Origin of the sequence: Vibrio sp. CK2-1, assembly GCF_021726515.1 — a bacterium.
Taxonomy (GTDB): Bacteria; Pseudomonadota; Gammaproteobacteria; order Enterobacterales; family Vibrionaceae; genus Vibrio.
Map to the genome: position 1 here is coordinate 517050 of NZ_JAKKCJ010000002.1, position 115343 is coordinate 632392.

General features: G+C 42.9%; 101 protein-coding genes and 2 tRNA genes (2 of these 103 cut by a window edge). 73 read left to right on the forward strand and 30 right to left on the reverse strand.

All coding sequences use genetic code 11. From position 1 onward, the window contains the following. The 6 genes from rimM to carB form a co-directional block, all read left to right on the forward strand. On the forward strand, window positions 1–22 hold the 3' end of the coding sequence (rimM, locus tag L3V25_RS07285) for a ribosome maturation factor RimM (protein ID WP_237294747.1). 512 nt of this gene lie to the left of the window's left edge; the window shows 22 of its 534 coding nt (coding positions 513–534); the start codon falls outside the window, past its left edge; the stop codon is at window positions 20–22. Between the two features lie 28 nt (window positions 23–50). Continuing rightward, complete coding sequence (gene trmD, locus L3V25_RS07290) at window positions 51–812, forward strand: tRNA (guanosine(37)-N1)-methyltransferase TrmD (RefSeq protein ID WP_237294748.1); 762 nt, start codon at window positions 51–53, stop codon at window positions 810–812. A gap of 41 nt (window positions 813–853) precedes the next feature. Further along, complete coding sequence (rplS, locus tag L3V25_RS07295) at window positions 854–1207, forward strand: 50S ribosomal protein L19 (protein WP_027697614.1); 354 nt, start codon at window positions 854–856, stop codon at window positions 1205–1207. Window positions 1208–1567: 360 nt separating this feature from the next. Then, complete coding sequence (dapB, locus tag L3V25_RS07300; RefSeq protein WP_237294749.1) at window positions 1568–2377, forward strand: 4-hydroxy-tetrahydrodipicolinate reductase; 810 nt, start codon at window positions 1568–1570, stop codon at window positions 2375–2377. Between the two features lie 521 nt (window positions 2378–2898). Continuing rightward, window positions 2899–4053, forward strand: coding sequence for a glutamine-hydrolyzing carbamoyl-phosphate synthase small subunit (gene carA, locus L3V25_RS07305; protein ID WP_237294750.1), 1155 nt, complete (start codon window positions 2899–2901; stop codon window positions 4051–4053). A gap of 16 nt (window positions 4054–4069) precedes the next feature. Then, window positions 4070–7300, forward strand: coding sequence for a carbamoyl-phosphate synthase large subunit (carB, locus tag L3V25_RS07310; RefSeq protein ID WP_237294751.1), 3231 nt, complete (start codon window positions 4070–4072; stop codon window positions 7298–7300). Window positions 7301–7622: 322 nt separating this feature from the next. On the opposite strand, the gene dacB is transcribed toward carB, so the two are convergent. The 3 genes from dacB to L3V25_RS07325 form a co-directional block, all read right to left on the reverse strand. Then, entirely contained in the window at window positions 7623–9071 is a 1449-nt protein-coding gene (gene dacB, locus L3V25_RS07315; RefSeq protein ID WP_237294752.1) for a serine-type D-Ala-D-Ala carboxypeptidase, read from the reverse strand. Between the two features lie 102 nt (window positions 9072–9173). After that, window positions 9174–10220: a porin gene (locus L3V25_RS07320; protein WP_237294753.1), complete on the reverse strand. Its 1047-nt coding sequence runs from the start codon at window positions 10218–10220 to the stop codon at window positions 9174–9176. 212 nt (window positions 10221–10432) lie between these two features. Continuing rightward, the gene (locus tag L3V25_RS07325) at window positions 10433–11458 is read right to left on the reverse strand and encodes a porin (protein WP_237294754.1); all 1026 of its coding nucleotides are present in this window, start codon (window positions 11456–11458) and stop codon (window positions 10433–10435) included. A 568-nt stretch (window positions 11459–12026) separates the two neighbouring features. Between L3V25_RS07325 and greA the strand changes: the two genes are divergently transcribed. Continuing rightward, complete coding sequence (gene greA / locus L3V25_RS07330) at window positions 12027–12500, forward strand: transcription elongation factor GreA (protein ID WP_089122425.1); 474 nt, start codon at window positions 12027–12029, stop codon at window positions 12498–12500. Window positions 12501–12702: 202 nt separating this feature from the next. On the opposite strand, the gene yhbY is transcribed toward greA, so the two are convergent. After that, the gene (gene yhbY / locus L3V25_RS07335) at window positions 12703–12999 is read right to left on the reverse strand and encodes a ribosome assembly RNA-binding protein YhbY (RefSeq protein WP_089122426.1); all 297 of its coding nucleotides are present in this window, start codon (window positions 12997–12999) and stop codon (window positions 12703–12705) included. Between the two features lie 182 nt (window positions 13000–13181). On the opposite strand from yhbY, the gene rlmE reads away from it, so the two are divergent. From rlmE to nlpI, 15 genes are all read left to right on the forward strand, one after another. Next, complete coding sequence (gene rlmE, locus L3V25_RS07340) at window positions 13182–13811, forward strand: 23S rRNA (uridine(2552)-2'-O)-methyltransferase RlmE (RefSeq protein ID WP_089122427.1); 630 nt, start codon at window positions 13182–13184, stop codon at window positions 13809–13811. A gap of 40 nt (window positions 13812–13851) precedes the next feature. Next, window positions 13852–15840, forward strand: a complete 1989-nt coding sequence (gene ftsH / locus L3V25_RS07345; protein WP_276574035.1) for an ATP-dependent zinc metalloprotease FtsH — start codon at window positions 13852–13854, stop codon at window positions 15838–15840. Window positions 15841–15986: 146 nt separating this feature from the next. After that, on the forward strand, window positions 15987–16817 hold the full coding sequence (gene folP, locus L3V25_RS07350; protein ID WP_237294756.1) for a dihydropteroate synthase: 831 nt from the start codon (window positions 15987–15989) through the stop codon (window positions 16815–16817). A 65-nt stretch (window positions 16818–16882) separates the two neighbouring features. Then, a complete protein-coding gene (glmM, locus tag L3V25_RS07355; protein ID WP_237294986.1) occupies window positions 16883–18223 on the forward strand; it encodes a phosphoglucosamine mutase in 1341 nt (446 codons plus the stop codon). A 212-nt stretch (window positions 18224–18435) separates the two neighbouring features. Then, window positions 18436–18780, forward strand: a complete 345-nt coding sequence (gene secG, locus L3V25_RS07360; protein ID WP_237294757.1) for a preprotein translocase subunit SecG — start codon at window positions 18436–18438, stop codon at window positions 18778–18780. 38 nt (window positions 18781–18818) lie between these two features. Beyond that, window positions 18819–18903 (forward strand) — tRNA-Leu (locus L3V25_RS07365). A gap of 67 nt (window positions 18904–18970) precedes the next feature. Then, window positions 18971–19047 (forward strand) — tRNA-Met (locus L3V25_RS07370). Between the two features lie 327 nt (window positions 19048–19374). Next, window positions 19375–19830, forward strand: coding sequence for a ribosome maturation factor RimP (rimP, locus tag L3V25_RS07375; protein WP_089123545.1), 456 nt, complete (start codon window positions 19375–19377; stop codon window positions 19828–19830). A 19-nt stretch (window positions 19831–19849) separates the two neighbouring features. Further along, on the forward strand, window positions 19850–21337 hold the full coding sequence (nusA, locus tag L3V25_RS07380) for a transcription termination factor NusA (RefSeq protein WP_237294758.1): 1488 nt from the start codon (window positions 19850–19852) through the stop codon (window positions 21335–21337). A gap of 22 nt (window positions 21338–21359) precedes the next feature. Further along, window positions 21360–24041, forward strand: coding sequence for a translation initiation factor IF-2 (infB, locus tag L3V25_RS07385; RefSeq protein ID WP_237294759.1), 2682 nt, complete (start codon window positions 21360–21362; stop codon window positions 24039–24041). A 127-nt stretch (window positions 24042–24168) separates the two neighbouring features. After that, complete coding sequence (gene rbfA, locus L3V25_RS07390) at window positions 24169–24570, forward strand: 30S ribosome-binding factor RbfA (protein WP_237294760.1); 402 nt, start codon at window positions 24169–24171, stop codon at window positions 24568–24570. Continuing rightward, window positions 24570–25505, forward strand: coding sequence for a tRNA pseudouridine(55) synthase TruB (truB, locus tag L3V25_RS07395; protein ID WP_237294761.1), 936 nt, complete (start codon window positions 24570–24572; stop codon window positions 25503–25505). The genes rbfA and truB overlap by 1 nt, the downstream gene beginning before the upstream one ends. A gap of 241 nt (window positions 25506–25746) precedes the next feature. Continuing rightward, on the forward strand, window positions 25747–26016 hold the full coding sequence (gene rpsO, locus L3V25_RS07400; RefSeq protein ID WP_237294762.1) for a 30S ribosomal protein S15: 270 nt from the start codon (window positions 25747–25749) through the stop codon (window positions 26014–26016). A 424-nt stretch (window positions 26017–26440) separates the two neighbouring features. After that, window positions 26441–28570 carry a polyribonucleotide nucleotidyltransferase gene (gene pnp, locus L3V25_RS07405; RefSeq protein WP_237294987.1) on the forward strand — a complete coding sequence of 710 codons (2130 nt, stop codon included), beginning with the start codon at window positions 26441–26443 and terminating at the stop codon, window positions 28568–28570. A gap of 249 nt (window positions 28571–28819) precedes the next feature. Then, window positions 28820–29842 (forward strand): lipoprotein NlpI, encoded by a 1023-nt coding sequence (gene nlpI / locus L3V25_RS07410; protein WP_346656329.1) that lies wholly within the window; start codon window positions 28820–28822, stop codon window positions 29840–29842. A gap of 105 nt (window positions 29843–29947) precedes the next feature. Here nlpI and L3V25_RS07415 read toward each other — a convergent pair whose 3' ends face one another. Both L3V25_RS07415 and L3V25_RS07420 read right to left on the reverse strand, forming a co-directional pair. Then, on the reverse strand, window positions 29948–30838 hold the full coding sequence (locus L3V25_RS07415) for a U32 family peptidase (protein ID WP_237294763.1): 891 nt from the start codon (window positions 30836–30838) through the stop codon (window positions 29948–29950). A gap of 13 nt (window positions 30839–30851) precedes the next feature. Beyond that, the gene (locus tag L3V25_RS07420) at window positions 30852–31865 is read right to left on the reverse strand and encodes a peptidase U32 family protein (protein WP_237294764.1); all 1014 of its coding nucleotides are present in this window, start codon (window positions 31863–31865) and stop codon (window positions 30852–30854) included. Window positions 31866–32062: 197 nt separating this feature from the next. Here L3V25_RS07420 and L3V25_RS07425 point away from each other — a divergent pair, with 197 nt between their 5' ends. The 12 genes from L3V25_RS07425 (at window position 32063) to deoD (ending at window position 43481) form a co-directional block, all read left to right on the forward strand. Beyond that, the gene (locus tag L3V25_RS07425) at window positions 32063–32575 is read left to right on the forward strand and encodes an SCP2 domain-containing protein (protein ID WP_237294765.1); all 513 of its coding nucleotides are present in this window, start codon (window positions 32063–32065) and stop codon (window positions 32573–32575) included. Window positions 32576–32729: 154 nt separating this feature from the next. Then, complete coding sequence (locus tag L3V25_RS07430; RefSeq protein ID WP_237294766.1) at window positions 32730–33242, forward strand: N-acetyltransferase; 513 nt, start codon at window positions 32730–32732, stop codon at window positions 33240–33242. A gap of 7 nt (window positions 33243–33249) precedes the next feature. Then, the gene (locus L3V25_RS07435; protein ID WP_237294767.1) at window positions 33250–33705 is read left to right on the forward strand and encodes a DNA polymerase III subunit psi; all 456 of its coding nucleotides are present in this window, start codon (window positions 33250–33252) and stop codon (window positions 33703–33705) included. Beyond that, the gene (gene rimI, locus L3V25_RS07440; protein WP_237294768.1) at window positions 33698–34195 is read left to right on the forward strand and encodes a ribosomal protein S18-alanine N-acetyltransferase; all 498 of its coding nucleotides are present in this window, start codon (window positions 33698–33700) and stop codon (window positions 34193–34195) included. Before L3V25_RS07435 ends, rimI begins: the two co-directional genes overlap by 8 nt. A gap of 163 nt (window positions 34196–34358) precedes the next feature. Beyond that, on the forward strand, window positions 34359–35939 hold the full coding sequence (prfC, locus tag L3V25_RS07445; protein ID WP_237294769.1) for a peptide chain release factor 3: 1581 nt from the start codon (window positions 34359–34361) through the stop codon (window positions 35937–35939). 141 nt (window positions 35940–36080) lie between these two features. Further along, on the forward strand, window positions 36081–36236 hold the full coding sequence (locus L3V25_RS07450; RefSeq protein WP_169716303.1) for a hypothetical protein: 156 nt from the start codon (window positions 36081–36083) through the stop codon (window positions 36234–36236). Next, window positions 36229–37077 carry a TatD family hydrolase gene (locus L3V25_RS07455; protein ID WP_237294770.1) on the forward strand — a complete coding sequence of 283 codons (849 nt, stop codon included), beginning with the start codon at window positions 36229–36231 and terminating at the stop codon, window positions 37075–37077. Before L3V25_RS07450 ends, L3V25_RS07455 begins: the two co-directional genes overlap by 8 nt. Window positions 37078–37299: 222 nt before the next feature. Continuing rightward, entirely contained in the window at window positions 37300–38553 is a 1254-nt protein-coding gene (locus tag L3V25_RS07460; RefSeq protein WP_237294771.1) for a NupC/NupG family nucleoside CNT transporter, read from the forward strand. 569 nt (window positions 38554–39122) lie between these two features. Beyond that, on the forward strand, window positions 39123–39896 hold the full coding sequence (deoC, locus tag L3V25_RS07465; RefSeq protein WP_237294772.1) for a deoxyribose-phosphate aldolase: 774 nt from the start codon (window positions 39123–39125) through the stop codon (window positions 39894–39896). Window positions 39897–39980: 84 nt separating this feature from the next. Beyond that, window positions 39981–41330 (forward strand): thymidine phosphorylase, encoded by a 1350-nt coding sequence (gene deoA, locus L3V25_RS07470; RefSeq protein ID WP_237294773.1) that lies wholly within the window; start codon window positions 39981–39983, stop codon window positions 41328–41330. A 28-nt stretch (window positions 41331–41358) separates the two neighbouring features. After that, window positions 41359–42579, forward strand: a complete 1221-nt coding sequence (gene deoB, locus L3V25_RS07475) for a phosphopentomutase (protein WP_237294774.1) — start codon at window positions 41359–41361, stop codon at window positions 42577–42579. 185 nt (window positions 42580–42764) lie between these two features. After that, entirely contained in the window at window positions 42765–43481 is a 717-nt protein-coding gene (deoD, locus tag L3V25_RS07480) for a purine-nucleoside phosphorylase (RefSeq protein ID WP_027697581.1), read from the forward strand. 83 nt (window positions 43482–43564) lie between these two features. On the opposite strand, the gene L3V25_RS07485 is transcribed toward deoD, so the two are convergent. Then, window positions 43565–44167: an AhpA/YtjB family protein gene (locus L3V25_RS07485; RefSeq protein WP_237294775.1), complete on the reverse strand. Its 603-nt coding sequence runs from the start codon at window positions 44165–44167 to the stop codon at window positions 43565–43567. A 216-nt stretch (window positions 44168–44383) separates the two neighbouring features. Between L3V25_RS07485 and serB the strand changes: the two genes are divergently transcribed. Both serB and radA read left to right on the forward strand, forming a co-directional pair. Beyond that, complete coding sequence (serB, locus tag L3V25_RS07490) at window positions 44384–45385, forward strand: phosphoserine phosphatase (RefSeq protein ID WP_237294776.1); 1002 nt, start codon at window positions 44384–44386, stop codon at window positions 45383–45385. A gap of 190 nt (window positions 45386–45575) precedes the next feature. After that, window positions 45576–46958: a DNA repair protein RadA gene (gene radA, locus L3V25_RS07495; RefSeq protein WP_237294777.1), complete on the forward strand. Its 1383-nt coding sequence runs from the start codon at window positions 45576–45578 to the stop codon at window positions 46956–46958. Window positions 46959–47050: 92 nt separating this feature from the next. Here the strand turns inward: radA and mtgA are convergent, their stop codons facing one another. Beyond that, window positions 47051–47740 carry a monofunctional biosynthetic peptidoglycan transglycosylase gene (mtgA, locus tag L3V25_RS07500; protein ID WP_237294778.1) on the reverse strand — a complete coding sequence of 230 codons (690 nt, stop codon included), beginning with the start codon at window positions 47738–47740 and terminating at the stop codon, window positions 47051–47053. A 214-nt stretch (window positions 47741–47954) separates the two neighbouring features. Between mtgA and fusA the strand changes: the two genes are divergently transcribed. Next, window positions 47955–50045, forward strand: coding sequence for an elongation factor G (gene fusA, locus L3V25_RS07505; protein WP_237294779.1), 2091 nt, complete (start codon window positions 47955–47957; stop codon window positions 50043–50045). Between the two features lie 157 nt (window positions 50046–50202). On the opposite strand, the gene L3V25_RS07510 is transcribed toward fusA, so the two are convergent. The 3 genes from L3V25_RS07510 to L3V25_RS07520 form a co-directional block, all read right to left on the reverse strand. After that, on the reverse strand, window positions 50203–50415 hold the full coding sequence (locus L3V25_RS07510; protein ID WP_027697575.1) for a VF530 family protein: 213 nt from the start codon (window positions 50413–50415) through the stop codon (window positions 50203–50205). Between the two features lie 253 nt (window positions 50416–50668). Beyond that, window positions 50669–52348, reverse strand: coding sequence for an AMP-binding protein (locus L3V25_RS07515; protein ID WP_237294989.1), 1680 nt, complete (start codon window positions 52346–52348; stop codon window positions 50669–50671). Between the two features lie 102 nt (window positions 52349–52450). Next, window positions 52451–53245, reverse strand: coding sequence for an AraC family transcriptional regulator (locus L3V25_RS07520; RefSeq protein WP_237294780.1), 795 nt, complete (start codon window positions 53243–53245; stop codon window positions 52451–52453). A gap of 246 nt (window positions 53246–53491) precedes the next feature. Here L3V25_RS07520 and L3V25_RS07525 point away from each other — a divergent pair, with 246 nt between their 5' ends. From L3V25_RS07525 to L3V25_RS07590, 14 genes are all read left to right on the forward strand, one after another. Further along, a complete protein-coding gene (locus tag L3V25_RS07525) occupies window positions 53492–53662 on the forward strand; it encodes a Flp family type IVb pilin (protein ID WP_237294781.1) in 171 nt (56 codons plus the stop codon). A 3-nt stretch (window positions 53663–53665) separates the two neighbouring features. Next, complete coding sequence (locus L3V25_RS07530) at window positions 53666–54172, forward strand: prepilin peptidase (RefSeq protein WP_237294782.1); 507 nt, start codon at window positions 53666–53668, stop codon at window positions 54170–54172. Window positions 54173–54301: 129 nt separating this feature from the next. Then, window positions 54302–55657: an AAA family ATPase gene (locus L3V25_RS07535; protein WP_237294783.1), complete on the forward strand. Its 1356-nt coding sequence runs from the start codon at window positions 54302–54304 to the stop codon at window positions 55655–55657. Continuing rightward, window positions 55654–56406 (forward strand): Flp pilus assembly protein CpaB, encoded by a 753-nt coding sequence (cpaB, locus tag L3V25_RS07540; protein ID WP_237294784.1) that lies wholly within the window; start codon window positions 55654–55656, stop codon window positions 56404–56406. Before L3V25_RS07535 ends, cpaB begins: the two co-directional genes overlap by 4 nt. A 9-nt stretch (window positions 56407–56415) precedes the next feature. Next, window positions 56416–57867 carry a type II and III secretion system protein family protein gene (locus tag L3V25_RS07545; RefSeq protein WP_237294785.1) on the forward strand — a complete coding sequence of 484 codons (1452 nt, stop codon included), beginning with the start codon at window positions 56416–56418 and terminating at the stop codon, window positions 57865–57867. Then, window positions 57857–58144, forward strand: a complete 288-nt coding sequence (locus L3V25_RS07550; RefSeq protein WP_237294786.1) for a hypothetical protein — start codon at window positions 57857–57859, stop codon at window positions 58142–58144. Before L3V25_RS07545 ends, L3V25_RS07550 begins: the two co-directional genes overlap by 11 nt. 74 nt (window positions 58145–58218) lie before the next feature. Further along, window positions 58219–59415, forward strand: coding sequence for a pilus assembly protein TadG-related protein (locus L3V25_RS07555; protein ID WP_237294787.1), 1197 nt, complete (start codon window positions 58219–58221; stop codon window positions 59413–59415). Continuing rightward, entirely contained in the window at window positions 59415–59861 is a 447-nt protein-coding gene (locus L3V25_RS07560; RefSeq protein WP_237294788.1) for a TadE/TadG family type IV pilus assembly protein, read from the forward strand. Before L3V25_RS07555 ends, L3V25_RS07560 begins: the two co-directional genes overlap by 1 nt. 10 nt (window positions 59862–59871) lie before the next feature. Continuing rightward, the gene (locus tag L3V25_RS07565) at window positions 59872–60399 is read left to right on the forward strand and encodes a TadE/TadG family type IV pilus assembly protein (protein ID WP_237294789.1); all 528 of its coding nucleotides are present in this window, start codon (window positions 59872–59874) and stop codon (window positions 60397–60399) included. Continuing rightward, entirely contained in the window at window positions 60392–61603 is a 1212-nt protein-coding gene (locus tag L3V25_RS07570) for an AAA family ATPase (protein ID WP_237294790.1), read from the forward strand. The genes L3V25_RS07565 and L3V25_RS07570 overlap by 8 nt, the downstream gene beginning before the upstream one ends. Before the next feature lie 9 nt (window positions 61604–61612). Beyond that, entirely contained in the window at window positions 61613–63049 is a 1437-nt protein-coding gene (locus L3V25_RS07575; protein ID WP_237294791.1) for a CpaF family protein, read from the forward strand. Window positions 63050–63062: 13 nt separating this feature from the next. After that, window positions 63063–64028, forward strand: coding sequence for a type II secretion system F family protein (locus L3V25_RS07580; protein WP_237294792.1), 966 nt, complete (start codon window positions 63063–63065; stop codon window positions 64026–64028). A gap of 2 nt (window positions 64029–64030) precedes the next feature. Then, window positions 64031–64984 (forward strand): type II secretion system F family protein, encoded by a 954-nt coding sequence (locus L3V25_RS07585; RefSeq protein ID WP_237294793.1) that lies wholly within the window; start codon window positions 64031–64033, stop codon window positions 64982–64984. A 103-nt stretch (window positions 64985–65087) separates the two neighbouring features. After that, a complete protein-coding gene (locus L3V25_RS07590) occupies window positions 65088–66086 on the forward strand; it encodes a tetratricopeptide repeat protein (RefSeq protein ID WP_237294794.1) in 999 nt (332 codons plus the stop codon). Window positions 66087–66171: 85 nt separating this feature from the next. On the opposite strand, the gene L3V25_RS07595 is transcribed toward L3V25_RS07590, so the two are convergent. The 10 genes from L3V25_RS07595 to L3V25_RS07640 form a co-directional block, all read right to left on the reverse strand. Beyond that, the gene (locus L3V25_RS07595; protein WP_237294795.1) at window positions 66172–67650 is read right to left on the reverse strand and encodes an O-antigen ligase family protein; all 1479 of its coding nucleotides are present in this window, start codon (window positions 67648–67650) and stop codon (window positions 66172–66174) included. Between the two features lie 81 nt (window positions 67651–67731). Next, window positions 67732–68922 carry a chromate efflux transporter gene (gene chrA / locus L3V25_RS07600; RefSeq protein ID WP_237294796.1) on the reverse strand — a complete coding sequence of 397 codons (1191 nt, stop codon included), beginning with the start codon at window positions 68920–68922 and terminating at the stop codon, window positions 67732–67734. A 157-nt stretch (window positions 68923–69079) separates the two neighbouring features. Beyond that, window positions 69080–70225 (reverse strand): glycerate kinase, encoded by a 1146-nt coding sequence (locus L3V25_RS07605; RefSeq protein ID WP_237294797.1) that lies wholly within the window; start codon window positions 70223–70225, stop codon window positions 69080–69082. Between the two features lie 21 nt (window positions 70226–70246). After that, the gene (locus L3V25_RS07610) at window positions 70247–71608 is read right to left on the reverse strand and encodes a GntP family permease (RefSeq protein ID WP_237294798.1); all 1362 of its coding nucleotides are present in this window, start codon (window positions 71606–71608) and stop codon (window positions 70247–70249) included. A gap of 178 nt (window positions 71609–71786) precedes the next feature. After that, on the reverse strand, window positions 71787–72923 hold the full coding sequence (locus L3V25_RS07615) for a sugar diacid recognition domain-containing protein (RefSeq protein WP_237294799.1): 1137 nt from the start codon (window positions 72921–72923) through the stop codon (window positions 71787–71789). Between the two features lie 100 nt (window positions 72924–73023). Continuing rightward, entirely contained in the window at window positions 73024–74229 is a 1206-nt protein-coding gene (gene pncB, locus L3V25_RS07620) for a nicotinate phosphoribosyltransferase (RefSeq protein WP_237294800.1), read from the reverse strand. A 289-nt stretch (window positions 74230–74518) separates the two neighbouring features. Next, window positions 74519–75550: a 2,3,4,5-tetrahydropyridine-2,6-dicarboxylate N-succinyltransferase gene (dapD, locus tag L3V25_RS07625; protein WP_237294801.1), complete on the reverse strand. Its 1032-nt coding sequence runs from the start codon at window positions 75548–75550 to the stop codon at window positions 74519–74521. Window positions 75551–75741: 191 nt separating this feature from the next. Then, complete coding sequence (locus tag L3V25_RS07630) at window positions 75742–76509, reverse strand: phosphoribosylglycinamide formyltransferase (RefSeq protein WP_237294802.1); 768 nt, start codon at window positions 76507–76509, stop codon at window positions 75742–75744. A gap of 271 nt (window positions 76510–76780) precedes the next feature. Continuing rightward, a complete protein-coding gene (locus tag L3V25_RS07635; RefSeq protein ID WP_027697554.1) occupies window positions 76781–77074 on the reverse strand; it encodes a YebG family protein in 294 nt (97 codons plus the stop codon). Between the two features lie 82 nt (window positions 77075–77156). After that, on the reverse strand, window positions 77157–78074 hold the full coding sequence (locus L3V25_RS07640; protein WP_237294803.1) for a LysR substrate-binding domain-containing protein: 918 nt from the start codon (window positions 78072–78074) through the stop codon (window positions 77157–77159). Window positions 78075–78188: 114 nt separating this feature from the next. Between L3V25_RS07640 and L3V25_RS07645 the strand changes: the two genes are divergently transcribed. The 5 genes from L3V25_RS07645 (at window position 78189) to L3V25_RS07665 (ending at window position 89715) form a co-directional block, all read left to right on the forward strand. Beyond that, entirely contained in the window at window positions 78189–79181 is a 993-nt protein-coding gene (locus L3V25_RS07645; RefSeq protein ID WP_237294804.1) for a TDT family transporter, read from the forward strand. Between the two features lie 89 nt (window positions 79182–79270). Further along, on the forward strand, window positions 79271–82816 hold the full coding sequence (gene recC, locus L3V25_RS07650) for an exodeoxyribonuclease V subunit gamma (RefSeq protein ID WP_237294805.1): 3546 nt from the start codon (window positions 79271–79273) through the stop codon (window positions 82814–82816). Window positions 82817–83184: 368 nt separating this feature from the next. After that, entirely contained in the window at window positions 83185–86859 is a 3675-nt protein-coding gene (gene recB / locus L3V25_RS07655; RefSeq protein WP_237294806.1) for an exodeoxyribonuclease V subunit beta, read from the forward strand. After that, a complete protein-coding gene (recD, locus tag L3V25_RS07660; protein ID WP_237294807.1) occupies window positions 86859–89222 on the forward strand; it encodes an exodeoxyribonuclease V subunit alpha in 2364 nt (787 codons plus the stop codon). The genes recB and recD overlap by 1 nt, the downstream gene beginning before the upstream one ends. A 28-nt stretch (window positions 89223–89250) precedes the next feature. After that, the gene (locus L3V25_RS07665) at window positions 89251–89715 is read left to right on the forward strand and encodes a YhcH/YjgK/YiaL family protein (protein WP_237294808.1); all 465 of its coding nucleotides are present in this window, start codon (window positions 89251–89253) and stop codon (window positions 89713–89715) included. A gap of 139 nt (window positions 89716–89854) precedes the next feature. Here the strand turns inward: L3V25_RS07665 and argA are convergent, their stop codons facing one another. Further along, entirely contained in the window at window positions 89855–91192 is a 1338-nt protein-coding gene (argA, locus tag L3V25_RS07670; RefSeq protein ID WP_237294809.1) for an amino-acid N-acetyltransferase, read from the reverse strand. A 310-nt stretch (window positions 91193–91502) separates the two neighbouring features. On the opposite strand from argA, the gene mltA reads away from it, so the two are divergent. From mltA to csdE, 3 genes are all read left to right on the forward strand, one after another. Further along, window positions 91503–92567 (forward strand): murein transglycosylase A, encoded by a 1065-nt coding sequence (gene mltA / locus L3V25_RS07675; RefSeq protein WP_237294990.1) that lies wholly within the window; start codon window positions 91503–91505, stop codon window positions 92565–92567. A gap of 241 nt (window positions 92568–92808) precedes the next feature. Further along, complete coding sequence (gene tcdA, locus L3V25_RS07680) at window positions 92809–93612, forward strand: tRNA cyclic N6-threonylcarbamoyladenosine(37) synthase TcdA (RefSeq protein ID WP_237294810.1); 804 nt, start codon at window positions 92809–92811, stop codon at window positions 93610–93612. Between the two features lie 156 nt (window positions 93613–93768). Further along, window positions 93769–94185, forward strand: coding sequence for a cysteine desulfurase sulfur acceptor subunit CsdE (csdE, locus tag L3V25_RS07685; RefSeq protein WP_237294811.1), 417 nt, complete (start codon window positions 93769–93771; stop codon window positions 94183–94185). A gap of 14 nt (window positions 94186–94199) precedes the next feature. On the opposite strand, the gene L3V25_RS07690 is transcribed toward csdE, so the two are convergent. The 7 genes from L3V25_RS07690 to L3V25_RS07720 all read right to left on the reverse strand — a co-directional run bounded on the left by L3V25_RS07690 (window position 94200) and on the right by L3V25_RS07720 (window position 101407). Further along, window positions 94200–95429 (reverse strand): cysteine desulfurase, encoded by a 1230-nt coding sequence (locus L3V25_RS07690; RefSeq protein ID WP_237294812.1) that lies wholly within the window; start codon window positions 95427–95429, stop codon window positions 94200–94202. A gap of 93 nt (window positions 95430–95522) precedes the next feature. Continuing rightward, window positions 95523–96410, reverse strand: coding sequence for a 2-dehydropantoate 2-reductase (locus L3V25_RS07695; RefSeq protein ID WP_237294813.1), 888 nt, complete (start codon window positions 96408–96410; stop codon window positions 95523–95525). Between the two features lie 133 nt (window positions 96411–96543). Further along, on the reverse strand, window positions 96544–97377 hold the full coding sequence (locus L3V25_RS07700; RefSeq protein ID WP_237294814.1) for an outer membrane protein OmpK: 834 nt from the start codon (window positions 97375–97377) through the stop codon (window positions 96544–96546). A gap of 272 nt (window positions 97378–97649) precedes the next feature. After that, window positions 97650–98993 (reverse strand): MFS transporter, encoded by a 1344-nt coding sequence (locus L3V25_RS07705; protein ID WP_237294815.1) that lies wholly within the window; start codon window positions 98991–98993, stop codon window positions 97650–97652. A gap of 121 nt (window positions 98994–99114) precedes the next feature. Further along, window positions 99115–99657: a peptidylprolyl isomerase gene (locus L3V25_RS07710; RefSeq protein ID WP_276574036.1), complete on the reverse strand. Its 543-nt coding sequence runs from the start codon at window positions 99655–99657 to the stop codon at window positions 99115–99117. Then, the gene (locus tag L3V25_RS07715) at window positions 99657–100232 is read right to left on the reverse strand and encodes a YajG family lipoprotein (protein WP_237294816.1); all 576 of its coding nucleotides are present in this window, start codon (window positions 100230–100232) and stop codon (window positions 99657–99659) included. Before L3V25_RS07715 ends, L3V25_RS07710 begins: the two co-directional genes overlap by 1 nt. Window positions 100233–100243: 11 nt before the next feature. Next, window positions 100244–101407 (reverse strand): methyltransferase, encoded by a 1164-nt coding sequence (locus L3V25_RS07720; protein WP_237294817.1) that lies wholly within the window; start codon window positions 101405–101407, stop codon window positions 100244–100246. 169 nt (window positions 101408–101576) lie between these two features. Between L3V25_RS07720 and bolA the strand changes: the two genes are divergently transcribed. The 10 genes from bolA to dinB all read left to right on the forward strand — a co-directional run bounded on the left by bolA (window position 101577) and on the right by dinB (window position 110749). Continuing rightward, entirely contained in the window at window positions 101577–101885 is a 309-nt protein-coding gene (bolA, locus tag L3V25_RS07725) for a transcriptional regulator BolA (protein WP_237294818.1), read from the forward strand. 366 nt (window positions 101886–102251) lie between these two features. Further along, window positions 102252–103592: a Na(+)-translocating NADH-quinone reductase subunit A gene (locus tag L3V25_RS07730; RefSeq protein WP_237294819.1), complete on the forward strand. Its 1341-nt coding sequence runs from the start codon at window positions 102252–102254 to the stop codon at window positions 103590–103592. A 3-nt stretch (window positions 103593–103595) separates the two neighbouring features. Further along, on the forward strand, window positions 103596–104840 hold the full coding sequence (locus L3V25_RS07735) for an NADH:ubiquinone reductase (Na(+)-transporting) subunit B (protein ID WP_144229697.1): 1245 nt from the start codon (window positions 103596–103598) through the stop codon (window positions 104838–104840). Beyond that, a complete protein-coding gene (locus tag L3V25_RS07740) occupies window positions 104830–105600 on the forward strand; it encodes a Na(+)-translocating NADH-quinone reductase subunit C (protein ID WP_237294820.1) in 771 nt (256 codons plus the stop codon). The genes L3V25_RS07735 and L3V25_RS07740 overlap by 11 nt, the downstream gene beginning before the upstream one ends. After that, on the forward strand, window positions 105600–106229 hold the full coding sequence (locus L3V25_RS07745) for an NADH:ubiquinone reductase (Na(+)-transporting) subunit D (protein ID WP_237294821.1): 630 nt from the start codon (window positions 105600–105602) through the stop codon (window positions 106227–106229). The genes L3V25_RS07740 and L3V25_RS07745 overlap by 1 nt, the downstream gene beginning before the upstream one ends. A 5-nt stretch (window positions 106230–106234) precedes the next feature. After that, window positions 106235–106831: an NADH:ubiquinone reductase (Na(+)-transporting) subunit E gene (gene nqrE, locus L3V25_RS07750; protein ID WP_089122485.1), complete on the forward strand. Its 597-nt coding sequence runs from the start codon at window positions 106235–106237 to the stop codon at window positions 106829–106831. A gap of 31 nt (window positions 106832–106862) precedes the next feature. Further along, window positions 106863–108095, forward strand: a complete 1233-nt coding sequence (gene nqrF, locus L3V25_RS07755; protein WP_237294822.1) for an NADH:ubiquinone reductase (Na(+)-transporting) subunit F — start codon at window positions 106863–106865, stop codon at window positions 108093–108095. A 189-nt stretch (window positions 108096–108284) separates the two neighbouring features. Next, entirely contained in the window at window positions 108285–109295 is a 1011-nt protein-coding gene (locus L3V25_RS07760) for an FAD:protein FMN transferase (RefSeq protein ID WP_237294992.1), read from the forward strand. Window positions 109296–109307: 12 nt separating this feature from the next. Continuing rightward, on the forward strand, window positions 109308–109541 hold the full coding sequence (nqrM, locus tag L3V25_RS07765) for a (Na+)-NQR maturation NqrM (protein ID WP_089122487.1): 234 nt from the start codon (window positions 109308–109310) through the stop codon (window positions 109539–109541). Window positions 109542–109690: 149 nt separating this feature from the next. Next, window positions 109691–110749 (forward strand): DNA polymerase IV, encoded by a 1059-nt coding sequence (gene dinB / locus L3V25_RS07770; RefSeq protein WP_237294823.1) that lies wholly within the window; start codon window positions 109691–109693, stop codon window positions 110747–110749. 72 nt (window positions 110750–110821) lie between these two features. Here the strand turns inward: dinB and L3V25_RS07775 are convergent, their stop codons facing one another. Continuing rightward, on the reverse strand, window positions 110822–112294 hold the full coding sequence (locus tag L3V25_RS07775) for an aminoacyl-histidine dipeptidase (RefSeq protein ID WP_237294824.1): 1473 nt from the start codon (window positions 112292–112294) through the stop codon (window positions 110822–110824). A gap of 766 nt (window positions 112295–113060) precedes the next feature. On the opposite strand from L3V25_RS07775, the gene L3V25_RS07780 reads away from it, so the two are divergent. The 4 genes from L3V25_RS07780 to frsA form a co-directional block, all read left to right on the forward strand. Further along, window positions 113061–114356, forward strand: coding sequence for an NCS2 family permease (locus L3V25_RS07780; protein WP_237294825.1), 1296 nt, complete (start codon window positions 113061–113063; stop codon window positions 114354–114356). A 38-nt stretch (window positions 114357–114394) separates the two neighbouring features. After that, entirely contained in the window at window positions 114395–114859 is a 465-nt protein-coding gene (gene gpt, locus L3V25_RS07785) for a xanthine phosphoribosyltransferase (protein ID WP_237294826.1), read from the forward strand. 152 nt (window positions 114860–115011) lie between these two features. After that, a complete protein-coding gene (locus tag L3V25_RS07790; RefSeq protein WP_237294827.1) occupies window positions 115012–115290 on the forward strand; it encodes a GNAT family N-acetyltransferase in 279 nt (92 codons plus the stop codon). A 27-nt stretch (window positions 115291–115317) separates the two neighbouring features. Then, on the forward strand, window positions 115318–115343 hold the 5' portion of the coding sequence (gene frsA / locus L3V25_RS07795) for an esterase FrsA (RefSeq protein ID WP_237294828.1). The gene runs 1216 nt beyond the window's last position; only the first 26 of its 1242 coding nucleotides appear in the window; its start codon is at window positions 115318–115320; its stop codon lies beyond the right edge, outside the window.

Here is a 115343-nt window from a genome sequence, read left to right on the forward strand (position 1 = left end):
TGACTGGGATCCTGGATTCTAGACACCTAACTAGATAAGCGAGAAACACAATGTGGATTGGCATAATTAGCCTGTTTCCCGACATGTTCCGAGCCGTATCTGATTATGGTGTAACTGGTCAAGCGGTTAAAAAAGGTCTTTTATCATTAGAGTCATGGAATCCTCGTGATTTCACTCATGATAAACATCGCACTGTTGATGATAGACCTTACGGTGGTGGCCCTGGCATGTTGATGATGGTTCAGCCTTTGAGCGATGCCATTGATGCAGCCAAACAAGCTTCACCGGGTAAGGCGAAAGTAATCTACTTATCTCCCCAAGGTCGTAAACTCGACCAGCAAGGAGTTGAAGAGTTGGCAACTAATGAGAACTTGATTCTGATTTGTGGTCGCTACGAAGGAGTAGATGAGCGCATTATTGAATCTTATGTTGATGAAGAATGGTCGATAGGGGATTTTGTAATGACGGGTGGGGAAATCCCAGCCATGACGTTAATTGATTCAGTATCTCGGTTTGTTCCGGGTGTACTTGGGGATTTTGCGTCGGCAGAAGAAGATTCTTTTGCTAATGGCTTGTTGGATTGTCCACACTACACACGTCCTGAAGTGTTAAACCAGAAAAGGGTGCCAAGTGTACTGACTTCTGGAAATCACGAGGACATTCGTCGCTGGCGGTTAAAACAATCGCTAGGCCGTACTTGGCTTAGAAGACCAGAGCTTCTGGAAAACCTAGCTCTGACTGACGAACAGGAACAATTGCTGGCGCAGTTCATTAGTGAACAGCGGTCTTTGAAAAAAGATAGAAGCAACTAGCCTAATAAATTTAGTATCAGTTTAATCTAGGAAATAGACACATGAGTAATATCATCAAAGCTCTTGAAGAAGAGCAAATGAAACAAGACATCCCTGCATTTGCACCAGGTGACACTGTTGTAGTTCAGGTTAAAGTTAAAGAAGGCGACCGTGAGCGTCTACAGGCATTCGAAGGCGTAGTTATCGCTAAGCGTAACCGTGGTCTTCACTCAGCATTCACAGTTCGTAAAATCTCGAACGGTGAAGGCGTTGAGCGTGCTTTCCAAACTCACTCTCCAATGGTTGATAGCATTGAAGTTAAGCGTCGTGGTGCAGTACGTCGTGCCAAGTTGTACTACCTACGTGAGCGTTCTGGTAAGTCAGCTCGTATCAAAGAGAAGCTGGCTAAGAAGTAACGCACGCTGCGTTCTCAAAGTAAACGGGTCCCATTTGGGACCCGTTTTTTTTGGTTAGGGGCGCTGCGCTGCTTGGATCGCTACGCTTCTCGTTCCTAGTTGCTAGGAAAAGATTATCCCTGATCGCTGTTGTTTTCACACGCTACACTAAACACGTAACTCGCTACAACATCCCCGAACCTCGCTTCTGCTTTTCGATTTATACGCAACATTTAACACACCACTCGCAACCTTTTATTCATCTTTCGAGCCACGAGAAACGAAGTGCCCTAGACACGAGCAACGAAAAAACACTTCTTCCCATTCTTTTCTAAAAACGCTACATTCCCAATAACAAAATCATCAAAGGAGAGATATGCAATGGTTCGTATTGCAATTGCAGGCGCAGCAGGTCGAATGGGCCGCAACTTAGTAAAAGCTACCCACTTAAATCCAAACGCTCAAGTAGGAGCAGGTTCGGAAAGACCTGAGTCATCATTAGTCGGTGTTGATATTGGTGAGCTTTGTGGCGAAGGGCAATTTTCCGTTGCATTAGTCGATGATTTATCAAAGGTTATTTCACAGTTTGATGTGATTGTTGATTTTACGGCTCCTAGCAGCACGTTAGCTAATATCGAACTTTGTAAATCACATGGCAAAAAAATTGTGATTGGTACCACCGGCTTCTCTGAAGAAGAAAAGCAGCTTATCGATCAAGCTGCTCAGGAAATTTCTATCGTGATGGCACCCAATTACAGTGTTGGTGTGAACTTAATGTTCAAGCTTTTAGAGAAAGCTGCCAAAGTGATGGGAGATTACTGCGATATTGAAGTAATTGAAGCTCATCATCGTCATAAAGTAGACGCACCATCGGGTACCGCTTTAGGTATGGGCGAAGCCATTGCTGGCGCCATGGGAAATAAGTTAAGTGATGTGGCCGTATATGCACGAGAAGGCATTACCGGTGAAAGAACCAAAGATGAAATTGGTTTTGCAACCATCCGTGCTGGCGACATTATCGGTGAACATACTGCGATGTTTGCAGATATTGGTGAACGAGTTGAGATCACCCATAAAGCCACTGATCGTATGACTTTTGCCAATGGCGCAATTAAAGCAGCCGTTTGGTTAGAAACGCAACCGTCGGGCTTTTACACCATGCAAGATGTATTGGGGTTAAATGAGTTGTAACGACTCATAGCTAGTTACTTGGGTATCTATTCAGTTTCGAATCAGCGAAATATCCCGAAAGTGTTACTTTTAACGAAAAGCCGTTCAGATAATGAGCGGCTTTTTTGTATTTTAGCTTGAGTAAAGAAACGATTACGTGAAATTGTTTTGTTGTTTTTATTGTGGTTTATGATGTTACTCTTTGTTTGATGTCTGAAATTTGCAGTTATCTTGGCTGTTTTTGACAAAAAGTAGTCAGTTAATTTTTTATTGAACAAAAATAATACTAAGTAAAGGTTTTGACATCTTAGTGTGTGGTTAACGCCACTAAGAGATAGATAGATTGTTGTTTTTGAGGCTTTAGTGAAACAAATTGGGTAAGTTGTCTTTTATTATAGATTTCTTTTTCTAACACTATTGACACATTTGGCTGCCATCTCTAGAATAGCGCCAATTTACCTAAATTCCATAATTATGGTGATTTAGAAAGATAAGAGCGAGAGCTTATACATTTATTTTGCATATTTATTCTGGAGGTTATCTTGAGTAATTCCGCACTGTTAGTCCTAGAAGATGGGACAGTGTTCCGCGGTCAATCCATTGGAGCAGATGGGTCCGCCGTTGGAGAAGTTGTTTTTAATACCTCGATGACGGGGTATCAAGAAATTCTCACTGATCCTTCCTATTCACAGCAAATCGTTACTCTAACTTATCCTCATATTGGCAATACCGGTACTAACTCAGAAGATGAAGAGTCCTCTTCAATCCATGCTCAAGGCTTAGTTATCCGTGATCTTCCTCTTATAGCTTCAAACTTCCGCAGCGAACAAACCCTTTCAGAATACTTAAAATCACAAAATATCGTCGGCATTGCTGATATTGATACACGTAAATTAACTCGTGTATTACGTGAAAAGGGCGCGCAGAATGGTTGTATCGTAGCAGGCCCTTCTTTTGGTGAAAAATCGCTGGATGAAGCACTGGCACTTGCTAAAGCTAAAGAATTCCCTGGCCTGAAAGGCATGGATTTAGCCAAAGTGGTTTCTACCAAAGAGTCTTACTCTTGGAAACAAGGTTCATGGACTTTAACCGGTGGACTGCCAGAAGCAAAATCTGACGCAGAATTGCCTTACCATGTTGTGGCTTACGATTTCGGTGCGAAACGTAACATCTTACGTATGTTAGTTGACCGCGGTTGTCGTCTAACAGTGGTTCCAGCTGAAACCTCAGCAGAAGAAGTATTAGCCTTAAATCCAGATGGTGTATTCCTATCGAATGGCCCAGGCGACCCAGAACCTTGTACTTACGCCATTGAAGCGACTAAGACTTTCCTAGATGAAGGTTTACCTATTTTTGGTATCTGTCTTGGACATCAAATATTGGCATTAGCTTCTGGTGCTCAAACCATCAAAATGAAGTTTGGTCATCACGGTGCTAACCACCCAGTAAAAGATCTTGATCGTAACGTTGTAATGATCACTTCTCAGAACCACGGTTTTGCGGCGGACGAAGCAACCTTACCTGACAACTTACGTGCGACTCACAAATCATTATTTGACGGTTCTCTACAAGGTATTCATCGTACCGATAAGCCAGCATTTAGCTTCCAGGGTCACCCAGAAGCAAGCCCAGGTCCTCACGATGCTGCGCCATTGTTTGACCACTTTATTGAATTAATCAAAGAACATAAGAAATAATTGGGAGTTGTAGAAAATGCCAAAACGTACTGACATAAAAAGCGTACTGATTTTAGGTGCTGGCCCAATTGTTATCGGTCAGGCTTGTGAATTTGACTACTCTGGCGCTCAAGCATGTAAAGCTCTGCGCGAAGAAGGTTACCGAGTTATCTTAGTTAACTCTAACCCAGCCACTATCATGACTGACCCAGAGATGGCCGATGCAACTTATATCGAGCCAATTCACTGGGAAGTGGTTCGTAATATTATTGCTAAAGAGCGTCCAGATGCTGTATTGCCTACTATGGGTGGTCAAACGGCTTTGAACTGTGCACTTGATTTAGAAAAAAACGGCGTACTTGAAGAGTTTGGCGTGGAAATGATCGGTGCGACAGCAGATGCAATTGATAAAGCAGAAGACCGTTCTCGTTTTGATAAAGCGATGAAGTCAATTGGTCTTGAGTGTCCACGTGCGGATACTGCGAAATCAATGGAAGAAGCTTACAAAGTTCTCAATATGGTTGGCTTCCCTTGTATCATCCGTCCTTCATTTACTATGGGTGGTTCTGGTGGTGGTATCGCGTATAACAAAGAAGAATTTGAAGAAATTTGTCGTCGCGGCTTAGACCTTTCTCCAACCAATGAACTTCTTATTGATGAATCATTGATTGGCTGGAAAGAGTACGAGATGGAAGTGGTTCGCGATAAGGCGGATAACTGTATCATCGTATGTGCGATTGAAAACTTCGATGCAATGGGCATTCACACTGGTGACTCGATCACTGTGGCTCCAGCTCAAACTCTAACAGATAAAGAATACCAATTAATGCGTAACGCTTCTTTAGCGGTATTACGTGAGATTGGTGTTGAGACAGGTGGTTCAAACGTACAGTTTGGTATCAATCCGAAAGATGGCCGTATGGTTATCATCGAAATGAACCCACGTGTATCGCGTTCATCAGCGCTAGCTTCTAAAGCAACAGGTTTCCCAATTGCTAAAATTGCAGCAAAACTGGCGATTGGTTATACGCTTGATGAGTTAATGAATGACATCACAGGTGGCGCAACGCCTGCATCATTTGAACCAACCATCGATTACGTTGTGACTAAGATCCCTCGTTTTAACTTTGAGAAATTTGCCGGTGCCAATGACCGTCTAACCACTCAAATGAAGTCGGTTGGTGAAGTAATGGCGATTGGTCGTAACCAACAAGAATCACTACAAAAAGCATTACGTGGCCTAGAAGTTGGTCGTGATGGCTTTGATGAAATGGTCGATTTAGATGCACCTGATGCATTGACCAAGATCCGCCAAGAATTGAAAGAAGCGGGTTGTGATCGTATCTGGTACATCGCTGATGCATTCCGTGCTGGTATGTCTGTGGATGGCGTATTCAACCTAACCAATGTAGATCGCTGGTTCCTAGTTCAAATCGAAGAGCTAGTGAAACTGGAAGAAGAAGTTAAAGCGGGCGGTTACGCTGGTCTAAACGAAGAAGTATTACGTAAAATGAAGCGTAAAGGCTTCGGTGATGCACGTTTAGCGAAACTCCTTGGCGTAGCAGAAAGCGAAATTCGTCGTGCTCGTGAGCAATACAATATCCACCCTGTTTACAAACGTGTTGATACTTGTGCTGCTGAGTTCTCTTCAGATACTGCTTACATGTACTCATCATACGATGAAGAATGTGAAGCGAACCCAACTGACCGCGATAAAATCATGGTATTGGGCGGTGGGCCAAACCGTATCGGTCAAGGTATCGAATTTGACTACTGTTGTGTGCATGCATCACTGGCATTACGTGAAGACGGTTACGAAACCATCATGGTGAACTGTAACCCTGAAACTGTTTCTACCGATTACGATACGTCAGACCGTTTATACTTCGAACCAGTAACACTAGAAGATGTGCTTGAAATCGTACGTATCGAGAAGCCAAAAGGCGTGATCGTTCAGTACGGTGGTCAAACGCCTCTGAAACTAGCTCGTGCATTAGAAGCGGCTGGTGTGCCAATTATTGGTACTAGCCCAGATGCCATTGACCGCGCGGAAGACCGTGAGCGTTTCCAAACGGCAGTCGATCGTTTAGGTTTATTACAACCTGAAAATGCTACTGTAACCACAATGGAACAAGCGATTGAGAAATCACGTGAAATTGGTTACCCACTGGTCGTTCGTCCTTCATACGTTCTTGGTGGTCGTGCGATGGAAATCGTATATGACGAGCAAGATTTACGTCGCTACTTCAATGAAGCAGTAAGCGTTTCAAATGAATCACCAGTTCTTCTCGACCTATTCTTAGATGATGCGGTTGAAGTGGACGTTGATGCGATTTGTGACGGTGAGCAAGTGGTGATTGGCGGTATCATGGAGCACATTGAGCAAGCGGGTGTTCACTCAGGTGACTCAGCATGTTCATTACCTGCTTATACCTTAAGCCAGGAAATCCAAGACGTAATGCGTGAGCAAGTTGAAAAGCTAGCGTTTGAGCTTGGTGTACGCGGTCTAATGAATACCCAGTTTGCGGTTAAAGATGGCAAGGTATATCTAATCGAAGTGAACCCACGTGCAGCACGTACGGTTCCATTTGTATCAAAAGCAACAGGTGCGCCTTTAGCTAAAATTGCAGCACGCGTAATGGCAGGCCAATCTTTAGCATCGCAAGGTTTCACTAAAGAAATCATTCCACCATACTACTCAGTTAAAGAGGTTGTATTACCGTTTAACAAGTTCCTAGGTGTGGATCCACTGTTAGGCCCAGAAATGCGCTCAACCGGTGAAGTGATGGGCGTAGGCAAAACTTTTGCTCAAGCGTTTGCGAAAGCGGAACTGGGCATCGGTAATGTTTACCCTGAAGGTGGTCGTGCATTACTTTCTGTTCGTAAAGAAGACAAAGAGCGTGTGGTAGAGTTGGCGTCTCAGTTAATCAAACTAGGCTACCAATTAGATGCAACACACGGTACAGCAGTCGTGCTAGGCGAAGCGGGCATTAACCCTCGCTTGGTGAATAAAGTACATGAAGGCCGACCTCATATTCTTGACCGTATCAAGAACAATGAATACACCTACATTGTGAACACTGCAGCCGGTCGTCAAGCAATTGAAGACTCAAAAGTACTACGTCGCGGCGCACTTCAAGAGAAGGTGAACTACACCACGACCTTGAATGCGGCTTTCGCAAGTTGTATGGCTCATAAAGAAGACAACCGTTCGAATGTCACCTCTGTACAAGAGTTGCATGCGAAAGTGAAAGAGTCTTTGGCGTAATAAGCTAACGTTAATAAACAAGCGTTAATAAGCAATAAAAATAAACCCACTTTAGTTGTGAAGCTAAAGTGGGTTTTTGTTTATTTGCGTTTCTCGGGGCTCGAGCGCTTTGCTTCTTGTCACTCGAAGTCAATACGGAAAGTTCGAGAAATTAAATAAATGCCATTGATGTGAATGTGATGATTTTAAATTGTTCACTCATCACTCATCACTCATCACTCACTAGTCTTCTCGGCTCCCGATCGTAACGTCCCCGTAACTCGTATCTACTCTTCTTTTTCTAGTCACGAGCAGCAAAGCGTCCTAGCTACGAGTACCGTGACTATTCCTTCGTCGCCTTAATCAAATTCTGATAAAACGCTTGCTCAAATTGAGTTAGTGGTGGAATGGTGCTGGTGTTATTTTGTGGGTGATAATCCGTCACTAATTGAACAAACATAGTCGTTGACTCACCTTGCTCATTGAGCACAAAACCCGCCATATTGTGAGTGGCAAATAAAGAACCACTTTTCGCGACTATGCTGCCTTTTATTGGCTCTTTTCTCATGCTAGAGCGGTATTTTAATGTGCCGTCTATGCCTGCTGTCGGCATTAAGCGAATGAAATCCAGTTTATGATCATTGGCTTTAATGAATTTTAATACCGAGTACAGTTGATTTGGAGTAACTCGGTTGTTACGAGAAAGCCCTGAACCATCTTCTAAAACTGCATTAGATAAATCGACTTTGGCTTGCTTCTTTAAAATTTGTTTAATGGCTTCTGTGCCATTAGCAAAGGAGCCAGCTTGATTAAAGTAATGCTTACCTAAGGTTTTAGTTAGGTTGTTGGCGTAGAGGTTATCGGAGTCTTTTAGCATGTGCTCTAGTAGAACAGGCAATGGCACAGATAGATGCTTAGTCAGTACCTTTGTATTTCTGGCCTGTTCTTGGGGAGGTTGTTTTTTGGTAGATTGTTCTTTGGTAGTAACAGCCGTAGCTAATTTAATGCTGCCTTTAAGCTTTATACCTTGTTCATCTAAGATTTGATGCAAGGTTGCCGAGGCGTATAAAAAGGCATTTTGTACGGCAAAGTTAAGTGGTAATGGCTGATCTCGTTTCACTAAGCAACCTGATAAGCGGTAATGGTTGGCTGGAGTGGTAGTCAGCTCTAAATCACAGTACTGCTCTTTTTGTTGTTTGCGAGTAATCGCCGTCGCAGTCGTACTGACATTGACAGGCTGATGCTTTGGCGTGAATACACGAGTGGTACCATCTGCATTGGTATAGATGGATGCCATCACACAGTTACCATTTAAGGTGATTGCGCTTGAAGGCGTACTGTAACAAACACCCAGAATATCCCAAGGCCAACCGACCGCTTTTTCATAACCAGTAAAAGCGCTGTTATCTAAGATAAGATCACCGCTAATCGTTGAGATGTTTGCATTTTTTAGTAGTTGGCTAATATCGGCGGAAGTTAAGCTAGGATCGCCAGAAAAGCGTATTACCAGATCTTTACCATTTTGCTCTAATTGTGTTGCGTAGCGAAAATTATCACCTAGTTCGATTTTAGCTGCCAGTGCGGTCACTAGCTTTAATGTGCTAGCGGGTGGAAATAGCTGATCATTGTTTTGTCCCAATAATGTCGAGCTCGGTGACTTGGCGATTAAGCCCACTCGAGTCCCTGACGGTAGAATATCGCTACTTGGGAAGTGTGGTTTGATGGGCGCAGCGTAGCTTGAAACAGAGAATAAAAAAGAAGTCGCTAGGGCAATAACAGAGGTGAAACGCATAGTTCAATCCATGAAGTGGAGGAGCGCAAAGTATAAACAAAAACGCCTACTAAAATAAGTAGGCGTTTTAAGATTCTTATCTAACCTCTAAGAGGTGCTAGATTAGAATGCGTAACGTAGGCCAACTTGGATTTGGTTTTCTGTTTGTGCTTCTGTAGCAGCATCGCTATCAGAAAGAAGGTTCAACTGGTATGCACCGTATACAGTCGCGTGTTCACCAAAGTAACGAGCGTACTCAAAGTTTACATTGCTCATGTTTAATGCATCGAATTGATCTTCATCAGCATCAAAGTAGTTGTAGGTTAGGTTTACGTTGTTATCACCGAAAGTGTAACCTGCGTAAAGGTCAGCAGCGCTGAAATCAGTGTCTGTACCACGAACGTCAGCAGTTGAAATTGTACCGCCTTCGTAAGTCGCAGCAACTAAAATGCCGTTTTTCGAGTAACGAGCAGCCGCTGTGTAAGTGTTATTGTCGCCACTGTCTACAAGGTCTGTACCTGTACCATTTGCATCAGTTTGTGCATAACCTAAACCAAGCTCGATAGCGTCAGTTAGTTTGTATGCAGCAATAACACCGAAACCATCAGCATTTTGAGTTACAGGTGTGCCATCTGAATCAGAATCACCTTGTACACTTGCTTGAATAGTTAGCTTTTCAGTGTTGTATGCATAACGTAGAACGTTGTTAGCACGGTCAGACGTTGCAACGTTATATTCATTGATGTAACCAGAGAATACTTCAGCCATATCGGTGAAGTTAGTCAGGTAAGTGAATGCGTTGTCTTGGTGACCGTAAGTTAGCGCACCGTAAGTTTGCGAAGTTACACCAGCGTATAGGTAACGAGTGTTGAATGCAGCATCGTCGCCAACAGGAGCATCATCTTCAGTTACTTCAAACTCAGTAAAACCGATGAAAGAGATATCTTCATTTAGCTTTTGTTCACCACCGATGTTCAAACGAACACGTGAAGCATCTTTGTATTGGTTATCATCTGCATCAGTTTTGTTTGCATCAGAGAAGTTAGCACGAACTTCAACACGGCCACCCATGTTTAGAGTAGAAGTGTCATCTTTGTAGATTGTTGCTGCAGAAGCTGCAGTTGATACTGAAGCAGCGGCCACTGCTAAAGCTAGTAATGTTTTTTTCATTGTATTAATCCTAACTGATTTTTAATTATCCATATATAGAATGAAAACCATCCTATGGGGGCGCATTTTACTGCATTTTGCTTTTTAAGCGTAGTAAATTTCGTATTGATTTTAAACAATATTTATAAATTTATATAAATAAAACGTCTGATTATATCAATCAGACGTTTTTAATGTTGCTAAGAGGTTAAAATAGATAGTTATGGTCTATTTTAGAATTGGTATAGTAGGCCTAGACGTACTGAATCTTCTTCGTCAACACCTGCGAATGCTGAATCTTCATCTAGCAGATTGAAGCGGTAAGACATGTAAGCGTATAGGTTATTAGTGAAGTCATAACCACCGGTTAATTCAGCCCAGTTTTGGTAATCTTCGTCATCCACTTCTTGGTATGAGTAAGTGGCAATCACGCGGAATTGGTTGTCAAATTTGTATTGACCAGTCGCTTCTACACCTTGGAAATCAACGGCATCGTTACCAATCATTAGACGGTCAATTGATGCGGTTTCACCACCAGTATAAGTCGCACCTAGGTATAAATGTTCATTAGTGTAGTTTACACCACCAATAATTTGGTACTCATCATCACCTGCTGATGTGGCATTAGAAGAATCACCTTCGTTAGCTGCATAACCAAGAGCGAACCCCAGCCCCATTGGAAGAGTGTATTTTGCCGCTACACCATAACCATCAGTGTTATCTGAATCGCCAAGCACAACATCAGCTTTTACAACTAAAGCATCATTTAGGAAGTTACCTGTGTACAGGATAGCGTTATTGATTTGCTCATCACCTGCTGTGATAAAGCCTTTTTGGCCACCAGAGTAGGTTGAGATATCCGACATTTGAGAGATCATTACAGTTGCAGTATCTTGACGACCGAATGAAACATCACCGAATTTAGTGCCTAAACCTGCAAACATGTAACGTTGAGTGAAGTCACTGCTAGCATCATTGTCACCTGAAGATTTTACGCCTTGCTCTGCTTCATAGAAACCGAAACCAGTTAAACCATCAGTGATTTGAGTTTCGCCGCCAACGTTTAGACGAAAACGTGAAGCATTGTGCATAGTGCCATCAATTTCATCACCAGAATCAGTACCGATAAAATCACCACGGAACTCTGCGCGACCACCGACGTCTAGAGTAGTAGTACCATCTTTATATACGTTAGCTGCTGATGCAGAAGTTGCGGTTGCAGCAGCGGCAATTGCAAGAACTAGAAGTTTTTTATTCATTGTATTAATCCTAATCGTTTAATTGATTAAAGTTGGTAGTTTAGTGACTACTCTATAACTTTTGTTTGTATACACGCTTGTTGCATACATGGGTTTTATTTTATCCAACTAATATATAGTGCATATATTGATAGCTGGCAGAAATAATTGCTGCATGTGTTGTACCGTGTAAGTTCCCGCTCAAGATAGTCAAATGATCTCAAAATACCTAAAAATCATAGCTTTCACCTCGGTTTTAGTTTTTTAATGTTGTATTTTTTATTTTATTCAATGGCTTATGTTGGTGGTTTTGGTTTTGTGATGGGGGTCTCAAGTTTGATTTTTTTAGATTTTCGCCGCGAAATTAGCTAAAAATAGTTGTGTTTTAGAAAAAAGTTAAAGTTTTAAAAGTGCCTGTATTTTCAATGAAATGTGATTGAGATCTTATTTTTATAGTGACGAAATAACCAAGTTTAATTACACTAGTTGCCAATTAAATATTCTAACGGCACCTACTCAGCAATAAGTTGAGTGGGTATTTTTTGTCTGAGGTTCGCTCTTTGGAGTTGAAGTCGGAGTGAGGTTTAAAATGGATAAAGTCCCAATGACCGTGTGTGGTGAGCAATTACTACGTACAGAATTAGAAGCATTATTAAAGCGCCGCCCATTGATCTCGGCGGCAATTGCCGAAGCGCGAGAATTAGGTGATTTAAAGGAAAATGCTGAATACCATGCTGCCCGTGAAGAACAAGGCATTTGTGAAGCTCAGATCCGCGATATTGAGTATAAGTTGTCTGTTGCTCAAGTAATTGATGTATCCAAAATGGACAATACCGGAAAAGTTATTTTTGGAACGACGGTAACCTTGCTTGATATTGATACTGACAAAGAAGTGAAATATAAAATTGTCGGTGACGATGAAGCAGATATCAAAGCAGGTAAAATTTCAGTAAGCTCTCCGATTGCTCGTGGTTTAATTGGCAAAATGGAAGGTGATGAAGTAGTTATCTCAACTCCTGGTGGAGATAAAGACTTCGAAATTACTCAGGTAGATTATATTTAAGCATCTAGAGTAAAGTGTGTGATTGAAAAAGCCGCAGTTGATGCGGCTTTTTTGTTGCTCGAGCGATACGAGTCTCTCGTTACAAGGGAACGGCTCTTCTCGAGCCACGAGCAGCGGAGCGCACGAGAATCGATAAACGAAAAAAAAAGATCGCACTAGGCGATCTTCTATTTGAAATCAATTGAAAACAGCAAGTAAGTGATTACTTACGAGGGATCTCAATTTTACGCTGCTCGCTTTGACGGAATAAAACCAAAACTTTACCAATGGTTTGTACTTTTTCCGCTTTAGTTTCACGAACAATGGCGTCTATAATTAGTGACTTGGTTTCACGGTCTTCAGAAGCGACTTTGACTTTAATCAGCTCGTGATGGTCAAGTGCAAGCTCAATTTCCGCAAGAACAGCTTCAGTCAATCCATTTGCGCCCATTAGCACGACAGGTTTTAAACTGTGAGCTAGTCCTTTCAAGTGCTGCTTTTGTTTGGTGCTTAGGTTCATTGTGCGGCCATTTTTTTATAGTATAAGGGTTGAAAACATCTATTTTAGCGCCATCTATTGTGGAAGACTATATTTTCCGTAATAGTTTTTATTAATCGCAACGGCTCTTGTGATGTTTTCTGCAGTAGCTGAAGCTTCCCACCACACTGTGTAGGAAGTGTTGAATAATCAGTAGGAATAAAATGAGTAAGAAAAAACACTCGGCCAGTTCTGGTCGTTGGTTACAAGAGCATTTTGATGATAAATATGTAGCGGAAGCCCAAAAGCGCGGCTACCGTTCACGTGCTATTTTCAAAATTGAAGAGATTCAAGAGAAAGATAAACTCTTAAAACCTGGAATGACGGTAGTAGATTTAGGCGCTGCACCTGGCGGCTGGTCTCAATATGCTGCTGAAATTGTAGGCGATGATGGGCAAGTAATAGCTTGTGACATTTTATCTATGGATTCGATCGTAGGCGTTAGCTTTCTTCAAGGGGATTTTCGTGAAGAAGCCGTGTTAGAAGCCTTACTAGAACGCATTCAACCTGATATGGTGGATGTAGTAATGTCTGACATGGCTCCTAATATGAGTGGAAATCTTGCGGTAGACCAACCAAGAGCTATGTATTTAGTTGAATTAGCGTTGGATATGTGTCGACAAGTTCTAGCTCCTGATGGTAGTTTTGTGGTTAAGGTATTCCAAGGCGAAGGCTTTGATCAGTACGTCAAAGATGTACGAGAAATGTTTAAAGCTGTAAAAATTCGTAAACCAGACTCTTCACGTGCGCGTTCTCGTGAGGTATATATCGTAGCTACAGGATATAAACTGTAGTAATCTACTTTTAATTAATAGTGACCGAGAGGCTGACACCTTGAGTGACATGGCAAAAAATTTAATTTTATGGCTAGTAATCGCCGTAGTTTTGATGTCAGTTTTCCAGAGCTTTGGGCCTGGGGACAGTAACGGAAAAGCGATTGATTACACATCCTTTGTAAAAGACGTTGGTCAAGGCCAAGTTCGTGAGGCAAAGTTCAAGGATAGAGAAATTACCTTTGTTCGAACTGATAATTCTCGCAATGTAACTTATATGCCGGTTTATGATGATAAGCTTCTCGACGATCTTATTAACCAAAATGTGAAAGTATCGGGTACACCACCTGAGCAACAAAGCCTATTAGGTACTATCTTCATTTCTTGGTTCCCTATGATCTTATTGATCGGGGTGTGGATTTTCTTCATGCGACAAATGCAAGGCGGCGGTGGCAAAGGTGCTATGTCGTTTGGTAAGAGTAAAGCTCGCATGATGGGTGAAGAGCAAATCAAAACGACTTTTGCAGACGTTGCTGGTTGTGATGAAGCAAAAGAAGACGTAAAAGAGCTGGTTGATTACTTACGCGACCCAAGCCGTTTCCAAAAGCTTGGTGGTAAAATTCCAACAGGCGTATTGATGGTTGGTCCTCCAGGTACAGGTAAAACTTTATTGGCGAAAGCGATTGCCGGTGAAGCGAAAGTACCATTCTTTACTATTTCTGGTTCTGATTTCGTAGAAATGTTCGTTGGTGTTGGTGCATCTCGTGTACGTGACATGTTCGAGCAAGCGAAAAAAGCATCACCATGTATCATCTTCATTGATGAAATCGATGCCGTAGGTCGTCAACGTGGCGCTGGTGTGGGTGGTGGTCATGATGAACGTGAACAAACACTAAACCAAATGCTAGTTGAGATGGATGGTTTTGAAGGTAACGAGGGTATTATCGTTATTGCGGCAACTAACCGCCCTGACGTACTAGACCCAGCATTACTTCGTCCTGGTCGTTTTGACCGCCAAGTTGTGGTTGGTTTACCAGACGTTCGTGGTCGTGAACAAATTCTGAAAGTACACATGCGTAAAGTACCGCTAGCTGAAAATGTTGAGCCGTCACTGATTGCACGTGGTACACCTGGCTTCTCAGGTGCCGATCTTGCAAACCTAGTAAACGAGGCTGCATTGTTTGCTGCGCGTGGTAACAAGCGTAATGTTTCTATGGTTGAGTTTGAGCTTGCTAAAGACAAAATCATGATGGGCGCAGAGCGTCGTTCAATGGTATTGACTGAAGAAACCAAAGCATCGACTGCATACCACGAAGCGGGTCATGCGATTGTTGGTCGTTTAGTTCCTGAGCACGATCCAGTTTATAAAGTCTCAATTATTCCACGTGGCCGTGCATTAGGTGTGACCATGTACTTACCAGAGCAAGATCGTGTAAGTATGTCTCGCCAGCATTTAGAGTCTATGATTTCTAGCCTTTATGGTGGTCGTTTGGCGGAAGAGCTTATTTATGGCTCAGAAAAAGTATCGACAGGTGCTTCTAACGATATTGAACGTGCGACTGATATTGCTCGTAAGATGGTGACTCAGTGGGGCTTCTCTGAAAAACTTGGTCCTTTGCTTTATGCAGAAGATGAAGGTGAAGTATTCCTAGGTCGTTCGGTTACACAAACTAAGCATATGTCTGATGACACTGTTCGTTTGATTGACCAAGAAGTTCGAGCGTTGATTGACCGTAACTATGAGCGCGCGAAGAAAATCTTAGAAGACAATATGGATATCATGCATGCAATGAAAGATGCATTGATGAAATATGAAACGATTGATGCTGGTCAAATTGATGACTTAATGAATCGCTCTGAGACAGTTCGCCCACCTCAAGGTTGGACGGATAGCGAAGTGAAACCTGCAGAGCCGACTGCTAAGGCACCAGATGCCAAAGTAGAAGAAGATAAGGTAGAAGAAACCAAGTCTGAAGAAGCTAAAGGTGAAGCGAAGCCTGATTCTGAACAGTCACAAGATGACAATGAATCAAAAAATAAAGATTCATAAGCTTTAATAAGCATACTCAAGCCCTGATGAAAGTCGGGGCTTTTTGCTTTCTATCCTATACCAGATTAATCTACATCTTATTTAAGTGAAGCTGAGGTTATTTGCCTCCTACCTCTCCTAAGTAAATCGTGAGTAATATTCTTGCTATGAAATTAATTTCTAATCACAAACAACTTGATCTCAGCCGTCCTCAAATCATGGGGATTTTAAATGCCACGCCTGATTCTTTCTCTGATGGTGGCAAGTTTAATCAACTTGATAAAGCGCTCTTACAAGTTGACGCTATGATAGCTGCCGGTGCGACTATTATTGATATTGGCGGTGAGTCGACGCGCCCTGGGGCAAAAGAAGTATCATTAGAAGATGAATTAAATCGTGTCATTCCACTAGTGAAAGCGATTCGTCAAAAATCTGATGTTTGGATCTCTATTGATACCAGTAAAGCGGAAGTGATGAAGCAAAGCATCGAATGTGGTGCAGATATTATCAATGATGTGCGCTCTCTTAGCTTACCAGGCGCACTAGATGTCGTTGCCAAAGCAAATATCCCTGTATGTATTATGCACATGCAAGGCGAGCCTAAAACTATGCAAGATAACCCTGAGTATCAGGACGTATTACAAGATGTCGATGATTTTCTGATTCAGCGTATCGATGAGTGTGTTACGGCAGGAATTAAGCGCGAGAACATTATTATTGATCCAGGTTTTGGTTTTGGTAAAACTTTAGCGCATAATTACCATTTACTGGCAAACCTTGAACGTTTTCATCAATATAAATTACCGATTCTTGCTGGAATGTCGAGAAAGTCCATGGTATCGAAAGCCTTGAATAAGCCAACTAGTGAATGCGTTACAGGCAGTGTGGTTTGCGCGACACTCGCCGCTCAGCAAGGGGCTCAAATTATTCGAGTCCATGACGTACAAGAAACTCAAGATGCGATGCGTATTCTTGAAATGATCCAAACTAATCAATAATTCAATTTAATTAATGGTGATTTTTTATATTTGCCATTAATAAGCCGTTTGAAGAATAAGGACAAATCATGTCAACGAGAAAATATTTTGGTACCGATGGTGTACGTGGCAAAGTTGGTGACTATCCAATTACCCCTGACTTTGTATTAAAGCTAGGTTGGGCAGCAGGTCGCGTATTAGCCAAACAAGGCACCAAGCAAGTTATTATTGGTAAAGATACTCGTATTTCTGGCTATATGCTGGAATCGGCATTAGAAGCGGGTCTGGCTGCAGCAGGGTTAAAAGCGATCTTAACTGGCCCAATGCCAACACCAGCCGTTGCTTATTTAACACAAACATTCCGCGCAGAAGCGGGCATTGTGATCTCGGCATCTCATAATCCTTATTATGATAACGGCATTAAGTTCTTTTCATCGGAAGGCACTAAATTACCGGATGATATTGAACTGGCGATTGAAGCAGAACTTGAAAAAGATATCGAATGTGTTGAATCTGCGATGTTAGGTAAAGCTAAGCGTATGGTCGATGCTGCAGGTCGTTATATTGAATTTTGTAAGAGTACTTTCCCTAATGAATTAAGCTTGAAAGGCTTAAAAATTGTTGTCGATTGTGCGCATGGTGCGACCTATCACATTGCTCCGAGTGTCTTTACCGAATTAGGTGCTGATGTTATTGCAATGGGCTGTGAGCCAAATGGCTTGAATATTAATGACCAAGTTGGTGCAACAGATGTTCGTGCTCTACAACAACGTGTTATTGATGAAAAAGCTGATCTAGGCTTAGCATTTGATGGCGACGGTGACCGAATCATCATGGTTGATGAGCTTGGTAATAAAATTGATGGTGACCAGATCGCTTATATCATTGCTCGTGATGCACTGCGTCGTGGTGAGCTGAAAGGTGGGGTAGTCGGTACTTTGATGACTAACCTTGGCATGGAAAACGGCTTGAAACAGCTAGGTATCCCTTTTGTTCGTTCAAAAGTCGGCGACCGTTACGTGATGGAACAGTTATTAGAAAAAGGCTGGAAAATTGGCGCAGAGAACTCGGGCCATGTTATTTTGCTTGATAAAGTGACAACGGGTGATGCGATTGTTGCCGCGCTACAAGTGCTCGCTTCAGTTGTAGGCAGTAAACTATCACTTAGTGCCTTAGCATCAGGAATGACGCTATATCCGCAAGTTTTAGTGAATGTACGTTTCGCGGGTGATAGCGATCCACTGCAAAACCAAGCAGTACTAGATTCAGTTAAAGACGTTGAATCTAAATTAGGTGATAAAGGCCGAGTACTATTACGCAAATCAGGTACTGAACCACTGATCCGAGTCATGGTTGAAGGTGAAGATGCACAGCTGGTTGAATCTTCGGCGAATGCGATTGCTGAAAAAGTAAAAGAGAATTGCTAAAACAGCTTAAGGCTGGTGGTGAATCGCCGCTGGCCTGTTTATTGTTGTTTTGTCCCTTTTTTAATCGTTTGAACCGCAAGTTATACTTTTTTGGCAATTTTCACTTGTCAGTTAGTGTTGCTTTGGTTAGTATCACTGCGCCTCATTAGGGAGGTGCGTTATTGTTTTTAATCAAAAGCAATAGCTCAGAAATTTAGAACATAGGTGGAAAAATGTTAACAGTTCTACTTGTGATTTATCTACTGGTTGCGCTTGGTGTAATTGGCCTAGTGTTGATTCAGCAAGGTAAAGGCGCAGACATGGGAGCCTCTTTCGGGGCTGGAGCATCAAATACAGTATTTGGCTCTGGTGGCTCAGGTAATTTCCTTACCCGTTCAACAGCGATTTTCGCAACAATTTTCTTTATCATTAGTTTGGTTCTTGGCCATATGTCAACGGCGAAGCATGAATCTAAGTTTGCTGCACCACAGTTAAGTGTTGAGCAGAAGACTGATAATGAACAAGTTGCTACTGATGAAATTCCAGCGCCTAAGAGCGGTGACGAAATTCCTCAGTAATTGTTACTCTGGTAACAGTTATTCTTAATAAGAATATTGCCGAGATGGTGAAATTGGTAGACACGCTAGCATGAGGTGCTAGTGCCTTATGGTGTGGGGGTTCAAGTCCCCCTCTCGGCACCATTGTTTGTAAAACTTGTAATGTCTATTGCAGCGAGTATAATGCGCTCAGATAGAAAGCAAAATCGGACGCGGGGTGGAGCAGCTTGGTAGCTCGTCGGGCTCATAACCCGAAGGTCGTCGGTTCAAATCCGGCCCCCGCAACCAATCCTTTACAGGATATGCTGTTATAAGTTTTCGTGTTAAAAGTCTGACTTTTGACACAGCTAAGCTAAAATATATGCTTAGTAATATCAGGGTCCAGCAATAAAAAACCCCGACTTATCGGGGTTTTTTATTATCTGCATAACTTGATTGGTCAAAATTGGCCGATCAACTTATTAACTATGCAGATAATGCATGGTGTTTGAATTGGGCTTTAAGCCCTTTTTTTGTTTCTGGACGATCGGCTTTAAGCTTAGCTTCTTGGTTTTGTTAGCTTTTTTATTTGTTAAAGCGACAAAATGTGGATAAGGCTTCATTTCCGGAGAGAGTATGACTGGTTTAGAAAAACAATTAACCGAATTATTGGAAGCGCCAGTGGCGGCTTCTGGTTATGAATTAGTTGGCTTGGAATTTATCCGAGCTGGTGAACACTCCACATTGCGTATTTTTATTGATCATGAAAATGGCATCAATGTTGATGACTGTGCAGAAGTTAGCCGCCAAGTAAGCGCGGTGATGGATGTTGAAGATCCAATTACGGTTGCATACAACTTAGAAGTTTCCTCACCAGGTTTAGAACGTCCACTGTTCAAGCCTGCTCACTACCAACAATTCATTGGTCACGATGTAAACTTGGTATTGAAAATGGCGGTCAATAACCGTCGTAAGTGGAAAGGCGTGATTACCGCTATTGAGGGTGAAATTGTTACCATTACCCTAGATGGCAACGAAGAACAATTTGCTTTAAGTAATATTTCTAAAGCTAACTTGATACCAAAATTTTAAGTCTGAAGAGGCGATAACAATGAACAGAGAAATTTTAGCGGTTGTTGAAGCAGTTTCGAATGAAAAAGCTGTTCCCCGTGAGCGTATTTTTGAAGCATTAGAAATTGCTTTAGCTACGGCAACAAAAAAGAAAAGCCCACACGAAATCGAAGTGCGCGTTGAAATCGACCGTAAAACGGGTGATTTTGAAACATTCCGTCGTTGGTTAGTCGTTGAAGAAGTTGAATTCCCAACTAAAGAAATTTCAATTGAAGCGGCTCAATACGATAACGAAGAAATTGAACTTGGCGGCTACATTGAAGATGATATGGAGTCAGTAACGTTTGACCGTATTACGACTCAAACCGCTAAGCAAGTTATCGTACAAAAGGTACGTGAAGCTGAGCGCGCTCAAATCGTTGAACAATTCATCGACAATGAAGGCGAGCTAGTAACAGGTGTTGTGAAGAAAGCAACACGTGATGCGGTTATCGTTGATCTTGGTAATAACGCAGAATCTGTGATTTTACGTGAAGATCAGCTGCCACGTGAAAACTTGCGTTCAGGTGACCGTATTCGTGGTCTTCTATATGCAGTTAAACCTGAAGCGCGTGGTTTCCAACTATTCTTAACACGTTCTAAGCCAGAAATGCTGATTGAACTTTTCCGCATTGAAGTGCCAGAAATTGGTGAAGAACTGATTGAATTGAAAGCGGCAGCTCGCGATCCTGGTTCTCGCGCTAAGATTGCAGTTAAAACTAACGACCGTCGTATTGACCCAGTTGGTGCTTGTGTTGGTATGCGTGGCGCACGTGTGCAAGCTGTATCTGGCGAGCTTGGTGGTGAGCGTATCGATATCGTTCTTTGGGATGATAACCCAGCGCAATTCGTGATTAACGCAATGGCTCCGGCCGATGTGGCTTCAATCATTGTTGATGAAGATTCACACTCAATGGATATTGCAGTTGAAGCGGATAACCTAGCTCAAGCGATTGGCCGTAGCGGTCAAAACGTACGTCTTGCTTCTCAACTTACTGGTTGGGAATTAAATGTGATGACGGTAGCTGAGTTGAATAGTAAGCACCAAGAAGAATCGGTTGCGGCTATCGAAGGCTTCATGAAGCATTTAGATATCGAGCAAGATTTTGCCGAATTACTGGTTGAAGAAGGTTTCTCTACTCTTGAAGAAATCGCTTACGTTCCAGTGAACGAATTACTTGAAATTGATGGTCTTGAAGAAGAGTTAGTTGAAGAGTTACGTGGCCGTGCGAAAAATGCACTGACTACGTTAGCGCTTGCTCAAGAAGAATCATTTGAAGGTTTAGAGCCTGCTGAAGACCTACTTGCTTTAGACGGCTTAGAGCGCGAAATGGCGTTTAAACTCGCGGCTAAAGGGGTAGTGACTTTAGAAGATTTAGCTGACCAAGGTACTGATGAGTTAGAAGGCATCGAAGGCCTAAGTGAAGAACGTGCAGGCGAATTAATTATGGCCGCACGTAACATTTGCTGGTTTGGCGACGAAGAATAATTTTCAGCAAGGAGAAAGCAGTATGACAGAACTGACAGTGAAAGCGCTAAGTGAAGAAATTGGTACTCCAGTTGAGCACTTAGTAGAACAACTTGCTGATGCTGGTATGAAAAAAACCAGTACAGACAGTGTTACAGATGATGAGAAGCAAAAACTTCTTGCTCATCTGAAAAAAGGCAACGGTTCAACAAGTGACTCAGAACCGACTCGCCTAACTTTGCAACGCAAAACTAAAAGCACATTAAGCGTGTCTGCTGGTGGCGGTAAGAGCAAAGAAGTACAAGTTGAAGTGCGTAAAAAGCGTACTTACGTGAAGCGTTCTGCGGTTGATGAAGAAGCCCAACGTGAAGCGGAAGAACTAGCAGCACGTGAAGCAGCAGAAGTGGCCAAGCGTGAAGCAGAAGAAAAAGCAAAATTAGAGGCTGAAGCGAAAGCAAAAGCTGACGCCGAAGCAAAAGCCAAGCGTGAAGCAGCAGATGCCGCGAAACGTGAAGCTGCGGAAAAAGCAAAAGCTGAAGAAGCGAAAGCGGCCGCAAAACGTTCTCCTGAAGAAAAAGCGCAACATGACGCTGCTAAGAAAGAAGCAGAAGCATTGAAGCGTCGTCAGGAAGAAGAAGCTCAACGTAAAGCAGAACAAGAAGCACAAAAATTGGTTGAAGAAGCACGTAAGTTAGCAGAAGAAAACGAAGCTCGTTGGTCGGAAGAAGAGAAGAAGAAAAAAGAATCTGAAAACTCTGATTACCACGTAACGACAAATAAACATGCTCGCGCAGCGGAAGATGAAGCTGACCGTCGCAGTGAAGCAAGTCGTCGTAAGAAGAAAAAGCCAGCGAAAAAAGAAGATGACCGTTTTGGTGGTCGCAATGCTCGTGGCGGACGCAACCGTAAAGGTAAATTGGCTAAACCAACTTCTATGCAACAAGGCTTTGATAAAAATGCCACTGTTGCAAAAGCAGAAGTTGTGATTGGCGAAACAATCGTTGTTTCTGAACTGGCAAACAAAATGTCAGTGAAAGGTACTGAAGTCATCAAAACCATGATGAAGATGGGCGCGATGGCGACTATCAACCAAGTGATCGACCAAGAAACTGCAGCGCTAGTTGCGGAAGAAATGGGTCACAAGGTAGTACTTCGTAAAGAAAACGAATTAGAAGAAGCAATTCTATCTGATCGTGATAACACCACAGAAGCAACACCTCGTGCGCCAGTGGTTACTATCATGGGTCACGTTGACCACGGTAAAACATCGACGCTTGATTACATTCGTCGTAGCCGTGTTGCATCAGGTGAAGCGGGTGGTATTACTCAGCACATCGGTGCTTACCACGTTGAAACTGATAATGGCATGATCACCTTCTTGGATACTCCAGGACACGCCGCATTTACTTCAATGCGTGCTCGTGGTGCTCAAGCGACAGATATCGTTGTTCTTGTTGTTGCAGCAGACGATGGTGTTATGCCACAAACAATTGAAGCGATTCAGCACGCAAAAGCGGCAGAAGTACCTCTTATTGTTGCGGTTAACAAAATCGATAAAGAAGATGCGAATCCAGATAACGTTAAAAATGAGCTTGCTCAATACGATGTTATTCCTGAAGAGTGGGGCGGCGAGAACATGTTCGTTCATATCTCTGCTAAGCAAGGAACTAACATTGAAGGCCTGCTAGAAGCTATCTTGTTACAAGCTGAAGTTTTAGAACTTAAAGCGGTAACAGATGGTATGGCTTCAGGTGTGGTTGTTGAATCTCGTCTTGATAAAGGCCGTGGTCCAGTTGCAACTGTACTGGTTCAAGCTGGTACTCTACGTAAAGGCGATATCGTACTTTGTGGTCAAGAATACGGTCGTATCCGTGCGATGCGTGATGAGAATGGTCAAGAGATCACTGAAGCGGGTCCTTCTATTCCTGCTGAGATCCTTGGACTATCAGGCGTACCAGCTTCTGGTGATGAAGCTACCGTAGTACGTGATGAGCGTAAAGCGCGTGAAGTTGCGAACTACCGTCAAGGTAAATTCCGTGATGTGAAACTTGCTCGTCAGCAAAAATCGAAACTTGAAAACATGTTCTCTAACATGGAAGCGGGTGAAGTTGCTGAACTTAACGTGGTACTGAAAGCAGACGTTCAAGGTTCTGTTGAAGCTATCGCTGATTCATTACGTAAACTTTCAACTGAAGAAGTGAAAGTGAACATTGTAGGTTCTGGTGTTGGTGGTATTACTGAAACGGATGCAGTACTTGCAGCCGCATCTAACGCTATCATCCTTGGCTTTAACGTTCGTGCTGATGCTTCAGCTCGTCGTACTGTTGAAAATGAAAGCCTAGACCTACGTTACTACTCAATCATTTACCAATTGATTGACGAAGTGAAAATGGCTATGGGCGGTATGCTTGCTCCTGAATTTAAGCAAGAGATCATTGGTCTTGCAGAAGTTCGTGATGTCTTCAAGTCACCTAAACTAGGCGCTATCGCTGGTTGTATGGTTACTGAAGGTGTTATCAAGCGTAATAACCCAATCCGTGTACTTCGTGAAAACGTAGTTATTTACGAAGGTGAGCTTGAATCACTACGTCGCTTTAAAGATGACGTACAAGAAGTTCGTAATGGCTACGAGTGTGGTATCGGCGTTAAGAACTATAATGATGTTCGTGCTGGTGACCAAATCGAAGTATTCGAAATCGTTGAGATTAAACGTACTCTTGATTAATCAAGTTTCGTTACCTTTCAAAGGTATATGACGAACGGTTGTTTAATACACCATGGGGAGCATTATGTGCTCCCCATTCTTTCTGTAGAAACACTCAAAATTTGAGTGAACAGATGTGAGAAAAGATATGTCAAAAGAATTTAGCCGTGCACAACGTGTTGCACAACAGCTACAAAAAGAACTAGCTTCTATCCTACAACGTGACGTACGTGATTCACGTATCGGCATGGTGACCATTTCTGATGTAGAAGTATCGCGTGACCTAGCTTATGCCAAAGTATTTGTAACCTTCCTATGTGTTGGTGATCAAACGCCAGAATCGAGCCTAGAAGCGTTAAAAGAGCACGAAGTTGCTGTTCGTATGACGCTTGGTAAGCGTATTCGTCTGCGTTTAACGCCAGAAGTTCGTTTTACTTACGACAACACTCTCGTTGAAGGTATGCGTATGTCTAACCTGGTAAGCGAAGTAGTTAGCAAAGATAACAAACGCAAGAAAGATGCTGGTCGTGAGGACGAAGGAGAAGAGTAATGGCTCGTAGACGTCGTGGTCGTCCTATTGATGGCGTTTTATTACTAGATAAACCAACCAGTATTAGCTCAAATGATGCGTTGCAAAAAGTAAAGCGCATCTATTTTGCTGAAAAAGCTGGCCATACTGGTGCTCTCGATCCTTTAGCAACAGGCATGCTGCCAATTTGCCTAGGAGAGGCGACTAAGTTCTCTCAATTCTTATTGGATTCAGATAAGCGTTATCGTGTGATCGCCAAACTAGGTGAGCGTACCGATACTTCTGACTCTGATGGCGAAGTGGTACAAACTCGCGAAGTGAAAATAGATCGTGGTTTGCTTGAGCGTTGCATTGCCAAGTTCCGTGGTACGACTGACCAGATCCCATCGATGTTTTCAGCATTAAAATACCAAGGTAAGCCTTTGTATGAATATGCTCGTCAAGGCATCGAAGTGCCACGTGAATCTCGTAAAATTACCGTATTTGAGATCACCTTGATTCGCTTTGAAGGTCATGAAGTCGAGATGGAAGTACATTGTTCAAAAGGTACTTACATTCGTACTATCGTTGATGATCTAGGCGAAATTCTAGGTTGTGGCGCGCATGTGACTTATCTTCGTCGCACTGGTGTTGCACGTTATCCTTATGAGAAAATGGTGACACTTGAGCAGCTTGAAGCCTTGTTAGAACAGGCGCGTGAGCAAGAGGTTGAACCTCGTGAGTTGCTTGATCCGTTACTATTGCCAATGGATACTGCGGTAGAAGATCTCCCTGAAGTGAATATGATTCCTGAATTAGCCGAATTAGCCCAACATGGCCAACCGGTGCAAATTTCTGGCGCACCGACGGAAGGTGTGGTTCGTATGACTATGGGTGAAGAACGTACCTTTATTGGTGTGGCGAATATCGATGATGATGGACGTGTCGCACCGAAAAGATTGGTGGTGTTTAGGTAAAAGCGGGAACGAGTAGCTAGTTCCTAGGAGATCGAGTCTCGTTGCTCGGGCGCTTCGCTTCTCGAATTTCGGGTCGAGCCACGAGCAGCGCAGCGCCCGAAACTCGAGCCTAGCAATATTTTTTTAGAGATGAAACTCTTTGCTTTTACGATTTTATTCCCCTATAATCCGCGCTTCGCGTGTCGGCTGAATCAGAGATTGGCTGACACATTTATACACTCACTCTTATTAGGAGAGCATTATGTCTCTGAATGCAGAAACTAAAGCAGCAATCGTTGCAGAATACGCACAAGCTGAAGGCGATACAGGTTCACCAGAAGTACAAGTAGCACTACTTACTGCTTCTATCAACCACCTACAAGGTCACTTCGCTGATCACAAACACGATCACCACAGCCGTCGCGGTCTACTACGTATGGTTTCTCGTCGTCGTAAACTTCTAGATTACCTAAAAGGTAAAGATCTAGATCGTTACTTCGCTCTAATCAAGCGTCTTGGCCTACGTCGTTAATTCGTCGTTTGGTTTAATACCAAGATTAGAAAGCATTTGTTTTATCTATGGCTGCTTGCTCAACAAGCAAAGATAAATTAAACAGATACTGAAAAAAGGAGCTCCGGCTCCTTTTTTTGTGCGTGTAATCTAGCCAATCTCACAGCGATTAAGCATTTATCTAGTGCTGAAATAAGACATTTCTCCCTAAGTGGTTTATACTACGACTCGTTTGTTTTAGTTAACGTGTTCATCATGTCTAACTTAAAATAAACCTCTGTTGATTAACTTTACAGTCACCGATGTCGACCATGAAGGTCGCGACTAATAACAGCCTTTTCCTGTACCTCTTCTCATTATTGAGCGAGTGACCTTTTGAAAAATCTGCTATTAGTCGCGATTGGTAAAGTAGTCACAGGGTATTGATATACTTTGAAATTATTTAATTAAGGATCTTTACGTGAAAGCAATCGTAAAAAAATTCCAGTACGGTAACCATACCGTTACTCTAGAAACTGGCGTAATGGCTCGCCAAGCAACTGCTGCTGTAATGGCAAGCATGGATGACACTTCTGTATTCGTATCTGTTGTTGCGAAAAAAGAAGCGGTTGAAGGTCAAGACTTCTTCCCACTAACAGTAAACTACCAAGAGCGTACATACGCTGCAGGTAAAATTCCTGGTGGTTTCTTCAAGCGTGAAGGCCGTCCTTCTGAAGGCGAAACACTAACTGCACGTCTGATTGACCGTCCAATCCGTCCACTTTTCCCTGATGCATTCAAAAACGAAGTTCAGGTAATTGCGACAGTAGTATCTGCTAACCCTAATATCTCTCCAGACATCATCACTATGATTGGTACGTCTGCAGCGCTAGCGATTTCTGGTGTTCCATTTAATGGTCCAATCGGTTCTGCGCGTGTTGGTCACATCAATGGTGAGCTAGTACTTAACCCAAGCGAAACTGAGCTTAAAGAATCTAAGCTTGACCTTGTGGTTGCCGGTACTGAAGGCGCAGTATTAATGGTTGAGTCAGAAGCTGACAACCTAACTGAAGAAGAAATGCTAGCAGCAGTTGTTTACGGTCACGACCAACAACAAGTTGTTATCTCTGCAATCAACGAATTTGCAGCTGAAGTAGCAACCCCTTCTTGGAATTGGGAAGCGCCTGCTGAAAACACTGATCTTAAGAATAAGATTGCTGAATTAGCAGAAGCTCAACTGATCGAAGCTTACCAAATCACTGAAAAGATGGCGCGTTATGACCGTATCCATCAGCTTAGCGACGAAGTAAAAGAAAAACTATTAGCTGAAAACGAAGAGCTAAATCCAAAAGAAATCCACGCGATCTTCCACGATTTAGAGAAAAACGTAGTACGTAGCCGCATTATTGCTGGTAACCCACGTATCGACGGTCGTGAAAAAGACATGGTTCGTGCACTAGATGTACGTACTGGCGTTCTTCCACGTACTCACGGTTCTTCACTATTCACACGTGGTGAAACTCAGGCGCTTGTAACAGCAACGCTTGGTACACAACGTGATGCACAAATCATCGATAGCCTACTAGGTGAGAAGAAAGATAACTTCCTTCTACACTACAACTTCCCTCCATACTGTGTAGGTGAAACTGGTTTCGTTGGTTCTCCTAAGCGTCGTGAAATTGGTCACGGTAAACTAGCGAAACGTGGTATTGCTGCGGTTATGCCTTCTGTTGAAGAATTCCCATACACAGTTCGTGTTGTTTCGGAAATCACTGAATCAAACGGTTCATCTTCAATGGCTTCTGTATGTGGTACTTCTCTTGCGCTTATGGATGCTGGTGTACCAATTAAGTCTTCTGTTGCGGGTATCGCGATGGGTCTAGTGAAAGAAGGCGACGACTTTGTTGTTCTTTCTGACATCCTAGGCGACGAAGATCACCTTGGTGACATGGACTTTAAAGTTGCGGGTACTAACGACGGTATCACAGCACTTCAAATGGATATCAAAATCGAAGGTATCACTAAAGAAATCATGCAAATTGCGCTTAACCAAGCACAAGGCGCACGTAAGCACATCCTTAAAGTGATGGACGAAGCGATTTCTGGTGCTCGTGAAGAGATCTCTGAATTTGCTCCACGTATCCACACTATGAAAATCTCTGCTGAGAAGATCAAAGACGTTATCGGTAAAGGTGGTGCAGTTATCCGTGCTCTAACGGAAGAAACTGGCACAACAATTGAAATCGATGATGACGGTACAATCAAGATTGCTGCGACTGAAGGTGAAGCTGCGAAAGAAGCGATTCGTCGTATCGAAGAAATCACTGCAGAAGTGGAAGTAGGCCGTATTTACTCAGGTAAAGTTGCTCGTCTTGCTGACTTCGGGGCATTCGTAACGATTCTTCCTGGTAAAGATGGTCTAGTACACATTTCTCAAATCGCTGACAAGCGCATCGAGAAAGTATCTGACTACCTTTCTGAAGGCCAAGAAGTTCAAGTTAAAGTACTTGAGATTGACCGCCAAGGCCGTGTTCGTCTAAGTATGAAAGAAGCGGTAGAAACAACTGAAGCACCGGCTGAACCATCAGCTGAGTAAGTTGTCTTAATCTAGACGCTGATAAAGAGAGGGGCTTCGGCTCCTCTTTTTTTATGCTCGTTTAAAAGGTCATTTGAACTTAAAAGGTTCTTTAGTATGAGTATAAGTTTGGGCCTACTTCATTCCTGTTCTACTTTATAAGAAGTGGTTACTAGGAGAAACAACGTGTATATTGGTGGCTAACACCATGTCACTAAAGTGATATTCGAATATACGAGAACAGTTATACTGCAGAGGAGCACGTTATTCGTGAAATATGTTAAATGGTTTAGCCTTATTGCTGCCTTCTTTTTAATGGGCTGTGCAAACCAAGGTAACTCTTCAAATTCATGGGCATATCCGCCGATGGCGATTCCATTGCAGCCTTCTATTCAACAAGAAGTTCAGATCGCTCGCTTAAACCAACTACTAACCCGCAAAGATGTGACCCAAAATGTACGTGCTCAAATGTTTGCTGAACGTGGTCGCTTTTTAGATAGCGTCGGTTTAGCTGATTTAGCACGCCTAGACTACGAACGCTCTCTAAAACTCAATCCTGCACAATCGGAAGTCTTTAATGTGCTTGGGGTGTATTTTACCCAAATGAGTGATTATGACTCTGCCTTTGATGCCTTTGATTCAAGTTTAGAGCTAGATCCAAATAATCAATATGCTGAGCGTAACCGTGCGATTGCTTTGTATTACGCAGGACGTAATCCTTTAGCATTACAGGATATGACCAGTAACTACGAGAAAGATACTTCTGATCCGTACCGCGCACTATGGTTGTACTACATTCAGCGTGAAGACAATGCGGAGCAAGCAACGGCAGATCTAAAACAACGTTATCAACAAAAAGATGAGCAATGGGGTTGGGATCTTGTCGGTATGACCCTGGGTGAACTGAGTGAAAATGAAGTCTTAGAGTCGGTTGCCATGACCACACAAAATAATGTCGAGTTGGCGCAAAAACTGACGGAAGTGTATTTCTATTTAGCGAAGAATTACCAATATAAAGGTGATTATTCTAACGCGATTGCACTGTATAAACTGTCGATTTCATTGAACGTCTATGAGTTTTCTGAGCACCGCTATGCTTTCTTAGAACTAGGTCGTATCTTTAAGTCTATTCAAGCTGAACGCGCTGAAGAAGCCCAAAAAGATAACCAAGGGGAAGATAGCCAAGATCAAGATAACAAGGCGAATGAGATTCAAGAAGGCGAGCCAACACCACAGCAAGAATCGAATAATCAACCACTACAAACTTATCAAGCCCCAAAGCTTAGTGCTTAATACGCTTGTAGGTTAAAGAAATAGATAGAAGAAGGGCCTCATATTTTTTTGAGGCCCTTTTTATATTTAAAGATCTAGTTTATTTAAAGATCTAGGCAGTTAACGTTAGCTTTGAACTAATCCCGCCAATTGATGCCAGTAGCCATTACATTGTTTGTTATCGGTAATAATGCGTTTTTGATTATCTTGATTGGCTTTAAAATCAGATAGGGTAGTTAAGGTTTCAATGCCTAGTGGACTTAAACGTACCACATCAACCAATCCTTGCATGCTTTGCAGATCATTGCCTAGGTTATAACAATAGCCAGATTGAGTTTGGATGCCATTTAAGTTGAAGACCTCTTGCCCTTCTTGGCTGCTGACTTGAATTCCGGTTGGGTACTTAATGCAGCAAGTCTCACAATCATCTTTGGCCTTATCTTCAGCGCGAGCAGTAAAGCAACGAGCAGAGTAGGCTAAAGGTAAGTATCCGTAGCTGAACACTTCCACTTCAAATTGGTCACGAATACCGATTTCATCACATTGTTCTAAAGTATTGCGTAGCCAGTCGCGAGATAATTCCACCGGCATACACCAGCGAATCATGCCTTGCTTGGCAAAGACTTTAAGCGTATGAGCATTATAAGTATTGACCGCAGCACCGACCACGAAAGGCACTTTCGCTTCGTATGCCAGTTGAATGCCAGACACATCGTTAGCTTCAATCGCAAAATCACCGTTATCGATGTATTTCTTCATTACATTAACTTCACTCGGCGCTTCTAATAACGCCATGGTAGACAATACTACTTGTTTACCAGATTGAGCTAAGTCTTTGGCGATATCAAACCATTGCGCAGGTTTCATCTCTCGACGTTTTGAGCACACCGTTTCGCCTAGGTAGATAATATCGGCTTGGCTATTTTTCGCTTGTTGGTAAAAGCTTTCTACATCGGCTTTGGGCCAAAAATAAAGAATAGGGCCAAGTGAGTACTGTAAGTTTTTTGCTTGAGTCATTATCTTGTCCTATCTACTGCCATTTACGATGATAAGCACCGAGCGTGGTTTGTGTGCCTTCGGATACATTGGCCAAGGCGGCATTCCATTGAGGTTCAACTTGATACGCTTCAGGATTCGCAAGATAGCGGTCGATAGCGGCGCGCCAAGTGCGAGTGACTTGTTCCACATAAGCTGGACTACGTTGACGACCTTCAATTTTTACCGAAGCGACATTGGCAGCAAAAAGCTCAGGCAGCATGGATAATGTATTAAGACTGGTTGGCTCTTCTAACACGTGATAACGCTGATCTTCACCAGTAATATTGATATCAAATCGACCTTTGCAAAGGGTTGGGTAGCCTGCATTTTCACCTTCGCCATAACGGTCGATAAGAATGTCATTGAGTCGAGACTCTAAGCCTTCTTGGGTTTCTTGCCAGCGAACATATTTGGCAGGAGAACAAGCGCCGACGGTGTTTGGTGATTCTCCCGTTAGATATGAAGATAAGTAGCAACGGCCTTCCGCCATAATGCATAGGCTGCCAAATGCAAACACTTCAAGCTCAACGCCTTGTGGAATATTACGTGAGAGTTGTTTTACTTGATGCATTGAAAGCACGCGGGGCAGTACCACACGTTTAACATTAAAGTTGTTGGCGTAGAAGTTAACCGCTGCGCTGTTGGTAGCTGAAGCTTGAACCGATAAGTGCAGTTCCATGTCTGGATATTTATTTGAGGCGTAGTCCAGTAAAGCAATATCCGCGATGATCAGAGCATCGACACCAAGATCGACTGCTTGATCGACCGCATTGGTCCAGCGTTCAAAGCCATTTGGATGAGCAAATGTGTTTAACGCAACATGAATTTTTTTATTATGATCGTGTACGTACTGAACCGCTTTATCTAACTTCTTACCGTTAAAATTAAGTCCGGCAAAGTGACGTGCGTTGGTGTCATCTTTAAATCCAATGTAAACGGCATCCGCACCACAATCGATGGCCGTTTTGAGTGCCGGTAAATTACCCGCAGGGCAAAGTAGTTCCATCCTTTTTTCCCTTATAAATTGTAGAATGGGCGTCATTTTATGGGATCTATCACCGTGGGAATTGATGTAAGGCAGGTTTCAGTTCGATACCTCTACCTATAAAGTGGTTTTTTTATAAAAATGTGAGCTTTTTTGATTCAACACAGGTTCGTCGTAGTGTAGCCATGTAAAGTAAGACTCTTTATCATGGAGGTATTATGTTCTCACGTTTTCGTACTCAAGCTGTGGCTAATGCCGCGTCATTACTCGCTATTCCTAGTAAACTCATTCCGCAATCCATTCATAATAAAGTGCTATTAGAAGGGCTAAAGCGTGTTTTTCATGAAGCACTAGAAGATGGTGATTTTGAGTTCTTGCAAGACCGTTGGTTAAAGGTATCGATTAGCGATATCGGTTTAAGTTGGATGATCAGCTTTGATGATGGCAATTTGATTGTGTCAGATAAACCTCAACAGCAAGATGTCAGTTTTTCTGGTCGCTTGAACGATATGGTTTTGATTGCGGGCCGCAAAGAAGATCCCGATACCTTATTCTTCCAACGACGCCTAAAAATTGAAGGGGATACTGAGCTTGGGCTAGAAGTGAAGAATTTAATGGATAGCTTAGATTTAGATTCACTGCCTAAACCAGTCACTCAAACCATGCAGCAATTAGCAAGCTTTGTTCAACAAGGCCTAGTGGAACAACCCTCACAAACAGCGGTAGCGTAAACTCGAATCTTGACGTTCCTTGTATATAGAAACTACTTGGGTATAAATGTCTGCTTTTTGAGTTTGCCCACAATTGATGTGAGAAAAGTGAGAATGATGGCGTGATTCGGTATAGAATTCACTCCCTATTTTCACAATCATAATGAGAGTCACCATGCAAATTCGTACCGAAGCTCCGGCTGATATTTTAACGATAGATGCATTACTAAAAGCGGCCTTTCCAACGCCAGCAGAAGCTAAGCTCGTTCGCGCTTTACGTGAAAACAGCCGCTTTACGCTTTCGCTAGTCGCTTGTAGTGATGAAGGTGAAGTGATTGGCCATGCTCTATTTACGCCAGTGACGGTCGATGGTGAAGACTATGGTTGGCAAGGTTTAGCGCCGGTTGCGATAAAAGAATCTCATCGCGGCCAAGGTATTGCAGAGCAGTTAATCCGTTCGGGGTTTGATTCGTTACTTGAATTTGGTTATTCCGCTTGTGTGGTACTGGGTGAACCTAACTACTATTCACGCTTTGGTTTTAAGAATGCGGAATTGTTCGGTTTAGCTTCTATTTATAATCAAATGCCGGAATTTACCCCAGGTGCATTTCAGGTTATCGCATTAGATGATGGCGCTTTAGAAGGTAAGTCAGGCTTGGTAGAATATAGCCCTGAGTTCCAAGGTTAGTAATATCATGTTTGACGATTCCAATTCAGAGCTACACCAACCAGAGCTACGCCAACAAAGCTATTTAAAGGAAATGGGCATTTCAACCTTTGAAGTCGCCCATCCTGATAAGCTAGAAGGTTATCAATCTCCCAGTATTAGCTTGCCAAATGACTGCGCTTTATTGCTGGTGGCAGAGACGTGCCCGCAAGGTGAAGATGCTACGCTGTTTATTAAAGTATTAGCCAGTATGAAGTTGCAGCCAGAGCAAGCCTTGCATTTAACCCCCGGGCAATTAGCTCAATTGCAGCAGCATAGTCTCAATTGGGTGTGGTTTGCCGGCTGCGATGATGGAATCCCAAGCAATGATGATCTCCCTCAATGGGACTCGGTGAAGTCGCTGCATTCTCCTGCACTCAGTGCGATTCATGGTAATACTCAAAACCGCCGAGATCTTTGGCAGCAGATTTGTTCTTATGACTAATAACCTTCGTATTACACCGCTACAAACTGAGCAGCTAGATTCCGTGTGGCAAATTGAGCAAATTGCTCATAGCCATCCTTGGTCGGAATCGATGATCCGCGATCTATCTCATCAAAATTCAGCCAACTCTAGTAAGTATCAATTTGCGTTGTGGGCCGATGAGCAATTGGTCGGTTATCTGTATAGCCAAAATATTGTTGGTGAAGTGACATTACTGACCATTGCGGTGGATCCTAGCCAGCAAGGTAAAGGCTATGGACGAACACTGATTGAGCATTTAATCGAACATAGTGAAAACGCCAATGCCGAGGGTATTTGGTTGGAAGTTCGAGAAAGTAATCGTGGCGCGTATCATTTGTACGAGTCGCTTGGCTTTAATGAAATCGATCGTCGCGTCAACTACTACCCTTCAACAAAGAACAGCAGTGGTAAAGAAGATGCCATCATCATGAATTTGATCTTGGATGATGATTTTAATCCCTTCGCTTAACTAACCATTAAATAGGTTGAGCCTGAAACTGTGATGAGTTTGGGCTTTCAACTAGAGTTATCACAAATTTTGCGTATAATTCGCCCATCTCACATTTGTGATCCTATTATCTATCATATTGACGTTCTCAGTATGAGTATGAACAAAGTATAAGGTTTCCTTCATGTCTTTCCTTTCTGAAGTTGGCAAGCGTCGTACGTTTGCGATCATCTCTCACCCGGATGCGGGTAAAACCACCATCACTGAAAAAGTATTGTTATTCGGAAACGCTTTGCAAAAAGCAGGTACGGTTAAAGGTCGTGGTTCAAACCAACATGCCAAATCTGACTGGATGGAAATGGAAAAAGAACGTGGTATTTCGGTTACTACTTCTGTTATGCAGTTCCCATACAACGATTGCCTAGTAAACCTACTGGATACTCCGGGACACGAAGATTTCTCGGAAGATACTTACCGTACGTTAACCGCAGTGGATTCTTGCTTGATGGTTATCGATGCGGCAAAAGGTGTCGAAGACCGTACTCGTAAATTGATGGAAGTAACCCGTTTGCGTGATACGCCAATTGTTACCTTTATGAACAAATGTGACCGTGATACGCGTGATCCAATGGATTTGCTCGATGAAGTAGAAAGCGAATTAAAAATGGCTTGTGCACCGGTTTCATGGCCGATTGGTAGCGGTAAAGAATTTAAGGGCGTTTATCACATTCACCGTGATGAAACGATCCTTTATGCAACAGGTCAAGGTCACACGATTCAAGAAGTTCGTACCATTAAAGGGCTTGATAACCCTGAGCTTGATACTGCGATTGGTGAAGAAGTGGCTGAGCAATTACGCGAAGATCTAGAGCTAGTGATTGGCGCGGCTCACGAGTTTGACCAAGATCTTTTCCTGAAAGGCGAATTAACACCAGTATTCTTCGGTACCGCTCTGGGTAACTTTGGTGTCGATCACATGCTAACCGGTTTAACCGAGTGGGCTCCTGCGCCACTTGCTCGTGAAGCCAATGAACGTACCGTAGAAGCGAAAGAAGAAAAATTCTCAGGCTTTGTATTTAAGATTCAAGCAAACATGGATCCTAAGCACCGTGACCGTATCGCTTTCATGCGTATCGTATCGGGGACTTATACTCAGGGCATGAAAATGAATCATGTTCGTACCGGTAAAATGGTTAACATTTCTGATGCAGTAACCTTTATGGCCGGTGACCGTTCTCGCGCAGAACATGCTTATGCTGGTGATATTATTGGTTTGCACAACCACGGTACGATTCAGATTGGTGATACCTTTACTCAAGGTGAGGCGTTGAAGTTTGCTGGTATTCCTAACTTTGCGCCAGAATTGTTCCGTCGTATTCGTCTACGTGATCCGCTAAAACAAAAGCAATTGCTTAAAGGCTTAGTACAGCTTTCTGAAGAAGGCGCAGTACAGGTATTCCGTCCACTACAAAATAACGATCTGATTGTAGGTGCGGTCGGTGTGCTTCAGTTTGACGTGGTTGTGGCGCGTTTAAAATCGGAATACAACGTAGAAGCGATTTATGAAAGCGTGAATGTGGCAACCGCTCGTTGGGTTGAATGCGATGATGAGAAAAAACTGGATGAGTTTAAACGTAAGAACCAAACTAACTTAGCGTTGGATGGCGGTGATAACTTATCTTACGTTGCGCCGACTATGGTTAACTTAAACTTAGCCAAAGAACGTTTCCCTGATATTGAGTTCCGTGCGACACGTGAGCACTAAGTAGTATTCATACTTAGTGAGCAATATTGAAGTTATAACCAAAAGGGTTGGCGTAGTGCCAGCCCTTTTGCTTTAATTGTGTCGAGACACGAGACACGAGACACGAGACACGAGACACGAGACACGAGACACGAGGACGTTATGTTATTAGCAAAATTAAAACACTGGCTGGCACGCTATGATGCATGGTGTGAAGAGCTCGGTTTAACGCCAGAGCATAAACGTAGTTGCTGTGCTTATCGTCCTGATCCGGCGCATACTACCAAGCCGACCGATAAAAACGACTTTAATGCCTAATCACACCTTTATCGATACCCATTGCCATTTCGACTTTCCTGTTTTTTCAGATCTCAATAAAGAGTTAGCTAAAGCGCAAGAAGCCGGAGTGTGCAAGATAGTCATTCCAGCGACTCAGCAATCCGGTTGGGAACATTTACAATCGCTGTCAGAACAACACTCTTCACTTTATTATTCCCTAGGCCTACATCCTTATTTTCTAGAGCAGCACAATTGTCTAGATCAACACCGTTTTTTAGACCAACACCGTTTTTTAAACCAAAATAGCGAATCCTCGCTTGAGCAACTTGATAAGGCGTTAACTCAAAGGGATCTTAAGTGTGTTGCGGTAGGAGAGTGCGGTTTAGATTTTATGCTCGATGCGCCACTGTTAACTGAACAGAATATTCAAAAGCAATACCAGCTCTTTGATGGCCAACTACAACTTGCGATTAAACACGACTTGCCACTTATTATTCATGCGCGTAAATCTCACGATAAGATCTTGCAACGCTTGCGAAATAACCCTCCACAAAAAGGTGGTGTCATTCACGCTTTTTCAGGAAGTTATCAGCAGGCATTGGAATATGTGAAATTAGGCTTCTATATTGGAGTGGGCGGGGTAATTACTTACCAACGGGCGAATAAAACTCGTCAAGCAATTGCTCAATTACCACTAAACCGTTTAGTGCTTGAAACCGATGCGCCAGATATGCCGGTTTTTGGTTACCAAGGTCAACCGAATCATCCTGCACATTTGTTAGACATATTTGACTCATTATGTGTATTACGCAAAGAGCAAAAATCCGAGATTGCCAAGCAACTTTGGTATAACAGTTGCCAGTTATTTCAAATTGAGTGATAAATTTGATGAATATAAAGCAACCGTTTGCTTTGCTGTCAATATGAAAAAAGCAAACGTTTGGTGATATAGATCACGCGATATTATGTTTTTCATTTAATTTTCATAAATAAGTGTGATTTCGGTATTACTTTGTTACCTATTGTCAGAGTATAATCGCCCCCGCTTTCGAGCCCTGAAACACTTTTAATCAATTCACTACAAATAAGGAAGCCATATACCATGAGCCTGGTTATGAGCATTGTCGGTATGATTTTTCTGCTTGCTGTAGCAGTACTATTCTCTGACAACCGCAAAGCAATTAATTTACGAACTGTAGGTGGCGCATTTGCCATTCAATTCTGTTTAGGTGCATTCGTTCTTTACGTCCCTTGGGGTAAAGATCTACTTGCGTCAATGACAAACGGTGTTCAACACGTTTACGATTTCGGAAATGAAGGTATTGGGTTCCTTTTTGGTAACTTAGTGAACTTCTCTGTTGACGGTATCGGCTTCATTTTTGCATTCAAAGTTTTACCGACCGTTATCTTCTTCTCTGCACTTATCTCTGTTTTATACAACATCGGCGTAATGCAGATCGTTATTAAACTGTTAGGTGGTGGTTTGCAGAAAGCACTAGGTACTTCTCGTGCGGAATCAATGTCTGCAACGGCTAACATCTTCGTTGGTCAAACAGAAGCACCATTAGTAGTTCGTCCATTTGTTCCTAAGATGACTCAATCTGAACTTTTCGCAGTAATGTGTGGTGGTTTGGCTTCAGTTGCTGGTGGTGTAATGGCGGGTTACGCAGCTATGGGTGTACCACTTTCTTACCTAATCGCAGCATCTTTCATGGCGGCACCTGGTGGTCTACTATTTGCAAAAATCATCAAGCCTGAAACCGATGAGCCAATCGAGCAACTTGCTGACGCTCAATCTGATGAAGATGACAAGCCTGTAAACGTGATTGACGCTGCCGCTGTTGGTGCATCATCTGGTTTGCAACTTGCACTAAACATTGGTGCGATGCTACTTGCTTTCATCGGCTTAATCGCTTTACTTAACGGCATCTTAGGTGGCGTTGGTGGTTGGTTCGGTATGCCGGATCTAACACTAGAACTTATCCTAGGTTATGTTTTTGCACCTGTAGCTTGGTTGATTGGTGTTCCTTGGAACGAAGCAATTCTAGCGGGTTCATTCATCGGTCAGAAAACTATCCTGAATGAGTTTGTTGCTTACTCTAACTTTGCACCATACCTAGCAGATGGCGCGACTATGGTTCTTTCTGAGAAAACTAAAGCAATCATTTCTTTTGCTCTATGTGGTTTCGCGAACCTATCATCGATTGCGATTCTACTTGGTGGTCTTGGTAGCCTTGCTCCAGCTCGCCGTTCAGATATTGCGCAAATGGGTATGAAAGCAATCCTTGCTGGTACATTATCTAACTTAATGGCAGCAACCATTGCAGGCTTCTTCATCACTCTACAAGCACTATAAGTAAGAGTTACTATATATAGACGCCGTTATACGTAAATCAAAGCCGTAGCATGAACTTGCTACGGCTTTTTGCGTCTTAGTATTACAGATTAAAGTCATAGTCTTTATATGGGTATTAAGGCTTTTTGAGATACAAACCGTTTGCGTTCAGGATAGTGACTGACCTCACGGAATAAATCAGTATAATCATCAGTAAATTCACACTAGCAATGTATGTTCATTTAATTTGTTCATCGAGCTTATTAAGGATTCAATAAGTTTGTTAGTGAGATATGTTCACAACACATGATGTGTTTGCAGCCAAACTCCGGCTTTACTGGTGAATTGGTTGTGCGGTGACAGGGATTGCAATTAGCGCGCTACACTAATCAAATGAATTAGTTAACGAGCTAAGTCTTCAAGGAACCAAGTCCGTTCATTTCTGACAACTTGGCTCTGGCTGCTTTCTAAAACAGATTGTTTTTGAGGAGAGTACAGAGAATCGCACTACACTTTAAACGTGTTATTTGTATTTGAAGTAGTGTGAAAACAACAGTTGTCATAATAATTTTTTGATATCGGAGATAGAAATGAGCGATTTACAAGCAGCAGCTTTACGTGCACTAAAATTAATGGATCTCACCACATTAAATGATGACGATACCGATGAGAAAGTGATTGCCCTTTGTAAGGATGCAAAATCACCGGTTGGCAATACTGCTGCCATCTGTATTTACCCACGTTTTATTCCAATTGCGAAGAAAACGCTGCGTGAACAAGGTACTCCTGAGATCCGTATTGCAACCGTGACTAACTTCCCACACGGTAACGATGACATTGAGGTTGCAGTTGCTGAAACTAAAGCGGCTATTGCTTACGGTGCTGATGAAGTGGATGTGGTTTTCCCATACCGCACATTAATTGCTGGTGACGAAAAAACAGGTTTTGAGCTGGTTAAGCAATGTAAAGCAGCGTGTGGCGATGTACTACTGAAAGTGATCATCGAAACTGGCGAGCTTAAAGAAGAAGCCTTGATCAAACGTGCTTCAGAAATTTCAATCGAAGCAGGCGCAAACTTCATCAAAACCTCAACCGGTAAAGTGCCAGTTAACGCAACGCCAGAGTCAGCTGAAATTATGCTGAAAGTGATTCGCGATATGGGCGTAGCTAAAACCGTTGGCTTTAAGCCTGCTGGTGGCGTACGTACCGCTGAAGATGCTCAAGCTTATCTTGCAATGGCAGATGAGATTCTTGGCGCTGATTGGGCAGACAACATGCACTACCGTTTTGGTGCATCTAGCCTACTAGCAAACCTTTTAAATACGTTAGGCAAAGGTGAAAAAGCGGCGGAAGGCGGCTACTAATCCTACCTAATTGATAGTAATGCTTTGGTTACCAGAATAGCCAAAGTATTACCTTTTCCTCTCGTATCTGAATGGGTGATAGCTATGTATCTTCCTCAAGAAATTATTCGAAAAAAACGTGATGGTGAAGTACTGACGGCTGAAGAAATTAACTTCTTTATCCAAGGCGTCGCCAAGGACACGATTTCTGAAGGTCAAATTGCTGCATTCGCAATGACCATTTTCTTCAATGAAATGAATATGGATGAGCGTATTGCATTAACGTGTGCGATGCGAGATTCCGGCATGGTGATCGATTGGTCACACATGAACTTCCCAGGCCCAATCGTCGATAAGCATTCAACTGGCGGTGTTGGGGATGTGACCTCATTAATGTTAGGTGCGATGATCGCCGCTTGTGGTGGCTTTGTTCCTATGATCTCAGGCCGTGGCCTAGGGCATACTGGCGGTACACTGGATAAATTAGAATCAATCCCAGGTTATAACATCATGCCTTCTAATGAGGTTTTCGGTGATGTAACCAAAGAGGCGGGTGTGGCGATTATTGGCCAAACAGGCGATTTAGCACCGGCTGACAAACGTGTTTATGCCACGCGAGATATCACGGCAACGGTCGATAATATTTCTCTGATTACTGCTTCTATCTTATCTAAGAAGTTGGCAGCCGGTTTAGATTCACTGGTTATGGACGTTAAAGTAGGTTCTGGCGCATTTATGCCAACTTATGAAGCGTCAGAAGAGCTCGCTCAGTCTATTGTTGCGGTGGCAAATGGCGCAGGCACTAAGACCACTGCTATTCTTACTGATATGAATCAAGTATTGGCTTCATCAGCAGGTAACGCTTTAGAAGTGAAAGAAGCGGTGCAGTTTTTAACGGGAGAAAAGAACTCTCGCGGTGAAGTGCGTAACCCTCGCTTACTTGAAGTGACCATGACGCTATGCGCTGAAATGTTGGTGCTTGGCCATTTAGCTGATAGTACTGAAGATGCTCGAATTAAATTACAGGCGGTTTTAGATAACGGTCGTGCAGCGGAATGTTTTGGCAAAATGGTAGCCAGTCTTGGTGGTCCGAAAGATTTTGTACAAAACTACGATGCTTACTTACCTAAAGCTGAAATCGTTAAGCCAGTCTACGCCGAGCAAGCGGGCACAGTAACCGCTATGGATACGCGTGCGATAGGTATGGCGGTAGTATCAATGGGCGGTGGCCGTAAAGTGGCATCGGATAGCATTGATTACGCGGTTGGCTTTGACCAATTTATTCGCCTAGGTGAACAAGCCGATAGCAATACTCCATTAGCGATGATTCACGCAAGAAGTGAAGCGCAATGGCAGCAAGCGGCTAACGAATTACAACAAGCGATCACGGTGTCTGATGAAACTTATCAACCGACACCAGAGATTTATCGTCAAATCCGAGCAGAAGATCTGTAACGATCACTGTTTGGCAGGAGTATCAACCATGAAACGTGCGATTATTTTAGTATTGGATTCTTTCGGTGTTGGCGCAACGCAAGATGCTGATAAATTTGGTGATGTAGGTGCCGATACCTTAGGTCATATTGCCGAGCAATGTAATAAAGGTTTAGCGGATAATGAAAACCGCAGTGGTCCTTTGCGTCTACCTAACTTATCGAAACTAGGTCTAGGTAAAACCGCTCAAGAATCAACAGGGACTTTCCCAGTTGGGCTTGATGAAAATGCCGAAATCACTGGCGCTTATGCTCACGCTGCGGAACTATCTTCAGGTAAAGATACTCCGTCGGGTCACTGGGAAATTGCTGGTGTGCCAGTGCTGTTTGATTGGGGCTACTTTACCGATGAGAAAAACAGCTTCCCTCAAGAACTACTCGATAAGATTGTTGAGCGCGCTAACTTGAAAGGCTACCTAGGTAACTGTCATTCATCTGGTACGGTGATTTTAGATGAGCTTGGCGAAGAGCACATGAAGAGCGGAAAACCTATCTTCTACACTTCTGCTGACTCAGTATTCCAAATTGCTTGTCATGAAGAAACCTACGGCCTAGATAACCTACTAGAACTATGCCAAATCGTACGTGAAGAACTTGAGCCTTATAATATTGGCCGTGTTATTGCGCGCCCATTTATTGGCAATAAGCCAGGCGAATTTGCTCGTACTGGTAATCGTCGTGATTTATCCGTTGAGCCGCCATCAGCAACCGTGCTGCAAAAACTGGTTGATGAGAAAAATGGCGAAGTGATCTCAATTGGTAAAATTTCAGATATCTACGCCGGTTGCGGTATTACCCAAAAAGTAAAAGCAACAGGCTTAGAAGCATTGTTTGATGCAACGCTAGAGCAAGTGAAAACCGCGGGTGATAACACTATCGTGTTTACTAACTTTGTGGATTTCGACTCATCTTACGGCCACCGTCGTGATGTAGCAGGCTATGCGGCGGCACTAGAGTACTTCGACAAGCGCTTACCTGAAATCCAAGCGATGCTGCAAGAAGATGACGTTTTGATTCTGACCGCTGACCATGGTTGCGATCCAACGTGGCCGGGAAGCGACCATACTCGCGAACATATCCCAGTATTGGTTTCAGGCCCTAAAATCCCAGCCGGATCATTAGGTCGCCGTGATACTTTTGCCGATATTGGCCAAAGCCTAGCAGAATACTTCGGTACGTCTGATATGGAATACGGTAAGTCGTTTTTATAGACGAATCTCGTTGCTCGAATGCTCGTAACTCGATAGCGACGGCATTCGATTAAACAAACTTCTAAAAATTAATTGTCCGAGTGCTTTGTTCGAGAAGCAAAGCGCTCTAGTTACGAGAAGCGTAGCGCACGAGCTACGTACCTCATTAACGATTAAACAAAAATACATATAAAGGATATACAAACATGGCAACTCCACATATTAATGCTGAAATGGGTGATTTTGCAGACGTAGTACTTATGCCGGGTGACCCACTTCGCGCGCAGTACATTGCAGAAAACTTTTTAGATAACGCAGTTCAAGTGTGTAATGTACGTAATATGTTTGGTTACACAGGGACTTACCAAGGCCGTAAAGTGTCTGTAATGGGCCACGGTATGGGTATTGCGTCTTGTTCTATCTACGTAACTGAGCTAATCAAAGATTTCGGCGTGAAGAAAATCATCCGTGTTGGTAGCTGTGGTGCGGTAAGTGACGGCATTAAATTACGTGATGTTGTGATTGGTATGGGCGCATGTACTGATTCAAAAGTAAACCGTCTACGTTTTAAAGATCACGACTTTGCAGCGATTGCTGACTACCAAATGGTAAAAAATGCAGAAGAAGCAGCGAAAGCTCGCGGTATTGATGTGAAAGTAGGTAACTTATTCTCTGCAGATTTATTCTACACGCCAGATCCAGACATGTTCAAAGTAATGGATAAGTACGGCATTCTAGGTGTTGAAATGGAAGCTGCTGGTATCTACGGTGTTGCAGCAGAGTACGGCGCGAAATCAGTAGCGATTTGTACGGTATCTGATCATATTAAACACGGTGAGCAAACTACCTCTGATGAGCGTGCAACTACCTTCAACGATATGATTCACATTGCTCTAGATTCTGTACTACTTGGCGACAAGTAAGCAACGAAGTTAAATCTTAGTAATAAAAAAACCTCTTGATGATCGACCATCAAGAGGTTTTATTTTTTAAACTCGAAACCCGTCTATAAATCTTTAAGTAAAATATTCTCTACTTGATCTTTGGGCTTATAAAGCAGTAGTAAGCACAATAGCACGCCACCAATAAAGCTTAATATCAGCATCATATACATCAAGTGATCACTATTACGGTAGCGGTGATCGGATATCGCTGTAACCTTGCCTTTTTCAAAGGTGATACGCATAAAGCCGACGATCGTCTCTTCATGAAAAATTGGTTTAACTAATTGCTCTCGACCGATAGAAGCAGTTTTTAGTGGTGTATCTAAACCAAGAATCTCTCGAACATCTTTGGCATCATCGCTGGCAACCAGTTTGATCCCTTCTGTATTGTAAATCGTGGCATCAAACACTAATTCGTCTGAGGCTATTTGGTTGGCCAGTTTGAGCAAGTTGTCTTGGTCATCATTGGCAATTAAATCAGTTGCGGTTAATGCGGCTTGTGATATTAAAATGTTGGTTAGAGTTTCAAGCTGCTGACTTTGGATATGTTCGTTATCACGGCTTATCACAAAGCTATTGATGATGGTATAAGCAAACATTCCGCCTAGCAGGATGATCGCGACAAAGCGTAAAAAAACACGCCAAGAAAACAGCGAAGTTTGCATCAAGAGTTTCCTTTATATCGTAATAATTAACGAAAAGAAGTGAATTGTTAGTTTGGGACTTGCGTTAATAAATTGCAATAGGGTAAGTTGCTATGCATTATTGTGAGATAACGCATAAACCCAGTTACTTGAGGGTAAACCTGACCATTGCTGTTTGGGTAATATTAATACCGCAATGACATAAATTCTAATTATTTGGATAAAAAAGGCAAAAACATGGACGTGTCAGCATCTTTCAGCATTTCGCAACGTAGTTTAAAAATTCAACGAAGTATGTCGTTGGTGAAGCGTTTGCCGGAATCTCGTTTGTATTCGAGTTTAGATAAACAAAAAGCTCAGTGGATCATTTTTGGTGAGCATTTAGCGATTGGTCATTTTGATCGAATTGACGTGTTTACGGGACGCTTCAACCCTGTGCTTGATTCATGGAAAGTCGGGCATTATGAAGTCGCTTTAATGGGCGGTGAGCTTATTCCTGAAATGATTGAATTTATTCATGGGCTTGGTTTGGATTGTGCGTCTATCAGCGTACTACCTGAATTAACCAAGCCGGGCTTAATTGTGATGGATATGGACTCCACGGCAATTCAAATCGAATGTATTGACGAAATTGCCAAGCTAGCAGGTGTTGGTGAACAAGTATCCGAAGTCACTGAGCGAGCAATGCAAGGTGAGTTAGATTTTGAAGAAAGTTTAAGAGAACGCGTTGGTGCATTAAAAGGCGCAGATGAATCGATTCTAGCTCAGGTGCGTGAGAATTTGCCTTTAATGCCAGATTTAGCGGAACTCGTGACGACCCTAAAACAGCTAGGCTGGAAAACCGCGATTGCTTCAGGCGGTTTCACCTATTTCTCAGACTACTTAAAAGAAACACTAGGGTTAGACTACGCCCAATCAAATACCTTAGAAATTGTTGATGGTAAATTAACCGGCAAAGTTCTTGGCGATATTGTTTCAGCAGAAACCAAAGCCGATATTTTAGTAACCCTTGCCGATGAATATGACGTCGAACAACACAATACAATTGCAGTAGGTGATGGAGCGAATGATCTGGTCATGATGGCAACTGCCGGTTTAGGGGTGGCTTATCATGCGAAACCTAAAGTTGAACAACAAGCTAAAACCGCGATCCGTTACGCTGGCCTTGGCGGAGTGCTGTGTATCTTGTCTGCAGCATTAGTACAGCAAAAACGTGTGAGTTGGAAAGCGATTCCATAACAGCGTGTCGAGTTGCGAGGACGCTTCGCTCGAGATCCGAAAAGCGGGTTCGTTATTCGAATTTCGGGCGTTTCACTGCTCGTCGCTCGGAAAAGAGAGTTTCCATTACTCGAAATAAATTCTTTAATCTTTTTCGAGACACGAGACACGTTTAACCATTTATATTCACTCAATTAAGGTACTTTTCTTCATGGCGAGTAAAGCAAAACGAGCGTATGTCTGTAATGACTGTGGTGCGGATTTTCCACGTTGGCAGGGGCAATGTAATGCCTGTGGTGCATGGAACACTATTACAGAAGTTCGATTAGCGGCTTCGCCTCAAGTGGCACGTAATGAACGTTTATCTGGTTATGCCGGTTCGCAGTCGGATGCACAAGTTCAGAACTTATCCGAAATTGATTTGCAAGAAGTACCGCGTTTTTCGACAGGCTTTAAAGAGTTTGATCGTGTACTAGGTGGCGGGATAGTTCCCGGTGCCGCGGTGTTAATTGGTGGTAACCCCGGCGCAGGTAAAAGTACGCTATTGCTGCAAACCGTGTGTCGTTTAGCCGCGCAAATGCCAACCTTATATGTCACCGGTGAAGAATCTCTACAACAAGTGGCGATGCGTGCCTCTCGTCTTGGTTTGCCAAAAGAGCACTTAAAAATGCTGTCGGAAACCAATGTCGATAAGATTTGCCAGATAGCGGAAAAAGAACAACCGAAAATCATGGTGATCGATTCCATACAGGTAATGCATGTTGCCGATGTTCAATCATCACCGGGAAGTGTTTCTCAAGTTCGTGAATCGGCAACCACCTTAACTCGTTATGCCAAGCAAAATAATGTCGCAGTATTTTTAGTTGGCCACGTAACTAAAGATGGCACCCTAGCAGGTCCGAAAGTACTAGAGCATATTATTGACTGTTCTGTATTACTGGATGGTAGTGCGGATAGTCGCTTTAGAACGCTACGTAGTCATAAAAACCGTTTTGGCGCAGTCAATGAATTAGGCGTATTTGCCATGACCGGCCAAGGATTAAAAGAAGTCAGTAATCCTTCGGCGATCTTCTTATCGCGTGGTGATGAAGAAACTTCTGGCAGTTCGGTGATGGTGGTATGGGAAGGTACCAGACCTTTGTTGGTCGAGATCCAAGCGCTGGTGGATTATTCTCAGCTATCTAATCCACGGCGCGTGGCTGTCGGTCTCGACCAAAACCGTTTATCTATGCTACTTGCGGTGCTGCATAAACACGGCGGTTTGCAAATGGCGGATCAAGATGTATTTGTTAACGTCGTCGGCGGGGTCAAGGTCGCAGAAACCAGTGCCGATTTAGCATTGTTAATGGCGCTACTCTCTAGCTTTAAAGATCGCCCACTACCAAAAGATGTCGTGGTGTTTGGCGAAGTCGGTCTAGCCGGTGAAATTCGCCCAGTGCCAAGTGGCCAAGAGCGTTTAATGGAAGCGTATAAACACGGCTTTAAAAAAGCGATCGTACCAGCCGCCAATATGCCGAAAGGTGGAATCGCAGGCATGCAGATCCACGGAGTGAAGAAGTTATCGGAAGCGATAGATGCGTTTGATGAGTTGTAAAAGCGAAGCTCGGACGCTGCGCTTATCGTTGCTCGGTACTCGATGTGTTCTTTCGATAAACGAGCAGCGTAGCGTCCGAGACACGAGCTTCGTTAATCCATCCCCCTCAAATACCCTAATCCTAATTGATTCATCTGAGTTTCAATCCAATCAATCCGCTGCCAGACATAAGGCGTTGGGCTTTGGACGTGAAACTTATAGGGATTGGGAAGCACGGCGGCTAATCGAGCGGCTTGTGACATAGATAGTTGGCTGGCTGGGATGCCATAATAATGTAGGCTGGCAGCTTGTACGCCAAAAATGCCCGGACCAAATTCGACTATATTGAGATAAATCTCTAGAACTCTAGATTTACCCCATTCCAACTCAATCAATAAACTGAGGTAGGCTTCCAGTGCTTTGCGGAAGATATCTTTACCGGGCCAGAGATATAAGTTTTTGACGGTTTGTTGAGTTAAGGTACTGGCACCACGAAAGCGTTCGCCAGAAATCATATCTGCAATGGCTTTTTGAGTGGAAACAAAATCAATGCCGTAGTGTTTTGGAAAGCGTTGATCTTCTGAAGCGATCACTGCTAGTTGCATATATGGGGAAATATTGTCTAAATTTACCCAGTCAGTGGGGGAGTAATGACGGTATTGCTCTGGTGGAAACCAAGCGCGTTGCACTTTCCAACTCCATACGAATGGGTTGATGAATTTAAGTGGCAAAGTGATGACGATGGTAACAACGAAGAAAGAGATTAATATCCGTATTAACCATTTTTTAAACCACTGACTCATGCGCTTCCTTTGCTTGAATATGTTTAAAGTAGAATAATGTGAAGCAATTAGAATAGCGAGAGTTTGAGAAAAAGCTAACCGATTAATGACGAAATAATCACTAATTAATCGCATGAAAAAAGATTTTTTATCCAAATGCACGCAGGGGATATCAGTCTTGACAGATTGTGTTATACTCTGCGCGAACTTTATATCCTATTAATAGAGTAAGACAATGACTGACTTATCAAAATACAGAAACATTGGTATTTTTGCGCACGTTGATGCGGGTAAAACTACCACGACTGAGCGTATCCTTAAGCTGACTGGTACTATCCATAAAACTGGTGAAGTACATGATGGCGAATCAACTACTGACTTCATGGAGCAGGAAGCTGAGCGCGGTATTACAATCCAATCAGCAGCGGTAAGTTGTTTCTGGAAAGACCACCGTTTCAACGTTATCGACACCCCGGGACACGTTGACTTTACAGTAGAAGTATATCGTTCTCTTAAAGTTCTTGACGGCGGTATCGGTGTATTCTGTGGTTCTGGTGGTGTTGAACCACAATCAGAAACTAACTGGCGTTACGCGAACGAATCTGAAGTAGCACGTATCATTTTCGTAAACAAACTGGACCGTATGGGTGCAGATTTCTACCGTGTAACTGAGCAAGTACGTAAAGTACTTGGCGCAACTCCATTAATCATGACTCTACCAATCGGTATCGAAGATGATTTCAAAGGTGTTGTAGACGTTCTTTCTCGTAAAGCGTACATCTGGGACGAAACTGGTCTTCCAGAAAACTACACTGTTGAAGATGTTCCTGCGGACATGGTTGACGATGTTGAGCAATACCGTGAAGAAATGATCGAAACGGCTGTTGAGCAAGACGACGAACTAATGATGGCTTACATGGAAGGTGAAGAGCCTTCTGTTGAAGAAATCAAACGTTGTATCCGTAAAGGTACTCGTGACCTAGCGTTCTTCCCAACATACTGTGGTTCAGCGTTTAAAAACAAAGGTATGCAACTAGTACTTGATGCTGTTGTTGATTACCTACCATCTCCAACTGAAGTTGATCCTCAACCTCTTATGGATGAAGAAGGCAACGAAACTGGCGAACACGCTATCGTTTCTGCTGATGAGACTTTCAAAGCACTAGCATTCAAAATAATGGATGACCGTTTTGGCGCTCTAACTTTCGTTCGTATTTACTCTGGTAAATTGAACAAAGGTGACACCATCTTGAACTCGTTCACAGGTAAAACTGAGCGTGTTGGTCGTATGGTTGAGATGCAAGCCGATGAGCGTAAAGAACTTTCTTTCGCACAAGCGGGCGACATCATCGCTATCGTTGGTATGAAGAATGTTCAAACTGGTCACACGCTATGTGATCCTAAACATCAAGTTACTCTAGAGCCAATGGTATTCCCAACTCCAGTAATCTCGATTGCTGTACAGCCTAAAGATAAAGGCGGTTCTGAGAAAATGGGTATTGCTATCGGTAAAATGGTTGCAGAAGATCCATCTTTCCAAGTTGAAACTGATGAAGATTCAGGCGAAACCATCCTTAAAGGTATGGGTGAGCTTCACTTAGACATCAAAGTAGACATCTTGAAGCGTACATACGGCGTAGACCTAATCGTTGGTCAACCTCAGGTTGCTTACCGTGAAACTATCACTAAAGAAATTGAAGATAGCTACACACATAAGAAACAGTCTGGTGGTTCTGGTCAATTCGGTAAGATCGACTACCGTATCAAGCCTGGCGAACAAAATTCTGGCTTTACGTTCAAATCAACAGTTGTTGGTGGTAACGTACCTAAAGAGTTCTGGCCTGCAATTGAAAAAGGCTTCGCTGGCATGATGGATCACGGTGTTCTAGCTGGCTTCCCTACGTTAGACGTTGAAGTTGAACTATTTGACGGTGGTTTCCACGCAGTCGATTCATCTGCAGTAGCATTTGAAATCGCAGCGAAAGGTGCATTCCGTCAATCTATGCCTAAAGCTGGCGCTCAACTTCTTGAGCCTATCATGGCTGTAGACGTGTTCACTCCAGAAGATCACGTTGGTGATGTAATCGGTGACCTTAACCGTCGTCGTGGTATGATCAAAGACCAAGAAGCAGGCGTTACAGGCGTTCGCATCAAGGCTGACGTACCGCTTTCAGAAATGTTCGGTTACATCGGTTCTCTACGTACAATGACTTCTGGTCGTGGTCAGTTCTCTATGGAGTTCGCACACTACGCACCATGTCCTGCAAACGTAGCAGAGCAAGTAATTGCTGACGTTAAAGCACGTAAAGAAGCTGAGAAGAAGTAATTCTTTTTCGCTGATTAAAGCTTAATAAAAACCCGCTATTGATAGCGGGTTTTTTTATGTCGGAATAATGAAGGTAGCTAGTTTCTAGTTCCTAGGAAAAGCGGGTTCGGGGTGCGAGGACGCTTTGTTCGAGAGCCGAAAAGCAAGATGTTCGCAACTATCCTTTCAAATCAATATAGATCTGTTCAACTTTTTCTCTTGCCCAAGGTGTGCGGCGTAAAAACTTTAAGCTTGATTTAATGCTTGGATCTTTTTTGAAGCAGTTAATGTTTACCATTTGACTGAGTTGTTCCCAGCCGTAATGCTCAACTAGATCGGTGAGTAATTTTTGAAGTGTGATTCCATGTAGAGGATCGTTGTTTTGAGTCATGTTAGGGGGAACCTGCTATAAAATAAGATGCGCCGAGTATAGCAAGTAGGGGAGCGAATATAAGTATATTATTGAACAATAAGATATTGACAGTAAGTGGCATGTTGGAAAAACTTGACCCGAGACCCGAGACCCGAGACCCGAGACCCGAGACCCGAGACCCGAGACCCGAGACCCGAGACCCGAGACCCGAGACCCGAGACCCGAGACCCGAGACCCGAGACCCGAGACCCGAGACCCGAGACCCCGAAACTTACTCTTCCCAAACAATAAACTTATCACTTGGCCAATTGGCTCCAACGTCGTGATATTTTTTCTCTAGTATATGACGCTTGATTTTTAGGGTAGGCGTTAGAATTCCATTCTCGATACTCCACGGCTCTTTAATCATCAGAACCCCTTTGATCTTGGCGTGAGACTCTAAACCATCGTTGATCTGATTGATGATCTTAACTGTTTTACGCTCATAGCGCTCACGATCGAAATTCTTAAATGAATGCGGAATAACCAGCAAAATAGGTGCCGGTAAGCCCAAGCCAATTAAGCACATCATTTCGACTCGAGAGTGCTCAAAGATTTTTTTCTCAATTGGCACGGGTGAGACGAACTTGCCTTTGGCGGTTTTGAAGGTGTCTTTTTTACGCCCTTCAATCGATAAATAACCTTCATCATCTAGGCTACCGATATCACCAGTATGCAGCCAGCCTTCATCATCAAATGACTCCTTTGTCGCTTCATCATTTTTATAATAGCCAGCGAATAAACCTTTACCGCGCACCATGATTTCCTGATCCTCGGCAATGCGAACATCAACTCCTGGGCCTACTGCGCCAACGGTTCCAATTTTATCGGCGCGGTATGGGTAGTTGATGGTGCTATAAGCGAAGGTTTCTGTCATGCCCCATGCTTCAGTAATATTCATCCCAACACTGCGATACCACTGCAATAATGATGGCGAAATCGGTGCAGAGCCACAACCTAATACGCGAGCATTTTCTAGCCCTAAGCCTGCGATGATCTTTTTCTTCACAATGCTATTTAAGAAAGGGATCGCAAGTAGAATGTTGAGTTTCTTCTGCGGCATTTTATCCAAAATACGTTGTTGGAAAACCGTCCATAAACGAGGCACAGAGATAAATAAGGTAGGCTTGTGAGCTTTCACATCATCAATAAAGGTATCAAGACTTTCGGCAAAACTGGTTGGCACGCCACCTAATACAGAGGAGCCGAAAACATAGACGCGTTCGGTAATATGGGCGAGTGGCAAATAAGAGAATAATCGGTCATTTTCTTGTAAACCAATATGCTCAACAATTTTTGATGCACACCACGCAAAGCCGCCATAAGTCAGCATTGCACCTTTAGGTAGGCCAGAGGTGCCCGAGGTGTAGACCAAAGACATCAGCGTATCATCGTTGTGCTGAGGGCGTTCTGTACTAGGTTCATGGCTGTCGATTAAAGTATTGAACTCATATTGGCAGCTTGGTGCACTGTCGTAGGGTAAAGAAATAGAGATGAGTTGTTGGTGTTTGCCTAATACTTCTAGCGTGGCTACATCATCATCGAGTTTACCGACAATAATCGCTTTGGCTTCACTGTGGGTTAGGCAATGTTCGATAGTGTCACTGCCTGCCGTTGGGAAAATCGGTACGCTTACGTAGTCACCTAGCATTAAGGCTAAATCACAAATAAACCACTCCGCACAGTTTTTCGAAAGCAAGGCAACTTTATCTTTAGGCTCTAGACCTAAACCTCTTAAAGCCGACACTAGGCTTAATGCTTGATCGGCCACTTCAAAGAAAGTGAATTCTTTAATTTCACGGTTAATCGGCTGAGTGAGATAAACATCATTAGGTCGCTCTTCTGCCCATTTTAAAATCATCTCATGGGGAAATTGCGTGGTTGATGTTGGTTGTTGGTTGAGTTCAGTCATCATTTCCGCCTTATATAACAAGTTATTAACACTTTTAGGCTATTAACGATCAAACCACAATAAGACAAAGGTCCAACCAGTAAAATGTTGTGAACTGAAGCATCAATTTGATTGTAAATATTTTTGTCGGTAACTCGATGGGGTTATACCAACTTTCTTTTTGAAGTGACGAGTAAAGTAAGCTTCATCACGAAATCCACATTGAAAAGCGATGCTAGAAATTTTTTCGCTAGGTTGAGTGAGCAACATATGTTTGGCCATTTCGGTGCGTTTTAAAGACACATAGTTACGAAATGACATGCCTACCACACTGTGAAACTGGCGTGAAAAGTAATAAGTCGAGCAGTGGCACATTGCAGCAAGAGTCTCGATCTTTATCGGTTCATGCAGGTTGATCTGAATATGATCCAAGCAAACCATTAACTTGCGTGTAAAGTCATTGTTTAATGGGGCTTGTTCGAATGGTTGCTGACTACTAGGGGCGTCGGAAGTGTCTTGGCTATCTACTTGATTACTATATTCATGATAAAAATGGGTTTGTAGCTGCTCAACTAAAATATTGACCGGTTTAGATTCGATATCAAGGCAAAATAAAACACAGGGTGAATTAGCGATATAGTCCATAACTTGATGGTGATGAATAACGATTAATTTTTTATTTAAGTTTTTGCAAATAATTAATGCGCACTCAATTTGTAGGTGTTTATTTGAGTTTAAATAATAAATAGCGGTTTGTATTTGACCTTCCGTTAACATAGATACGTTGTTTGGAATGTCTAACAAATCAAAGTGATTTTGGAACCCTCGCTGAATGCTTTGTGGAAGCTCAGAGAAGTCTCCACCTAACCACGGGATATCAAGCTTTTTGGGTGGGAGTGATTCACAATCGCCAAACATAATTTACCTATAGAAAGTCCATTTTCTAATCAATATTAATGTCAGTATAGTGTGAAAAATAAGAAGTGTTGGAAAGATATTTTTATCAATTGACAACAAAGTGCAATAGCCTGGCAATAAAGTCCTATCACATTAAAAAAACAAATCCTAATCTAAAGTTGTGTCAAATATAGTTTGTTTGATGCGCATAAATGACGTTGTAGATAAAAGTTGCGTTATAAAAAACATATAGATAAGGAGTTCAATATGAACAAATTTATGCAATTAACCAAAGATTTTATTGATGATGAAGAAGGGCTAACCATTGTGGAGTATGTGTTAGGTGCTGCTGCATTGGCCGCTGCAATTACGGTTATATTCACTAATTGGGGCTCAACTCTGCAAACCAAATTAAATGGAATAATTACAAGTGCTTAATATATGACCATTTTAACTTGGAGCATCTTGCTAGTCATTGCCATATCGGATGCTCGTGAAAATAAAATCCCCAACCGTTGGGTCGGTTATTTGTTGTTGGCCTTTTTACTTGAAGGCAGCGTGCAACATTTCACTATCGATCAATGGTTGGAGCACACCCAAGCCGGTTTAATCATGTTTGTTGTGTGTTTAGGGTTATATTTTTGCGGCGCTATGGCTGCGGGGGATGTCAAGTTATTAGGGGTAGTGGGATTGCTCATAGGCTGGAATGGTTTGTGGCCTTTTACCCAAGCGTTATTAATGTTTGGTGCGGTGTTTAGCGTGTTTTACTGGCTAAGCGGTTTTGCCAGTAAAACACAGTCTAATCGCTCGCTAAAACTGCTGACTCAACAAGCTTATATGCGAATAACCTATGGACAAAAAATGCAAGCCGGGGTCATTACCAAAACCTATGTTCCGTTTGCCCCTGCAATAGTCTGTGCGCTGGCTTGGTATCACTACAATATTTAGTGCTTAGTTATTAGAGATTGGGGAATGTAAAAGTAGTAACCACTGAGTTTATAAAAAATAACGAAATGTGTTGTGAGTGATATATCACAGCCAAGAATCATGGATTGATAACAAAGATAAGGGGAAGTTATGCAGCTCTCAAAGACGCCTGAAACACATGGCCATGCCCCTGTTAATCCTCCGCAAATGGCGACTTCACTAGACGGACTCGGCGTGCCAACTTATGTTGCCGAAGCGCTACTTCTCAAATTATTAAACGTTGAGCCTAAGATTAATTTATTACAGCTAACTCAAAAACTGGCAATTAGCAGCAACTTGATTCAATTGTTAATTAATCAAATGAGAGAGCATGGTTATATTGAAGTTCTCCAACCGGATAGTTTAAAAACACCCGTCAATGGCGCGCAAGGGCTCAACAGTTCTATTTTACGCTATCAATTAACCTCATCCGGTGAAGAGCAAGCCAAAGCGGCCTTAAAAAAAGATGGGTATGTTGGGCCGGTTCCTGTGCCATTACGTGATTATCAATATATGGCGAAGCAACAAAGTTTGCGTCATTCGCCGATCACCCAAGATTTACTACGTGAAGCGCTTAAAGATGTCTATGGCGCGAACCAATATGTTGATTTAATTGGTCCTGCGATTAATTCTGGCCGTGCGATTTTATTTTATGGCGACCCAGGCACTGGAAAAAGTTATATCGCCAATCGGATTATTCGTTCTTTGAATACTCCTATTTATATTCCGTATGCGGTGTTTATTTCTGGCAATATCGTGCGTTTATTTACTCCGCAACATCACCATGAATTAGCTCCTTCATCAGAACAAGCCGAAATCTTTTTTAATCAACACCATGACCGACGCTGGGTACTTTGTTCTCGTCCTTTAGTGCAAGTTGGCGGCGAACTCACCATGAATATGTTGGAAGTGTCAAAGTGTGAAGCGACTGATGCATGGCTGGCACCGTTACAAATGATGGCCAATAACGGCATTTTTATTATCGATGATTTTGGTCGCCAAGCCATGCCGACCGACCGCCTACTCAATCGTTGGATTGTGCCAATGGAATATCAAATAGACTACTTATCGCTGCCGAATGGACAACAAGCCACTATTCCATTTGTGACCACACTTATTTTCTCAACCAATTTAACCCCTAGAGAAATAGGCGACCCTGCTTTTTTACGTCGCTTAGGCTACAAAGTGCATTTTCCACCTTTAGAGGCTCACGACTACCAAGCCTTGTGGCAAGCACAGTGTGATTTACAAAACTTCCTTTTTGATGAAGCGCCGCTGCAGCATTTATTGCTATTGCACAAGCGAGATCAGGTGGCGTATTACCCCTGCATACCGAAAGACATCACGAGAATTTGCCACGATTTGATGGTGTATAAAAAACTAGAGACACGCTTAACCCCAGTGTTAGTTGAGTCAGCGTGGCAAATTTACTTTAGTGATGAACAACTTAAGAGGATAGCGCTATGAGTCGGATACAAGTGGTGTTGCTATTTATACTCTCCATTTTACTTGGGCTTGGCGCAGTCTATTTCGCCCAACAATGGATGAGCGAACAAGTTCAGCCAGAAGTGAAAGTTGAACAAGTGGATCGTCAACCGATTGTGGTCGCGGCATTAGAGCTTGAGCCGGGAAGAATCATTAAAGACACCGATCTAAAACTGAAGTTGATTGAAGATTCATGGCGTAACGAATTTCAATTTGATAAGCCGGAATTAGTGATCGGGAAAGTGACGACCTCAATGATCTATCAAGATGAACCGATTACCCAACAGCGTGTTTCACTACCGGGCGAAGGGTCTACCTTGGCGGCGTTAATTTCGGAAGATAAACGCGCCGTCACTATTCGAGTGAATGATGTGATCGGGGTGGGTGGCTTTCTACTTCCGGGTAATAAAGTGGACGTAATGAACACAGTGTCTTACGGACGCAATAGTGCCAATACCGACACCATTTTAAGAGATATTAAAGTTCTCGCGGTGGATCAAACGGCTAAGACTAGTGATAACAAACCGATCATTGTTCGCGCCGTCACGTTGGAAGTGAGTCCGAAAGACGCAGAAAAATTACTCACCGCGAAAAGTAAAGGTGACATTCAGCTGGCACTGCGTAATCCACACCAAGAAGATAAGCCTGAAGTGGTTCGTCGCACCGTGTCACAACCGCGAGTGACGATTATTAAAGGTACTGAATCATCGAGCATTAAAGTTCGAAATTAGGGGGCAAGTATGAAGGGATTAATACTAAAAATAAGCTTTCTTGTTCTGCTGTTATCGAGCTGGAATGTTGCGGCACTGACTCAAACGGGTAAGACACTGACGGTGCCTCATCATAAATCGGAGCATGTGCTGTTATCGGGCAATGCTCAGCGGGTGTCCTTAGGGGACCCGGATGTGCTGGATATTGTGATGCTTAACTCCAATGAGTTGTTTCTGATTGGTAAGAAACTCGGCTCAACCAACTTAATGGTATGGGACAGAAGCGGCCAACTGATGGAGTCAATAAATGTTGAAGTGACACATGACTTGAACTCATTAAAGCAAAAAATCTATGAGTTTATGCCTAATGAAAAAATTGAAGTCCATAGCGCGCAAGACCGTCTGGTACTGAGTGGGCAAGTGAGTAGTCAGGAGCAAATGAACAAGGTTCTGAAAATTGCCGAGACTTACACCGCAGGCCAAGCGGCAGATCAAAGCAAAGGATCTTCCGATGAGCAAATTGCCAACACTGGGGTAGTGAACCTAATGTCGATTGGTGGGGCGCAGCAAGTGACTCTTGAAGTATCAGTCGCGGAAGTGCAGCGCAATCTCGTGCGTAAATTTGATGCCAACTTTAACTTTCTACAACTGAGTGGTTCGAAAATCAGTTGGGGCGCGACCTCTATTCCTAATGTCGGTGGGGTATTACCGGCACCAAGTACTAATGACTATGGGCTACTAGGCGCGTTTGCCGATAGCAATACTATTTTTGAAGTGGCTTTAGATATCGCTAAACAAAACGGCATGGCCAAAGTATTAGCCGAACCTAACTTAACCGCATTAAGTGGCTCAAAGGCTGAGTTCCTAGCGGGTGGTGAATTCCCAATTCCAGTGCCCGATGGCGATGATGGCGTGACGATTGAATATAAAGAATACGGGGTTGGGCTTAAATTCATTCCAACCATTTTAAGCGATCAAAAAATCAATCTAGAGCTAGTGGTCGATGTGAGTGAAATAGCCAATTCAAGCTCACTGGTACTCAACCCATCTGGCACCAACGGAACTTACATTATTCCGCCGATCACTCGTCGTAGTGCCGCTTCTACCCTTGAACTTGCAGATGGTCAGACTATTGGTATCGCTGGGTTACTTAGTGAAAACGTAAGAGATAACGCCAGCAAAATGCCCGGTTTTGGTGATATTCCAGTGTTAGGCCAATTGTTTAATAGTGAAGAATTTATCAAAGGTGAAACAGAGTTGGTTATTTTGGTGACCCCGCGTTTAGCTAAGCCGATTGACCGCAGTAAAGTTACCTTACCCACTGATGCCTTTATTGAGCCCAATGACTTGGAGTTCTACATCCTAGGTATGGGAGCCAGAATTCAAGATCGCGAGTTAGAAGATTCAAATACGAACAATGCTGATAACACTGAAGTTGCCGCCCTTGGGGGTAGTGAAGGTGAGTTCGGACATGATTTATAAGGAGAGCACGATGAAAACGACGCAATCAGTTTTTATGAGCCTGTGGGCGGCATCGTGTTTGATGCTGGTGGGCTGCGCCAATGATAAGCCACTTGGGGTGTCAGTTGCGCAAGTACAGCAACAGCAAGTGTATAACCCGAATGCTAGCGAGGAAAACAAAGATGTGATCCCAACGGGAACAGGAGCTCGTTCACAAGTGGCATACGATGTGTACAGCGGGCAAACCGAACAAGGAATAAGTGGCACATTACTTGAGTCACTTACAACAGATGAATAGCGATTGTCTGTTATACCAATTCTAGAAGTGTAGTAATTACTTATTGACTAGGTATAGCAGGGTAGGAGGTCAGGATGAACCATCATTATACGAATCGCAATAATTTAAAACTCAGGAATAAGCAACAAGGCTTAACGCTGATTTTAGTGACTTTCATGATGATTGTGATGCTGTTTTTTTCTGCCTTAGCGATTGATTACAACCATGCTATTTCCAATAAAACCCAACTGCAAAATGTAGTGGATGCAGCCGCACTTGCTGGCGCATCGGAAATCAATCAAGCATTAATTAATGAAGAAGCCTCGATTGATCAAAATGAAGTCGAACAAGCAATTAATACTAGATTGAGCAAGATGGTAGAACCGGATAATAGCACGGTGCTAATTGAATACCTGACTTCACCAACCGAAGAAGTAGGTAGATCTTCTTCTCCTTCTATAACTCAAACCTATGTCCGAGTTGCCGTATCGGATGTGAATTTAGAAAGCTATTTCACACAAATTTTTGGTGTTGGTAAGCAAGTCTCGGCTTCCGCATTGGCAGGGCCGGCGGTGAAGGTAGTTAATCAAGTATGTAATGACATTATGCCAATTGGGGTATGTGATTTGCGATCGGCAGGTGATACCAGCAGTGATTTTGGCTATACCGGCGGCAGTAATTATGAAGTGAAGTCCAAAAAATTCTCAGGTAACGATGATGCAATAGGCCCAGGTAACTTTGGCTTTTTGGCGTTTGATGGCCGAGGGGCGAGTAATTTGGGAGATAACTTAAGGGATGATTATGAAGGCTGCTTAACTATTGGACAGCCTGAAGATGTCACTGTGTGTGATGTTAATACTGAGGGAGAAGAAGTCGGTTGTACCGTAACGACAGAGCCGGGCAATAAAAACTCAGTGAATGATGACTACAATAGCCGATTTGGTGACGATTCGACGATTAATTCTTATGAAGACTACCTTGCGGCATTAAACAACTGCGATACCGATGCTTGTAAAGCTAGCTTAGTTGCAGAGTACAAACAGCGTATTGCGGCTTTACCGGTACTCGACTGTCAAGTCAGTGGGCGTAAATCGGTGGATGTGGTCGGCCTAGGTTGCTTCTTTTTAACAGAAAAGATTCAAGGGAATGGTACCGATGCGATTATCACAATGGAGTACATCGATGATTGCACCGCTGGACTAGGTGACTACGGCGAGCTCGGCGGTGAAACGACTATTGTGACCGAAGACAAAGTCCAACTTTATAAAGATCCACTGAGTGGAGAATCCTAATGAAGATCAGAGCGCAACAACAAGGCTTGGCCGCTATCGAGTTTATTATTGCTCTGCCTGTGTTGTTGTTACTGATGGCGGCAATGGCCGATATTGGGCACTTATTTATTCAATACAATGTACTAAACAAAACAGTACAAAATGGCGCAAATTACGCAGCGATTCGTATGCAGGAGGCAACCTTGTTAGAGCCTACACCGAATATTGATAGTGTCTCTAATGATACTAAAACAGTCGTGGTTTATGGCAGTCCAGATACGAGTCAACCCACCGTTATGACAGGGATGGGGACGGATGATGTCAATGTGGCTATTGATGATGCAGCCAAAACCATATCGGTTAGCGCTAGCTATCAGTACAACGCATTTTTTTCACCTCTACCCTTTACCGATATTGAGGTAGGAAAAAATTTAACCGCATCGGCTGATGTACTGTACCGCAACTAAGGAGGCGAAGATGAAAACAACAACAATCAAACGCCAACTTGGCCTCACTATTGTGGAATTTACCCTAATTGCTTCCGCTTTAATGTTGACCTTATTCGGTGCCTTTGAAGTGGGGCGTTATGTTTTTACTTATCAAATGATGAATGAAATGACCCGCAAAGCGGCGCGATTGGCGAGTGTGTGTGCTGTCGATAGCAATATTCCCAATCTACCCAGAGTACAACAAAACTACCCACCGAACTTTCAGCCGGAAAAACTGGTGATCGATTACCTACGCGATAACGGGCAAGTGGTGGTAGATCCGACCAATAATCAGGGCAGCATCTATTTTGTGCGCGCAAGGGTCGACAATTATCAATACCAATTTATTCCACTGTTAAATTTTATTGGCAATAGCGGCGCGCTGACTATGCCAAGTTTTGAAACCGTGTTACCGCGCGAGAGTTTAGGGATCAGTAAAAAAATAACAATTGATGAATTTAGTGGTTTGCCAACGGAAGAGGTCAGTGACAATGGTGAGGGGTGTACCAATGCATGAAGTTAAAAAACACTTACAAGAAGTGGGCGAGCTTTCAATTAAGACAACCTTAATCATTTGGGTAATTTACCAAAGTGAAGGTTTTAAGACTCATATTCAGAACCAACTAGAGACACACAGTAAGCTGAAAGGTGTGTTTGTGAATGCTGTCGATTTAACGCCACTAACCAAAAAAGATTCAATCGCGCCGGATCTTATTTTTGTTGAAGCACAAGACAACTGGATGCAAACCATTAATGAATTGCAGTCTTTATCGTATCCATTCAAAGAAATTGCAGCAGCATTAATTGTGTTTGGGGATGAGCATGATCCTATGGCGTTAAAGTCAGCACTCAAACTTGGTGCGTCTGATTTCTTATCTCATAACAGCAGCATTGAGCAACTATCTGAACTATTAGTACACACGGCGCAAGAAAAACTGACCAATGCGGCTCAAGGTGAAAGCTTTGCTTTTATTAATACCAAAGGCGGCACCGGAACCACGACTGTCTCAATGAATACCGCTCTGGTTTTAGCTGAGTATCATCCCGGAAAAGTACTGTTTCTTGATATGGATAATCAGTTTGGCGTGGCGGCTTCTTATATGGATGTCTACCCCAAATACAATATTCAAGATGTTTACGATGAACTAGATGGCTTAGATGAATCCTCTCTGAGTGCGTTAGTGACGCAACTAGAGTCAGGGCTGCACTTTCTTAGCTTATGCCAAAACAGTGTATTTAATGATATTGATAGAGACATGAATGTGGATCAGTTCTTCTCGGTACTACGTCGTTATTACGATTATATCGTGGTGGATTTTTCTCGTGGGGTAGAGCCTTTTATGTCTGAGGCGGTCTCTCACTTCACCAAAGTGGTTTTAGTGGTTCAGCAAAATATTACTTCTATTCGTAACGCCAGTTTAATGGCCAAAACCTTGACCTTTGACTATGGGGTATCGAGCGAGCAACAAGTCTTGCTGATTAACCGCTATGAAAAACGCCATCAAATTGCGCTTAAAGATATTCAGAATACCCTGCCCAATGTGGCGTGTTTTTGTATTCCTAATGATTTTAAAAATATAACGGAAAGCAACAATCTAGGTAGTCCTTTAGTGCTGAGTAAGCCCTCTAGCGCATTGTCTAAAGCATTTCATGAATTCTCAGCCAGCTTAGTGCCGATTGAACATAAATCGCAAAGTTGGTTTGAGAAACTATTGTCTTAGGAGGTGGGTATGTTCTTTAAACGTAGCCAGGTGAATCAAGATTTTAAACATAAAGCGACTCAGCAAATAAACGCGGTTGAAGATGAGCGCATCGAACCTTCTATAGCGTTAAATATTGAAGTCGATGAAGCGCCGAGTGTTGCGGTCGAGCCGGATGACTCTATGTTGCATACGCGCAAGCAGCTTGAGAAAGAGTTGGCAATTAAGCACTACTTCCATAAAAAACTACTCGAAACCCTCGATTTAGCGTTGCTTTCTAGCCTAGATGAAAAGCAAGGTAAACAGCAATTGCAAGAAGCGATAGCGCAGTTGATGGCAAGCGATAATTCACACCCGATGTCGAGTGAAATGCGCAAACGAGTGATTAAACAAATTGAAGATGAAGTGTTTGGACTTGGGCCACTAGAGCCTTTACTGCATGATCACACGGTGTCGGATATTTTAGTCAATGGCGCCAAGAGTGTTTATGTGGAGCGACATGGACGTCTAGAACAAACGCCTTACACCTTTTTAGATGATCAACATCTACGCAATATCATCGACCGCATTGTTAGTCAGGTTGGCCGACGGATTGATGAGTCGTCACCTATGGTAGATGCTCGCCTTGCCGATGGTTCAAGGGTTAATGCGATTATTCCACCACTGGCGATTGATGGGCCTTCTGTCTCTATCCGTCGCTTTGCGGTTGATCGTTTAGTGATGGATAACTTACTAAGCTTTGGTTCGATATCACCACCAATGGCAAAATTTATTCAAGCCGCGGTAAAAGGTGAATTGAATGTATTGATCTCGGGCGGAACCGGCTCAGGAAAAACCACCACCTTGAATATTCTGTCTGGCTTTATTCCCGAAACGCAACGAATCATTACCATTGAAGATTCCGCCGAATTACAACTGCAACAGCCACATGTTATTCGCCTTGAAACACGACCTTCTAACCTAGAGGGCAAGGGTGAAATTACCCAGCGTGAGTTAGTTAAAAATGCGCTGCGTATGCGACCTGACCGAATCGTCGTCGGGGAGGTGCGTGGCAGTGAAGCGGTCGATATGCTTTCGGCGATGAACACAGGTCATGATGGTTCGCTTGCTACCATTCACGCCAATACGCCTAGAGATGCATTAAGCCGAATTGAGAATATGTTCGCTATGGCTGGCTGGACGATTTCCACCAAAAACTTACGTTCGCAAATTGCTTCGGCCATTCACATTGTGGTGCAGATGGAGCGTCAAGAAGATGGTAAGCGTCGCATGACCAGTATTCAGGAAATTAATGGCATGGAAGGGGAAATTATCACCATGTCGGAAATTTTCCGCTTTGTACGAACCGGGGTGAATGACAAAGGTGATGTGCAGGGACGTTATATGGCAACGGGGATCATTCCTGAATGCCATGATGCACTGGTTAAACGGGGTATTGATCTACCGATTGATACTTTTAACGACTAGTTGAGGAGGCGGTATGCAAGATTTATGGATGTTTTTTATACTGCTATTTTTATCGGTGTTCTTTATTTCTCAAGCTCTGATCTTGCCTGCGGCTGGTCGCAAAGCAAAACACTCTGAGTTAGTGAAAAGGCTGGAAGAGAGTCGCAGTAAACTAGATAGTAAAAGCCGCTCGTTATTGAACGAACAATACTTGAAAGGCTTAACGCCATTTGAGCGCACTTTAGTTAAATTCCCTCTTATCGCTCGCTTACAAAAAAGCGTTGAGCTAGCGGGGATCAATTCAAGCTTTGGTAACCTTTTTATCGTTACCTTAATTATCAGTATTGCCTTCGGTTTATTTTTGCTACTGGTTGGTGCTCAGTGGTATTTGATTATTGCGGCAATGGCCAGTGTTTGGGTGGTTCTGCACTTTCATTTACAACAAAAAATCATCAAAAGACTGAATAAATTTGAAGAGCAACTACCAGAAGCCTTAGATATTATTCGTCGCATGCTGCAAGCCGGTAAGCCGCTTAATCAAACCTTTCATGAAGTCGGCATCGAAATGGATGCGCCGATCAGTGAAGAATTCGAAAATACCTTTAACCTACTTAACTACGGCTACGACTTACGCTTAGCGATCTTACAAATGGCCGATAGAGTACCCACCGTCTCTATGCTGGCGTTTTCTTCTGCGGTAATGCTGCAAAAAGAGACTGGCGGTAACCTTTCCGAAAACCTTGAAAAAGTCTCTATCGTATTACGTTCTCGTTTTAAATTGGCGCGAAAAATTCGTACTTTATCCGCCGAGAGTCGTTTATCTGCCTGGATCTTAGTGCTAGCTCCTTTTGGCTTGTTTCTCGGCTTAACCTTTCTAAATCCAGAATACCTTGACCCTCTTTATGATGATCCAGCGGGAATCAAAATGGTCAGCATTGGGGTAGTGAGCTTATTTCTTGGCTCAATATGGATTAAAAAAATCATTAACTTCGAGGTGTGATTATGGACAGCTTATTGAATGTTTTTGATTTTTCACAACTCAATAATACCTCAAGAGAATGGTTGGTTTTATTGGCTATTATGCTCGCGACCATAATGGCAGTGATGGCGTGTGGCATGCTGATTTTTGGTCATCATAATTCCGTCAAACGACGTTTAGCTTCGGTGAATGGTCAAGATTCGGCGAGTTCGAGTGCTCGTTATTCACCTAAGGTTTCCAACACATTAGAAAGTTTATCTTCTTACATTTTGCCTACCAATGAGAAAGAAAAAGAAGGCGTTCGCCATCAACTTATGCACGCTGGGTTTTATCAAAAGACGGCGGTTGCTAATTTTTATGCCATCAAGCTATTCGCTTCTCTTTTCTTCTTATTTATCGCGGCACTTGTTTATATCTTTATGGGGGGGGATGTTTCGATTCCTACCCTATTGATTGCGGCACTAGCAGCCGGTGTTTTTCTACCTAATATCGCCTTGAATCGCTTAATTAAACGTAGGCAGAGAGAAATTCGTAATGGTATTGCCGATATGTTGGATTTATTGGTGGTCTGTACTGAATCTGGACTAGGCTTCGTGGCATCGCTGCGCCGCGTGAGTGATGAGCTTTATATCTCTCACCCAGAATTGGCGGATGAGTTGGATACCGTGTGCGTCAAAATCAAAGCAGGGGTGGAAATGCCGGATGCTTTTCATGGCCTGATCACTCGTACTGGGCTGGAAGAGTTCCGTGGCTTAGTGGCGATGCTGGCTCATGCCAATAAAGTGGGCGGTAGTATTGCCAAAACATTACGAGATTATGCCGATGATTATCGTGATAAGCGCAATCAAGCTGCGGAAGAAATTGCCGCCAAGATCCCGACTCAAATGTTATTTCCTATGCTGATATTTATCTGGCCATGCTTCTTTATTGTCGCGGTTGGCCCTGCAATTTTATCTTTAATGGCTGCATTTAAATAACTACATCTATAAATAACTATACCTATAAATAACCACACCTAAGTGAATTCAAATAGAAGCTACTTTGGGGATAAATCTAAGTCGTCAATTTAAGGAGAGCAACATGAATAAATGGATAGTGATGATGATTGTTGTGGCACTACAAGGCTGCAGCTCGCAAGATCCTGTGAGTGCTTTTGATGACTCTTTGTATTCTGGTAAGCCAGTGGATAGCTTGTCTTCTAGTGAAGCGCCAAAAACCGAAACAGAAGCGATTACCCGAGGTGACAGAGCGCTAGCCAATCAAAAAATGGACTTAGCTTTGTATGAATATATTCGTTCGCTTGAGTTTGACGATTTAGAGTTCGCCGATAAGACCTTAATGACTATTGGTGACATTCATCAGGCGAGAGGAAATATACCGTTAGCTGAAAAAGCCTACACAAGAGCGGTGGAAGAGAATCCGAACAATGCCGCTGCGCTTGAAAGACTAGGTGTTTTATATAGCCGAAATGGCAACTTACCTGACGGCCAAGTGTATTTCTATCGCTCGATTAATGCCGATCAAATTCGCTTAAAACAAACCGAACCTTTTGCTCGCGGGAAAGATGCTGTTAGTGTCGAACAAGTCGAATCATTGAAGTTTGATACCGAATCACCACTACAAGCCTACATTGGTTTAGGGATCCTCGCTGATGTAAACCAAGAAGTTGAGGTTGCTCAGGCGTACTATCAAAAGGCATTAGCGATTGAACCCTCATCGAGTCTTGCCAAGCTTAATCTAGGTTATTCCTACTATATGGCGGGAGAGTACAAACAAGCGCTTTTCTATACCAAGCAAGTGGTTGCCATGCAGCCGGATAATCAAAGAGCGGTGAATAATTTAGCTTTGATTTATATTCGTCAGGGGCAAGTGACCAATGCATTGAATGTGTTTATGAGAGTGATGCCAGACTACCAAGCGTTAAATAACGTAGGCTATTTGCTTATGCTCAATCAACAACAAGAACAATCAGTTCCTTACTTTAAGCAAGCTATTAATAAAAAGCCGTCTTACTACCCACTCGCGAATGATAATTTATCGCGCGCATTAGCGGAAATTCGCGCTAAGGGTGCTGCATAGAAGTTTCCGCGTAAAAAGCACTACCTAATTCCTTATTGCTGTTTATTCATTGAGTAGCCTCTGCGATGTTTCCAGAGGCATTTTTTTATTTAGAGGAAAGGGATTTCAATTTGGGTTCGGCATCCATGCAGTTATGTTCTATCCAAAATTGCGGCATGTAGTATTCCACGCTTAAATGGCGATATTGATTATTGTCGATGCGTTGGTAGGTTTTGTAACCGATAAAAACGATAGCCCAAATTGATAAGAGAATTAATGCGCCATGGCTAATGATGGTCAATCTCTTGGAGAAAGGTTGTGCAGCTTGCTGGTTTGGGGCTGTAGATGATGTTGTTAACGGTGTAGCAGCGCTCATTGCCCAAAATGAAGCCACGGAAATGACCGCCAAGCCTTGGCTAAGCGGCGTGTTGAGTACTCCTGAAATTAAGCTGTAAGCAAAGCCAGATAGTACCGTAATCCCTAAAACTTGTAGCTTTTCATTAGCGCAGGTGCAAACACGATAAAAGGTCAGTAGTAGTAGGCTGATGTAACATAGTGTCGCGACAACTCCCCATTCGATTGCAATATTCAGCACTGAATTGTGAGTCGTATGGGCAATCACATCATTATTGCAAACGAAGGTATCACCACCATGTCCCCAGAAAGAAATCATTGCGCTGGCATTGCTCCATAATGCTAAGCGGTTTGAATCACTTAATCGAATGTCACCTTGTCCTTCTGGCCATACGCCTTGTACAAAAAATTGGGGTAAAGGGGTAAACAGTAGCCACTTAATTAATAGCCCTAGCGCGAGTAATGTGCCCAGCCATTTTAAATGCTCGATCTTATTGGGAGAGAGGATAATCCAAAGCACGATCCCGCCCATACTGGCAATAAACGCGCCGCGAGCATCTAAGGCAAACAATAAGCTGAAATGCATGACCGCGGGAATGGAATAGATCCAAGATCTTGGCAGCTTTCGGTGCTGCTTTTCTTTATGTAGGTAAGCCCAATACAGTAAAGGCAGAATCAACCAAACTTGAATGTGGTTGATGTTTCTTGGGTTTACAAAACTGAAAATGTATCGGTAGTTAGGAATGTCACCTTGCCAGGTCGCAATGCCATGAAATAGCAGCACTGACATGAAAATGCTGCAAGTCAGCCAAATATACAGACGCAAAATGACATCTCGGTTTTGAATCACGACATTGCGCAGTAACGCGGTCACGGTGATTAACATCAATCCATAACTAAAGACGGCCTGAGATTTGACCCAATACAAACTGGTGAGGTTGGCAAAGAGCGCGCATGTTACCGCCAATAACAGTAGCCATTTGCTTAACCTAGATTGGTTACTCAATGAATGGATGATGTCTTCTCGTAGGCTGGAAGAGCACAGGATCATCAGTGCACTGAGTAATAAATAAAATACAATGAAAAAGCGTTTTGCATCAAATAAGGTCGTGGGATCGAGCCAATAGGGGGTAAAGCTTAATAGGATGCTGCCTCCTAAAATCAAAGACAGCAGAAATTGCGGGTAATAGCCGATATTGATGTATGAAGGGGAGACCACACTCGTTTTCATAGAGCCTCATGATGATTATGCTTTATTTTGAGTATAGAAAGGCTAGCCTATTAAGGTGATGTTTTTGCTCTTATTCTGGATTTAATTTATTAAAAATGAGATGCCACAGCCGACAATCGCAAATGAAGTAACAAGAGCAATAATCGGAACTTTGAGACTACGTAGTACAAAAATACCAATCACTACTGCCACCATATCAAGTGAGTGGTGAACCGCTGAAACAAAGATAGGTTGGTACAACGCAGCCATTAATAAACCCACCACCGCAGCATTCACGCCGGCGATCATAGGTAGTACATGACTACGCTGGCTAAAGTTCTGCCATTGTTTTAATAATCCAATCACCAATAAAAATCCCGGCAGAAAGATCATTAGAGTGGCGCATAACGCACCCATAATCGGCATGCTAGGTAGCAACATATAACCAAGATAAGTGGCAAAGGTAAACATTGGGCCGGGCATCGCTTGAGCAGCGGCATAGCCTGTCATAAAGGTATCGTTGGCTAATTGACTACCTACGGTCGATTGCAATAGTGGCAACACTACATGACCACCACCAAATACTAGGCTGCCAGCTGAAAAGAAGTCTTGCAGCATGCTTGTGAACACATTGGTCGTTGGCCAAAAAATGGCGAATAAGAATAAGCTAGCGAACAGTGTTAACGCCAATTTTGCTGATAGCGTTAGGTTTATTGATCCGGCTGTTGAGGTGTTACTTACTGGGGGCTTAGTCGCTGCATTTTGGGAACAAGTGACATTGAAAAAATAACCAATGCCAGCGGCGATAATTAAACAAATAATTTGGCTAATGGCAGAGGGCCAAAGTAAGCACACACAGACAGTGATCACACATAAAGCTTGATGTTGCCTTTGCTGGCAAAATTGCTTGAACATGGTGTAAGTTGCATCAAATACTACTACCACGGCTAACAATTTAAGCCCATGAATAACGCCTTGCATCCAAGCGTTGTCTAGCCACTGTTGGCTAAATGCAGCAATGGCGATCATTAACAGGATAGAAGGTGTAGTGAAGCCAAGAAAAGCGACAATTCCGCCTAAAAGCCCACCACGCTGATAACCAATTGAGAATCCAATTTGGCTAGATCCCGGGCCCGGTAAAAACTGACTTAAGGCAATGAGTTGAGCGTATTCAGATTCGGTGAGCCATTGTCGCTTTTCAACAAACGCAGTACGAAAGTAACCAATATGAGCAGCTGGGCCGCCGAAGCTCACCCAGCCGAGTAGGAAGAAGGTTTTGAATAAATCGAACATGAAGACAAATGATAAAGAAAATATTTGGGTATATTGACTATAGTTTATGACAGTAGGATGAAGGGTTTTATCGTTACTCGAATCTCGGGCGCTTCGCTGCTAGTGGCTCGAATAAACCAAAAGCGCGGATCGAGAAACGAAAACCGCTTTGCCTGTTCTATCTTGTCATTCCTATCTTGATTGTTCTAGCTACATTTTCGGCAAGGTTAGCCATGTTCACTTCCGCTTCGGCAAAAGCGGTTTCTAAATCAAAGGGTCTTGGAATCGCAGCAAACACCGCATCAATACCATGATCGTAAACCGCTTGGTAGTTATCGCCGACACAACCCGCTAGTGCGATTACAGGAAGATCAAACTTCTTCGCCACTTGAGCAATGCCAACTGGGGTTTTGCCGTGGGCGCTTTGCCAATCAATTCTACCTTCACCGGTAATCACCAGATCGGCATCTTGTAGGTGATCTTCAATCGATAGTGTTTCTAATACAATCGCGATACCCGGCTTTAAAGTGGCAGAGGTAAATCCTAAGAAAGCCGCACCAAGCCCACCGGCTGCACCTGCTCCCGGTTTATCTTTCACTTGTCGATCAAGTTGAGAAGCAATTAAGTCTGCATAATCACTTAAAGCGTTATCGAGCAATTTGGTATCTTCTGCTGTTGCGCCTTTTTGCTTGCCAAAGGTCGCCGTCGCCCCATGCTCTCCACATAATGGATTATCCACATCACTGGCAATCACGATTTCACAATCGGCCAGTTTAGGGTGTAGACCATCAATATTGATCGATTTAATTTGCGTAAGACCAATACCATTACCTGAAATTAGATGGCTATTACTGTCGAGAAACTTAACGCCTAACGCTTCCAACATGCCCATACCGCCATCATTAGTGGCACTGCCGCCTAGACCAATGATCAACTTCTTAGCCCCATTTTCTAGCGCGTGTGCAATCAGCTCGCCAGTACCAAAGCTGGTGGTGATTTTCGGGTCACGCTGTGCACTCGGTACATGATGTAAACCACTTGCCGCTGCCATTTCAATCACAGCGGTGTGGCTTAACTCTCCACCTAGTCGACCATAAAAAGCGTCAACTTGATGGCCAAGAGGTCCTGTTACTGCACAATCAATTATCTCACCTTGTGTCGCATCGACTAAAGATTGCACAGTCCCTTCACCGCCATCCGCCAGTGGGATATGTACATATTCAGCGTCTTGCCAAACTCGTTTCAACCCGCTTTCAATCGCTTGGCAAACTTGCTTGGCCGTTAAGCTTTCTTTAAACGAATCAGGAGCAATAATGATTTTCATACTAGGACCTCAAAGTAAAAGTTAAAGTAACACTAAGCTTAATAGGTAAACCAACAACATAGCCGTTACACCTTGGACTAGGGTTGCCATGGTTTGAGCGCGATAAGCCAAGCCTACACTCATGCGGCTGAATTGAGATACGACCCAGAAGAAGCTGTCATTAGCATGAGATACTGTCATCGCACCAGCACCGATAGCCATTACCGTTAACACTCTACCCATTTCTGAATCCAAGCCTAATTGAGCAAGCAAAGGAGCAACAAGTGCAGAGGTCGTGACTAGGGCAACGGTTGAAGAACCTTGCGCCGATTTAAGCGCAGCCGCCACGATAAATGGCATGAAAATACCCACACCTAAAGTAGAGAGTGTAGTCCCTAAATATTCGCCAAGTGGTGTCGCTTTTAAAACTGCACCAAATGCACCGCCAGCACCTGTGATGAGTAGGATAGGTGCAGCAGCCACAATACCTTGGCTAATTCTTTCGCTAAATTCAGTGATTTTTTGTTCTGACTTTAGAAGGCGAGTCGCTAATAAAAGGCCAATAAACAATGCGGTTAAAGGCTGGCCTAGAAAGGCTAGAGTTGCTTGAAAACTTCCGCTACCAAATGGCTGACTCGGGAAGTTTGCAATAGAAGCAAAACAGATTAATACAATAGGAACAAAAATAGGTGCAAAAGCTTGAGTTGGTGATGGAAGCGTTCCGTATGACGCTTTTAGCGCTTGCCAGTCTTGATTTTCAGCCGGAGCTAGTTCGTCATTTTCAATACCATCGGGTTCTACATCTGAGAAACGGCTAGCCCAAAGCATACCGGCAATGGCAGCCACTGCCGCGACAAACACACCGACACCAATCACTAAGCCTAAATTTGATTCTAAGCCTAGATTACCAGCTGCTGCAATTGGGCCAGGAGTTGGTGGCACAAAGGTATGAGTTGCATACAAACCGGTAGCCAGCGCGACACTCATTGCAACACTAGAGGTTTGCATGCGTTTGGCTAATGATTCTTTTAAGGAGTTTAAAATAACAAACCCCGAATCACAAAAAACGGGAATCGATACTAAATAGCCAATAATAGACATAGTTAAAGTTGGAAATTTTTGTCCTAAACACTTTATGACACTATCTGCCATCGTAATTGCTGCGCCACTTTTCTCTAAAATAACGCCAATAATAGTACCAAGCACAATGACTAAACCAATGTAACCTAAGATGCCACCAAAGCCGGAAGCTATGGTTTTTGCAATGGATTCAGGGGGTAGACCGTAGGCAAATGCTGCGATAAATGCAGACATTAATAGTGCTAAGAAAGGGTGGATTTTAAATTTTGTAGTCGTAATGACGATAAACGCTATTACGGCTAAGAGGATTAATATCAGACTCATCGTAGGGCAACTCCATGTTTTAATTATTATGCTACGAGAGGATCGGTTTCTCCGATTTTGGGTTGGGATCTCGTAGTTTTATTATTATCAATGAAGTTTTCAAAAATTACTTTAGACAGTTAACCAAATTATATGTCGATAAATTGCACTGGTTTTGTTCGTTTGACTAGTTTTTCGATCATTGTGTGATCTGACAGGCAATATAGAGTTCGACTAATCCGGTGAAGTTATGTGGCGATATTTGAGTGATGCTTTCAATTTTATTTAAGCGATAGCGTAGGGTGTTTCTATGGATATACAGGCTATTAGCGCATTGGGATAGATTGCCTTGATGTTCAAATAAGCTGTATAAGGTTTTGATTAATTGACCAGAACGATCTTGGCTTTTCAGTTTAACAATCGCATTACATAATTGTGCACCTTGCCAGTTTTCTTTTAATGGTGAAAGCAGCACTGGCATGCGGAGATCTTCAAACAGGTACTTAGTTTGTTTCGGTTGGTAGTGTTTGCCTAGCGTGAGTACTTGCTGAGCACTTTGAAACGATAGCGGCATGTCCATGACAGATGGAAAGTATTCGCCTAGTGCAATATGCAGTTGGTGTATATCGTGTTGTTGCAGCTTATGAATGAGCTGATCAATACGCTTACTTTCAATGGTGTAGTCCCAACGTTCAGCGGCTTGTTGGCATGGTTTGAGAACGAGGATTTGATTCATCGCAACGACGGCGACTAGATTACTACGCTCAGGATATTCAAGCAGTTCCACGATTTTTCTGATGGTATCGAGCTGGTTGCGATTAGAGCTCTCGCTGATTTCAATTAATACCGCAACTCGCGGTTGTTCTATATCAATCGACAAGCGTTGTGCCCAGCTTTCTAGTGCTTCTTTGGTTAATTCATTATTTACCCAAGAAGAAATAAATTCCTCAATATGGCGTTTATCCCATTGCAATTGTTCAATCAAAAGTGACCGTTCGATAATCATCTCTGAAGTCATTTTGACCAAAGCCGCATAGTTGCGGATCTCATCAGGGTTTCCGGTGATGCCTACCACACCAATAATAGTGTCATCATGTTTTAAGACTAGGTTGATACCCGGTTTTACGCCTTTTAAATTCTGACTGGTTTGTTGAGTAATCTCAGTAGTGTCACCATGTTGGATTGCCAGTAGAGCGCCATCGTGCAACTGCCCAATTCGCTCAGGTTCTCCGCTGCTGATTATGATGCCACGATCATTCATAACGTTGATGTTGGTATCGATGATTGCCATGGTGCGATCAACGATTTGCTGGGCGAGTTGGGTATCTAGGTACATAAAAAAGCCGATAGGAAAGTGCGTATAATAAAACACTAACCTAGTCGGCTTATTTCGTCATGATGGAGTGATAAATTTGTGAATGTGCACAAATAATGGCTCAGCTTGCTAAATGAAAAGCCTGCTTCAATGCTTGTAAATATGCTTCATCCCGACACATGCTTTTACCTGGCTCATCGGAAATCTTCGCCACGGGTTTGCCTTGGCAAGCGGTGAGTTTAAGTACGATGTTGAGGCTATCCACATTCGGGATATCGCAGGTTAATTTAGTTCCGATACCAAAACTGGTTTGAATACGCTGGGCAAAATGTTGGTAGATCTCTATGGCTTTGGCAAGTGATAAGCCATCTGAAAACACCAACACTTTCGATTTAGGATCAATCCCCAGTTTCTTATAGTGAGCAATCGCTTTTTCTCCCCATTCAATTGGGTCACCGCTGTCATGGCGTAGTCCAAGAAAGGTATTGGCAAGGCTTGGCGTGAAATCGCGTAAAAAGGCATCCATGTTTATGCAATCGGTCAGCGCAATGCCTAGTGTGTCCGGGTATTCCTTTATCCAATTATGTAATGCTAATTGTTGCGAGTCGGCAAGTTCTCCTGCTAATTGCTGATGCGCTTGAAACCACTCATGGGCTTGAGTGCCAACGGGGTTTAATCCTTTGCTAAAGGCGAGGTAGTAATTGGACGTGCCATCAAACTGAGGGAAGTGTTCGATTAATTGGTCGACAATATTAGCCTGCAACGCTTTAGAGAAACGACGACGCGTACCAAAGTCGATTAAAGAGAAGCCAGACATATCTAAGGTTGGGTGATCTTGTTTGAGTAATTTCAGCTTGTGATGTAAATGCTGACAAGCTTGCTCAACACTGGCTTGTGGGTAACGATTACGTCCTCTAATTTCACTGATAATCGCCAGCAATGGTACTTCCCATAAAATCACATCTAACCATTTACCACGCAGTGTTATTTGTAGCTGTTCTCCATCTTTACGGACTTCAACGTTACTTTGCTGAAAACGAAATGTCGCTAAGTACTCAAGGTAGTCGGTTTCAAAGAAAGGGAGTTGCGCAAGGTAGTCTAGTTCTTCCGGTTGAAAGCGCAGTTGGCATAAGTGATCGATTTGCTGCAACACTTCATCGAAATATGGACGCAAATCTTCTTGGCTTCGGCAATGAAATTCAGCAACCACTTCAGCATCAGGATACTGGTGAAATACTGCTTGCTGCATATGCAATTTATAAGCATCGGTATCGAGTAGTGATGTAATGAACGGTTGCGAGCGAGGTGTACGAGAAGAAATGGTCATAGACAATATTTAATGAGGAGATTATCAGAGTAGTGTACTCGATCTCGCTTCAATTGAAAAAGTCGCGCATAAAAATAGAGTTTGTACAGCGACTGGAGTATTTGGCCTATGATGATCCAAAAGCTTTTAGATCATAGTAACCCTCCCTTGTCTTGGGTATAAAAAATCCCGCCAAAGTGACGGGATTTCAATTGGTTAAGATGTACAGCTTTTTATAGCGCCCAGGTTGATAGGCATTTAACCTAGTATAACCCTAAAGCTATTTTGCTATTATCAAACACCAATATAATTAGTTGTTTGAATGCAGCTCGCTGTTTAACTCAACCGCAGATTTATTGGTCAAGCATTCAATCTTGCCGGTTACTGAGTTACGACGGAATAGTAGGTCTGGTTTGCCAGCGAGATCGCGCGCTTTGGCTACTTCTACTTCATTACCTGAAACGTCAAGCATAGTCACTTTAGTACCAGCTGTGATGTAAAGACCTGACTCAATAGTACAACGATCCCCTAGTGGGAAACCAAGACCTGCGTTGGCACCTAGTAGGCTGTTCTCACCAATTGAGATCACTACTTTACCGCCGCCAGATAGCGTACCCATGATAGAAGCACCACCACCGATATCAGAACCTTCGCCAACCATAACGCCAGCAGAGATACGACCTTCAACCATGCTCACACCGGTTGTGCCCGCATTGAAGTTGATGAAACCTTCGTGCATCACAGTCGTGCCTTCACCCACGTGTGCGCCAAGACGTACGCGTGATGTATCAGCAATACGAACACCAGTAGGAACAATGTAATCCACCATTTTCGGGAATTTATCAACGCAATCGACAGTGAGTGTTTCGCCGTTTAAGCGAGCTTCAATTTGACGGCTTGCTAATTCAGGTAGATCGATTGGGCCTTGGTTAGTCCATGCGATGTTGTGCAGTAGACCAAAAATACCATCAAGTACGATGCCATGTGGCTTTGCTAAACGATGCGAGATCAGTTGTAGTTTTAGGAAACCTTCCGCCACAGAGCTTGGTTGCTCATCGCTTGCTAAAACTACTAATACTAATGGTTGAGAAGATTGAGCGGCTTTTTCTGCAAAATCAGCATTAGCAATGTCGCCGTTTGCTGCAAATGCATTCGATAGTTCACCAGCAAGCTCATTGCTGATTTCAATCGCTTGGTTGCCTTCTGAATATCCTGAAACTTGCGCAATTGCCGCAACAAGAGCGTCTGATGGGGTTAATACAGGGCTTGGGAAAAATGCTTCGATGATTTTACCATCACGGTTTTTGGTAGCCGTACCAAAGGCAAGTGCGAAATGTGCCATTACTGAATAATCTCCATTTATAGGGGGTTAATACAAATCACGCGAATCATGTGATTGGTATAAGATAAAAAATAAGTCCAATGGTAAGAAAGTATAATGATTACGAGTTGAAAACAAAGCTTAATTTATTCAGGTATGGCTTGGACAAACCGATACCTGAATGAATTGGATGGTTATTAGGCGATATTCGCTTAGGGTTGTGGTGTTAAGTAGTATTGCCAAACCTCTTGATACAGGGCGATAGATTGATTTCTTAAACGCTGAACTTGGGCAAGTTCGATATCATTCATTGGACGATTTTCTAAGTTAGCAGCACGTTCAATATGCTGGATTTGTTCGTAGAGAACATGCTCTTCACCATTCTTTATTTTGGCTATCTCTTCTAAGTGAAATTGCACTTCGGTGATGAGTTGTGATTTAGGCAGTTGGACGAGCACTTTTAAATCACGATACCCAGAAGGGTTAGGATTTTTAAATCGGTTTTTCACTTCAATAATAGTCGCTTGCTGTTGCAGTTGTTCAAAAGCGGTCACTAAGCTCGGCACATCTTTGGAAACAATCGTCGCTCTTGCTAAATCAGTGATTCTATTAGCTTCACCATTTAACTCTTTGTCTATTTTTATGCTGGCGCGTTCTTTTGATTTCACCCCTGAGAATAGAGGTGTAGTTTGGGTGTTCAGCGCGATACTTTTACATAGAACTTCCAATTCATTTTGAGCAATTGGTGCTCGTTGATACAGAGTCTCGAAATCGTTACTAAATTGCTGGAAGTGCTGAGGAGTTACATCAGGAATGCTGTATAAGCCACTTAAGGAATGTTTAAAGGCTTGTGGGCAAGCTTCATTAATTTGCGGACGCGATTGAGAAGACGACTGCGTCAATTGAGCCGCGATAGCTACCGCAGGTGTACGTGTCAGCAACAACAACATAAGGGTTGATGTGCGTAAAAGAAACTTCATAAGCAACCTCAGTCTGACTAAAAATAGGAGAACTAAAAGTTATTGTCTGATCGCTTAGTTTATTTATGTGGGCGAATTAGGGGATTACAATAGCAGTTTGAAAATGAGAGTAGTGTGACAGCCGCTAGGCTTTATCCATAAAGGAATTGTGGCTTTGTAAAGAATTGTAAGAGTTGTGAAAAGTGATAACAAAAATACCCAAATATGTAAAAGAACCTAGATACTCTTCACTCATATTTGGGTATTAAAATTTTGGGATGAGATAGTGAGATTAAGCGGCTTCGCTATCTTTATCTTCAGTTGCTTTTGGCGCTTTGGCTTTTTTCTCAGTAGGGCGACGTTTCGCACCTAGTGCAAAGAGTACTTCATCTTTGTTTTGAGCAAGGAACATAGATAACTCTTCTTTTTGGTTATCATCTTCAATAATCTTGCTGTTTTCTAACAAAGTGAAAAGCTCGTCCGCCATATCCAACATTTTGTCATAAGCGTCAGCTTCAGCCTTGGAAGTAAAAGTCATCTTTTCTTCTCCGTTGCGTTCCACCACGTACTTGACGATTACAGCCATGGTTATCCTCGTATGCAATTTTTGAATGAATTTAACTGGTTTTTTATACAGTTATTTGTGGCTAATGTCCAGCAGTTATCTGCTATTTGGCGCTGGTTTTCAATGATTCGAGCATTTTCCAATCAGTGCAAAATTGCATGAAGGTTTTAAGTAGTGGGCTTTGGTATTTTTCTTTATGCACTAACAGCCAAAAACGGCGCGTCATATCAAGGGGAACTTTAAGCTCTACCACACGATGATGTTCAAGAGCAGATTGAGCCGCTAAACGAGATAGACAAGCTAAACCAAGGTTGGCCGCGGTAGCATTAATAATGGCTTCGGTAGTATTTAATTGAAATGATTCAGTCCAGACTTCAATGCGCGGTGCGACAGTGCGTAAGAAGAATTCGCGAGATCCGGAGCCTGCTTCACGCAGTAGCCATTGAGTATTCTCAAAATCTCTTGCCAATACCGAATCTTGTTGCGCTAAAGGATGAGTAGGCGCGCAGATGATGCACATTTCATCTTGGTTCCAAGGCTGCATTAACAGCTGATCCGATTGCACCTTACCTTCCACTAAACCTAGATCGAGTTCGTAATCAGTTAACTTGTCACAAATTAAGCTGGTATTGGAAATCAATAAGCTTTGTTGCTGATGCTGTGAATGCTGACGAAAATCACGCAGTAGATAAGGTACAACTTGGTTACCAACGGTATCACTGGCGCCGATTTTTAATTGCCCGTGCAGCGCTTGATCAAAGGTAAACATATGTTGAATATCTTCACTTCGATGTAGCAGCTCATCCGCTAAAGGCAGTAGGCGTTTACCTTCTTGATTTAATACCAAACGGTTATTTACGCGATCAAACAATACATGGCCGAGTTGCTTTTCAAGTTCACCGAGTGACAAGCTTACTGCCGCTTTTGATAAGAACAATTTTTCAGCCGCTGCGGTCAAGGTTTCATGTTGAGTTAACGCCGTGAAAACTTTGAGCTGTTTGAGGGTGACATTACTGGCCATAAAAGTTTATCTCGTTTTGTTTTTATTAACGCGCGTTAAGTATAATTAGATATATTTAAACAATCTGCAAGTTTATTATTACTGCATCGGTAACATATACCCCGTGAGGTAATCATGAATCAGACATTTAAAAACTTAGTAAGTGGTGCTCCAACCCCAATGGCAGGCTTGGCGCTCGGCATCGCTAGTTTAGGTTGGTGTTGGGAAAATGCCCTAACACTTAACGGTCATGCTCAACATTGGAGCGCAGGGATTGCGGCCGTTTTATTACTTATTTTAACGGTTAAGTTTATCTTTCACCCGAAATTGATTGCCAATGATCTTGCTCATCCAGTTGTCGGTAGTGTTGTTCCGACATTCTCAATGGCAACCATGGTGGTATCAAGCTCAGTTGGTCATTTTAACTCAGTCTTAGGTGACAGTTTGTGGTTATTGGCGGTAGCGCTGCATATTATTTTCTTAGCTGCGTTTATCTACCATAGAGCAAAAGAGTTTGAAGTTCATCATATGGTGCCAAGCTGGTTTGTTCCACCCATTGGCATTATTGTGGCAGACGTTTCGTACTCAGGTAACCCTGCACTTTCTTGGATTGCTTATTCGGTATTGGTTTTTGGTATCGCATGCTACGCCGTAATGTTACCAGCGATGATTTATCGTTTTATTTTCTGCCAAGAAGTACCGGATGCCGCAAAACCAACATTAGCAATTATGGCGGCACCCGCAAGCCTATCACTGGCTGGCTATCTAACATTTACCTCTGATCCATCATTACTGTTGGTGATGGTACTAATGTCGATTGCTATCTTGATGACGATTCTAATTTATCTTTCATTTTTTACTTTGCTTAAACTACCATTTAGCCCAGGCTATGCAGCATTTACCTTCCCAATGGTGATTGGTGCTACTGCGCTCTTTAAAACATCACATTGGATGTCAACTATGGAAGTATTAACTCAATATGCCCATCAAATTCAGATCCTTGCGGTGATTGAGCTAGTGGTCGCTACCTTGATTGTGAGTTATGTAGCGCTGCGTTACTGGATGTTTTATACCCCACATAAAGTATTCGTTTCAGCGAATAATACTCACCCTCTAGAAAGCTTATAATTGAAAGAATAATTTCAGCTAAATATTTCAGATAAACAAAGCACTTATGCTAACCTGTGGGTATCTAAACCCCGTAGCGTGAGTGCCTTGTGTTTACTGTTTACCATTCCAATCAAGTCGATGTTTTAAAGTCTTTACTGGTTGAACTTATCCGTTTAAAACCGTTAGACAATCCATTCCAAGCTGAACAAATTTTGGTGCAAAGCCCCGGTATGTCGCAATGGCTGAAAATGGAGCTTGCCAAAGAATTTGGTGTGGCGGCTAATCTCGAATTTCCTCTTCCTGCGACTTTCATTTGGAATTTGTTTACCCAAGTTTTGCCTGATGTACCCAAGCGTAGTGCATTTAATAAAGATGCGATGACTTGGAAGTTAATGCAAATCCTGCCGACTCAACTCGAACGTGAAGAATTCTCACCCTTAAAGCGCTATTTAGAGTATGACGATGACCAATCTAAGCGCTATCAATTAGCTGAAAAAATTGCCGATATTTTTGATGGTTATTTAGTGTATCGCCCTGAATGGATCGCTGCGTGGGAAGCAGGAGAAACGGTAAAAGAGCTTAATGGCGAACACCCGTGGCAGCCTATTTTATGGCAAGCGTTATACGATCAAACGGTCTCGCTGGGTCAATCGCCTTATCATCGCGCCAATTTGTATGAACACTTTATTGATATGCTGGAGAACTATGTTGGTGATTTAAGCGTTGGTGATTTAAGTCAGCAAGCGAATTTGCCGAAGCGCTTATTTGTGTTTGGCATTACCGCATTGCCGCCTCGTTATATGGATGCGTTGCGTGCTCTGGGCGAACATATTGATGTGCATTTAATGTTTACCAACCCTTGTCGTTACTACTGGGGCGAAGTGCGCGATCGTAAATACCTCGCCAAACTGGCCGCTAAATCTCGTCAAATAGTACATACCCAACAATCATCGGCTTGGCTCAAAGGTTCAATTGAGCAAAATGAGTTAACTGAATCTGAAACCTTGCACACCAAAGATGCGGTGGGAAATAGCCTGCTTGCCTCAATGGGTAAGCTAGGGCGCGATAATCTGTATTTATTATCTCAGCTGGAAGCCAATGAAATTGATGCGTTTGTTGAAAGTGAGCCTGACAGTTTATTGCATGCAATTCAGCAAGATATTTTAGAGCTGCGCGAGCATCAAGATGACGATCTATCTGCGACGACAAGTCGTTATAAGCCGGTCGTTTCACCTGATGACACTTCAATACAATTGCATGCTTGCCATAGTCCAATGCGTGAAGTGGAAGTACTACACGACCGTTTATTGGCGATGTTTGATGCTGATCCGAATCTAAACCCACGCGATATTATTGTTATGGTGGCGGATATTAATGCCTACAGTCATGCGATTCAGGCCGTCTTTGGTAATGCTGCTGGCGAACGCTTTATTCCTTATTCGATTTCCGACCGTAGCGTTGACCAAGAAAACCCAATTCTACAAGCCTTTATGCGTTTGATGTCGCTGCCTATGCGCCGTTGTCAGGCGACCGAGTTGCTTGAGTTATTAGAAGTACCTGCGGTGATGCAGCGTTTTGCAATCAGTGATGATGAGTTTGAACGAGTTGCACAATGGATCCAGCAAGTGGGCATTCGTTGGGGGCTAGATGAGAAAACTGCGCCACAATTTGAACTGCCGAGTCATAAGCAAAACACTTGGCTATTTGGTATTGAGCGAATGTTACTCGGCTATGCAATGCCAGAGTCAGCCGGTTTGTATCAAATCGGTGGACAGCAGATTGCCGCCTTTGATGAAGTTCAAGGGCTAGAGGCAGAACTTGCCGGTAAGTTAGCGAGTTTTGTTAGCTTATTGCAGCAATATCGCGACCGTTTATCTCAAGCGCAGCAGTTTTCTAGCTGGCAGCTGTACTTGTTATCGATGTTGGATGACTTTTTTGCGGTGGAACTAGAAGGCGAAGTGGTACTTGGATCAATTCGAGAATGCATTCAACAGCTCAGCCAACAATTGCACGATGCTGGAATTACTCAAGATGAAGAGATTTCGCCGCAAGTTCTCGAACAATACCTGCAAAATCATCTTTCGAATGCCAGAGTCAGTCAGCGTTTCTTAGCCGGACAAGTCAACTTCTGTACCTTGATGCCAATGCGTTCGATTCCTTTTAAAGCGGTGTGCTTACTAGGAATGAACGATGGCTTGTATCCGCGTAGTGTCGCGCCAGAAGGTTTTGATTTGATCAACGGGCGCACTCGTCATGGTGACCGTTCTCGCCGTGATGATGACCGTTACTTATTCTTGGAAGCCTTGTTATCAGCGCAGCAGTATTTGTATATCAGTTACGTGGGACGCTCGATTCAAGATAACAGTGATAAAGAACCATCGGTGCTGGTGGCTGAGTTATTGGAATATTGCCAGCAAAACTACACGCTTGCTCAGCATCAAGAGTTGCCGAGCGATCAATCCGGCCAAGCATTAGTTGCGCATTTAACTCATGTTCATCCTTTAGTGCCTTTCAGTATTAAAGCGTTTGATGGCAGTGATGCCGCGCTCGCCAGTTATGCCAAAGAATGGTTGCCAGCAGCGCAACAAGTTAGCCAGCAGCCAACTCAGACCCAGCCGCTGCCATTTATTCAGCCATTAGAGCCGTATTATTTGCAGTTGGATAAAGAAGCCAACGGGCAATATTGGTTAGAACTGCAAGAGTTGCTGCGTTTTTGGCGCTTGCCAGTGAAGTACTTCTTCAATCAACGTTTAAAAAGTTATTTAGATATAAGCCCGTTATCGGTCAATCAAATTGATGATGAGCCTTTTGCGATTAATGGGCTAGATAACTACTGGTTTGGCGAAAACTTACTAGAGCAATGGCTGCAATCAGAAATGCCTACCTTAGAAAGCTTTGAAGATTGCGCCAAAGTGTATTTGCAGCAGCATCAAGCCAAAGGGCAATTGCCATTGTCGGGCTTTGGTGAATTGGCTGCACAAAGTTTACTGGAGAATATCCAACCTTTAGCGGCCAGCTTATTGCCTTATCTTGCAGAGCCTAAAGCGGATGTCGAGATCGCGCTTGAGTTTGAATTAACCCTAGGTGGTTACAAGCAAACACATCACCTAGCCGGTTGGCTTGGCGGTCAATATCAACAAGGCATGTTGCGTTATCGTAGCGGCGGAATTCACAGCGCGAACTTATTGGGCTACTGGATTGAGCACTTGTGTTTAAACGCGAGTGGGCACTCACTTGCTACTCATTTATTCGGTGTTCGTAAAGGCCAAGTTCAGCAACTTGAATTGCAAGCTTTAAGTTCACAGCAAGCCAAACAATATTTGCAATCTTTACTCGAAGCCTACTATCAAGGTATGGATGAGCCATTATGGTTTGCTCCAAAGTGCGCCTTTGCTGGTATCGAGCAAGGTTATGATAAGCAAGGGCAGTGGCTTGGTTTTGAGGATGACGAACTCAAACAAAAAGCGTATCAAGCAATGGAAAATACCTTTAACGATAGCTTTGTTTCGGTAGGTGAAGGTAGTGATCACTATATTCAACGAGTTTGGAAAGAGTGGAATAGCGAGCTTGCTGATACATTACTCGAAAAATCGCAGCAGTGGTTATATCCATTAATGGAACATTGCCAAGATCGTAGTGAAGATGAGTCGTAATGAATAAGCGGATGAATAAACAGATGAACGGCTTAGAAAAAGAAACGCCGCCAGCAAGTCATTATAGTGTAGGGCGCTTGCTGGGCGGCGGAGAGTCGAGGTAATCGTTTTGTTTCTGTCTACTTTTTTTATCATTAGCAACACTGAGTTAGGAACAATGTCGGTAACGTAAGTAGATCGTTATTAGATTAATGTTGGTTTACAAGCCATTGGCCGTGGCTCGATATGGCAGGAATAGTAAGCCGATCATGGAATAAAAAATGTGAGTAAATTCTCACAATCTGTTTTGTTTTGCGGTTCAAGACAATTCATGGCGCAAAGTGAGAAATTCCTCACGAAACATAAGAATTCTAATTAGGACAAAGTTAATGGCGCAATCTCTCAACAGTATGACTTTTCCACTGCACGGTGCTCGCTTAATTGAAGCGTCTGCTGGTACTGGCAAGACTTTCACCATTGCGGCGCTGTATCTACGCTTGTTGCTTGGGCACGGTAAAGAGGGCGCAGCGCATCAAACGCCATTAACGGTTGATCAAATTCTTGTGGTGACTTTTACCGAAGCTGCCACCGCGGAGCTACGTGGTCGAATTCGTCAACGTATTCATGAAGCGCGAATTGCGTTTGCTCGTGGCGAAACTACTGATCCAGTACTTGAGCCGTTGCTAGCTGAAACGACAAATAAACAATCGGCGATTGAAATATTACTGCAAGCCGAGCGTCAAATGGACGAAGCGGCGATCTTCACGATTCACGGCTTTTGCCAACGTATGCTGACTCAAAACGCTTTTGAATCGGGTAGTCGTTTTCAAAATGAATTTATTACCGATGAAAGTCAGCTAAAACTGCAAGTGGTGAGTGATTACTGGCGTCGTCATTTTTACCCATTGCCAACGGTATTAGCCGCGCAAATTCAATCCTTATGGAGTAGCCCTGAGCAGCTATTGCGTGAAATTGGCAACTACCTTTCTGGCCCAGCGTTAAGTTTTCCGAGCATTAAGTTGGATGTCGATTTGCCAGCGCTTTATCAGCAGCACCTAGATCGCATCGAAAAAGTGAAATCGCTTTGGCATGCCAGTCGCAATGATCTGTTTAGTTTGATTGATAGTTCAGGCATTAAGCGCAATCCATACAATAAAACGCGTCTGCCAGCCTGGCTAGATGAAGTGCATGAATGGACGGCAAGTGAGCGAAACGATGGTCAAATATGCGATAAGTTAATTCGTTTTTCTCAAAGTACATTAACCTCTGCCACCGATGCCAAAAAAGGCCCAGTTGCAGAGCATGCTGCGTTTGTGGCAATTGATGAGCTACTCGATAACCAGCCGGAATTTGAGCTGATTTTTAAATACCAAGCGATTGAAGGTTGTCGTCAGTTATTGGCACAAGCCAAACAGCGTCAGGCACAACTTTCTTTTGATGATCTACTCAGCCAGCTTGAGCAAGCGATAGTACAAGACGAAGAAGGTTTATTGACGAGTCGTATTCGTCAGCTTTATCCGGTGGCGATGATCGATGAATTCCAAGATACCGATCCACAGCAATATCAAATCTTTCGTCAAATCTACTTAGACTCGCCACAAAGCGGTTGGTTTATGATTGGCGATCCGAAGCAGGCGATTTATGGCTTCCGTGGCGCAGATATTTTTACTTATATTCAAGCGCGTAATGAAGTGACCGAACACTACACTCTGGATACCAACTGGCGCTCAAGTGAAGCGGTGATCCAAGGGGTAAATGGCATTTTCAGTTTTGATGACAGGCCGTTTCTCTACGATGACGACATTCCGTTCCTGCCAGTCAAAGCCAGCCCGAAAGCCGACAATATGCATTGGACGATAAATGGCAAAGCGCAACCGGCTATTGGCTTATGGTTACATCAACCCGAGGCTGGGCAACCTGTCGCGGCGCAAGATTATAATCATCAGATGGCAGACCATACAGCCCATCAAATCCATCATATTTTGAGCGCATCCCAGCAACAACAAGCGCAATTTATTGATAAAAAATCCCAAGCACACCCTATTCAAGCCGGTGATATTGCGGTGTTAGTGCGTACCGGTCGAGAAGGTAAATTAATTAAAGAAGCATTGGCGAATCAGGGCATTGCCAGTGTTTACCTTTCCAATCGTGACAGCGTGTTTGATAGTGAAGTGGCGCAAGATGTATTGCGTTTATTGATGGCGGTGGCAAGTCCGAGTGATGAATATTCACTGCGCGCCATTCTTGCCAGTGATTTGTTTGCCTTGAATATGGCGCAGCTCGATCAGTTTAACCATGATGAAACTGCTTGGGAGAATGTGGTTAATGAGTTTGAGCAGTATCATCAGCTGTGGTTAAAGCGTGGCGTTCTACCTATGATGCGCGCGGTGATCAGCCAGCGGAAAATAGCTGAGCGTTGGTTATTGGAAACGCATGGCGAACGCAAATTAACCGACTTGCTGCATTTATCCGAATTGGTTCAACAAGCCAGTTTATCGCTAGAAGGTGAAAGTGCGCTGATTCGTTGGTTGGCCGAAAATATTGAACAGCATGATGGCGAAATTAGCGAGCAAACGCAGCGTTTAGAATCTGAGCGTAACTTGGTGCAAATCATCACCATTCATAAATCAAAAGGGTTGGAATACGACTTAGTGTTCCTACCGTTTGCCAATAACTTTAAAGCCGCCAAAGTAGCCAAGTATTATCAAGCCGATAAGCAGCAAACTATTTTAGATTTATCCAAACCCGATGAAGGTTTAGCGTTGGCCGAAAAAGAACGCTTAGCCGAAGATCTGCGTTTGCTTTATGTCGCCCTTACTCGCGCGGTGTATGGTTGTATTATTGGCCTTGCACCACTGAAAAAAGGCAACAGTAAAAAGGATGAATCAACCGCTCATTTAAGTGCGCTTGGGGCGATCTTGCAACATCATCAAGCTAAAGAAAGCGCCGGATTAATGGCGGCGTGCCAGCAATTGGTTAACGATGTGACGAGTGTTGAAATGTTGGATTTCCCGCAACCGCCAAGCGAACGTTTTGCACCGATTCAAACCCAACAACCTAATTTACAAGCCAAACGCTTTAGTGCCTCGATTGATCGCCAATGGCGCATGACCAGCTATTCAAGTCTAGTTAAGCAAGGTCATCAAGCGGCGCTGAGTCAAGGTGATACGGCGGATTTTGATGTGGCAATCGATGCGCAAAAACCGATAGATTCGGACGCGGCGGAAAATAACAACACAGTAGAAGTTGGTGTCTCTATTGATCTTGAAGAGCAAAACAGCGTCGATCCTTGGTCGATGTTTGAATTTCCACGAGGCGCAAGACCGGGTACTTTTCTGCATACGATTTTCGAAGAGATTGAATTTACCGAGGCGGCAACTAGTCCGGAAAACACTCGGATCATTACCGATTTACTGCAACAAGAACAATACGATCTGCAATGGCTGCCAGCGATTCAAGCAATGATCACTCAAGTGATGCAAACGCCTTTAGATGGAAATGGGCTACTTTTGGGTGAGAAAGGCCCAACTCAAAGATTGGTGGAAATGGAGTTCTTACTACCGGTTGAATCTCTATTATCGAGCCAGCTTAACCGCTTGGTAAAAGATCATGATGAGCTATCAAACGTTGCCGGTGATCTAGGCTTTATGCCAACCAAAGGCATGCTGAAAGGCTTTATTGATTTGGTGTTTGAACATCAAGGTAAGTATTACATTTTAGATTGGAAATCTAACCATCTTGGTCATTCGATCGAAGACTATCATCCTGACAACCTTAATCATGCAATGATCGATCACCGTTATGATTTCCAGTATCAAATTTATGCTTTAGCGCTGCACCGCTTCTTGCAAAGTCGACTCGCTGATTATGATTATCAGCAACACTTTGGTGGCGTGTACTATCTGTTTTTACGTGGCTTTGCTGCTGAGGAACGTGATATTACAGACGCTCAAAAAGGTGATTCAAAAGGGGAGAATGCTCCTCTGTACGGAGTATTTTCAGCCAAACCAAGCGAAGCTTTCTTGCAGCAATTTGACCGCTTATTAGATGGAGAGTCGGCATAATGACCCAGACTATCAACTCGTCGACGATAGAAGGTAACTCAGCGCTAGACTTGCTGCTATCTCTTGAAAAACTTGGCACAATTCGAGCGATTGATGCTCAGTTTGCTCGCTTTATTCACCAGCAATGCCTATTGGCAAATCACGATGCTAGTCTGGATTGTCGCCAGCAAGCGGATCATATTGCGTTACTCGCTGGCCTTGTTAGCTATGAGTTTGGTTGTGGTCATATTTGTTTGCGTTTAAATGAGCTCGATATTCAGCAAACTTTATCTTTGTCTTTTTTGACTCGCCAACATCCAGAATTGGCAAGCCGCTTTGCCGATCTATTTTCTCAATTACAAAGTGTTGATTGGTTAGCGTTAGTTGAAAACTATGCTGTCCAATCCAATGCCGTGGTGGGATTAGCACAAATTAACCAAGCTGGTTTGCAGTCACTACCGCCACCACTACCATTAATGCTTGAACAAGACCGCTTGTACCTAACTCGTTATTGGCATTATGAGTCACAAGTTGCAGATGGTTTTATGGCGCGCGCGAAAACTTTAACCGCTGAGCCCGATGCGTTTGCGGCGATGAAACAAGCGCTTAATGAATTATTTGCTCGTGACTACCGCTATCTTTGGGATGGTTTACAAAGTGGTGAGCATGCGAGTTCAATTGAGCGCCAGCGTTTGGTATGCGAAATGCTCGATGTAGTGCAAACCGATGGATTAGATTGGAGCCGCATTGATGGCGTGTTAACCCAAGCAAAGCAAGTCGAGCAGCTTAATGAACTTGATACCTTAGTGCCTTTATCTGTGTGTTTGAACTGGCAAAAAGTGGCGGCGGCTGTGGCGTTAACTCGCCAGTTTTCGGTGATTTCTGGCGGTCCAGGAACCGGTAAAACCACCACGGTTGCCAAACTATTGGCTGCATTAATTACTCAATCTCAGCAGCAATTAGTTTCACAAGAATCAGCTTCACAAGCAGCGATTAGCAAACAAGTTCCAATCATTAAATTAGTGGCGCCAACTGGTAAAGCGGCTGCACGCTTAACGGAATCTATCGGATTGGCGATTGAACAATTACCAGTAAGCGATGAAATCAAAGTGATGATGCCAGCGCACTCTAGTACTATCCATCGCTTGTTAGGCGCTAGACCCAATACGGTTGAGTATAAATACAATCAATCGAACCGCTTACATTTGGATATCCTAGTGGTCGATGAAGCCTCTATGGTCGATTTGCCTATGATGTTCCGGTTGCTGCAAGCGTTACCGAGTCATGCGCGTTTGATCTTACTGGGGGATAAAGACCAGTTAGCCTCAGTTGAAGCTGGAGCGATTTTAGGTGATATCTGTCAGTTTACTTCATCAGGTTATCAAGCTGAGTTTGGTCATCTTCTTGCTGATCTAACGGGTTATCAAACTTTAGCTGAACCTCAGTCCGCAATTAAAGCTAATGCTATTTCGGATAGTTTATGCATGCTGCAAAAAAGCTACCGTTTCCATGCGAGATCTGGGGTAGGACAACTGGCAAAAGCGATTAATGCAGGTTCTACGAAACAAGTAGAAAAGGTATGGCAGCAAGGTTTTGATGATATTCATTTGCATGTCATCAAAGCAAATTCATCGACAGACAGCTCTCCAGAAAGTCTCGATCTTGCTCAAGCACAAAGCGCGCTATGTCAGATGATGACAGAAGCTTATTCACCTTATTGCCAGCAACTCAATCAAGCTGTCAATTCAGATGGTAGTTCTGTCATTCAAGGAGATTTGTTTGCCTCGGTTGAAGCGCCAAGCAAAGCAATGATGGAGCAAAAAGCTCAAGCGGTGTTAAAAGCCTTTTCTCAAGCGAGATTATTATGCGCGGTGCGAGAAGGGGAATTTGGCGTAGAGCGTATGAACCAATTAGTCGAAGGCGCTTTGGCTCGCAATAAGTTAATCAACCCAGTTGAAAATGAACATTGGTATGTCGGTAGGCCGGTGATGATTAGCCAAAATGATAGCGCACTAGGGTTGCATAATGGTGATATTGGTATTTGTCTATTGGATGAAAGCGAGACGACCCCACGCCTACGAGTGTTTTTTGAAATGCCCGATGGACGAATTAAAGGCGTATTGCCTAGTCGAGTCCCTAAACATGAACTGGCGTTTGCAATGACGATTCATAAATCACAGGGTAGTGAATTCACTCATACCGTGATGTTACTGCCGAATAAGATGAATCAAATATTAACTCGAGAGCTGATTTACACTGGTGTGACGCGAGCCAAATCGCGCTTAGATTTATTTGCCAATCCAGCGATCTTAGCGCAAGGTGTTAGCGTAAAAACCCTACGTTCTAGCGGGTTAAGTGATAAACTAATAAAAAACAAAATATAAACAATAAACAGAATAGTGAAGGTGAAGCATGTTTTTTGGCAACGTTGAACGCTTGGAGTGGAGTTCTATTCTCCCAGACACATTTTTAAATTATATCCACCAAGCTTTGAAAATCGCACAAGATAACCAAGAAAATGGCCGTTATGATATTGATGGCGATAAAGTTTTTTGTTTTCTAATGACACCTGAAACAGAAGCGCGTGAAGAGCGTAAAACTGAAATTCATCGTGATTATTTGGATATTCAAATTCTTTTAGAGGGGGAGGAAACTTTCGGTTATTCGATTGAAACCCCACAAGCTTTACTTGATAAGCCAGACTATACCAATGATGTACTGCTGTTTAATGAAGTGAGCAATGAAAGCTTTATTTCGTTAAGAAAGGGTGATTTTATTATCTTCTACCCAGGTGAATCTCATCGTCCACAATGTGCGACACGTGAGCCTATGGCGGTAAGAAAAGCAGTAGTGAAAGTGCATAGGGATTTGATATAGCAGGTTACTCGGAAAATACGTGTCTCGTTACTCGATGATTCCAGTTAACATTCGAGTAACGAGCTACGAGAAGCCTAGACTCGGCTCTTGTTTTTTCTAGCAGTGCAGCGAATCTAGGAACTAGCCCCTAGAAACCTTTTTATATCTTCAACACCAATATCTTCGACTTACGCTGGTAGTTATATAAACCACGCTTTTCCATTGGCAGTGAATCTACGCCGACTTCTTCAAAACCTTGCTCACGAAACCAGTGTAGGCTGTGGGTAGTTAAAACAAACAGCTTATTGATGCCCATGTTTTTGGCTTCTTGGCTCATATGTTTTAATAGCATCACGCCACGGTCGCCATCGCGATAATCAGGGTGAACCGCTACACAAGCCATCTCTGCCATTTTGTCTTCGATATAAGGATAAAGCGCCGCGCAGCCGATGACTAAGCGATCTTTCTCAATAATGGTGAACTTGTGGATCTCTTGCTCTAATTGCTCACGTGAGCGGCGCACCAAAATTCCTTGTTCTTCCAAAGGCTGAATCAAATCAAGAATGCCGCCAATATCATGGATCTGTGCATTGCGAGTTTGTTCGGCACTGGCCATCACGACTTGAGTACCTATACCATCAAAAGAAAATAGCTCTTGCAGTAATGCACCATCTTCTTTGTAACTAACCAAATGACAACGCGGTACGCCTGCGCGGCAAGCGGTTAATGCACCACGTAAAAATCGGAAAGTACCACTGGTGTAGCCACTTTCGGTATCCTGTTTTTGTTCTATTTCTTGCAATAGTTTTTCTGCGCAGCTAGGAAATAGTTCAGGTATCACTCGACCATCTTGCGCTAAAATCCCTTGCTCAGAACAAAAGCCAATCAGCTTATAAGCTTTCAATCGAATCGCGGTTTGAGTGGCGACATCTTCATACATCAAATTGAAGCTTTCGCCGGTTACTGAACTGGCAATTGGGCCGACTACTACAATGGAACCCATATCCAACATACGATTAATCGCATCAGTATCGATACGTCTTACTTTACCGCTGTGACAATAATCAACCCCATCATCAATGCCTAATGGTTGGGCGATCACGAAATTACCACTAACCACGTTGAGTTGAGTACCTTGCATCGGCGTATTGTTCAAGCTCATAGAAAGACGAGCGGTTAAAGCGAGCTGTAATCGACCTGCGGCTTGCATCGCAAGGTTAAGTGCAGACTCATTAGTGACTCGAATGCCTTTATGATATTGCGATTCACAATGGTTATTTTGTAAGTTGTCATTGATTTGCGGACGCGCGCCATAAACCAAAACAATACGCACACCTAGGCTGTGCAGTAGAGCGATGTCATTAATGATGTTATCGAAATTAGCATCGGTAAACACTTCGCCACCGAGCATAAAGACCATGGTTTTGCCGCGGTGGGCATTCAGGTAGGGGGCAGATTGACGGAATCCTTTAACTAAAGCTGTACTACGTAACTTCACAACACCTACTCCTTGATTTGTTATGCTGAAATAATGACTAATAATTCAATTGGTGGCAATGGTTATTTTTATTAAGAGAGATTAAATTGTGAATTTGTTATCGCTCTGACAACCGCTTCAAATCCCACGCTACTCTGGTGTTAAATGAATGTGTATCAATCTATCGTTTCTTGCTTGTATGGTGAGGGGATTTTTGTCATTCTTCAATCCGTTTATTTTATCTAATTGGTGATTTTTCGTGTTTAACTCGCTTGCTGTTTCTCGCCCATTTTTTTCTTTTCAGGCAAAGCCTATTTTGACTCGTACTTTGATGCTGACTTCAGCGTTAATCTTATTTGGTTGTGCCCAACCGACCGAGCGCGGCCAGCAATACTTGGATGGTAAATTAGATACCACCTTAGAGCATGTTGATAAGATTGAAACCGATGCACCACGAGATTTTAATACTTTTGCTGCACAAGCTAAAAAAGTAGAAGAAACCTCACCATCACTGAAGGCTAAATACCAAAACTTATATGCGCAATTAAAAGTATGGGCGCAAGAAAGTGGTGATACGACTGAGTTAGCTAAATATGGCGTTAATGTTGAACAGTTAGCGGGCGCAGATAAAAAGGGCAATATCCTGTTTACCGGCTATTTCTCTCCTGTGATTGAAATGCGCCATACCCCGGATCATTTATTCAAATACCCAGTTTATGCTAAACCTCAATGTGGTTCAGTGTGTCCTACTCGCGCGCAAATCTATGACGGTGCGCTCGAAGGAAAAGGTTTAGAGCTTGGCTATGCATCGAACATGATCGACCCATTTTTGATGGAAGTACAAGGTAGTGGTTTTGTGCATTATGCCGATAACGATGAACTGGACTACTTTGCTTATGCTGGAAAAAATAACCACCCTTATGTGAGCATCGGTCGCATTCTGATTGAGCGCGGCTTGATTCCGAAAGAAAAAATGTCAATGAAAGCCATCAAAGAATGGGTGGCGGAAAATGACAGTGAAACCGTACAGGAAGTATTAGAACAAAACCCATCTTATGTATTCTTTGAGCGTCAAGCGACGGCTGATGTAGTAGGGGCGGCGGGCATTCCTTTGTTACCAATGGCATCAGTTGCTGGTGACCGCAGTATTTTCCCAATGGGAACCCCAATTCTAGCCGAAGTCCCTCTACTGGATGCTAATGGAAAATGGACAGGCGTTCATGTGCTCAAACTGCTGATCGTGCTTGATACCGGCGGCGCAGTGAAAGGTGGTCACTTAGATTTATATCACGGCATGGGCGCACGTTCAGGTATTGCCGCTGGTCACTATCGTCACTTTGGCCGAGTGTGGAAGTTAGATTTAACTGCGCCACCGTTGCAGATTCCAGCAAATTAGGTTCCTAGTCCCTAGGAGCGAGTTTCTAGGATACTGCGTTAGGGAGCCGAAAAGCTTAATTTGTTGAGTGATGTGTGTTGCTTGGAAACAATCTTTTCGCAACACGAAGCGAAGCGCTCCCGGATCTCGCAACCTTTCTCTTTGGTTTTTCTAGCAGCGAAGCGAGCCTAGGAACTAGGAACTCGAGACCCGATCTACTATAATACGCGCTCTTTTTGATCGCGTTAATGTAAGGTTCACCATGAATACTCTTCCTCCTGCTTCTGATAGCTACAACCAACGCTTTGGCGGCACCCGTCGTTTGTATGGTAATAGTGAAGTGGATATCCTGCGCGCCGCTCATGTGTGTGTGGTGGGTATTGGTGGTGTGGGTTCATGGGCGGTCGAAGCATTGGCACGTACTGGTGTCGGTGAATTAACCTTGATCGATATGGATGATGTTTGCGTTACCAATATCAACCGTCAAATTCATGCTTTAAATGGCACGGTTGGACAGAGCAAAATTGAAGTGATGGCTGAGCGCGTTGCTTTGATTAATCCTGAATGCAAAGTTAACTTAGTAGATGATTTCATTACGCCAGAAAATGTTAGCCAGTACATCAGTAAAGACTTTGATTATGTGTTAGATGCGATTGATAGCATTAAACCCAAAGCGGCATTATTAGCCTATTGTCGTAGTAACAAGATCAAAGTGATCACTACTGGCGGCGCTGGTGGACAAGTCGATCCGACGCAAATTCAAATTGCGGATTTAACTAAAACGATTCAAGACCCATTGGCTAAAAAATTAAAAGATACGCTGCGCCGTCATCATAATTTCAGCAAAAATCCGCAACGCAAATTTGGGATAGATTGCGTGTTCTCAACCGAGCATCTGAAATACCCTCAAGCGGATGGTAGTGTATGTGCAACCAAATCTACCGCTGAAGGTCCAAAACGTATGGATTGTGCCAGCGGTTTTGGCGCTGCGACGGTCGTGACTGCAACTTTTGGATTTGTTGCGGTATCTAGGATTGTTGAGAAGTTGATTCAGAAATATAAATAGTTTCTAGGAGAGCGAGTCTCGTGGCTCGGGCGCTTCGCTTCTCGTATATCGAAAAAGCGAGCGTGGTAATTGACAGGTTCGCTAATCACATTAAAACTCACTTCGAGCAACGAGCAACGAGCAACGAGCAACGAGCAACGAGCAACGAGACCCATTATGACTCACCCATTTGGCAGCACCATTACTACAGAGACGATCATAGAAACCATGTCTGGCTTTTCAAGCTGGGAAGATCGCTATCGTCAGGTGATCATGTGGGGGAAATTACTGCCGAAAATGGATGACGAGTTAAAGCAAGAACAGCTTCTCGTTTCAGGTTGTGAGAGTAAAGTATGGTTAGTGTCGGAATTTGATGGCGAGCGTTGGCACTTTCAAATTGATTCAGACGCACGAATTGTACGTGGTCTTATTGCTTTGGTGTTGGCGGCTTTTCATTTGAAAACTACCGCTGAGATTAAAGCTTTTGATACACCAGCCTATTTTTCACAACTGGGGCTGATTGATCATTTAAGCCCATCACGTGGTAATGGGCTTAAAGCAATTGTTGAGCAAATTCAGCAATTGGTAGGGTAAATAAATCGACGAAATTAAAGCAGGTCGATAGCTTTATTTAGGCCAGCCAAAAACATTTCAATATCTTTGTCGTTGTTATAAATCCCTAAAGAAACTCTCACCGTTCCGTTGATTCCTAGTGCGTCCATTAGTGGGTGCGCACAATGATGACCGGAACGTACCGCAATACCTTGTTGATCGAGTAGTGTCGCAATATCGTTATGATGAATATCTTCACCATCAAGCTGTAAGGTGAAACTCACCACGCTGGCATTTGGTTGTAAGCCAACAATATTTAGGCCATCAATGTTGTTTAACCCTGAAACGAGTTGGTTAAGTAGTTGTTGATAGTGAGCTTCTATTTGTTGTTTATCAAATTGATTTAACCATTCAAGCGCGGTGGCTAAAGCGATAGCGCCTATAACATTTGGCGTACCGGCTTCAAATTTTCCTGGTAGTGCAGAGTAGGAGGTTTGCTCAAAACTCACCTTCTCCACCATTTTGCCACCACCGTGCCACACAGGCATTGATTCTAAAATAGACTGCTTGCCATATAGTGCGCCGATGCCAGTCGGGGCGTAGAGTTTGTGCCCAGAAAAAACATAGAAATCACAACCTAGTGCTTGAACATCAACGCTTTCATGCACAATGCCTTGCGCGCCATCAATTACGCATATCGCATTAAATTGGTGAGCAAGTTGAATGATTTTTTCAATGGGCTGACGAGTTGCGGTGACATTGGTAATGTGTGCCGCAGCAACGATTTTGGTGCTCTCACTTAAAAGCGCTTGGTAGGCTTGCATATCCCATTGGCAATCTGAAGTCATTGGCACTTTTACCACTTTAGCACCAGTTTGCTGTGCGACGATCTGCCACGGTACGATATTGGCGTGGTGTTCCATTTCTCCAACTAAAATCTCATCGCCTGCTTGTAAAGTGCTACGAGCATAGGTTTGTGCGATTAAGTTTATCGCTTCGGTTGCACCGCGAGTCCAAATGATTTCTTTACTCGAATTAGCATTGAGAAAGTGTTGCACACATTCACGCGCTTGCTCAAATTGAGTCGTTGCTTGCGCGGTTAAGCTATGGCTTCCACGATGAACATTGGCAGTTTGCTTGGCGTAATAGTGATTAATCGCATCAATCACACATTGGGGCTTTTGTGTGGTCGCCGCATTGTCAAGATAAGCGATTGGCGTGTCACTGATAAGAAAAGGGAACTGCTTGCGAATCGCCTGAATGTCAAAGTGAGTCGAAGAAGACATTAAATAAACCTGTTACGTCATTGAAGTGGGCGAAGTATAGAGGGCTTAAACTTTTCACGCAACACGCAACACGCAACACGCAACAGCTACGCCTTACGCTTCTAATTGTTTCATTTTCTGAAACAGACGTTGATGGTTTGGAACATCAATATTATAGCGTTGCGCTTGTTTGAGTAGAAAGCCAGTGATGAACTCAATTTCTGTGGTGCGCTGGTGGTGAATATCCTGATGCATGGATGAAAAATTATCGCCAGTGGCAAGCATCACATGTTTAATAGTGGTGGTTAATTCATTTAACGATTGGCTTTGCCCTGCTGCTTGCATTACCTGATGGCATTCATTAATTAAGTTATCGATTTCCGTTTTATATTGCGCTTGCAGTAATTCGCCATTCTTGCACTGGTAAATCGCGGTCATGGGGTTAATAACACAATTGATGGCTAATTTTTGCCATAGCGCGTCATTAATATGCTTGTGCCACATGACCTTAGGTAGGGCAGAGTCCAGTACTTGGATGATGGAATCTAGTTGAGCTGTTAACTTCACGGTCTCTCTATATGGCCCAATCAAGGTTTGGCCAATGCCGGTATGTTTTACTTGTTGTGAGCTTGGCTTAAAAGCGGCTTGAGTAGTGGTGGCTAAAAATAAAGGGTGCTGATTCCACTGCTCGCTAAGTTGATCTAGTGCGCCCATACCATTGTGAATAAAAATAAGCGGTATGTTGGAAGGTAAGTGGTCAACCAAAGGTTCTATGGCTTGTTTTACCTGAGTGGATTTCACTGTGATGATAATAGCTTGGCAAGTGCTGAGTTGATTTAGGTCATTGGCGGGAATCTTGAACTCCGCTTGCCCATCAAGTCCAATCGAAATGGAACGCTGTGAGTGATCGCGAGTTATTGCGAGTACATCATGCCCAGCTTGCTGCAGTTTAGTTGCCCATAATGAACCTAGTGCGCCAATGCCAACGATACCAATCTTCATTCGTTTTCCATTTCTATTTCGTATATCGGAGTTTTAGTTTATCGCAAATAGCAAAATGGCGCAGACTGAATATTCAATCTGCGCCATCAGTAGCTTAGCAATAGTTTAAATCAAGCAACTAAGTTGCCAGTGATTAGAACTTGTAAGTTACATCGAAGAAGTGCGTTACACCTTTTGATTCCCAGTTACCACCGTTACCAGCGTCAGAGCCATCTTTAAGGCCATATACATTGTAGTAAGCCTTTAAGCCATAACCAACCGCGTAGTGCTCACTGTGCCAATAGATACCATTGAACATTGCGCCGCCATTGCTTGCTGACGCATACTTATCTTTCATACCAAATTGGTAATCAAGGTAACCTTGGTAAGAAATGAATGAACCATTTTCAAAGTTGATGAAAGGTTTAAACCAGTTAGTCGAAACTTGGTAACCATTCCAATCATTTTTGTTTGAATCATAAGTTGCGTAAAGGTTTAAGCCCATTTTACCGAACCAAGGCACATTAATATCAGAACCTAGACCGACTTTTTGAGTATTAACGCCAAAATCTGTATTTTGACCACCATCCCATTCCATTAAGGTCGCTACGTATAGCTCTTGAACTGGGCCGAAAGATAAGTCGTAACCTGTCATTGCATCGATAGACATACGAGGCGCAAACTTCATGAATATTTTATCTGCTTCGCCATTTTTCTTATCATTATGGTCTTCATCGCCACTTAATAAGTTAAATACATCAACGTAGCCGTATAGATCAAAGATACCTGAGCGACCACCAAATTCCATTTCTAGATAATCATGACCTGTAGTTGTATCTAGCGATGTTTGAGGTTTTTCATTTAACGCATACATCAAGTTAAATTGAAGAAACTTATAGTCATTCTTATGAATGTCATCTGAGTAGTCTGCAGCTAAAACTGGCGCTGACGCAGCAACAAGACTAAGAGCTAAAAGTGTTTTACGCATGAGTGGGGGCTCTCTTTTAATCTAAGTTAAATTTATAGGTACACCGATTAATGGTGTGGGCTTTTCAAGTGGCGCAGATAATAGCGGTTTCAATCTCATTTGTAAGTGATAAAACCTGCAAACCTAAATATTTATTGTGATATAAATCACATTAATTGGATCTTTGATGGAACTAGTTACTAAAAACTGTACAGATTTTTGAGTTTAGAACAAAAAAACGCCAAGGCAAGCGGTTGCCTTGGCGTTTTTTCATGCTTTTCTAGTTGAGGGCGTTATTGCTGATTACGCGCCTTTTCCAGTAAATCGTGGAAATAATGACGAAGTGTGTACAGCATAATTAAGCTTGGGATCACCATTATTGCGGTGACAACAAAAAACAGCGGCCAGCTATTTAAGCTATCTGCCAGTTCACCACTGAATGAGGCTAGAGTTGTGCGGCCAAAGTTACCCAATGAAGCCAGTAATGCATATTGAGTCGCTGAGAATGCTTGTCCGGTTAATACCGTTAAGAAAGACACAAACGCCACTGTTGAAAATGCAGTCGTGAAATTGTCGACTAATACCGTCGCAAGTAGTAGGTGCTCATTCGGGCCAACCGAGGCAATCCATGCAAACATTAAGTTGCTGCTTGCCATGGCGATACCGCCCATCATTAATCCTTTCACGATACCAAAGCGAACGTTGAACATACTGCCAACAAAGGTAAACAGCATGGTTGCGCCCCAGCCGATCAATTTGGAGTATTCGCCAATTTGCTCGTTGCTAAAGCCGATTTCTTTATAAAAGACAATCGACATGCGGCCAAGAAATGCTTCGCCGATTTTGAATAGGAAAACGAACAGTAATAAAGTGACAGCAACACCCACGCCATTACGACGGAAGAAATCCAAGAAAGGTTCAACCACAGTTACCGTAAGCCAAGCCGCCACTTTTGAATTGACTACTTTTGCATGGCGTTTTTCTGCTTGATGTTGCAGTTGATCACGCTGTGTTTCCGGTTCGCCAGTCAGTAAAGTGAACAGCATTAGTAATATGATGACTAAGGTCATGCCATAGTAGACGGCGTTCCAGCCATAAGCATCGGCATTGGAAAAGGCGAGGTAACCGGGAAGAGAGTAGCCCGTCCACCAACCAATCACCGCCATTGCAGAGGCTTGTGGTAGTTTACTGTTGTTACTCTTAGGAAAGCTATCGATACGAAAAGCATCGATGGCAATATCTTGAGTGGCGGAAGCGGTTGAGATCGCCAGTGCAAATGCTGAAATTAAAATTAAATTATTACTAGGGTTTAAACCTGCTAAGAAGAAGGTGCAAACCAACATGATGACTTGGCATAAAAAGATCCAACTACGTCGCTGGCCTAGCCATTTGTGCAGTAGTGGGATTTTCACTCGGTCAATTAACGGAGCCCATAAGAAGTTAATCGCATAAACCGCAAATACTGCGCCAAAATAACCAATGGTTGCACGGTTGAGGCCCGCATCGGCTAGCCAACCAGACATGTTTGAGCCAATTAATACCCAAGGAAAGCCGCTAGAGCAACCTAACATGAACACCCACAATAAACGTTTATCTAAGTAGGTTTGTATGGTTGCCTTCCAGGTCATAGAGGCCATGAGTTTCTCCTTGGTTGTACTCGGCTATGCTAAAAAAAGTAAATAAATTACTGCAGCATAGAAAAATCAGCCATCAAGTTAAGATGGCTGAATAGGTTATTATATTTATTATGGATAAGGGTTACTTCACCGTGACTTTAGTGATGAAAATCGGTGTGACAGGAACGTCTTTCATCATGCCTAGTGAGCGAGTTGGTTTTTGACCCATTGCTCTTACAACATCAAAACCTTCCGTGACTTTACCAAATACGGCATAGCCTGCAGAGTTACGTGAGAAGTTTAAAAAGTCGTTATCGTTCAGGTTGATGAAAAACTGACGAGTGGCTGAATTCGGGTTATTAGTACGCGCCATCGCCACAGTTGTTGTTAAGTTTTCAAGTCCGTTGCTGGCTTCATTACGAATTGGTGCATAGCTTGAACGCTCATTCATGTCTTTATCAAAACCACCACCTTGCGCCATAAAGCCAGGAATTACACGGTGAAATTGAGTGCCCACATAGCTGCCATCGTTAACGTACTTTAGAAAGTTTTCTACTGTAATAGGCGCTTGTTTTTGGTTCAGTTCAATAGTGAAATTACCAATGGTGGTTTCAAACTCAACGCTTGGTGCGGCAAAGCTTGTTGCACTAAATAGCATCAGTAATCCAAATAAGATCTTTTTCATTAAAAGTTACCTTTCATATATTTTGTTAATTCTGAATCTTTGGCAATGGTGGTTAATACACGGCTTGATACGCGGTTAATCACTTCTTCAACATCGGTTTTATCAGCAGTAAATGAGCCTGATTTGGTGCCTGAACCGGTATAGGTACGAACAAACTTACCGTTTGGTGTTTCGGCAGTGATTTTCAGTGTTACTTTACCTTCGATATCGTATTTCATTGGAGATTGGTTAACAGTCGCGAGTGCATCAACAACTTGTACATTAACAATGTTGTTGCTGTTTTTAGTCATAGTGAAGCCTTGCGAGAAGAACTGTTGATAAACGGCTGCTTCATAGGCTTTACGCACATTTTGTTTTGCATGCATAGGTTGAGCTTGTTCTTCGCCATCATGCTTGATTACGGCAATAAATTGCGCACTGCGGATATCTTGGCTAGTGAGAGTAAAGGCTAAACCATCAGCCACTTTACTTGAGCTAAGTGTTGAAGATGGCGTGAGGTTAATCAAATCAGTCTGAGAAACACTGGCACAAGCCGTTAACACCAAAGCGGCGCACAACATAATCAGCTTTTTCATCTTATATATCCTTATTTAGTATTCGGTTTTTTATTTAAATCGTTGTTTTTGATTGCTTCAATGATGACGAATTTATTATTTTCCGCCACGATTGTCACTTGTTGATCGCCAAACAAGCGCGATAACTTGGTTGGATATTCTAAGTGTCGATTCCCTACGACCAGCAATTTACCATTATGGTTCAATGCATCTTTAGCATCACAAAACATTTGCCAAGCGATATGATCGGTAATGGTGTTGTTTTGATGGAAAGGAGGGTTACACAATACAAGGTAACTACTGTTGTCTTTCATTCCATCTAAACAGTTATTGGCGATAACTTGAATGTTTCTATCTGGGCCAAGGTTCTTTTCTAAATTCTTTTGTGCAGAGGCAACCGCCATAAAGCTTTCATCAATACTAGTGATTCTTGCTTGAGGGTTAAGTTGACCGGCTTTAATAGATAACACTCCGTTACCACAACCAAGATCAATGATGTGCCGTAATTCTTCATCGACCGGAATATGTTCCAGCATGAACCTTGCGCCGAGATCTAAGCTTTCACCTGAATAGACATTGGCATAGTTAGATAAGACGATATCTTCATTGTCTACTTGCCATTCACATTCTGCTGGTACTGGAATGATGGGTTGGCAATTGGCTTTCGAGAACACTAAACGATGCTTTTTCCAAGCTAGTGAGGTTTTGGTTTCGCCTAAGTGTTTCTCAAATAAATTGAGGGTAGAGGTATGGATTTCTTTGGCTTTATTTACCCCAATTACCGGGCAATCTTCTGATATGGAATTACGTAATTGAGATAGCTGCCAAGTGAGTAAGCGATTACTTTTAGGTAGTTGCATTAATACCAAGTCAACTTGCTGAGGGATCGCTTGCAAGCAATTTAAAAACTGGATTTTAGGGCATTTATTTCGCTGTAAATTTCTCAGAGTACCTTTGTGGGAAATAAATGAATCACTCATCATGGTGACGTTATGTTGCGCTGAGAACCAACATGAGAGCGCACCAAAGTGGTCGTTGAGAATGAGGATGTTTTGGCCCGCAGGGAGAGCCATTTCTTCTACATGATTAATCAAGTATTCATCGCCAGCATCCCAAGCTTGTAATGTTTCATTGGCACGTTTAGGAAAGCGGGACAAGGTTAAGGTGCGATCATGTAATATTAATTCAGTCTTCATACTTTATCTTTATTCTGTGTCTTAAGGCACTTGAGGTGTTGTATTGTCGCAGAAGGTGTTTGAACAAGATAGTAGAAACATAATTATGAATGTCATGGTTACATTAATTCCATTGAGCTTTGAACCGTTTTCATGGCATCTTGAAAGAAATAATTAGAAGGTGAGTAACATGATTCAAGATCTAATCGAAAGAAAACTACAAGCGACTTTTAATCCTATTCATTTAGACGTTCAAAATGAAAGCTACATGCATAACGTACCACCGGGCTCAGAAAGTCATTTTAAAGTGGTAGTGGTCAGTGAGCAATTTGAAGATAAAAAATTGATAGCTCGCCATCGTGCGATTAATGCAGCGCTAAGTGATGAGCTAGAGAATCATATCCATGCTTTATCGATTCATGCTTATACTCAATTGGAATGGCAGCAGGTGAGTGGGGCAGTACCAGAGTCACCAAAATGTGCAGGTGGCGGTAAGTAAATGCCGAAGATTGAGGCTAATCCTTGCTTTTGTTAAGGATTAACTTCATTCGATGAGAACATTATTCAGAATAAACGAATAACGATAATTGTGGTGTGCTTCAAATATATACAATTTTGTATTTAATCCCGTTAACTTAGCAGCAAAAAAATAGCTGAATACCCCTAATGAGAATGGCAAGGCATTCATAAAAGATGCTAGAATACGCCACCTAGAAGAGCTTATTGATAAAATTAGGCCTTTTTATATGGATGTTGCGACTCTGCTTTTTACTTAAAAATCAGAGGCGGACACAAAAAAGTCGTGTCTTTAAGTTACGCAATTAAAAGAATCTTATTTCCCTAAAATAAAGTAGTGCAAGTGCGTATGATTACAATAAAAAAGGGCTTGGATCTTCCTATTGCTGGAGTTCCTGCTCAGGTGATTAATGATGGCAAGTCCATCAAAACAGTCGCCTTGCTTGGCGAAGAGTACGTGGGCATGCGTCCAACAATGCATGTTCGCGTTGATGATGAAGTGAAAAAGGGTCAAGTTCTTTTTGTAGATAAAAAGAATCCTGGCGTTCAATACACTTCACCTGCAAGCGGTAAAGTTATCGAAGTGAATCGTGGTGCAAAACGTGTTCTTCAATCTGTTGTGATTGAAGTTTCAGGTAATGACCAAGTGACTTTCGAAAGCTACACTGCCGATCAACTAGCGAAGCTTGACCGTGAAGTGGTTAAGACTCAACTTGTTGAATCTGGTGTGTGGACTGCATTGCGAACTCGTCCGTTCAGCAAGGTACCAGCAATCGATTCGACCACTCAGGCAATCTTTGTTACTGCAATGGATACTAATCCACTAGCAGCAGATCCTGCCGTGATTATTAATGAGCAAGCAGAAGCCTTTACAGCCGGTCTTGATCTTCTATCTGTATTAACAGATGGAAAGGTATACGTGTGTAAAGCGTCAACAACATTGCCACAATCTTCTCAATCTAATGTAGAAGAGCATGTGTTTGCAGGTGTTCACCCAGCTGGTTTAGCGGGAACTCACATGCATCACTTGTACCCAGTGAGCCTAGAAAATGTTGCTTGGAGCTTAAACTACCAAGACGTTATCGCGTTCGGTAAGCTATTCCTTACTGGCGAGATTTACACTGATCGTGTGGTTTCATTAGCTGGTCCTGCAATCAAAGAGCCTCGCTTAGTTCGCACTAGCATTGGTGCAAACCTAGATGATTTAACTGAAGGTGAGATTTTACCGGGCGAAGCTCGTGTGATTTCTGGTTCAGTATTATCTGGTACTACAGCATCAGGTCCTCATGCTTACCTTGGTCGTTACCATACACAAGTATCTGTTCTTCATGAAGGTCGTGAAAAAGAGCTCTTCGGTTGGGCAATGCCTGGCGCGCACAAGTTCTCTGTGACTCGTTCTTTCTTAAGCCACTTATTCCCAAGCCGTGTGTTCAATATGACCACTACGACAAATGGTAGTGACCGTTCTATGGTGCCAATCGGTAACTATGAGCGTGTAATGCCATTAGATATCGAACCAACATTGTTGCTTCGTGATATCTGTGCTGGGGATTCTGATAGCGCACAACGTTTAGGCGTTTTAGAGCTGGATGAAGAAGATTTGGCGTTATGTACCTTTGTATGTCCTGGCAAATATGAATATGGCGATTTACTTCGCGATTGCCTAGACAAGATCGAGAAGGAAGGTTAATTCATGGGCCTTAAGAAATTTATAGAAGATATTGAACCGCATTTTGAACCTGGCGGGAAACATGAGCGTTGGTTTGCTTTGTATGAAGCAGCAGCAACGCTATTTTACACCCCAGGTACTGTAACAAAACGCAGTTCTCATGTTCGTGATAGCGTTGATTTAAAACGTATTATGATCATGGTTTGGCTAGCGGTATTTCCAGCAATGTTCTGGGGTATGTACAATACTGGCCATCAAGCAATTGTCGCGCTTAACCACATGTATTCTGGTGAGCAACTTGCCACAATCATTTCTGGTGATTGGCACTACTGGCTAACTGAAATGCTCGGCGGCACACTGACCGACCAAGCCGGTTGGGGCAGTATGATGCTGCTTGGTGCAACTTACTTCTTACCTATCTACGCAGTTGTTTTCGCTGTAGGTGGCTTCTGGGAAGTATTGTTCTGTATGATTCGTAAGCATGAAGTTAACGAAGGTTTCTTTGTTACTTCTATCTTGTTTGCGCTAATCGTTCCGCCAACACTACCACTATGGCAAGCTGCGTTAGGTATTACTTTCGGTGTTGTTGTCGCTAAAGAAATCTTTGGTGGTACAGGCCGTAACTTCCTAAACCCAGCATTGGCTGGCCGTGCGTTCCTATTCTTTGCCTACCCAGCACAAATTTCTGGTGATGCAGTTTGGACAGCGGCTGATGGCTTCTCTGGTGCTACGGCGCTTAGCCAGTGGGCACAAGGTGGTCACGGTTCATTAGTGAATACAGTAACAGGTCATTCAATTTCTTGGATGGACGCATTCATCGGTAATATCCCAGGTTCTATGGGTGAGGTTTCTACCTTAGCTCTAATCCTTGGCGGTTTGATGATCGTTTATATGAGAATTGCATCATGGCGCATCATTGCGGGTGTAATGATTGGTATGGCTGCTGTATCAACAATGTTTAACCTTATCGGTTCAGACACTAACCCAATGTTTGCTATGCCTTGGTACTGGCACCTAGTGCTAGGTGGTTTTGCATTCGGTATGATCTTCATGGCGACAGATCCTGTATCAGCATCATTTACTAATAAAGGTAAGTGGGCGTACGGTGCATTGATCGGTGTGATGTGTGTGCTTATCCGTGTAGTTAACCCTGCCTACCCTGAGGGTATGATGCTAGCGATCCTATTTGCTAACCTATTTGCACCTCTATTTGATTACTTTGTCGTTGAGAAGAACGTCAAGAGGAGACAAGCTCGCTATGGCAAATAAAGACTCCATTAAAGGTACCCTAGTTACCGTTATTGCTCTGAGCCTTGTGTGTTCAGTTGTAGTATCAACGGCAGCGGTACTATTAAAACCAAAACAAGTAGCAAATGCTAAACTTGATGTTCAAAGTAACATCGTAGCGGTTGCTGGTTTTGATGCGAAAAATGCAGACGAGATCCAATCTATCTACCATGAAAGCATTGAACCTCGTTTAATTGACTTCTCTACTGGAGAATTTGCAGAAGGTGACGCAACTCAATATGACATGCGTGCTGCAGCAAAAGATCCAAGTCAATCGACTAAGCTATCAGCTGATGAAGATATCGCAAAAATTTTGCGTCTTCCGAATAAAGGCCTGGTTTACTTAGTGAAAGACGGCGAGCAAGTTAAAGAAGTTATTTTACCAATTAATGGTAGTGGCCTTTGGTCTATGATGTATGCATTTGTTGCTGTTCAAACGGACGGTAACACAGTAAGTGACATCACATTCTATGAGCAAGGTGAAACTCCGGGACTTGGTGGTGAAGTTGAAAACCCTAAATGGCGTGCTCAATTTGAAGGTAAGAAATTGTTTGATGAAAACAATCAACCTGCAATTAAGATCGTAAAAGGTGGAGCACCTGAAGGATCTGAACACGGTATTGATGGTTTGTCTGGCGCAACGCTAACAAGTAATGGTGTTCAGCACATTTTCGACTTCTGGTTAGGTGATAAGGCCTACGGTCCTTTCCTAGCTAAAGTACGAGCAGGAGAACTGAACTAATGAGTGCAAAAGACTTAAGAAAATCTATTGTTGCTCCAGTGTTAGATAACAACCCGATTGCACTACAAGTGCTAGGTGTTTGTTCTGCATTGGCAGTAACCACTAAGTTGGAAACCGCATTTGTTATGACATTAGCTGTAATGTTTGTAACCGCATTTTCTAACTTGTTCGTATCTCTAATGCGTAATCACATTCCTAATAGTGTTCGTATTATTGTACAAATGGCGATCATCGCATCGTTAGTAATCGTGGTAGACCAAGTATTACGCGCATACTTCTTCGATATTTCGAAGCAGCTATCGGTATTCGTTGGTTTGATCATTACTAACTGTATCGTAATGGGCCGCGCTGAAGCATTTGCAATGAAAGAAGCACCATTCCCGTCATTTATTGATGGTATTGCGAATGGTCTAGGCTACGGCTTTGTATTGATCGTAGTAGGCTTCTTCCGTGAGCTTTTAGGTTCAGGTAGTATCTTCGGTATGCAAGTGTTGCCATTAATTTCAGACGGTGGTTGGTATCAGCCAAACGGTATGATGTTACTTGCGCCTTCTGCATTCTTCATCATTGGTTTCTTAATTTGGGTTATCCGTACAATGAAACCAGAACAAGTAGAAGCTAAGGAGTAATCGCAGTGGAACATTATATTAGCTTACTCGTTCGTTCGATCTTCATTGAGAACATGGCGCTGTCTTTCTTCTTAGGCATGTGTACGTTCCTAGCGGTATCGAAAAAAGTAAAAACCTCTATCGGTCTTGGTATTGCGGTTGTTGTTGTACTAACTGTAGCGGTACCAGTAAACAACCTAGTTTATACCTATATTCTGAAAGAAGATGCCTTGGTTCAGGGAGTGGATTTAAGCTTCCTTAACTTCATCACTTTCATCGGTGTTATTGCCGCACTAGTACAAATCTTGGAAATGGTGCTTGACCGCTTTTTCCCACCTTTGTACAACGCACTAGGTATTTTCCTACCGTTAATTACCGTTAACTGTGCCATCTTTGGTGGTGTGTCGTTCATGGTTCAACGTGACTATAACTTCACAGAGTCAATCGTATATGGCTTCGGTTCAGGTTTAGGTTGGATGTTAGCTATCGTTGCGTTAGCAGGTATCCGTGAGAAGATGAAATATTCAGATGTACCTCCTGGTCTACGTGGCCTAGGTATTACTTTCATCACTGCGGGTCTTATGGCGTTAGGCTTTATGTCTTTCTCTGGTATTCAACTTTAGGGTAAACGCCCCCAAACATAAGGAATAATCGATGGATACTAATGTTATTCTCCTTGGCGTCGCGATGTTTACTCTGATCGTTCTAGCTTTAGTTTTAGTGATTTTATTCGCTAAATCTAAACTGGTTCCAGATGGTGACATTACGATTTCTGTAAATGGCGATCCTGAGAAAGCCATTATTACGACAGCAGGTAGCAAGCTACTTGGCGCACTATCAAGCTCTGGCATCTTCGTGTCTTCAGCTTGTGGTGGCGGTGGTTCTTGTGGCCAGTGTCGCGTTAAAATTAAATCTGGCGGTGGTGATATTCTACCAACAGAATTGGATCACATCTCTAAAGGCGAAGCCCGTGAAGGTGAACGTTTAGCTTGTCAAGTTAACGTGAAAACTGACATGGATATTGAATTGCCGGAAGAAATCTTTGGTGTGAAAAAATGGGAATGTGAAGTTATTTCTAACAATAACGAAGCAACCTTCATCAAAGAATTTAAGATTGCGATCCCTGATGGTGAGTCTGTACCATTCCGTGCAGGTGGTTATATTCAAATTGAAGCGCCAGCGCACCATATTAAGTACTCTGACTTTGATATTCCTCAGGAATATCGTGAAGATTGGGAAAAGTTCAACTTGTTCCGCTACGAATCAAAAGTGGAAGAAGAAACCATTCGTGCATACTCGATGGCGAACTACCCAGAAGAAGAAGGTATTATTATGCTGAACGTGCGTATCGCTACGCCGCCGCCTAATAATCCTGATGTACCACCAGGTATCATGTCTTCTTACATTTGGTCTCTGAAACCAGGTGACAAGTGTACGATTTCAGGTCCATTTGGTGAGTTCTTCGCGAAAGATACTGATGCTGAAATGGTATTTGTTGGCGGTGGTGCGGGTATGGCACCAATGCGTTCACATATCTTCGATCAGCTTAAGCGTCTGAAGTCTAAGCGCAAGATGAGCTTCTGGTATGGTGCTCGTTCTAAGCGTGAAATGTTCTATGTAGAAGACTTTGATGGTCTAGCTGCTGAGAATGAAAACTTTGAATGGCACTGTGCATTGTCTGATCCACTTCCTGAAGATAACTGGGAAGGTAAGACGGGCTTTATCCACAATGTTCTATATGAAAGCTACTTGAGAGATCATGAAGCCCCAGAAGATTGTGAATACTACATGTGTGGTCCACCAATGATGAACGCAGCCGTTATCGGATTGTTGAAAGATCTTGGTGTAGAAGACGAAAACATTCTATTGGATGATTTCGGCGGCTAATCACTAAGCCTCTGATAATAATGGCTGACTTACTTAAGTCAGCCATTGTTTTTTAAAGCGAATAGTTTTTTAGAATCATTAGAAATGGGTAGATCCGCAACGTATTTATCGCTGATTTCTAATGTTTTTATCAATACCTCTTAAAGGAGTAAGCAAGTGAAATTACGAATGATTCAACTTGCTAAGTCAGTGAAAACTTGGCTTTTTATCATTGTTTCTGGTTTATTGTTAACTGGTTGTTCTAAGCCAGCAGAGCAAGTGCACTTATCAGGCCCTACTATGGGGACTGGTTATAATGTTAAGTACATTGTTCAAGATGAGCAGCCAAAGCCTGACGTTTTACAAAAAGAAATCGACAAAGTGTTGGAAAAGGTTAACGATGAAATGTCGACCTACAGAGAGGACTCTGAATTAAGCCGTTTTAACCAACATACGAGTAATGAACCTTTTCCTGTCTCTAGTGATACCGCAGCGGTAGTACGTGAAGCATTGCGTATTAATAAGCTAACTGAAGGTGCGATGGATGTCACGGTTGGGCCTATTGTGAACCTTTGGGGCTTTGGACCAGAAGATCGTCCTGACGTAGTGCCAACACCTGAAATGTTATCTGAGCGTCGCAAAGTAACGGGTATTGAGCATCTAAGCGAAACCGGTGATGCATTAATCAAAGATATTCCAGAGTTGTATGTTGATTTATCAAGTATTGCGAAAGGTCGTGGTACTGATGAAGTTGCCGACTACTTAGAGTCTGTAGGCATTCATAATTACATGGTTGAAGTGGGCGGTGAAATTCGCGTTAAAGGTAAGAACCGTGATGGTGTATCATGGCGTATCGCAGTCGAAAAGCCAGTTGCTAACCAGCGTTCAGTGGAAAATATTATTGAACCAGGTGATATGGCGATTGCCACGTCAGGTGACTACCGTAACTACTTTGAAGAAGACGGTGTTCGCTACTCGCATATTATTAATCCGAAGACAGGCAACCCGATTAGTAATAAAGTGGTGTCAGTGACGGTTCTGAATCCATCTTGTATGACTGCAGATGGTTTGTCGACTGGCCTGATGGTTTTGGGTGAAGTAGACGGATTGCGCATTGCCAATCAAAATAATATCCCTGTTTTATATATCGTAAAAACAGAAGATGGTTTTAAAGAATTCAGCTCAGATGCGTTTAAGCCGTATTTGAAAGACACACAATAAACGAGGTGCTTCATGGCAACTTATGGAATTACATTTTTAATATTTTTGGCTGTCATTGCAGCAATGTCTGTCGGCTACATCTTTCAAAAGAAAGTGGTAAAAGGCAGCTGTGGTGGTTTAGGTGCGGTAGGCGTCGATAAAGTCTGCAATTGCCCTGAACCGTGTGACGCACGTAAAAAGCGTGAAGCGAAAGCAGCCCTAAGAGCAGAAAAATTAGCGAAATGGGAAAACGAGCGAATCATGTAATGATTTAAAAGCCGTATTTCTATTTTAATGCCCCTTCTTGTAAGAGTTGGGGCATTTTTATTGCTTGGTACTTTTGAGAAATAGAGCTATTATTTAACTGTGTTTTTATACAGTGATTGTTCTGATTATAGTGGCGACGGATTGTAGTGATGGCTGATCGTAAAATTATTCATATTGATATGGACTGCTTTTTTGCTGCGGTGGAAATGAGAGATTTTCCTCAATATCGTGATGTCCCACTTGCGGTAGGGGGAAGCAGTAAGCAGCGCGGCGTGATCAGCACTTGTAACTACATAGCGCGTCAATACGGTGTGCGATCAGCACTACCCACGGCAAAAGCTTATCAACTATGTCCCCGTTTAACTTTGGTACATGGACGAATGGATGTTTATCGCCAAGTATCAAAGCAGATCCGAGAGATATTTTCCCGTTATACCTCAGTGATTGAACCGCTATCCCTAGATGAAGCTTATTTAGATGTCACCAATAGTAAAATGCTCCATGGTTCGGCAACTTTAATTGCGGAAGCCATTCGGGCCGATATTGAGCGTGAACTCAATCTCACCGCATCAGCAGGCGTTGCTCCACTCAAATTCTTAGCCAAGATCGCCTCTGATCTCAATAAACCCAATGGTATTGCTGTTATTCCACCTGAGAAAGTTCAGCAAACGATTGATGGTCTAACGCTAGAAAAAATTCCGGGAGTTGGCAAGGTAACCATTGAGAAGCTACATCAAGCTGGTTTGTATACTTGCTTGGATGTTAGGCAATCGAATTATCGTGATTTATTAGGACAGTTTGGCTTGCTGGGCGCTTCTTTATGGAAGAAAAGTAATGGCATTGATAATCGTGAAGTGGTGGTTGAACGCAATCGTAAATCGGTAGGAGTTGAAAGAACCTTTAGTGAGAACATTTCAAGCTTTGATGAGTGCTGGCAAGTTATTGAACAAAAGCTCTACCCAGAATTAGATAAGCGCTTACTTAAAGCCTCACCATCAAAAGCAATCACTAAGCAAGGTATCAAAGTGAAGTTTGCCGATTTTCAACAAACGACCATTGAGCACAATGCTCAGTTATTTACGCTAGAAGATTATAAACAATTGCTACAAGAAGTACTGACTCGACAAAAGGGGCGTGAAATACGTTTGCTTGGAGTGAGTGTGATGCTAAAGCCAGAGGAAATGGAAAGGCAACTTTGTTTGATTTAACGACTCTCGAGTGCCGAGTCTCGTTTCTCGAGGGCTAATCGAGAAACGAGACACGCTAACCGAGCAACGTATTTACTCTTTTTCTGGAATATTTTCCAAAATGGCAATCATCTGTTCCCAGTAAAGTGCCACGCTGGCGATCTCTACTTTTTCATCTGGAGAATGTGGGAACTTAATGGTTGGGCCAAACGAAATCATATCCATATTCGGGTATGGTTTTTTGAATAGACCACACTCAAGACCTGCGTGGATCACCATGATATTTGGTTTACGACCATAAATACCTTCATAAACATCACGGAAGATATGCATGATTTGTGAATCCGGATCTGGTTTCCAGCCAGGGTAAGCACCATCAAATTGAATATTTGCGCCAGCAAGTTCCGCTAGCGATGCCAAAGTACCTTCAACCATTTCGCGGCCAGAATCAATCAAGGAGCGGACTAGGCAAAGAATGGTGATTTTGTTTTCTTCTGTTGTGATTACGCCTACGTTTAATGACGTTTCCACCACACCTTCAATATTGTCATCCATACGAATTACGCCGTTTGGACAGCTATTTAATGCGGCAATAAAGCGTGATTGAATAGATTGAGTTAATGGTGAGAATTGGCTGCTAGCTTCTGAAATTTGGCTAGTCAGCGCAGTCTCAACTTGACCTAGTTCTTGTTGAACTAAAGCCGTGTATTGATTGAATGCCTCTGTCAGTTCAGCTTGTTTTGCTGTTGGTACGGCGATAATCGCAGCGGCTTCACGTGGAATGGCATTACGAAGACTACCACCTTGGAATTCAATCACGTGTAAATCTAAATTTTTCGCTTGGTTGGCTAGGAAGCGAGCAAGGAATTTATTGGCATTACCGCGGCCAGTGTGAATATCACAGCCAGAGTGACCACCTTTCAAGCCTTTAACGGCAAGTTTTAGAGTAGTGTGGTCGCTTGGCATTGCGTCACGCTCTAGATCAAAAATGATTGAAGCGTTTACACCACCGGCACAACCCATGTAGATTTCGCCTTCCTGCTCTGAATCGGTGTTCAGCAGGATATCCGCATCAAGCCAGCCTTCTTGTAGTGCAAAAGCACCTGTCATACCCGCTTCTTCATCAATGGTCAGTAATACTTCTAATGGGCCATGTTTAATGTCTGTTGAAGCGAGAACCGCTAAGCATGAAGCCATGCCCATACCGTTGTCAGCACCTAGTGTGGTCCCTTTCGCGGTTACCCACTCACCATCAATATATGGTTGGATAGGATCTTTAGTGAAGTCGTGTGCTGTGTCTTCATTTTTTTGCGGCACCATATCAATATGCGCTTGAAGAACGACTTTCTTCTTGTTTTCCATTCCCGCGGTTGCAGGCTTAGTAATAAAAACATTACCTGCATCATCACGTTTAACAGGTAAGTTCTGTGAGGTTGCCCATTCAACGATGTACTGAGCAAGCGCTGCCTCATGTTTTGAAGGATGAGGAATGGAGCAGATTTTATCGAAAAATTGCCAGACAGGTTGAGGGGATAGTTGACTGATTTCAGAATGTTGATTCGACACAAAAGACTCCTAACTGAATATTGCTACCCTTATGGTGTTAAAAAAGGATAGTAGAATTATACCCTTGGTACTCGAAGTTACCGCTTTGTTGACTGCGTACTTTCGTTTACCGCGCGATAATTACTGTGGGTATACATAGTATAAGTAGAATAATGCTACTTGAAAGGCGGGATGTACAGCATAGAGATAAGATAAATGCCTTCAATTGAGGTGTATCAAACTTTGAAACTTAGCCATTCTTACTGTTGTGTAATTTTATTACTAAATTTAGTGATCGCTCTTGTGTATTCTTCTCGATAACTGTGGCTGTAAATATAACTCGTAATTTAATTACCGATCGTGTATTATCTCGTCACTTATTTAATGATAGTAAACACGGAGTGATTGCTGTCTTAGATGTGTGCAAATATTGAGTGACTGATAGCAAGTGGTATCCATTATTTAGGGTACTCGTTATTAAAGAGAGCCGATGTTTGTTTGTATTACCCCTTATTGTTTGGAATAGATGGATCGCTAAGGTTACAGAATTCTATCGCCACCTACTGTTTAGGTGGCTTTTTTTTATTCGTAGACCCAAGTAATTTGCATCTTGAAGCCATTTTGGGGGAAATCGTTGAGGCATCTCGAGCAAAAATCATTAAAATTGATATTTGTATCAGATACAGATTGCTTTCATTATCATTATTTGGAAAACTACACGCCTTTTTATTCAAACGATTGCGCAATCGTTTAAACTTTGCTGCTACGCACACTTTAGGGACATCACATGTTAGAAAAGTTATTTAAGTTATCGGAGCACGGTACCAACGTGAAAACCGAAGTCTTAGCCGGCGTTACGACGTTCTTGACGATGGCTTATATTATTTTTGTTAACCCTGCAATTTTATCTCAAGCTGGAATGGATCATGGCTCAGTGTTTGTGGCTACGTGTCTTGCTGCTGCAATTGGCTGTTTCATTATGGGCTTTTACGCAAACTACCCAATTGCTCAAGCGCCAGGTATGGGGCTAAATGCTTTCTTTACCTACACGGTTGTACTAGGAATGGGACACACTTGGCAGGTCGCTTTGGCAGCAGTATTTTGCTCGGGTATCCTATTCATCATATTAAGCTTATTTAAAATTCGTGAGCTTATTATTAATTCGATTCCGATGTCATTACGTTTAGGTATTTCTGCTGGTATTGGTCTTTTCTTAGCGTTAATTGCATTAAAAAATGCAGGTATCGTAGTCGGTAGTCCAGCAACATTGGTTACCGTGGGGGATTTAACCTCAATCCCTGCTATTTTAGGCGCACTAGGTTTTATATTAACCATCGTATTAGTTCATCGTGGCTTCAAAGCGGCGGTAATGATTGCTATTTTGGCGATTACGGCAATTGGTGTGATTTTAGGTGATGTGGCTTATGGCGGGATTGTTTCAATGCCACCAAGTATTGCACCTACTTTCTTGCAGCTTGATTTCTCTGCAATTTTAGATGTAGGCATGATCTCAGTTGTGTTTGCTTTCTTGTTTGTTGATTTATTTGATACCGCTGGCACATTAGTCGGTGTAGCAAATAAAGCCGGCTTTATTGGTAAAGATGGCAAGATCCCTCGTTTGAATAAAGCGCTTTTATCTGATTCAACTGCCACTTCAATCGGTGCATTATTAGGTACGTCAAATACTACATCATTTGTTGAGAGTACTGCTGGTGTTGCTGTAGGTGGTCGTACAGGTTTAACTGCGGTTGTCGTTGGTATTTTATTCCTTCTTGCATTATTCTTCTCACCATTAGCCGGAATGGTTCCAGCCTATGCAACAACAGGCGCCTTATTTTATGTAGCTATCTTGATGCTATCAGGCCTTGTTAATATTGAGTGGGACGATTTAAGTGAAGCGGCACCAGTGGCTGTAGTTTGCTTATTAATGCCATTAACTTTCTCGATTGCTGAAGGTATCGCAATGGGTTTTGTGACCTATGCAGCGATTAAACTACTTAGCGGTAAAGCGCGTGAAGTGAACATTGGCGTTTGGATTCTAGCCTTAGTATTCTTGTTGAAATTCATTCTTACGGGTGCTTAATTGCATCTTAGAAACAAAAACAAAGCAGGTTTTATTTTATGAGTAATAAATTCATTATCACTTGGGACAATATGCAAATGTATTGTCGTCAATTAGCGGCCAAACAAATGCCAGCTGAACAGTGGAAAGGTATTGTTGGTGTGAGCCGTGGTGGTTTAGTACCTGCAGCTATTTTGGCTCGTGAACTTGGTATTCGCTACGTTGATACAATTTGTATCTCTAGCTACGACCACGATCACCAGCGTGAAATGAAAGTCTTAAAAACGATTGAAGGTGACGGTGAAGGTTTCCTAATCGTCGATGATTTAGTCGATAGCGGTGATACTGCTCGCCATATTCGCGAGATGTACCCTAAAGCTAAGCTTATTACAGTATGTGCTAAACCTGCCGGCCAAGAGCTTGTCGATGACTATATTGTCGATATTGCTCAAGATACTTGGATCGAGCAGCCTTGGGATATGACGCTTCAATTTGAAGAACCAGTTAATCGCAAGCAAAAGTAATTCAGCACCTTACTGACTGATTGATTAAACCCTGCACTACGGTGTGGGGTTTTTTATTTGTTTTGCGATGAATTGATTGGCATAACCTAGGCGGTAAGCGTTATTCTAGTTATTCCCATCCGAGCTATTGATTTTTATTTGAAGGATTTTATATGACCGCACTCAAACATGATCAATCCAAGCAGCGTTATGAAGTTGAAGTGGCAGCGAATTATTGGGCGCATTTAGACTATCTCCAACATAATGATGTTTTAACCATTACCCATACTTTCGTGCCCGATGAATTGCGCGGACAAGGTTGTGGCAAAATCTTAATGGAAACCGTGTTGGCTGATATTGATGCGCATAATCTAAAAGTCCGGCCGGTTTGTAGTTACGCGGTGGTATATCTAGAGCGTCATGCTCAATGGCAGCATTTGCTGGCGAAGTAATGATTGAAAAACGAGTGGAGATGTCCCTTGGAACCAAGTAAGAATTTGTCTGA

What these genes read in the sequence shown, in the direction of transcription:
- trmD (WP_237294748.1), top strand. Translation starts at nt 51, where the DNA reads ATGTGGATTGGCATAATTAGCCTGTTTCCCGACATGTTCCGAGCCGTA.
- pncB (WP_237294800.1), bottom strand. Translation starts at nt 74,229, where the DNA reads ATGACCATTTCTTCTCGTACACCTCGCTCGCAACCGTTCATTACATCA.
- L3V25_RS07320 (WP_237294753.1), bottom strand. Translation starts at nt 10,220, where the DNA reads ATGAAAAAAACATTACTAGCTTTAGCAGTGGCCGCTGCTTCAGTATCA.
- L3V25_RS07550 (WP_237294786.1), top strand. Translation starts at nt 57,857, where the DNA reads ATGATTTATAAGGAGAGCACGATGAAAACGACGCAATCAGTTTTTATG.
- L3V25_RS07645 (WP_237294804.1), top strand. Translation starts at nt 78,189, where the DNA reads ATGAATCAGACATTTAAAAACTTAGTAAGTGGTGCTCCAACCCCAATG.
- truB (WP_237294761.1), top strand. Translation starts at nt 24,570, where the DNA reads ATGGCTCGTAGACGTCGTGGTCGTCCTATTGATGGCGTTTTATTACTA.
- serB (WP_237294776.1), top strand. Translation starts at nt 44,384, where the DNA reads ATGGACGTGTCAGCATCTTTCAGCATTTCGCAACGTAGTTTAAAAATT.
- L3V25_RS07730 (WP_237294819.1), top strand. Translation starts at nt 102,252, where the DNA reads ATGATTACAATAAAAAAGGGCTTGGATCTTCCTATTGCTGGAGTTCCT.
- L3V25_RS07605 (WP_237294797.1), bottom strand. Translation starts at nt 70,225, where the DNA reads ATGAAAATCATTATTGCTCCTGATTCGTTTAAAGAAAGCTTAACGGCC.
- L3V25_RS07610 (WP_237294798.1), bottom strand. Translation starts at nt 71,608, where the DNA reads ATGAGTCTGATATTAATCCTCTTAGCCGTAATAGCGTTTATCGTCATT.
- deoA (WP_237294773.1), top strand. Translation starts at nt 39,981, where the DNA reads ATGTATCTTCCTCAAGAAATTATTCGAAAAAAACGTGATGGTGAAGTA.
- L3V25_RS07570 (WP_237294790.1), top strand. Translation starts at nt 60,392, where the DNA reads ATGCATGAAGTTAAAAAACACTTACAAGAAGTGGGCGAGCTTTCAATT.
- L3V25_RS07485 (WP_237294775.1), bottom strand. Translation starts at nt 44,167, where the DNA reads ATGCAAACTTCGCTGTTTTCTTGGCGTGTTTTTTTACGCTTTGTCGCG.
- L3V25_RS07435 (WP_237294767.1), top strand. Translation starts at nt 33,250, where the DNA reads ATGTTTGACGATTCCAATTCAGAGCTACACCAACCAGAGCTACGCCAA.
- L3V25_RS07745 (WP_237294821.1), top strand. Translation starts at nt 105,600, where the DNA reads ATGAGTGCAAAAGACTTAAGAAAATCTATTGTTGCTCCAGTGTTAGAT.
- L3V25_RS07740 (WP_237294820.1), top strand. Translation starts at nt 104,830, where the DNA reads ATGGCAAATAAAGACTCCATTAAAGGTACCCTAGTTACCGTTATTGCT.
- gpt (WP_237294826.1), top strand. Translation starts at nt 114,395, where the DNA reads ATGAGTAATAAATTCATTATCACTTGGGACAATATGCAAATGTATTGT.
- rlmE (WP_089122427.1), top strand. Translation starts at nt 13,182, where the DNA reads ATGAGTAAGAAAAAACACTCGGCCAGTTCTGGTCGTTGGTTACAAGAG.
- nqrM (WP_089122487.1), top strand. Translation starts at nt 109,308, where the DNA reads ATGGCAACTTATGGAATTACATTTTTAATATTTTTGGCTGTCATTGCA.
- dapB (WP_237294749.1), top strand. Translation starts at nt 1,568, where the DNA reads ATGGTTCGTATTGCAATTGCAGGCGCAGCAGGTCGAATGGGCCGCAAC.
- dacB (WP_237294752.1), bottom strand. Translation starts at nt 9,071, where the DNA reads ATGCGTTTCACCTCTGTTATTGCCCTAGCGACTTCTTTTTTATTCTCT.
- L3V25_RS07580 (WP_237294792.1), top strand. Translation starts at nt 63,063, where the DNA reads ATGCAAGATTTATGGATGTTTTTTATACTGCTATTTTTATCGGTGTTC.
- L3V25_RS07585 (WP_237294793.1), top strand. Translation starts at nt 64,031, where the DNA reads ATGGACAGCTTATTGAATGTTTTTGATTTTTCACAACTCAATAATACC.
- L3V25_RS07780 (WP_237294825.1), top strand. Translation starts at nt 113,061, where the DNA reads ATGTTAGAAAAGTTATTTAAGTTATCGGAGCACGGTACCAACGTGAAA.
- L3V25_RS07510 (WP_027697575.1), bottom strand. Translation starts at nt 50,415, where the DNA reads ATGACTCAAAACAACGATCCTCTACATGGAATCACACTTCAAAAATTA.
- L3V25_RS07545 (WP_237294785.1), top strand. Translation starts at nt 56,416, where the DNA reads ATGAAGGGATTAATACTAAAAATAAGCTTTCTTGTTCTGCTGTTATCG.
- L3V25_RS07555 (WP_237294787.1), top strand. Translation starts at nt 58,219, where the DNA reads ATGAACCATCATTATACGAATCGCAATAATTTAAAACTCAGGAATAAG.
- cpaB (WP_237294784.1), top strand. Translation starts at nt 55,654, where the DNA reads ATGAGTCGGATACAAGTGGTGTTGCTATTTATACTCTCCATTTTACTT.
- infB (WP_237294759.1), top strand. Translation starts at nt 21,360, where the DNA reads ATGACAGAACTGACAGTGAAAGCGCTAAGTGAAGAAATTGGTACTCCA.
- rimI (WP_237294768.1), top strand. Translation starts at nt 33,698, where the DNA reads ATGACTAATAACCTTCGTATTACACCGCTACAAACTGAGCAGCTAGAT.
- L3V25_RS07560 (WP_237294788.1), top strand. Translation starts at nt 59,415, where the DNA reads ATGAAGATCAGAGCGCAACAACAAGGCTTGGCCGCTATCGAGTTTATT.
- rbfA (WP_237294760.1), top strand. Translation starts at nt 24,169, where the DNA reads ATGTCAAAAGAATTTAGCCGTGCACAACGTGTTGCACAACAGCTACAA.
- folP (WP_237294756.1), top strand. Translation starts at nt 15,987, where the DNA reads ATGAAATTAATTTCTAATCACAAACAACTTGATCTCAGCCGTCCTCAA.
- recD (WP_237294807.1), top strand. Translation starts at nt 86,859, where the DNA reads ATGACCCAGACTATCAACTCGTCGACGATAGAAGGTAACTCAGCGCTA.
- L3V25_RS07665 (WP_237294808.1), top strand. Translation starts at nt 89,251, where the DNA reads ATGTTTTTTGGCAACGTTGAACGCTTGGAGTGGAGTTCTATTCTCCCA.
- L3V25_RS07420 (WP_237294764.1), bottom strand. Translation starts at nt 31,865, where the DNA reads ATGGAACTACTTTGCCCTGCGGGTAATTTACCGGCACTCAAAACGGCC.
- L3V25_RS07735 (WP_144229697.1), top strand. Translation starts at nt 103,596, where the DNA reads ATGGGCCTTAAGAAATTTATAGAAGATATTGAACCGCATTTTGAACCT.
- secG (WP_237294757.1), top strand. Translation starts at nt 18,436, where the DNA reads ATGTTAACAGTTCTACTTGTGATTTATCTACTGGTTGCGCTTGGTGTA.
- L3V25_RS07425 (WP_237294765.1), top strand. Translation starts at nt 32,063, where the DNA reads ATGTTCTCACGTTTTCGTACTCAAGCTGTGGCTAATGCCGCGTCATTA.
- L3V25_RS07630 (WP_237294802.1), bottom strand. Translation starts at nt 76,509, where the DNA reads ATGAAGTTTCTTTTACGCACATCAACCCTTATGTTGTTGTTGCTGACA.
- L3V25_RS07460 (WP_237294771.1), top strand. Translation starts at nt 37,300, where the DNA reads ATGAGCCTGGTTATGAGCATTGTCGGTATGATTTTTCTGCTTGCTGTA.
- L3V25_RS07530 (WP_237294782.1), top strand. Translation starts at nt 53,666, where the DNA reads ATGACCATTTTAACTTGGAGCATCTTGCTAGTCATTGCCATATCGGAT.
- L3V25_RS07635 (WP_027697554.1), bottom strand. Translation starts at nt 77,074, where the DNA reads ATGGCTGTAATCGTCAAGTACGTGGTGGAACGCAACGGAGAAGAAAAG.
- L3V25_RS07455 (WP_237294770.1), top strand. Translation starts at nt 36,229, where the DNA reads ATGCCTAATCACACCTTTATCGATACCCATTGCCATTTCGACTTTCCT.
- prfC (WP_237294769.1), top strand. Translation starts at nt 34,359, where the DNA reads ATGTCTTTCCTTTCTGAAGTTGGCAAGCGTCGTACGTTTGCGATCATC.
- L3V25_RS07640 (WP_237294803.1), bottom strand. Translation starts at nt 78,074, where the DNA reads ATGGCCAGTAATGTCACCCTCAAACAGCTCAAAGTTTTCACGGCGTTA.
- rimP (WP_089123545.1), top strand. Translation starts at nt 19,375, where the DNA reads ATGACTGGTTTAGAAAAACAATTAACCGAATTATTGGAAGCGCCAGTG.
- L3V25_RS07720 (WP_237294817.1), bottom strand. Translation starts at nt 101,407, where the DNA reads ATGAAGACTGAATTAATATTACATGATCGCACCTTAACCTTGTCCCGC.
- csdE (WP_237294811.1), top strand. Translation starts at nt 93,769, where the DNA reads ATGACTCACCCATTTGGCAGCACCATTACTACAGAGACGATCATAGAA.
- deoD (WP_027697581.1), top strand. Translation starts at nt 42,765, where the DNA reads ATGGCAACTCCACATATTAATGCTGAAATGGGTGATTTTGCAGACGTA.
- rplS (WP_027697614.1), top strand. Translation starts at nt 854, where the DNA reads ATGAGTAATATCATCAAAGCTCTTGAAGAAGAGCAAATGAAACAAGAC.
- L3V25_RS07430 (WP_237294766.1), top strand. Translation starts at nt 32,730, where the DNA reads ATGCAAATTCGTACCGAAGCTCCGGCTGATATTTTAACGATAGATGCA.
- L3V25_RS07595 (WP_237294795.1), bottom strand. Translation starts at nt 67,650, where the DNA reads ATGAAAACGAGTGTGGTCTCCCCTTCATACATCAATATCGGCTATTAC.
- fusA (WP_237294779.1), top strand. Translation starts at nt 47,955, where the DNA reads ATGACTGACTTATCAAAATACAGAAACATTGGTATTTTTGCGCACGTT.
- L3V25_RS07700 (WP_237294814.1), bottom strand. Translation starts at nt 97,377, where the DNA reads ATGCGTAAAACACTTTTAGCTCTTAGTCTTGTTGCTGCGTCAGCGCCA.
- mltA (WP_237294990.1), top strand. Translation starts at nt 91,503, where the DNA reads ATGCTGACTTCAGCGTTAATCTTATTTGGTTGTGCCCAACCGACCGAG.
- L3V25_RS07325 (WP_237294754.1), bottom strand. Translation starts at nt 11,458, where the DNA reads ATGAATAAAAAACTTCTAGTTCTTGCAATTGCCGCTGCTGCAACCGCA.
- L3V25_RS07415 (WP_237294763.1), bottom strand. Translation starts at nt 30,838, where the DNA reads ATGACTCAAGCAAAAAACTTACAGTACTCACTTGGCCCTATTCTTTAT.
- nusA (WP_237294758.1), top strand. Translation starts at nt 19,850, where the DNA reads ATGAACAGAGAAATTTTAGCGGTTGTTGAAGCAGTTTCGAATGAAAAA.
- radA (WP_237294777.1), top strand. Translation starts at nt 45,576, where the DNA reads ATGGCGAGTAAAGCAAAACGAGCGTATGTCTGTAATGACTGTGGTGCG.
- chrA (WP_237294796.1), bottom strand. Translation starts at nt 68,922, where the DNA reads ATGTTCGATTTATTCAAAACCTTCTTCCTACTCGGCTGGGTGAGCTTC.
- yhbY (WP_089122426.1), bottom strand. Translation starts at nt 12,999, where the DNA reads ATGAACCTAAGCACCAAACAAAAGCAGCACTTGAAAGGACTAGCTCAC.
- L3V25_RS07590 (WP_237294794.1), top strand. Translation starts at nt 65,088, where the DNA reads ATGAATAAATGGATAGTGATGATGATTGTTGTGGCACTACAAGGCTGC.
- L3V25_RS07790 (WP_237294827.1), top strand. Translation starts at nt 115,012, where the DNA reads ATGACCGCACTCAAACATGATCAATCCAAGCAGCGTTATGAAGTTGAA.
- L3V25_RS07565 (WP_237294789.1), top strand. Translation starts at nt 59,872, where the DNA reads ATGAAAACAACAACAATCAAACGCCAACTTGGCCTCACTATTGTGGAA.
- L3V25_RS07525 (WP_237294781.1), top strand. Translation starts at nt 53,492, where the DNA reads ATGAACAAATTTATGCAATTAACCAAAGATTTTATTGATGATGAAGAA.
- deoC (WP_237294772.1), top strand. Translation starts at nt 39,123, where the DNA reads ATGAGCGATTTACAAGCAGCAGCTTTACGTGCACTAAAATTAATGGAT.
- dinB (WP_237294823.1), top strand. Translation starts at nt 109,691, where the DNA reads ATGGCTGATCGTAAAATTATTCATATTGATATGGACTGCTTTTTTGCT.
- mtgA (WP_237294778.1), bottom strand. Translation starts at nt 47,740, where the DNA reads ATGAGTCAGTGGTTTAAAAAATGGTTAATACGGATATTAATCTCTTTC.
- carB (WP_237294751.1), top strand. Translation starts at nt 4,070, where the DNA reads ATGCCAAAACGTACTGACATAAAAAGCGTACTGATTTTAGGTGCTGGC.
- tcdA (WP_237294810.1), top strand. Translation starts at nt 92,809, where the DNA reads ATGAATACTCTTCCTCCTGCTTCTGATAGCTACAACCAACGCTTTGGC.
- L3V25_RS07705 (WP_237294815.1), bottom strand. Translation starts at nt 98,993, where the DNA reads ATGGCCTCTATGACCTGGAAGGCAACCATACAAACCTACTTAGATAAA.
- L3V25_RS07535 (WP_237294783.1), top strand. Translation starts at nt 54,302, where the DNA reads ATGCAGCTCTCAAAGACGCCTGAAACACATGGCCATGCCCCTGTTAAT.
- L3V25_RS07575 (WP_237294791.1), top strand. Translation starts at nt 61,613, where the DNA reads ATGTTCTTTAAACGTAGCCAGGTGAATCAAGATTTTAAACATAAAGCG.
- bolA (WP_237294818.1), top strand. Translation starts at nt 101,577, where the DNA reads ATGATTCAAGATCTAATCGAAAGAAAACTACAAGCGACTTTTAATCCT.
- L3V25_RS07695 (WP_237294813.1), bottom strand. Translation starts at nt 96,410, where the DNA reads ATGAAGATTGGTATCGTTGGCATTGGCGCACTAGGTTCATTATGGGCA.
- L3V25_RS07515 (WP_237294989.1), bottom strand. Translation starts at nt 52,348, where the DNA reads ATGACTGAACTCAACCAACAACCAACATCAACCACGCAATTTCCCCAT.
- L3V25_RS07710 (WP_276574036.1), bottom strand. Translation starts at nt 99,657, where the DNA reads ATGAAAAAGATCTTATTTGGATTACTGATGCTATTTAGTGCAACAAGC.
- L3V25_RS07690 (WP_237294812.1), bottom strand. Translation starts at nt 95,429, where the DNA reads ATGTCTTCTTCGACTCACTTTGACATTCAGGCGATTCGCAAGCAGTTC.
- L3V25_RS07715 (WP_237294816.1), bottom strand. Translation starts at nt 100,232, where the DNA reads ATGAAAAAGCTGATTATGTTGTGCGCCGCTTTGGTGTTAACGGCTTGT.
- L3V25_RS07450 (WP_169716303.1), top strand. Translation starts at nt 36,081, where the DNA reads ATGTTATTAGCAAAATTAAAACACTGGCTGGCACGCTATGATGCATGG.
- dapD (WP_237294801.1), bottom strand. Translation starts at nt 75,550, where the DNA reads ATGGCACATTTCGCACTTGCCTTTGGTACGGCTACCAAAAACCGTGAT.
- greA (WP_089122425.1), top strand. Translation starts at nt 12,027, where the DNA reads ATGGATAAAGTCCCAATGACCGTGTGTGGTGAGCAATTACTACGTACA.
- deoB (WP_237294774.1), top strand. Translation starts at nt 41,359, where the DNA reads ATGAAACGTGCGATTATTTTAGTATTGGATTCTTTCGGTGTTGGCGCA.
- L3V25_RS07615 (WP_237294799.1), bottom strand. Translation starts at nt 72,923, where the DNA reads ATGTACCTAGATACCCAACTCGCCCAGCAAATCGTTGATCGCACCATG.
- nqrF (WP_237294822.1), top strand. Translation starts at nt 106,863, where the DNA reads ATGGATACTAATGTTATTCTCCTTGGCGTCGCGATGTTTACTCTGATC.
- recB (WP_237294806.1), top strand. Translation starts at nt 83,185, where the DNA reads ATGGCGCAATCTCTCAACAGTATGACTTTTCCACTGCACGGTGCTCGC.
- rpsO (WP_237294762.1), top strand. Translation starts at nt 25,747, where the DNA reads ATGTCTCTGAATGCAGAAACTAAAGCAGCAATCGTTGCAGAATACGCA.
- L3V25_RS07520 (WP_237294780.1), bottom strand. Translation starts at nt 53,245, where the DNA reads ATGTTTGGCGATTGTGAATCACTCCCACCCAAAAAGCTTGATATCCCG.